Consider the following 95216-nt stretch of genomic DNA (forward strand, 5'->3'; position numbering starts at 1 on the left):
GAGGTCTTCATAACGGCTATGAAGACTCCTCTACTCCTTTTTCCTTGTCACCAAGGTCTTCATACTCGCCATGAGGACTTCCCTACTTCCCTTATCTCGTCTTCGAGGTCTTCATAACGGCTATGAAGACTCCTCTACTCCTTTTTCCTTGTCACCAAGGTCTTCATACTCGCCATGAGGACTTCCCTACTTCCCTTATCTCGTCTTCGAGGTCTTCATAACGGCTATGAGGACTTCTCTACTCCTTTTTCCTTGTCACCAAGGTCTTCATACTGGCCATGAAGACTTGTCTACTCCTTTTTCCTAGTCACCAAGGTCTTCATAATCGCTATGAAGACTCCTCTACTCCTTTTCCTTGTCACCAAGGTCTTTATACTGATCATGAGGACTTCCCTACTTCCCTTATCTCGTCTTCGAGCTCTTCATAACGGCCATGAAGACTCCTCTACTCCTTTTTCCTTGTCACCAAGGTCTTCATACTCGCCATGAAGACTCCTCTACTCCTTTTTCCTTGTCGCCAAGGTCTTCATACTCGCCATGAAGACTTCTCTACTCCTTTTTCCTTGACACTCAGGTCTTCATCACGACGATGAAGACTTCTCTACTCCTTTTCCCTTGTCACTCAGGTTTTCATCACGACGATGAAGAATTGCATGAAGACTATTCTACAATTTGATTCTTTTATACATTCCTAAACAACAAAAAAACACACCCCATTGAGTGTGTCTTATTTTGTTATTATTCTTTCTCGGCTTCGTCTACCGGTTCTTCCACAGCTTCATTTTTTTCTGCGACTTCTTTTGTGATGACACCGCATGCTATTCTCTCACCGGAGTCTCCTGCCGGCTGGGTCATGCCGTCATCAATGTTTTCGGTAATGATAATGGCTGTTCCATCTTTTCCAAATAAAGAGGTTTTTCCCTCTTCTAATGTTGCTTGTGGTGCCATCAGTTCTGCAATGACCGTTCCGTCATCTTCCACAATGATGTTTGGCAAGTCCCCTACATGCGCTCCTTCAGGATGCATAAGTCCATGCTGTTTATCGTCAGGATTGAAGTGATTGCCTGCTGTTTTGAAATCCGGCGCATCACATAAGCCTTTCTCATGAATATGTACAGCATGCTCTCCGGGAGGAAGCCCCTCTAGATTCAATTCAATCTTCACACCATTTGGATCTTCCGAAATTTTTGCTACTCCAAGAGAGTCGCCAGTAGCATTAAAAATCTCTACATCAAGTGCCGTTATCTTGCTCTCCATACAACCTGTAAGGATTAAGCATAATAGAAAAGGCAGGATAACTATTTTAGCTCGCATAAACTAATTAACCTCCAATAAATCGTTTTAAAAGAGTTTCCCCGAAAAGGAGGGGGAATATGTTTTTCTTTAACAAAAAAAGGCTCACTCACCGACATGGGTGAATGAACCTTTATGCATTTCAATCTTTTATAACTTTTTCTCTTCGCAACTGTTCCTCTAATGCCTTCGCCTTCTGGCTTTCACTTTTGGAAACTTTGATAATATATCGAAAAACAAAAATGGCAGCTATAAAGAAAACGGCAAAGGTAATCCCTGCAGGAATGTACTCAGATTTATCTTCTGGAAAATATAAGAATAGTTGTAACATAAAAAAATTAAGCATCGTTACCACACGACCTTTCAAAGGTTATGAACTTATTCATTATATCAAAAGTTTCTGCAAGGAACCAATCTAGGCACACACTTCCTTATTTTACTACGGTCATCTTTTCTATCACGACATCTTCTACTGGCTTGTCTGCTTCTCCAGTCTCCACTGTTGCAATGGCATCAAGCACTTCCATACCTTCCACCACTTGTCCAAATACGGTATGTCTAAAATCTAGTCCAGGTGTCCCGCCATTCTCCTCATACAATTCTATTACTTCTTCAGGATATCCAGCTTTGATCATTGATTCCATTGTGGCTTCATCTACCTCTTTAGCATGAACAATGAAGAATTGACTTCCGTTAGTATTCGCTCCAGAATTCGCCATAGAAAGAGCACCTCTGAAGTGTAGCATCTCACGACTGAACTCGTCTTCAAACGGTTGTCCATAGATACTTTCTCCACCTCTACCTGTACCTTCTGGATCTCCACCTTGAATCATGAAATCTTCTATTACACGGTGAAAGATCAATCCATCATAGTAGCCATTTTCTGCATGTGTAACAAAGTTCTCTACTGCTTTTGGTGCTGCATCTGGATAAAGGTTTACAACCATTTTCCCTTTTGTTGTTTCTATTTCTACAGTACGGATTGTCTCACTAGTGTTCGTAAACTGTTGAAACTCACCAACTTCCACTTCCTCGCCGGCTCCTTCATCTCCTGTGTCTTGGCCTGCATTTTCTTCAGTCTGTTGTTCGTTTGTTGCATTATTGCTAGTTGCATTTTCTTCGTTTGTACTTGTCCCACAACCTGTTACAATAAGAAGTAGCGCAAGCATCATAATCATCAATTTTTTCACGTGTCACACCCCATATTTTATTTACTTAACAAGATATTACTAAATATAACAAAAAAAATCACTATCTGAATGCGAAAGGGGACTTATGATGGAGAAAATAGAGGTTGGTAGCATCGTAACCGGGATTTATAAAACTGGAAAATATATTGGGGAAGTAACAGCTATTCGCCCTATGCATTATTTAGTTAAAGTAAAAGCAGTTTTGAAGCATCCACAGCAAGGGGATTTGCACGCACCTAAAGAAACGGACGTTCCGCTCTTTCATGAGCGTCGGGCTTTGGCCTTTCATGAACAGACCAACATACCTAAAAACATGGTGAAGCCCTATGATGGGGAGATTCTTGATTACAAAGAATCATTGAGAATTGCACTACACTCAGCAACGCAAGCACTCGAGAATGACGAAAGCCTTTGGGCAAAAAGAAGCATAGAAAACTTTTCTATTTTAAAAAAGGATTATAAGCTTTGATGATAGCAAACTAAAAGCCAAATCTCCTGACTATGGGATTTGGCTTTTTATAAGGCATATTTGTTTATTATCTTGGAAAGGTCAATTCGGTCTCCGATTGTAGTAGGTTCTGGTTTGGCAAGATAACTTTTGTCCTTTTCAACGAGTCGAAAGATATTAAACGTCGTAAGCGCATCATCCAGTGCGCGATGGTGCTTACCTGTTCCTTCCTTTCCGTATTCTTGCACAGCTTTCCATAACCCTGTTTGATTTTGGTCACCAAAGAATTTCTTGTATTCCATCGAAAGATCAACATGCTTGCACGTCAATGGAAAAGGTACTCCGTGATAATCACAGTTGTTTCTTAGCACCTTCATATCCATATTCCCCCACGTTACAACTGTTCCCCTCTCTTGCACGTTATAGGAATTCAAAACGTCTATCAACTCTTCAAAACTTGCCCCCTCAAGGACATCCCTTTGACTGATATTTAAGAATGACTTACAACGGTTAGTCAAAGTGGGAAATGCGGTTGGACGAATATAGTTTGAATATTGGTCCATTATTTTATCTTTTTCCACTACAACAATTCCAGCTTCAATGATTTCGGGGAAAAAATTTTTGGGATAATTTCTATTTTCAGGCATTGAAAATTCAAAATCAATAAACAAGTGTATCGGTGTTGACTTCATGGTTCCCCTCCCTCTTTAATTTTCAGAATTTTATTACTATATTATATCACGGTGAATAACGTTTTTAGCACGAAATTCACTCATTTTTCCAAAAATAAAGCTTGTTTTGTTGATTTTCCTGGAGAATGCGTTATTATTTAGTTATACGAAATATTTAAAATCCGAAATTTATGAAGAGAAGGTGACGATCATCTCCATATCAGGACGAAACTTGTTCATCATGTGGATTGCGAACTTTTTCGTTGCTGCTAGTGCTACTATGATTCTCCCTTTCTTATCCTTATTCATTGAGACGTTTGGGAATTACTCCGATTCCTATGTACAGCGTTGGTCGGGATTTATTTTTGGCATTACCTTTCTCACAGCGTTTTTCGTTTCACCAATTTGGGGGAGAATTGGGGATAAGTACGGTTTTAAGCCGATCTTGTTGTTAACAGGAACAGGGATTGCAACCAGCATCCTGTTGATGAGTGTAGTGGATTCTGTTCATGGACTGTTCATTCTCCGGATGTTCATGGGATTGGCAACCGGATTCATCCCGACTTCAATGGCTTTAATCTCCTCTCAAGCACCAAAAGAGATTGCAGGAAAAACACTCGGAACCTTACAGACAGGTACGGTTTCCGGCGGACTCCTCGGTCCATTGATTGGTGGGATGCTTGCGGATTCCTTTGGCTTTGCCTACACGTTTTTCCTTACATCAGCCCTAATTTATTTAGCTGTGATTCTAGTGGCATTTGGCATTAAAGAGAAGAAAAAAAGTTCTGCAAATCAAAAAGAAAAGAAATATTCACGGAAAGAAGTACTTCAATATATCATACAAAAACCGCTATTGCTTAAGATTATGTTCTTATCCATGTTCATCCAAGCGGCCAATTTTAGCATTCAGCCCTTGCTTGCACTTTATGTGAATGAATTAACAGGTGGCATCGCAACAAATATCGCCTTGCTTGCAGGGTTCGCATTCTCTGCCACAGGCTTTGGTAATTTGTTAGCGTCACGGAACTGGGGAAAACTTGGGGATAATATTGGCCATGATAAAGTCATTGTCATTCTTATGCTTGCAAGTTCGATACTCTTTATTCCTCAAGCCCTTGCGACATCGCTATGGCAGCTTGTCCTGTTCCGTTTCTTATTTGGTATGGTGGTAGGTGGCTTGATTCCATGTATGACCGCCTACATCCGTAATGTAGCTCCGTTATCCATGCAGGGAGAAGTTCTTGGCTACAATGTCAGTTTCCGATTCTTAGGGAATGTTATTGGACCAGTAATGGGCGGAATGATTGCTGGCTTTTACGGTATCACTACTGTGTTTTATATCACTAGTTTTATCTTTTTATGCTCAGGAGTGATGTTACTCTATAGCATTCTTCATCCAGAAAGTGCAAAGAAAACAGCAGAATCTTAAAATGCTTGGTTTCACCGCCTCCCAATTTCCTGTATTCTACTAGTAAAAGGACAGGATATCGGGAGGTTTTTTATGGTGAGCATTCCTTTGGATAGGTATCAAAGTGAGTTAATCGATTTCTTTCGAATAAATGGGAATAAACGGAATAGAGAGCCCATGGAAAATTATATGCGCAATCACTTCTCGTTCTTAGGAATAAAGTCGCCTGAGCGTAAAGAGTTATTAAAAAGATTTTTTGTGGAATATGGAAAGCCAGAACGAGATTGGATTCAGCCGCTTGTAACTTTTTTATATACTCAGCCTGAAAGAGAATTTCATTATGCGGCCCTCGCGATGATAGATGTTCATATTAAAAAACTGGACGCAGAGTGGCTCCCCTTTTTGGAAGAATTGATAAGTACAAATTCCTGGTGGGACACAGTGGATCATATTGCACCACATCATGTCGGGGCAATTTTGCTGAGGGAGAAGGCAAGTATTATTGAATATCCAGATAGGTGGATTGTGTCGGATAATTTCTGGCTTCAAAGATCAGCCATTCTTTTTCAATTGAAGTATAAGGAAAAGACAGATGCTCAGAAGTTGTTTACTTATATAGAGGCCACCAAAGGTGCTAAGGAGTTTTTTATTCAGAAGGCTATCGGCTGGGCGTTAAGGGAATATTCCAAAACTGCTCCGGATGAGGTATTGATGTTTATAAAGTGTACAAACCTGGCACCTCTTAGCAGGCGTGAGGGGCTGAAACATATGGCTAGGAGGGGAATGGAGGTTTGATTAACCTCCCCCACTCCTCTTCTCTTATTCTTCATTACCTTTTCTTCAAAATCGCCATCGTACAACGCGAAATGCAAATTAGCGTATCATTTTCGTCTACAATTTTAATATCCCACACCATCGTAGATTTACCTCTATGCAACGGAGTACCAATTGCCGTAACCACCCCATCCTTTTTCCCTTTCAGGTGGTTGGCGTTTATCTCCAGCCCTACACAGATTTCTGTTTCCTTGTCGATCAGATTAAAAGTCCCGATGCTTGCAATCGTCTCAGCTAGGGCAACTGACGCTCCACCATGCAGCAATCCGAATGGTTGGTGCGTGCGGCTGTCTACCGGCATGGTTGCCACCGCTCTTTCTTCCGACAGTTCTACAATTTCTATTCCTAGTAAGTCTATTAGTGTGTTTTCTAGTTCCACTCCTGTTTCCTCCTTTTGTTACCGCTTATCTCTTAATAATACTACTGCAAAAAGAAAATACACAAAGAATAATACACAAATAGGAATAAGTGCCGACCAGTCCAGCATGAATCTTCCCTCCTTTAATGAAATCTTGACTGCAGTTATGTTGAGTCCTAGCTATCTATCGCATATAATAAATTTAAAATTAGAGAGTACTAGAGGTGAAATTAGTTGAAAAAAGAAATCCCTCTACAAGATGTGTCCTTGGAAAAAATGTTTGAAAAATATGAAGCAAAGTACAAAGCCGTTGCAGATAAAAAACGACTGCACATTATGAACATCCTATGTCAACAAGGAGCCATGTGTGTATGCGATATGGTCCCGCTGATTGGGATGCCCCAATCTAAACTTTCCTACCATCTGAAGATTTTGTTGGATGCGGAAATCATTGTCAAAGAAACAAGGGGTACGTGGAGTTATTACTCATTGAACCAAAAGGAAGTAGACAACTTATTATCAGAGGAATTATGTTGCATTTTCCGCTAAAGGAGTTAAAAACAGACCGCCATCTTCCAAATTGGAACACGAATCGGTCTGTTTTTTTTAGTAAATATATTCTAAATTGACGGACGCACTAATGGTGATTTCCTTTGGTTCAATAGGAGTGCTAGCTTTTTCTTGAACCGCTAAAGATGCATAACGTGGCCCTGCAAATACCTGTTGTGTAACCTCCTCCACCTTCATTGGTATGGGAGAAAGGCAAACTTGTAGAGTTACAGCCATTGCATGTGCCTTTTTCGCCCCATCCACAACTGCCAGCTGCAAGACATGACGATAGATTTCGTTATAATTGGAAACTTCAAAGGATACACTCTCGGAAATATTTGCACCATTTTCAAATGCCACATCCACAATGGTGCCAGCTTTTGTAATATCTCTGACTGCTATACGGAGAATGTGGCGGACTTCATAGCCAGATAGGACAGAATTACCTGATGGATCTGTTTTATAACGCGGAAAGGAAGTGTAAGAGGATGTTTCAATGTCTTCTTGAGGAATGCCGGCTGCTATAAGGGCTTGAATCATTCGATTAGCTATCAATCTATTTTCTTCCTGTGCTCGTTGTACATCAGGACTGGTGGTGACCACTCCTAATTGAAGGTACGCAATATCCGGTTGGACTTCTTTTTTTGCGGTTCCTTGAACAAGCATCGTTCGTTGCAACATGACCACCATCCTCTTAACCTTTTATTCTTAGTCTATGAGAGGACGGCTTAACATATACGTTAACGATACTTTTGGAAAATGAAGCTGGGGTCGTTTTGCTTTTTGTACCTGTCATAAGCAAAGTACAGCAGGATAAAAACAGATGAGGCAATCAGCAACTCCAATCTATACACCACGAAAAGCTGTGCATAATTCCACACAAGCCTACCCATGAAGAAGAATGTCGTCACCCATACAATTGCAGATGTATAGGCTGCTATGGCAAACTGATAGTATGGCAGTTTCATAAATCCAGCCAAAAAGGGAACGACATTTCTCACTCCGGGCAGGAAATAGGAAATACATAATGCATAGGCATGATATTTATTCAAAAGTTCTTCCCCCTTTTCAAAGGAAGCTTCCATTTTATCGTGTTTCTTAAGCTTTGAATACACGCCTTTCCCTAAGAACCGTCCTAGAAAGTAACAGGTGGTTAAACTTGCAATCACTCCTAGATAAATTGTGATTAATGCAGGCGATGTCTCAAGGAGTCCCTTTTGTGCGACAATCCCCACTGAGCTCACAAAAACTTCATTAGGCACCGGGATTCCGAACATACCTAACCAAAGCCATATAAACAATCCTATATATCCATATTCCTTTATTATTTCTAAGATAATGGTCAAATCCATGTGACCCCTTCTTTCTGCTTGAAGCAAAGTTTGTTATGCTTCCAAACGCCAAACATCCATTGTCACTGTATAGTATTTATTCCTTTTATATTTTATTAATAAACTATCAAACTCTTTACCAATTAATGCTAGGGAGGCTATTTCCTTGAAAAACAAGACAGTCATCATTACAGGTGCTTCCGGAGGCTTCGGAAAAACATTTACAAAAGCTTTTCTAGAAGTGGGATATCATGTAGTTGCAACGATCAGGGATGAAGCGAAAAAATCCACCTTATTGGAGGGATTGACTCCAAAGGATGCGGGCAATCTGACTTTTGCTTTATTGGATGTAACAGATGAAGAATCCGTTAATAATTTCGGTATCATTGTTCAGGGTCTAGACCGTGTGGATGTGCTAATCAATAATGCTGGTTTTGCTGTAGCTGGTTTTGCTGAAGAGTTGAGTATGGAGGAGTATCAGTTCCAGTTGGAAACCAACCTTTTAGGAGTAATGAGAGTAACAAATCATGTGCTACCGAAGATGCGCAAGGAAGGCAACGGCAGAATTATCAATATTAGCTCCATCAGCGGCTTAATTGGCTTCCCCGGCCTTTCCCCTTATGTTTCCTCTAAATATGCTTTAGAAGGGTACAGTGAGAGTCTCAGACTGGAGGTGAAACAGTTCGGTATAGACGTGGTCCTTGTGGAACCAGGCTCGTTCCAAACGAATATTTGGTCTTCCGGCACCCATATGTCATCCAAAGCTGGAAACTCCAATTCCCCATACCTTGAATTGTTTACGGGGATGAATAACAGACTTCAAAAAGATCGAGAAAAGTATGGGGACCCTGTTGAAGTTGCTAACCTGGTGTTGAAGATAGCCGACATGAAAAAAACTCCCACACTCCGTTATACCGTCGGAAAGGGTGTAAGGGTCTCTCTACTTGCCAAGCGTCTATTGCCATGGAGAGTATGGGAAAAGATTGTATTAAGCCAATTAAGGAATAAAGACTAAATAGAAGGGTGACAACTCTCCATTCCTTTTTACATTACATATAGTACTGTACCGATGAAAAATGGAGGGTTCGTCATGTATTTTTATCAAACCCCTTTCCACCGCCCTGTTTATTATCCAAGAAATGTTTATTTTCCTGTTTACACACATACAATGCCAAGACCATATATGCGGGTCTACCCCGAAGTGGATCCGACTGTTTTTACTGAATCGGCAGAATCCATGCAGCAATTGATGAAAGAGGCCAGCATCATTTTAAAGAAGCTGTCTGATTCCAAAGAGTTCGCATCGGACGTGATGGCAGCTGCACAGGAAGGTAACAAAGAAAAAGTTTCTCAACTATTACTGTCAACAGGAGTGCATTCTGGTGTCAAAGTGGACTTTAACCCAGATGGCATTAATTTGAATATGACGTCTGAAATTCAAGGAAAAGATTGCTGCCACTTGACCATCTCCTTAAGATGGGGATGACAAAAAGGATTACAGGGTCGCCTGTAATCCTTTTTGTTGTTATGGATTATTCCGTTACGTCATCTGTTCCTTCAAGTTGTTCTAGGAAGGCTCTCGCGCCTTGTGCTTCTAGTTTAACATCACGAAAATCGACGTGATGTTTTTTCTTAGAAACACCTTCCATGTTACCTAGCAAGAACTTAAGACCAAGTTGCGCATCTTCTGGTTGGTTCCACTCGAATTGATGGTTTTGCGGTTTTGGACCAATCATCACTATATCCTCAAAAAATCTGTGATAGGATGGAGCTCCATTGTCTACTACCACTTCCATATTTCTAGGATGATTTGATCTTGTTTCCACTTGAAGTTCATATGTTCTGCCACCTGAAAGCTCAAGATTCTCTTGGAAGAACATGATATCCCAAGGGTTAGTACCTAGGTTTTCTACAGTAACAGTAGCATGTTCGTCCTTCGCTATCACGTTCGCTTTAGATGAATTGTCATCATGCTCTCCTTGCACATGCAGATGCCAGTTTTCTATGCTATTAGTAAGATCGCCATTTTTAAGTGGGAATAGCTTCTCTCTTTCTCCTGCTACTTCTACTTTTACATTATCGATGACTACATGGTGCTCTTCATCTGTAATTTCGTTACCTGTTACGTTTCCTAGCAAATATTTAAGACCAAGTTGCTTATCCTCGTTAAGTGTTACTTCATAAGTGTAAGTAGTTGGCTCTGGATTAAGTGAAATCAGCTCTGACAAAGAACGGTTATACGAACTGTCCTCTAACACAACTTCCATATTACGCTCTAAAGTGGAAGAAGCTTCAAAGGAAACCAGATACGTGTTTTCGCCCTTCATCTGCAGGCCTTCTTGCATGAAGATGACATCCCATGGGTTCCATCCTACATTTTTAACGGTTGTTACTGCTTTTCCATCTACCACTTCAAAGCTAGCGTCAGAAGGTCCATCATAAATTCCTTGGACATGGTTATTCCAATGCTCAAGACCGAAGTTGAACTTCCCATTTTTTAACGGGAAAATCTCTTCAAAGGACAAAACTTCTGCACGCAGTTTCTTCGCAAACATAGATACATTATCTAATGTTATGGACCCTGCATTTCCACCTAATAGAAACACTAGTTTTGCTTCTGAGTCATCTGCATTTTGAGGTTGGAAGCTAAACGTTCTGTTCTCTCCCGTTGTAGAAAGGGAAATCGTCTCCCAGCCAGAATAATTTATACTGCCATCATTACTTACAACAGCAACCTGGATATCTCTTCCTTCTAAGGCACTTGCATCAAAGGAAAGTGTGTACTCATTGTTGCTCTTGATGGAAATACCTTTTTGAACGAGTTGAACAGAATCAGGTGCTCCGTCTTCTTTTACATCCACCTTTAATGCTCTTGTATCTTCTTCAACATATGCTTGTGCATCTGCTCCATTTAAGATAAGATTCCAATATGTCATTCGATCCATTCGACCCTGGTCAAAGGTCCCATTATAAATATGGTTGCCATTACGTAGCGGTGGCTTCGCTGCGTCTTCGTTGTATGGATCGATGGCTTCTATTTCTTCGACTTTCACATTTCCAATCCAAACAGAATTCGTATTTAAGCCCATATTGAATTCCAGACGTGCTTTTGCATCTGACTCTGCTTGCATCAGATACGTGTATTCATAGCTTTTTAGTTCAGGAGTTAAGGCTACCTCATAATTTGGTGAATAGAGTGACCATCCACGCGCTTCTCCGCCGCTAACTTTAAGATTCATATTCCTGTTAGAAGCAGCTTTCGCATCAAAGCTAATTTTGTATGTTCTCCCTACTCCTGCAGGTACATGCTGAATCAACTGAATGGAATGCGGTTGTGAACCGGCTTGACCTATATCAATCTTTGCAAATCCATCTTCCACTGAAGCGCTTCCATTTCCACCAAACTGATTTAAATGAACAAAGTTCCATTCATCCTCACTGAACGTTTCCGTTCCATCCTTGATTTCTGTAAACCCATTGTTGAAAGTAGTGTCATAGATATAATTACCATTCACAGGTTCCTTGGATCCTTCCGGTAGCTCTTCTTTTTCAAAAACGGGCTCGACAGGCTCACGATATTGATCTTCGTCCAATTCATATACCTTTACATAATCCACTTCCATCTGTCCTGGGAATTCGGTGGAATCATCTGGACCTCCACCATACCAGCCTCCGATTGCCAGGTTAAGAATTAGATAAAACTCCTGATCAAAAGGTGCGGGGTAGGCGTATTTTGTGCCATTTTCAGTGTTAAAGCTTGTCCAGTTATTAAGCGTTTGAAAAAGCTTACCATTAACATACCATCTAATTTCTCCAGGTTCCCATTCTACAGAATAGACATTGTATCTTGTGATGTCCGCACCTTCTCCAAAATGGTAATCTTTTGCGGTATACGTATTATTAGGCCACTGGCTACCATAATGGATGGCGCCACCTACTGTGTGCACGTCTCCACCAGCTGCCTCCATGATGTCAATTTCACCAGATGCCGCCCAGCCTCCGTACTTGTCTTCTTCTGGCATCATCCAGAAAGCAGGCCAATAGCCTTGTCCGGCTGGTAGTTTGATCTTCGCTTCAAACTTTCCATACTTCTGGTTGAACTTCCCCTTTGTATGGATTTTGCCGGAAGTATAGTCGTATGTTCCATGCTCATCCGAAGCAGCTTCCCTTTTTCCAGTTAGAACGAGATTTCCACCCTTGACTGATACATTATCTTCTTGATAATACTGAAGCTCCTCATTACCCCAGCCACGAACATAGCTACCGTCTGGCTGAACAAAGCCATTTCCTGTATCATAGGACCATTTGGTTTGATCCAATTCAGCCCCATCAAAATTATCTTCCCATACCAGCTGCCAATCTTTTTCTCCATCTGTCATCGTTTGACTGTTCTCTCCTTTCCCTACAGCATCATTGGAATAGACGTGAGAGTACCCCGTTGTCAGTAAGCATGCTGCTAACATGACCGTGAATCCTTTTTTTAACACATTTTTTCCTCCTTCACCCTTTTGTGTTTTCCTTCCTTAAAGTTAGCCCATCACCCCCTTAAAATAATTAGTTGAATACAACAGTTGTAATAGATCTTGCAGGAATGGCCAGTTCCATTACATTCCCTTCAAGCTCAATAGAAGTCTCTTTAGCCGCTTCTGTTTCATTTAAAAGAACGACTGCAATGCTTTCATCTTCATTTCTGAATGCCACAAGTGAAATGTCTGAAAGCTCTGTTTCATGAGCAATTCTCATTGCACCAGGCTTGATGAACTTACTAAAATGACCAATATAATAGTAAGAACTGTTGAAATGGACTTCATCTTTTTCTGTGTCCGCAATGATTGGCGCATCGCAGTAATTTCCTACATGATTTGGCCCGCCTTGCATATCAAGCAAAAGGTTCCAGTCGATAAATCCTTCTAGCCAGTTGTTCATGTCCCCGATGATGTTTCTAGCATAGCGTTCTCCTGTATGCCATGCACCAAGCTTCACTCCACCTTCAATACAACCTTCTGTGAATAATAAATGCTTATCTGGGAATGCCTCATGTACTTTTGATAGATTCTCAAACTCTTCTGATACATACCAGTGGTTGCCTGTTCCCCATACATATTTAGCCGCTTCAGGATCGGATAATACAGTTGTAGCTCTCTCGACAATTACATCTCGATTATGGTCCCAGATGATGATTTTTTTATCGCCAAGACCGTTCTTTTCCATAATTGGACCTAAGAAGTTTTTCACAAAATCTCGTTCTTCCTCTGCTGTATATATACAAGAATCCCATACCTGTGTCGCTTCCGGTTCGTTTTGCACGGAAATTCCCCAAATCGGCACCCCTTCCGCTTCCATTGCCTTGATATATTTCACATAATAATTGGCCCATGCTTCTCTGTACTTTTCTATTAACTTGCCACCATGATTCATTTCACCATTTGTTTTCATCCATGCAGGCGGACTCCAAGGCGATGCTAGAATAGTCAACGTTTCAGCCGCTTCGGACTCTGCTGCTTTTATAAATGGAAGAACGTACTTTTGTTCGCGCTCAATGTTAAAGGACTCAAGGCTCACATCTCCATCTTCCACGTATGTATAGTTCCCTAGCGCAAAATCACTGCTGTGGATTGCAGTCCGACCAAGGTTATATCCTAGTCCTGTTTCTTTATTAAAATAGGCGTTAATAATCGCATCTTTGTTGGCTTCTGACAGCTGTGACCAATTAAAAGCAGCCGCTTCCGTAAAAGCTCCGCCGAAACCTAACCACTCTTGATGTTGTTTTTCAGGAAAAAGCTTTACCGAGGTGCCGTTATTGTCTTCTTTCTGCTTCCAAGCAACCTCACTTATTTCGTCCCAAGGTCTTTCTCCATCTTGCTTCGTTTGAATGACTGTTACATTTTTCATAAAATGACCTCCATTTATTAAGTTCGTGCCAAAATGGGGGAAGTTGATGCCAAATCAGCCCGATTTCGTGCCAAAACCACACGAGTTGATGCCAAAATCCCCCGAGTTCGTGCCAAAACCAATTCTCTTTCAAAAAAAACCACTCAATCCTGAGTGGTTATATACTTCTTGAACTAATAATCTCCTGATATCTCTTAGCACTATCTTTCAAAATTCTTTCCTGCGTTTCAAAGTCCACATATACCATGCCGAATCGCTTATCATAGCCAAACGCCCATTCAAAGTTATCAAATAAAGACCATAGGAAATATCCTGCGATGTTCATTCCTTCTTCATTCAACTCAGCAACAGCTGTAATATGCTTCTCAACATAGTCTTTACGCTCATGGTCATGTACACAACCATCTACCACTACATCGTCATAAGCCGCACCATTTTCAGTGATGTAGATTGGTAGGTCTGTATAGTTCTCTCGAAGTCCTCTAATCAATTCCTTGAACTCCTTTGGAGAGATATCCCAGCCCATTCCAGTTTTCGGGTAATCCGAATATGCACCTTTATTTAGCATTGGTGAACTAGCATCAAACTCAACCAATGATCTTGCGTAATAATTGATTCCGAAGAAATCACATGGAGTTGAAATCGATTCCAAATCTCCTTCTTGAATGAAATCAAAGTTATGAATCAACTTGGAAAACAGGTTAATCATATCCATTGGATAAGATCCTTTGAAAATTGGATCAAGGAACCAACGGTTAGCATAGCCATCTGAATTGTTTCTTGCAATCTGGTCATTGATGGAATCTGTTGGAGCATAAGAAGGTGCCAGGTTAAGTGTAATTCCAATCGGTGTAGAAGATCCGAATTTACCTTTTAACAATTTAACCGCTTCACCATGTGAAAGTAGGATATGGTGTGCTGCTTTTACTCCTTCTTCAAGGTTTGTATGTCCAGGAGCATGATGGCCAAGGTGGTAGCTCAAGAAACTAGCACACCATGGTTCATTGTGCGTAATCCAAGAGTAAACTAGGTCATCTAACTCTTCATAGCACTTCTCTGCAAATTCTAGGAACCATGAAACTGACTCGCGGTTTATCCATCCACCTTGCTCATGCGCCCACATCGGAAGGTCCCAGTGGTATAACGTAACCATTGGCTTAATACCTGCATCCAATAAGCCGTTAATTAACTTTTTATAAAAGTCCATACCTTCTTGGTTATAGACACCTTGTTGTGGGAATATTCTTGGCCAAGCGATAGATAGACGATAGGAATCTACACCAAGGCTTTTAATGATATTGATGTCTTCTTCATAACGGTGGTAGTGGTCACAAGCAACATCTCCTGTGTCTCCATTCCACACCTTACCTGGTGTTCTTGAAAAAGTATCCCAGATGGATGGAGTACGACCTCCTTCATCATGTGCTCCTTCTATTTGATAGGAGGATGTTGCTGTTCCAAAAATAAAATCCTTTGAAAAATTTAACATGCCGTTCACCTCTTCTATTAATCTAGTTGCTTTTTATTTATTCTTTTACTCCACCTGCGGAAATACTGCTAATGATGTATTTGGATAGGAACAAGAAGGTAATCATGATTGGTACAACAGATATCGCGATACCTAAATACATAGAACCTAGATTTTCTGCTACCTTTGATCCTCTCAAGAAGCCCATCATGACAGGTAACGTGTACTTTTCCGGACTGAAAAGAACTACTAGTGGAACAATGTAGTTATTCCAAGATCCAATAAAGGTGAAGATACCCATTGTAGCTACTGCCGGCATCATGATAGGTAAGCCTATCGTATGGAAAATTCTTATTTCACTTGCTCCATCCATTCTGGCAGCTTCCAATAATGTTGGATGCAGGGTGGAGACAAGAAATTGTCGTAGGAAGAAAACAACGAATGGACTTGCTATAGCCGGAATGATTAATGGGATATAACTGTCCAATGTACCTAATGTCTTATTTAAGTCATAGAATCCAATTAGACCTAATTGGCCCGGGACCATCATCAAAATTAATACAGAAACGAATAGAAAATTTTTACCTTTAAAATTATAAATTGCAAACCCATATGCCGTCAGTGCGGAAAAGTATGAGCTTAATACAGTCACACAAATTGCAATAAATACACTGTTACCGAATCCTTGCCAAATATTGACGAAACTTATCAATCTTTCATAGTTTTCCATGATTGCGCTACCTGGTAAAAGAGTGAACCCTTTTTGCAAAATTTCTGAATTGGATCTCGTAGCGTTGATAATCATCATATAAAATGGGATAAAGCTAATAATCGCAAGCAATATTAAAAGCCCGTAGAGGATGCTCTTTACAAAAGTACTTTTATTCACACTAACTCACTCCTAATCCATGCTTTTGCGGTACATAGCTTTAAATGTTGCAAACGAGAAGATTAACGTAATCAAGAATAATCCGTATGCGACCGCTGCGGCGTATCCATAGTTGTTAAATTTAAATGCCTGGTTGTACATATATAAAACCATTGTGTTTAAGGATCCTTGCGGTGCACCCATACCGTCTGTTAATAACATCGGCAATTCGAAAATCTGCAAGCCGCCAATTAGAGAAGTGATCATGATATATAACATAATTGGTTTCAACAATGGCAATGTAATGTGGAACAATGTTTTCCAACGGTTTGCTCCGTCAATAAGTGCCGCTTCATAGTAATCCTTTGAAATACCTGAAATACCTGCCATTAATACGATAAATGTATGACCAAACCACATCCATGCCCCGATTAGAGCAACAGACCATTTTGCTGTAGTAGGATCATTAAGCCAGTTGATTGGCTGAGAGATAATTCCTAAATCCATTAATAAATGATTCAATGTTCCATGATGCCAGCCTAATAAAATACCAAACAACAAAGCTACCGATGCGATAGTAATCAAGTTTGGAAGATAAAGTACAGCACGGAAGAAACCAAGCCCTCTCATCTTCAAGCGGATATCAGAGAACAAAATCGCAAGCCCCAATGCTATCAGCATTTGGAAAAAGAAGTTAACTCCCCAAATGTACCAAGTGTTAAAGAATGCTTGTAAAAAGTAGCTGTCAGTAAGTAGTCTTGTATAGTTAGCCAATCCAATAACTTCTGGCACTCCCATACCGGAGTAGTTTGTAAAACTATAATAGAAGGTTAGTAGTATTGGATAGATGCTAAATATTCCAAAGACGATGAAAAATGGTAGGATGAACAGATAGCCATAATGATCTTTTTTCTTCAAATTAATCGCCTTCTCTCTTATAACCCTGTTAATAAAATAAATGATGTATTAAATAAATAACCTAGCTGTGGATTGGAGCACATGGCGAAGACTCCTGCGGGAGACAGCGGTAGGTTGAGACCCCTGAAGCGTTGTGAGGAGGCTCAAGCACACGCCCTCTGGATAAGCGAAGCCAAGTGCGTAAATCCACAGCGATGGTTTAACAGAGCCTTCTGTAAATGATGTGATGGGAGCTATTTTAGCTCCCACCACATCCCTTGTTGCATTATTCAGGTGTCTTAATATCCGGGTATGCGTTTTTCACTAAACGATAGAACTCTTCAATTGCTTCTTCTTTCGTTTTCGTTCCTTCCACATACTCCCCAACCATAGATCCAAAGAACCCGTCAATCTGCTGGTCATATTTTGTTACAGTACCTGGGTTGATTTTTTGCGCTTCTTCTAGGAAGAACGTATAGTTATTTTGTCCACCTAAGAATGGCTCTTGGAATTCATCCTTGATTTTTTCTGTAACTGGTAAGTAGGAAAGCACATCTCCTGTTTCAGTTGCCCAATCAGTCAAGAACTCTTCATCATGAGTCATCATTTGAACAAATTTCCACGCTAAGTCTTTATTTTCAGAACCTTTGTAAATTCCTAACCAAGTTCCACCCCAGAAGTATGGGTTCGGACCATTTGTTACTGCCCAGTCTCCAACTGTTTCTTCTGTATTTGTTTTCAAAACACTATGAAGACCCCAAGTTGGTAGTGCATATGCAAACACTTCTGTTTGATCAGAACTGTCTTCTTTTACTTCTTCCCAACCTGCATTGTAGTTGATTGGCTCATCCATTGCTGCAAACCATGCAGGAGACCATTCTGGAGCAAATGCTGTTAAGTCTTTGTCTCTAAGTTCTTTTGCATAGTCAAAATAGTTAATTCTACCTTCTGTAAGAACAAGCTCATTATTCTCATTTACCCAAGGTTGAGGATCTTGACCTTGTGCAAACCAACGAACAGCTCCTTCATCAGGGAATAGACGGTATCCAGCGGATTTCAATTCTTCTCCGACTTCAAATAGACCGTCCATCGTACTCATTCTTTCACCGATCTCAGCAGGATCATCTGTACCTAATACTTCTTTAGCAATACTTCTTCTATAGAAGATACCGCCTGGTGTTGTTTGCCAAGATACCGCTTTGATTTTCCCTTCAGAATCTTTCCCTAGATCGAATACATAAGGGATGTAATCATCTGCCCATTCTTGAACGTTGTAAGGCTCTTGGGAAAGGTCTTCCCAATAATCTTGCTCAACCCAGTCTTTAATGAATGCAAGTTCCCCTGTAAATACGTCAGGAGCTCCCTGGCCACTCTCTAAAACTGGACGTAAACGAGTTGGATAATCTTCAATTGGAATAATTGTCAGATCAACCGTTACTCCGTTTTCTTCTTTAAATACATTGATTGGTTCTTGCAACTCATCTGTGAAGGACCATACAGTTAAATCTGCCTTCTTAGAAGAAGACGAGTTACTGCAAGCTGACAATAAGCTTAGCGTCATTACTGCAGTAATAAGAATTAAAAGCTTCTTTTTCACAAAAATACCCCCCTGTTTTGTTATAAAAATACTAAAGCGCTTTCGAAAATGCTTATTTTTAACTAAAGCGCTTTCGTTTTATGGATAAAAAGAGAACTTGTTAGTCCCCTCTTCACTCATCAATTTTAATTGCCTTACACGATTCCCTGATAATAAGTTCAACTGGAATGGTAACGGCTTTGTTGAGCTTTGTTTTGTCATTGATCTGGTCTAATAACAGATCGGCAGCTGTGGAACCAAGTTGATTCATATTCTGTTTGACCGTGGTTAATGGCGGTGCGATATGTTTAGCAATTTCAATATCATCATAACCGATAACTGATATGTCAGCAGGTACGGATAATCCATTTTCTCGTATTGCTTTCATTGCACCAATTGCCATGTTATCTCCTGCAGCATAGACTGCTGTGGGAGGATCATCAAGTGATAATAATTCTTTCATCGCCTGTTCTCCACTTTCCAAGGAGAAAAATCCACCATTTACAATGTAAGATTTCGGAATATTTAAGTCATGTTTTTTAACTGCTTTTATAAAACCCTTTAACCTCTCGGTTCCCGCATACGTTTCCTGATGTCCGTAAATGTGTGCAATCTTTCTGTGCCCTAGCGAGTAAAGATAGTCTACAGCCAACACACTTCCATAACTATTATCACTATAAACTACACTTGATTTGGAGCTATGCATATCAATGATAACGGTAGGTAATGGTGACTCCATCAGTTTTTTTACTTCTGGATCATCAGATACGGAACAAACTACCACTACTCCGTCCACCCCTCTATGCCGGAAGTGGTCAAGATAGCTTTTTTTCTCATTGATGATGTTTCTTGAAACAAAAAGCATGTCATAGCCAAACTGCTCTGCTCTTTGTTTGAAACTTTCAATAACGGCATTGAAAAAGGGATGTTTAATACCAACACCTAAGTTTTCCATAAACACCACTCCGATTGTCCAAGATTTCTTGGTCATCAACGAGCGTGCATGGGAATTGGGGTAATAACCCATTTCATCTACAGCTTGTAGTATCTTTTTTTTGGTTTTCTCACTTACATCTGTATAATTGTTTAATACTTTTGAGACAGTTGTAATGGAGAAGCCCGTCTTTTTCGCAATATCATAAATAGTTGTCATTGTTTTCCCTCTCTCGAACCGAAAGCGCTTTCGAAAGTAATTATAAAATATAATGAAAACGTCGTCAATGACTTTTTACAAAGAAATTTCAGAAATATTGCAGAATGTTACTGGTAAATCTCCCCTTCTCCAAATTCCCTCTAATACTTTAAACCTTTTCCCATCTATTTCGTTATAATTAGTGAAGGATTTAATAATGAATGGAGTTCTCCTTGAGATTGGAGTGCAAGGTGTGAGACTCCTCGAAAATGCTACCGCATTTTCTTCGTGCGATGAATTGCTGCCGAAGCCTTCCTTGTCCTGCGGGGGGTAACGGTAGGTTGAGACCCCACAGGCGAAGCCGAGGAGGCTCAAGCATCGTCCTTTGGATAAGCGAACACCTGAAACGTAAATCTCAAGAAGTTAAACAAATCTTTGATGCAGTTAAACAGAAAGAAGGATTCACCATGATTGAAATTCGCAATCTATCAAAAACATATAAACAACAAAAAGTGCTATCCTCTATCAACCTGCGAATCTCTACAGGAATATTCGGTCTATTAGGTCCAAACGGCGCGGGAAAATCAACACTGATGCGAATTATGGCCACCTTAATGAAACCAAGTACAGGAGACATTCACATCGACTCGATTTCCATCCTTTCGCATCCAGAAAAGGTTCGAAGAATGATTGGCTACCTGCCGCAGCACTTCCATGTCTACCCCCAAATGTCACCAATGGAGATATTAGATTATGTAGGGGTAATGAAAGGTGTTACGAACAAGAAAGAACGCAGAGAACAGATTGAACACTGGTTACACGAGGTAAACCTAACATCCAGAGCCAATGAAAAGGTCAAAACATTTTCCCATGGGATGAAGCAGCGTGTCGGCATCGCCCAAGCATTTATGGGGAATCCGAAACTAGTTATCTTAGATGAACCCACTGTCGGATTAGATCCAGAAGAACGTCTGCGCTTTCGTAATCTTCTGTCTAAAGAAGGTCTTAACAAAAGTATCCTCCTTTCTACCCATGTAGTAACAGATATTGAAAGCAGTTGCTATGAGATAGCGGTAATGAGAAAAGGGGAACTTCTATTAGATGCTACAGTCGAAGAGTTGAAAGAGTTAGCTTGTGGAAAAGTGTGGGAGGGGATTGTGCCATCTGGATACTTAGAAAACATGTCAGAAGATACTGTCCTAAGTTCGGAACATCGGGGCAGCTCTGTGTATGCACGAGTCCTGGCAGATGAAAAGCCGTTTTACGGAGCAAAGATGCAAGAGCCTAGTTTAGAGGATGGTTATCTCGCCTTGTTAGGGGGAACATCCTGATGAGATTCTTAAAACAATTACAACTAGAGAGCCGTTTTCTTCTAAAGAATTGGTTCTTCCTGTTAGCACCTCTTGTATACGGAATAAGTATGTCGTTATGGATGATTAATCGAAATGAAGCGACTACAAATATTATGGGTCAATATGCGGCCGGTTTTTATAAAGCAAATAATGAATTCCTTGCGATTGGGCATACCCTTTCACTTGGAGTACTATTTTTAGCAAGTGTGCTTTCTATTCGGAGAGAGAAACAAACAGTGTTATTAGATTGGACGAATTCATTGCCGAATTCCTTTTTATCCATTATTCTAGCAAAATTTTTATCGCTTTTTATTTACAGCGGTTTGTTTACTTTATTATATTTCTTGATCTTTTTGTGGCAAGGTTCTTCCTTTGGCAAAGATCTCTCCTATTTACTCGAGCATGGCGTAGCATTCTCTATTCAAAGTCAACTTTCTTATGCTGTCACAATCTCTTTAGGGATGGTATTGGCTGTTCTAATAAACAACAGGATTGTTTATATCATCGTATTTTGCGCTTGGATGTTTGGCACATTCTTTATGGAAGGCTATATTATACAACGCTATCAATTATATTTTTTAAAGACGTTTCATCTTAATCAGTTTTTCATGGATATTTCCCATTCTGATGATTGGGGTTACCGTTTATCTAGGAAAGAAACCTTGTATTCGCAGTTATTTGTCTTGTTTTTCAGTCTATTTTTGTTGGCAATTACGATCATGAAGTCATCTACTAATCGAATTTCTTCTTTCGAAAAGAGGAAATGGACTTTCTTTGGACTCGTAACTGCCCTTACCATTGCTTCATTTTTTCCTTACGGGTCTTTATGGACAGAGCGTATAGGACATTATAATCAATTGAAAGCAGGAGCTGTTGACCAGTTTGACCTGGAGAGTGGAAATCTAGTTGACACAGTAGGGGAATTTTACGACATTGATAGCTACACTTTAACAATGGAACGGGTTGGAAACGATAGGTTTCATGTGCGAGCAGAGATGACTATTCCGAGCACGGAGTCATACTCTTCTCTAAATTTTAGTCTGTATCCCTCTTTTGAAGTGGACACCGTATCTTGGAACGGGGTGAAAGCTGATTATATAAAGAAACATCACCTCATCACAGTTCAGGACATAGGACAACAGGAAATAAACCGGTTGGAAGTAGAATATAGTGGAAGTCTTAATGAATGGGGACATGTATACGGAAAAGAAAGAAATTTTGCTTTCTTGAAAAAAGAGGATATGTACCTCCCTTCCTATATAGGTTGGTACCCTCTCCCAGGGAATTATCCAATTTATACTTTATTTAATATGGATACAGAAAATTATATCCATACAATCCAGTATAATCGCTATCTTGAACTGAACCAAGAGCTTCCCGCTTCCGACTTTGAAGTAGAATTGATTGACTTTGACTCTCATGTTTTTAGTACTGGTCATTCTAGCAAAGCAACAACAGATGGGGTGCAGGTATTTACTAGTGAAAATGCGAAAGGTATCACACTCTTCTCAAATAAAGGACTTATTGAAAATACCGAAGATCTCCCTATATCTATCATTGCTCATAAGGAAAACAACCAATTATTACAGCAAAAGCTTGCAGACATGAATGATGTTGAAAAGTATTTCCAGAGGTGGCTTGGTGAATCATTCCAACAAGACATGAAGTTAATATACATTCCATCCCTTGATTTTGTCGGTGCGGAATATTATAACACCAACCTTTTTGATGAAGCCCTTTTCTTTGATGATAGCATCCAGACATATGTACAGGTCGAAGATGGGAAAGTAATAAATAATACGATGACAGATTTGAAATCAAGATTAGTGACGTTTTTGCTGTTCAAGCACAAATCTCTAAACCATTACTATTACGAAGTCCCTGCAGACTCTGTGTTAAAGGGGCTCATAGAAACATATCTGCTTGTTTTTTATAAAGATAATTATGACTTCAAATGGAATGATTTTGAGCAATTTAACGGCACAGAATTCTATTATCTTTCCACTGTCTCTCATATTAACTGGATGACCTCTTCCGCAGATATGACTACCCTAGAAAAGTTTGATGAACTAATTGACTCATACAAACTTCAATATAATGAACAAGTCGTATTGATGGTGGCAAAGGAATGGGAGAAAGGAAATAAAGAAGAGATAAAAAAATTACTCAAAGAAATTTATCAAGATATAAAGACCAATAATAAAGATTCCTTCACCTATGAAGAATGGATGACCTATTGGAATCGTACGTTTGAAAGCGGGGGAATGCGGTGATAAGCGATGAAAAGCTTCTTGAACAGATGGCTGAGGGTGACCAGGCGGCATTTGAAGCATTTGTTCACAGGTACCATGTACCGATACATCAATATACAGAAAGGCTGTTGAAGGATTCTAAAAAAGCAGAGGATGTTGTCCAAGAAACATTCATCCGCCTTCTGAAGCAGCTAAAAACCAAAAAAATACCGACATATCCTAAGGCCTGGTTATACCGAGTGGCTTCTAACATCTGCAAGGATTATTGGCGTAGTGCTCAATATCGTTCAGAAGATACGGCAAAAGAGGAACTTCCGGTTACAGTGGACCAACAGGCATCTGTTGTGGAAATTTATGAGCGCCAAGAAACGAGAAAAGAGATGTTAACTTCCTTGAAAAGTTTGTCAGAGTCACAACAGCAAATTGTGACATTAAGATTTTATCAAGACATGAAATTGAAAGAAATCGCAGACATTCTGGATCTACCTCTCGGAACGGTTAAATCCAATTTGTTTCATGCTTTAAAGAAACTTAAAGGGGTATTATCAAAAGAAGCGGAAAAGGAGGCGAAGAAAAATGAAGGAACAACACAACCAGGACCAAGAGCTGTATCAACTAGAGGATGAAATGAAAGAAATGCTTTCTTCATATGTCGTCAAGTCGCCATCCAGTCAAGATACAAAAGCATTGCTGGCAGCCCTGCAACCCACATTCAATGAAATTGGAATTTCACCCGTAGAAGAGTTTAGACAAGAGGCTATACAACCGCCGAGCTTTCTTTCTCAGTTAAAAGCACAAATATCCTTTTATCAATGGCACTTCTGGATGATGAGTACTCTCATTTTTGTCATGCTGACGTTATTTTCATCCAATGTTTATGTTACAGAAGCAACACAATTTTATCAGTTTGCAATTCCATTATCAATGTTGGTCGGTGTGTTTTATACGTACCAAACATGGAATAAACAAATGCGGACAATTGAGAGTATTACACCTTTTCCACCTGCCTTGTTATTGCTAACTCGGATGGTCATCATCTTAGCCATGAATATTATTTTAGGTATCTTAGGATCTTTTTACCTTAGCTTTAAGGTGCAACATTTTCAACTGCTCCCCTTTTTGTTAGATTGGATTGCACCTGCCATGCTAATCTATGGAATGATTGCCTATGTGATGATGCGAAAAGGAGTAAAGTTCGGTCTAGCCTTTGGGATAGCAGCATGGATAACTCTTATGGTTGCAGGCACTCTTTATCAGGCACAAGGTTATGCATACATTGAGTTTTCACATAGCCAAGTAGCAGGCATACAAAGCTTCTTTGTCACTCTTGGCCTATTACTTTTGTTCTTGGCTTATAAAAAAAGCCTGAAACTGCAAACGATGTTTCGTTAATTGAGGCGATATTACATGATAAAGTTAGACAATATATATTGGAAATATAAACACTTTACCTTAGAGATAGATGATTTGACACTACAAACAGGAATCACCATTTTAGTAGGAAATAATGGGTCTGGAAAGTCCACTCTTTTGCATCTCCTGGCAACCGCTACACGGGCGCCCCGGGGTACAATTCATTACCATGATGACACGATGGACTCAGCACTTGCTTTAGTCAGAAGTAGAATTGGTTTTGTGCCGACAGGAGTAGAACTGTATCCGGATTTCACTCCACTGAAATTATTGATGTATATGGCACAGCTTAAAGGTCTCAGAAAAGACTTTTCCATGCGCCAAATTGACGAATTGCTAAAAGTATTTCATTTGGAGGATGTTAAAAAAAAGAAAGTCAAAAAACTTTCCCAAGGGATGCAACAGCGTTTAGCGTTGGCACAGGCATTTCTAGGAAAACCTGAATACATTTTTTTGGATGAGCCTCTTAACTTCCTAGATATTCATGAGAGGAAAAGCTTATTAAACTATGTAGCAAAACTTGCTCCACATTGCGTCATTCTTGTTGCCACACATGAATTGAATGAGTGGGAACCAGTTTGTAACAAAGTTATATGGATGTATCAAGGAAAAGTCGTCTATTCAGGTAGCAAACTAATGTGGAAGCATCAGCTCCCCCTAAAAGTTTGGACCGGTGAACTTCAGGATAGCTTATACGAGCACTTCTCAACCCAGCACCTTATCGTTTATGCAGGCCGTGTTAAAGATAAACTGACAGTCAGGTGTGCAAGTACCATAAAGCCTGTACATGGATTTATAGAAGCACCACCTACCATGGAAGATGCTTTCTTTATTAGAAAATACACAAAAGAAGCTAAAGATAGATAGCTTCTTTTTTCTTTCCTTCCAGTTCTCTATCACTGTTACACAAGTTTCACATATTCCCAATATCTTTGTAACAGTGTGGTATTGTATAATAATATTGGGGAATTATTTCTTTGTGAAATCAGCCTTTTTTAAAGGAGTATTAGAGAATGATAAATTTTTTCAAAAAACTTGATTGGTTATTGTTAACAGCTATCGTGTTGTTATGTATATACGGTTTAATCATGATTTACAGTGCCGGGATGTTGCTAGGCTATGAACTTCATGAGGACTACGCTTATTTTTTTAATCGCCAGAAAACTTGGCTGTATTTGGGAATACCTGTTTTCATTGCTGCCATCATTACTCCTTACAAATTATATGACAGATTGACTCCCTTACTGGTGGGAGGAACTTTACTTGCTTTAATACTTGTACTTGTCCCGTTTATCGGAAATGAAGTGAATGGAGCACGAAGCTGGTTTCAATTAGGAAGTATTAGTGTGCAACCTTCTGAAATTGCCAAACTAGTTATGATCATTTATTTTGCGAGGGTTTATGCAAGAAAACAGCCATATATCCATCAATTTGGTAAAGGCGTTGCCCCTCCATTGGCTGTAGTAGTGTTAGTATTTTTCCTGATTATCCTTCAACCTGATGTAGGTACGGGCTCAATGATTATCATCGCATGCGGAGCTATCCTCATATGTTCAGGGGCTAGGCTAAAACATATCCTTTTACTTGGCTCTGTAGCAGCCTTGGCGATCTTTATTCTTGCAAAAACCGCTAGTTACCGCTGGGCAAGGATTACTTCTTTCATTGATCCTTTCGGAGATGCATCAGATACAGGTTTCCAACTGGTAGAATCGTTTATCGCCATTGGCAATGGCGGACTATTAGGAAGAGGATTGGCGCAAGGGGTACATAAGCTGGGCTATCTTCCAGAGGCTCATACAGATTTTATCCTCGCAGTTATTTCGGAGGAGCTTGGGATTTTTGGAATATTGACATTGTTTTTACTGTATGGAATCGTACTAGTAAGAGGTGTTCGAGTTGGGGTTTCCCTAAAGGATCCCTTTGGAAAGTTATTAGCATTCGGAATCACCTTCCAAATCAGCAGTCAGGTGTTCTTTAATGCTGGGGCAGTAAGCGGATTATTGCCTATCACAGGTATCACACTTCCTTTCATCAGTTATGGAGGGTCTTCCCTGCTTATCACCATTTTTGCAGCAGGCATTTTAGTTCACCTATCGAAACATGCCACCATCGCGAGAGAAGCTAGAGAGGAGACAGAACCAACATGGGGACAGAAAATAACAAGCTAGAGTATAGTCGGATAGATTATACTTTGTTATTTCTGCTGTTTTTGCTATTCATTATCAGTTTAGTAGCTGTTTATAGTGCATCGGGTCAATACTTCGTCAATGACCCGTATTATTTCGTAAAACGGCAGATTATTTGGTACATACTCGGGGTAGGAATTATGTTTTCCATTATGTTCTTTGACTATGAACTCTTGGAAAATCTAGCCTTACCCTTTTATTTTTTAGGAATCAGTCTTTTATTCGCTGTTCATTTATTCGGGACGGTCAGAAATGGATCCCAACGATGGATCAACCTTGGGGGATTCTTGTTACAACCTTCTGAGTTTATGAAAATTTTCCTCCTGATAGTGCTTGCAGGAGTAATCTACAAATGGGCCAAAGAAAAACATGAATTAGATAATAAGACCCCTCTTAGTGTTGTCATTAAGATTATGGCCTATTCTCTTCCTCCCTTTGGCTTGATTCTTCTACAGCCTGATTTAGGAACAGCACTTGTTATTGGAGCCATCATGGTGACGATGATATTCATAAGCGGGACTTCCTGGAGGATACTTACCTTACTTGCAGGAACCATTATTGCTGGATTGACGACACTTGTTTACTTGCATAACAATCATATAGAGTTGTTTTCAAAGTTTATCAAGCCTCACCAGCTTGAGCGTATTTATGGATGGTTAAGTCGAGAGGAATACGCTTCTTCCTATGGTTTTCAGCTAACGGAAGCATTGAAAGGAATAGGTTCTGGTCAAGTATCTGGAAGGGGCTTATTAGAAGGTGTTCAGTCCCAGAGCGGACGGATACCGGAAGTTCAGACAGACTTCATATTTGCCCTTATTGGAGAGGAATTCGGATTTATCGGCGCAACTCTTGTAATCTCTATTTACTTCATCATGATCTATCGCTTGATCATTATTGCCATAAGCTGTGATAACCCATACGGTACTTATTTGGTGACAGGGGTCATTGGTCTATTGGCATTTCAAATATTTCAAAACATTGCCATGACCATTGGCTTAATGCCAATTACAGGCCTTGCCCTTCCGTTTATGAGTTACGGAGGAAGTGCGCTATTAACAAATATGATAGCCATGGGAATTGTCATGAGTGTTAAATTCAGAACGAAGCGATTTATGTTTGACTAGGCACCAACATCTCATCTTTTAATAGGTGAGATGTTTTTTGTTTAGTTTAATGATTGATAGATTGGAGTTTCCAGCTGGTGATTGGAGCAAATGGCGAAGACTCCTGCGGGAGAATAGCGGTAGCTTGAGACCCCACAGGCGAAGCCGAGGAAGCTCAAGCACCGCCCTTAGGAAAGCGAAGCCATTTGCGGAAATCAACAGCGGTGTTTAACAGATTTTTATTGAAATAGAAAAAAACAGTGCTTCTCTTTTAAAACACTGTCCAAACTGATTTATGAAAGTATAATAGCTTATTCCTTTGGTGCTTCCAACCGCTTCTCCAACTGATCAATCCGCTCCAACAACTTCTGATTCTGCTCCTGTAGCTCCTGATTCACACCCCTTGAAGAAAAATAAGGATCTGTTTCCCACCAATCCATCCCAATCTCCTTCGCCTTATCTACTGATGCCACAAGCAATCGAATCTTAATAGTCAATAATTCCACATCAGCAAGCCCTATTTTGATATCCCCAGCGATTACTACACCTTTATCGAGTATTTTTTCAAGTACTTCCACCAGGTTACTGGAGTTTGAAGGTGTTTGCATTGACATATATAACAGCTCCTTCACAGGCTAAAAAATTATAGTAGATTCCCCAGCGGTCCCAAATTAATGTTCAAATCCTCATCATCTAAGTCGAAAATCTCCTTAAGGTCCTCCATTTTCAATTCCAGGTTCATCAATGCCGTCCCAAGCTTTTCAATCTCCTCATCTGTCAAATTGCCACTATCCACTCTTCTTAGTGCATGCCGCTCTATCAGTTGACGCAATAATTCTATTATCGTCAGGACAAGCTGTGATAGCCCTTGCTCCACATTATCTGGGTCTAATTGGATCCTGCCGCTCTTTTCTGGTCTATGCTCCATTTCGCTTCCTCCTCACCGATTATTTTTCGTTCATTGGATTCCATCAGTTTATCTACTGATGTGATAAGTAAACGCAGATCCAAGTAAATCAAATCAATGTCCGCGATGGAGATGATAAGCTCCCCTCTTAGCACGACACCCTTATCCAAAATGACATCTAAAATGTCCAGCAAAGAAACATCCTGATTAGGGTTTACTCCATATTGCGTCGGCATCTTGTTCCCTTCCTTCTGACTATAAGTTTGCAAAATGATAACATGGCCACGGACCGGTATATTCCAATGTGAAACCAAGATTCTTGTACTCTTCCTGAAGGTGTTTAACTTGGTGTAAAAAGGTATCTCTCTTATTTTTATTTAATAGATAAATGCCGTTCCAATTCATATCTTGCTTTCTACCGGACATTTCTTGGCTCCAGTTTTTCTTCACATCTGACTTTGCGCACAAGCCGCTCAAACTTTCATGAATTTCATCACACTTACTTCTTTTTACATTTACAACGGCTTCTTCTAATTTTTGCTTCCATTTTTTCCGTTCAAAAAACTGCCTACCTGGACTTAGTGATTCGATTGCTTTTTCTTGTTCTTTGATGTCGGAGGAGTGCTCGGCTACTTCTTCTTTGATTTTCTTATCGTCACAATAAATTTTTAAATTCCACTCTTCTTTTTGTGAAATATTCTCGAAAAGCTGGTGGAACTTAAGATCCTCAGACTCTATTGTTCTAGCTAAATTCTGTTCACTTTTGTAAATGGTACAGAACTTCAGTGGGATAAGTGTATAGCTGTTATGGAGCTGTTCAAGAGTTTCATGATGATGCAAAGCTTTAGCTTTCAACCATTCCATATCATGATTGACCTTATCTTCAATAATCTCTTCTGAGAATTCCCCTTCATCAATTTCACATAGGATTGCTGTCACTTCTCCCATATGTTTCTCATATAAGTGATGTCGTCCATCAATTCCAGCCAATGGCATCAGCGGGTTATCTTTTAATTCTTTTGTAGGCACTAATCCGTATAAATAAAACAAAGACTTGTCTGTTTTTGTTTCTGTCATGTTCAGCCACCCCCATTTCTTCTCTTCAAGTCTTCAAACATTCGCTGTTCCCGAAGCTTGGCCACTTCGTAACGCTGCAGTAGTTCTTCTTCTTGTGCATGATATTCTTCTTCTGTAATTTCATCTGTTTCTATTAACATTTCTAATTGAACCAATTGCTTCTGGATATGATCAATATCATACATTTCCCGGTCCACTTCTTCTTTTATTTTTTCCCCGAGTTTTACTAACACACCCATTGGGCCAGTAAGAAGTTTATGGATCATTAAGCTTCCTTCGCCTTCAATTTAATATCAATGAAATTGTAAGCAGGCCATGGACCGGTATATTTAAATTCAACTTTGTCCTGCCACTTTTCATAGATTTTGTTTACCAATTCATCAAACTCTTCTTCATGGTCTCTGTCTATTAAGAAGCTTGCGTTGATTAGCATCTTGCCTCCAATTGTTTCATTTTGTTTTGCAGAAACTGCTTTTTCCGCTAGTGGCAAGAAAACTTCCTGCATGCAGATTTGCATCTTTTCCTTCATGAACTTCTGGGCCATATCTCCAAGTTCAATTCGTTCATAATAGGAAGCAGCTTCTGACTTGCCGCTGATTTTTTCCTTTAGCTTCATCGCTTTTTGGTTCTTATTGATTTCAGCTTTCAACCAATTTTCCTTGCCAATTATTTTCAGGCCTACTTCTATCTTGTTTTCTATTTTTTTATAGATGTCTTGAAGCTCTGAGTATAGTGATTTCATCAAGAATTCAACATCTGCCTCTGTTTCAAACACATTCCCAAAGCTCATTGGGATGACCGTCGTTTTTTCCATCAGGAAAGACACAGCATTCTGGTGTGTTAATAGGTTTTCCTTTTTAGGATGATAGATTTTGATAGGAGCCTTTGTGACCACCATAGAGAACTCCTTGTGATCAATAGTCAGAAGCTGTCTGGTCTTCCCCTCCATCACCACTTCTCCTAAATTCATTTCCTTGGAATCTTTTGGTATGACACAAAACGTATAATAGCCAAGGTTATTTTCCATTTGCATTCCCTCCAAAGGCTTTCTTAAATTCTTGAGTTATAAGAGATAAAGACCTTGATTGCTTTTCGTATTCCATCCCTTTATGGACGGAATGCAACAGTACGTCTACACAAAGTTGTTTGAACTCCTCATTTTCGGTGCTCTTCTCCATTTCTTTTTGCTTCGAAATGGTTGCAATCATGATGGCAGCACGGATACCTGGTGCATGCTTGCCTTTATTCAAGCATTTGTCTCTAAGAGCTGAAATGAAATTAGTAATCTGTATGGCTTCCTCTTCTGATATATCTACCTTCTGCTTCAAAATCTCCGTTTCTGCATTTTTCTCCATATATCCAAGTTCCAAGGTAATCATTCGGTCCAGCAATGCATCCTGTGTTTTGTGCACGCCTGCATATTCAGCAGGATTGCTCGTAAAAATGATGGAGAAATCCTCATGAACTTTCACCCACTTCTCTTCGTGCTTGGACCCATATAAGGGAAGAACTCCCTCTTCGATAACCGATAAGAAAAGATTGTTTGTTTCAGGTTTGGACCGTGTAAATTCATCGTAGATAAGTGTATATCCGTTTTTTACCGCTTCCAATAATAGCCCTTCCTGGAAAGACTCTTTCATTGTTTCTTCCTTTTTCATGACCGAGCGGACATAATTATCCACTAATAGCTTCTTGGTGTATCCGTTAAAGTCTCCTAGCAGATCTGCATTGGTCATTTCTTCATGCCCTTGCAGTACCACCACCGGCCTCTCAAGTTGTCTGGCAACATGGAGTGCCATGGATGTCTTTCCTACTCCAGTCGGTCCAGTAAAATGGACGGGGAAACCATTTTTTAAGTAGTCTAACGTTCTAGAAGAAATCTCCTCTACCTTAGCATGTGTCACAATCTCCTTCTCCAGCTGTTTGTTCATATCCTACTACCTCCATTGCAAATGGCCCTTACTCATTGTTCAAATCTATGGAACTTCTTGAACGTAAGCTCCTTCGATTATATGATTCTACTTCCATGTCTTTATTAAGTTTGGCATGATAAACACCAACCATTTGGTCTTTGGCATATGCCTTCATGTATTCTTTTTCTTCTATTACTTCTACAACAACGTCCCAGCCATGGTCAGTAGGCTGCACAGCTGTGATCTTATATGGAGGTTTTACGAACTCCGTAAAAAAATCTGTTACCTCTTTCAACACCTTCTTCATGCTCAATGCCAACCCCACCTTTATGGAAAATGGAACAAAGGCACATGTAATATGTGCCTTGATTCCCAAGTATTCATTTATCAACTTTTATGCATTTTGACGTTCTGTAGATTGTCCGGATAAGTGAAATTCTCCGTCCATTAGGTCATCTCTTAATAATCCAACTGCTTCTGCATAGCGCAACCATGTATCCACACTGGCGATTACTACGCGCGCTTCCACTGTGATCAGTTCAATTCCAACAAGGGATACACGTGCATAGACGTCAATGACGACACCCTTGTCTAAAATTCTATCGATTACTTCTGCAAGACTGGATCCATCCGTACTTTTTTGGATAGCTGCCATTTTACTTCACTCCTTTAATGTCACTCACATTTTGGATTTGATCGCTTCGTTTCACGGAATTCATTCCATTTAAATCATCTGCCCTTTTCACATTTGAATAGGATTTGATTCCACTGGAACGACTTCCCTTTCCGACTTTTTCTTGAAAGCTTTCACCTGCATATTTTACTTCCTTCAATCGATCTTTCACCTTTAACAGCGAGTCTTGCACTTTTCCCTGGATGTCCTTTGCCTTGCTGTGAACCTTGTCTGCAAACTGATCCGTTGAATCATCTAAATTATCTGAAAATTCATTAACCTCCTTTTGCATCTTGTTCTTTGTTTTTTCCTTCTTATAAACTAGATATTGTTCCGTGGCTTCTTTTTTAGCTTTCTTTAACAGTTTCTTCTTCAGTTCCTTCAGGTTGCTGGTCCCCTTCATCTCGCCGAAAAAATTTCATCACCTTATTGCGACGCTCTTTCTTAAATAGTAAAGCAGAGCTTGCTGCTACTCCCCCGACAACTGCCCCTGTTACCCACTTGCTTTTACTAAGTTGCATGGCACTATTTTTTACACTCATTTACATCCACTCCTTTAAAAGATTTTTATTCTGTTTCAGGTTATATTCACTCTCTGTCTCATCTTTAAACAAAAATCAGGAAAAAGGGTACTATTCCCTACAGATTTAGTAATTGATTCCTTGAGTGGGAACTTTTCTTTTCTTGCCAGAAATAAAAAAAACCGGGCAAGGCCCGGTGCTTTAATAGTTATAAAACTTTAGTTATCGGTTAGTCACCGCTGTTGATTCGGGGAATTTTTCCTTCCCATAAAAATTATTTAATCCAACTTTTCATTTTATTGTCCAACTTGCAATTATATTAGCCACTTTTTCATTTTATTGTCCACTTTACGCCATATAAATGCCATTCGACACACATCGACACATTCAATATTGAAGAAACTCACAGACAGCTAACAGGCATTTTTTACATTTCACGGACCCATTGGACAAGCTTTAGGGATAAATGGGTAACATCCTCTGCAGAATCTAACACAGATTGGAACTCTGCCTTAAGCCTCTTCGTCAAACTCGTATTATCCTCCTCATACGGAATGATAGTAGACCATTTAATAGATGGAATCGCAATCAATGTATGTTCCTCTTTTTTATTCTCATGTATATACACGCTAACAGTATCAACCTCTAAATTCGCTTTTCTAATCTTCATGCAGAAACGTCCTCCTAAACTTTATAGTTCATATTTTAGCGAGGCTAAGTAAAATATTCAACCACGTCATTTGTTAACCAAACAAATAATGGTGTTGACAACTATCAAACTTTTAGATTATTATTTTATTGTCAACTACATACAACAAAGGGGTTTACATTATGAAACGTTCACTGTCAACATTGGATATTACTTACGCAGCCATGTTTGTTGCCTTGATGGCAATTGGTGCCAATATCGTATCTTGGATGCCATTTCTTCAAGTCGGTGGTGTTCCACTATCTATGCAACCATTTTTCTGTGTGTTAGCCGGAATATTATTAGGATCAAGACTTGGAGCCATTTCCATGATTGTTTATTTACTAGTAGGTATCGCAGGTGCACCAGTCTTTGCTCAGTTTAGTTCAGGATTTGCAACGATTATCGGTCCGACAGGAGGATTCCTATTATCCTATGTGGCTGCCGCTTTTGCAGCTGGACTGATTGTAGAAAAGAAAGCTCAGCCGAAATTAGGCACATTTATGTTTGCTTCTTTCATTGGCATTATTCTTATTTATTTTATCGGAACAAACTACATGTTTATGATTCTAAACTATGTTTTAGATATAAGCACACCATATATTGCGGCCTGGACAACAATGACCCTTTTCGCTATAAAAGACGTTGTGTTTACAATCCTATGCGCATTGCTTGCTGCTAGATTATACTATGTTGTCAATAAAACAACCAAAGCACCTTACACACGTAAAATCGCTTAACTAAACAAAAGCCAGGCCGCAAATCGCGCAGCCTGGCTTTGTTGTGTATTTTATAAAATTACCGCTGCAATACAACCAAAAATAATCAGCGGAATATTGTAATGTAGAAACGTCGGTACACACGTATCCCAAATGTGGTTATGTTGACCGTCGGCATTCAAACCTGAAGTTGGTCCAAGCGTACTATCAGAGGCAGGAGACCCTGCATCACCTAGAGCAGCAGCCGTACCAACGATAGCAATGGTTGCCATTGCGCTGAAACCAAGCTCCGCACATAACGGAACAAATATCGCTGCAATAATAGGTATCGTGGAAAAAGAAGATCCGATCCCCATTGTGATGAGAAGCCCGACTATCAGCATAGCTAATGCTGCAAGCAACTGATTAGATCCAATCCACTCTGCAGAAGAAGCAACCAATGTCTCAATATGGCCAGTCTCTCTTAATACACTAGCAAACCCAGAAGCTGCAATCATGACGAATCCGATGAATGCCATCATACGCATACCAGACGTGAGGATAACATCGGTCTCAGTGGACTTCATTACTCCGCCCGCATACAGGATGATGATACCTACAAGAGAACCATATATCATTCCATCTACACCAAGCACATCACTTAGATAGACTTGCGTAGCAAGAGAGATAACAACCGCCACTAAAGCAATGAGGATGGACTTTTTCGAATATGTCTCTGTTTCTTGATCTGCAATAGCTTTTTGTTCGTATGTTCTCGGCTTTCTATAGCTAAAGAAAACCGCGATAAGAAGTCCTACTAACATTCCTGAAACAGGAATTAACATGGCTGTCGGAATAGAGGATAAGCTGATATCCAATCCGCTTTCTTTCATATTCGTTTTTAGGATACCATGAAAAATACCACCAAAACCGACTGGCAACAGAATATACGGTGCTGTTAATCCGAATGTAATGATGGTCGCTGTAAGCCTTCTGTCAATATTCAGTTCATTCAATATTTTAAGTAAGGGCGGAATTAGAATTGGAATGAACGCAATATGAACAGGAACGGCGTTTTGGGACATAATGGAGACAGCTAGAATTATTAATAATATAAGTACTTTAGATAACGCTTTTTTGCGTGAATCCTCTTTTGTCCCTACAAGCTTGATTGCACCTTCGACAAGTGCATCCGGAAGACCTGTTTTGGATAATGCCACTGCAAAAGCACCCAAAAGTGCATAACTAAGGGCTACCGCTGCATTCCCTCCCAGACCATTTGTAAAAGTATTAATAGTGGTTTCGAGGCCTAAACCTCCCACCATTCCTCCAATAAAAGCACCTGAAACCAGGGCAAGTACAACATTTATTCTAAGTAAACTTAATGTAAGCATAACCAATACGGCTATGATAACTGCATTCATAATAAAGACTTCCTTTCTTTCTGTGTTTCTTGTTGCCTTTGCTTTAGTTAATTAAATCATTAGAGAATTAGAGTAAAAAAGCATAGAAACAAATTAACATAGATGTTGAATGACTGTCAACGGAAAAGTTAGGAAGTCAACTTGAAACGCGCAAAAAAATAATGCGCACCCTACTTAGGATGCGCATTAAGTACACTCTGTATAAACGATTAGTTTTCTTCTGTCTGTCCAAAACGTTCTACTAACGTTACTAGCGTTCGTACCATCGCACCTGTTCCGCCGCTTGGTCCAAGGTCATGAGAAGACTTTGAAGTAGCTGTGCCCGCGATATCCAAGTGAACCCATGGTGTACCTTCTGCAAATTCTCCGATGAACGCTCCTGCAAAAATAGCGTGTCCGTCACGACCTGGAGAGTTGTTCAAGTCGGCTACTTTACTGCTGCGAACTCTTTCTTTTGCATGGTCAAAAATTGGAAGTCTCCACATTTCTTCTCCCGCTTCATGGGATGCTTCAAGCACTTGTTCAAACCATGCTTCGTCATTGGTCATTGCACCTGTGGTGTGGTGACCTAATGCGATGATGACACCGCCTGTAAGGGTAGCAACGTCGACAAGGTAGTTAGCACCGTGTTGCTTAGCATAGGTTACTGCATCGGCTAATACAAGACGACCTTCCGCATCGGTGTTTAAGATCTCAATCGTTTTTCCGCTCATTGATGTGATTACATCATCCGGTTTGAAGGCATCTCCGCTAATCATATTATCCGTTGATGCAATAACAGCTAGGACATTTTGCTCTGGCTTCAGTTCTCCAATCGCTTCCATTGCTCCTAGAACTGTTGCTGCTCCACCCATATCTGTTTTCATCCCAACTATACCGTCTTTCGGTTTGATGGAATATCCTCCAGTATCAAAAGTAATTCCTTTTCCGACTAAGCCAATGACATCTGTCCAGTCTTCTTTTCCTTGATATTTCAACACAATCATTTTAGGTGGTTCCACGGACCCTTTATTCACGGCTAACAAAGCACCCATACCAAGCTTCTCCATCTCTTCTTTTTCAAGGATCTCTAGCTCAAATCCATACTTCTCTGCTAGGCCTGCAGCATGGTTTGCCAGGTCTGTGGCAGTCAGCATATTTCCTGGCAGGTTAACAAGTGTACGCGCAGTGTTTGTGCCTTTTGCAAACACATATCCTACATGTGCACTTGCTCCCACCTCTTCTTTATCATAATCTGTTAAGAGAATAACCTGATTCAGTGTCACTTCTGGTTCATTAGATTTTTGCTTATATCCATCAAACTTATATGTGGATAATGGAATGGACTCTCCTAACGCATGAGCAGCGTCTAACACATCCACATCTTCCGTTACAAAAGTATCAATGGCGACTACAACTTGGTTAAGCTTGGATTCTTGAATGGTTTTACCCACTTTGCCAAAAACTTTACGCAACTCAACGAAAGTTAGTTTTTCTTCACGACCTGTCCCCACTACAAAAATTCTTTTGTATGACGTTTTGCCGAATGTATGTATTCTTGCTAACTTTCCTTTTTTCGCAGATATGTCTCCATCCTTTAATAACTGTGTCAGATGCCCTTCCAATTGAGAATCTAGTTCTCCCAATAAACCATCTAACTTGCTATGTTTCTCGGAAAGGCCTACTACTAGTGCCTCCTGTTGATTTGAAAAATCAGCTACATTATGTACGACAAACATATTTGTACACCTCCATTTTATTATAATTATATTATATCGAACTTAAGGAAATATTTCGAGTTTCTAATCATATTCAAAAGTGGTCCAAATCAGATAAGTTTGTACTCTAATCATCATTTTGTCCTATATTCACCTTAACAAATTCGTTATAATGATTCATAATAATAAGAATATTAATTATCTATACATAACACTCTACTTAACGTGCTTCATCCCTTAAGAATGGGTATAGTAATAGATACAACTGCAGAGAAAGGACGATTCTATCAAATGGAGTTATTTTCTAATTTTCCTTTATGGGCTGCTTTGGCAGCAATCGGTTTTGCACAATTTGTAAAGGTACCTATTCAATATATTGCCTCTAGAAGAATTGATTGGTCCTTGATCACAAGTACAGGAGGAATGCCAAGTTCCCACTCCGCTGCGGTTACGGCTCTGGCTACAGGCGTTGCATTTGAAACAGGACTGGATTCTCCCATTTTTGCAGTAGCCACTGTATTTGCCATTATTGTCATGTTTGATGCAACCGGAGTTAGAAGACATGCCGGCGAACAAGCCACTGTGTTAAACAAACTTGTTGGAGATTTTAATCGTTTTGTGGAAGAGACCAAGAAATGGCCAAAAATGAATGAGCAAGAAAAAGTAAAAGACCTGAAAGAACTGTTAGGACATAAACCAATCGAAGTATTTTTCGGTGCGATTACCGGGATTTTACTGACCATCGTTTTGCATTACTTTGCTTATGTTTTGTAAAGGGGGGGAAGTTTTGAGACTCATATCCATTTGTCCGAGCAACACAGAGTTGCTCCACTATCTAGGTTTGACAAACACACTAGTTGGAGTGGATGATTTCTCTGATTGGCCTAAAGAAGTTTCAAATCTACCGAAGCTTGGACCAGATTTGAATATCAATATGGAAAAACTGGAAGCCTTGGAGCCTGACTTAGTATTGGCCAGTTTAAGTGTCCCTGGAATGGAGCGAAATGTTCGAGAATTGGAAAAGCGCTCCATCCCGCATGTTGTCTTAAATCCTCAATCACTTGAGGAAATTGCCCGTGACTTGTTGACGGTAGGAGAACTTACAAATTCTTCTTCAAAGGCAAACGAGATTGTTTCCTCTATGCGTAAAATTATCCATACATACAGACAGTGCGCAACACATTGTGAAAATAGACCGTCTTTATATTGGGAATGGTGGCCAAAACCAATTTTCACTCCGGGCAAGGTCAATTGGCTGACTGAAGTAAGTGATTTGGCTGGTGCGGTCAATATATTTTCGGATAAAAGTGTGGCAAGTTACCAGACTGAATGGGCAGAAGTAGTGGAGAAGAATCCTGATGCGATATGTATGATTTGGGTTGGTGTAAAAGAGTCAAAAATGAATCCTAAGCATGTATTGAAGCGAGAAAATGCCGACACGATCAACGCGGTTCAAAACTCCCAAATTTATGTATTAGAGGAAAGCCTCTATTGCAGGCCTTCGCCAAGGCTTATCTTAGGTTTACAAAAACTCGCTTCCCTTCTTCACCCTACTTGTTACCCTGCATACACAGGAAACGACCCTTTACTATAATAATAAAAAGCCGTATCCTCAGAAATCATTCTGATAGGTACGGCTTTTGTCATGCTATTCTCCGCTCCCTCTGTATTGCTGGCGGAACACCTGCATGCTTTCGTCTTCGTTTAATCTAGTCAACTCTTCCTCAGTCAATGTACCATCGCCTTTTTTGATAATGTAAACATCGATGGTCTGTTTGCCCCAATCATTGAATACTTCATCTACTGTGTCGTAATAGAGATCTATCTTATTTCCTTTAATTGCTCCGCCAATATCAGCCACTACACCGTAACCATAGCCGGGTATAAAAAGAATCGTACCTATCGGAAATACATTGATATCTGCCGCAATGGTAGAATATAAATCCCTTTTGACTTTAAGTCCTGAGTATGTAATTCCATAGCTTGGATCGCCAGGATTTTTGCCTGTTGATTCATAGCCTGCTGTATATCCAGTTGCGTGGACCGTATGTGTCTCGTATTGATCCCAGTCTAGATCCTCTAGCTTCTTGGGCTTTTCTATCGCCTCTTCTGCTGAGACCATGGTAGGTGTCGCAGAAAGGAAATTCAACTGCTTTAAATTCAGTCCGATTTTCTTGAAGAAACCTTCTTTTTCTTCTTCATTTTTTCCTTGTCCATTAGTGGCATATATGTTATTTTCTTTTAGCCAGTTGTGAATGGTTGATGCCTCAACACCTGATATGGATTGGAATGTTACAGACAAGGCTAGTACAAATAGTAAGCCGATAACCGTCCTTCGAAAAATCATTTTCGCTATTTTCATGTGACACACTCACACTCCTCTCACAAGATATTCCTTCCCTGTTTTTAAGAAAAGTATTCCTTTTTTGTGAGAAAAGCTAGTAAACACCTATTTTTACCAATTAAAAATAATAGATTAGTGGAGTATTTCGAGGCATCAGGCAATAAAAAAAGGTGCAAAAACGGAGGGTCCTTCTTTATCAAAAAAAACATTAGTTAGTGGTGTTAATAGCCGCTGTTCCTTTCCGCAAATGGCTTCGCTTTCCGCGGGACGGTGCTTGAGCCTCCTCACTTCGTTGCGGGGTCTCAACCAACCGTTTCTCCCCCGCAGGAGTCTCCGCCATTTGTTCCAATTCACAGCTGGAAATCACATAAACGTTAGGTTAATGCTTATTCAATAAACTCAATTAGATTGCTTTTCATAAACCCTTGGATAAATGTAGACATCTTGTTGATTGGAGTGGATGGCGCAATAACGCCCGCGGGAGGAAGTGACAGGCTTATATCCCAATACGGAGGAAGTTACTGAAAAACTGATAACGTAAAGGAAAGGTTAATCTGTCTAATAGAGGCGCTCTATACGCCCGAAGACCTTCAAAAAAAGGTTAAACTGTCTTATAGAAGCGCTCTATACGCCCTAAAATACTTAAAATAAGGCTGAACTGTCTTATAGAGGCGCTCTATACACCCGAAGACCTTCAAAAAAAGGTTAATCTGTCTAATAGAAGCGCTCTATACGCCCTAAAATACTTAAAATAAGGCTGAACTGTCTTATAGAAGCGCTCACACCCGAAGATCTTCAAAAATTGCTTGCTGGGGATTGGAACAAAAGACGAAGACTCCTGAGGAAGACAGCACTAGCTGGAGACCCCGCAGGTAGCCGAGGAGGATCTCTTCAGCCCCAAGGAAAGCGAAGCCATTTGCAGAAATCAACAGCGGTGTCTTATCTTAACATCAACAACAACAACATCTAAATTCAAAGACTTTTTCAGTGGCTTCCAGGAGCGAGAAGGCTCACGGACCGCCCACATGCAAGCGTAGCGCATGGAACGGAAATTAACCGGTTAATATACTTTCTTATCCTAAAAAAAGAACCGGCTAACTGGGCCGATTCTTAACTTGACGTTAAAACATTTGATATCCATTTTTACGAAGCATTTTAATAACAATACCAGAAGTTATTGCCCCAGCTAAGCCACTCACCAATATAGTGATATCTGCCACCTGTAAGGACGCCACCTCTGAGCCAAGTTTTGAAAAAGCACTGCCAGGCTGCCTGAAATAATCAATCAATCTCACATCATCCTGAGCGATGATCCACACACATACTAAAGGATATATGATGGCCATAATCCAAGACATGCGCAATAACATATTTAAAAGGAATCCAATCCCAAAGAATAGCACGAAAAATAAGACAACAGATATAAGTAAAATTGGTATATTCAATACCAAGCACCTCCATTACACATCTTTCCTTAGTGTACTGAAAGCGTTGATACGAGTCAATTACTTTTGGCATTCAAACAAAAACACAATCGCAATTGTCCTAAATACGTCATAAATGACCTATCATAGAACGAGCGCGATTGTGTGAAAAGCATCTATTAGCTATTTATTTCCTTCCGCTCCCACCACAACAGGAACAAGTTTCTGATCCGCCTAGCAATAACTGAAAATATCCTTTACCTGAACAATACGGGCAATCCTTTTTCTCTGTTTGCAGTTGATTTTTCATTCCATATCCCTCCAGATGATTTTCTCAAAACAGAATTTAATTTAATTTTCTGATAATATATCATCCTTTTAAAGGAAAAGGAAAGGGACGAAAATAGCTAAATAAGACGATGTAAGCGAATACATCTTATCCAATCTATCTGTTTCTTTCTTTTTCTTAAATTTACAGAATTATTAGAAAAATAACTTGTACGAACTATAGTTAAATATCTGTCCAGGATTCATAGCCTTCGTTTCTTTTAAAACAGAAAGATTTGTGAGCTTTGCGCAATAGTGGATGAGCAAAGAGGAATCAGGGTCTCTCTCAAGTTCCTCAAGCGTTTTAAATGCCGCATCAGATAGTTCGCTTTCTTGATAGACTACGTCGTGGTTTAGAGGAGTACATAAGAATAGGAGCATATTATCGCTGATTTTATCCTTTATGACACCAGATCTGACTCCAATCAGCCCCTCGACCTTTACGTTGATGCCCGTTTCCTCTAATATTTCTCGAGCTACTGCCTCATCTACGGTTTCATTCGCTTCCACAAATCCTGCAGGAAAGGACCACTTCCCCTTAAGTCCACCGTAGCTCTTTTTTACGACAAGCCATTTGCCGTCTTCTGCTACCACAATACCCGCAACCGCGAGCCAGACATTTTCTCTTTTTCCCATGTTATCGTCCCCCTGTTTGTACCTGATAAAGTAATGGTATCAGGAAAAAAGACAAAAAGAAAAGCTGCACGTTATAAAATGTGCAGCTTCTAAAAAATATATCTTATAATACGTTGAATTTACCTTTTTTCATTACTAGGCCAGCTCCACCGATCATGTATAGTGCACGGTTGTCGACCATTTTCTTCATGAAGGATGCTTTAGAGCCCCAGATTTTGCGACCGAATACTACGCCGATTGCATCGTCTTCACCTAAAGAACATACCGTTCCTTTTAAATCTGGAGTGAAGGTTTGTAGTTCACCTTGGCCACGAACCAATACTGCCAAGTTCTTCGCACAAACTTCCCCTTGCTGCATCGCGATTTGAGCAGTTGGAGGGTATGGACGGTTGATTTCTTCGTTGATGATTAGAGAACAGTCTCCAACGATGAATACATCCTCATGTCCAGGAGCGCGTAAGTAAGGATCTACTTTCACACGGCCACGCATGTTTTCGAATCCGGAATCTTCTACCAAGTGGTTTCCACGTACACCTGCTGCCCAAACGACTGTACCAGCTTTGATTTCTTCCACTTCTTCGTCTTTAGCAACGATAATTCCTTCTTCCGTCGCTTCTTTGATAGCAGTGCCAATTTTGAATTCTACACCTTTACGTTCAAGCGTGTTTACAGCGTATTCCACTAGTTCCGGATCAAATCCAGGAAGTACAGTCGGTGCAGCTTCTACACACACGATGCGTACTTTTTCTTTAGGAATATCAAACTCTTGGCAAAGTTCAGGAACACGGTTAACTAGTTCTCCAAGGAATTCGATACCAGTAAATCCAGCTCCACCAACTACGATAGTTAAACGGTCGTTACGGCGGTGTGCTTCTGTATTGTAAGTAGCAAATTGATATTCGATGTGCTCACGGATCTTACGAGCAACATTTAAGTTTGCAATCGTGAACGCATGCTCTTTCAAGCCCTTGATGCCAAAAGTCTCTGCTTCATAACCAAGACCAACCACTAGATAGTCGTAAGAGATTTCTCCGCCTTTAGTCAAAGCAACAGTTTTAGCTTCACGATTGATGCCTGTAACTGTATCGTGTAAGAAATGAACCTTGCTGCGATCAATTACGTCAGAAATTTTGTAACGAGTACGATCAGCCGGCAGTGTTCCTGCTGATGCTTCGTGTAACCATGTAGACTCATAATGGTAATCGTTTTTGTTTACCAACGTAATATCGGCTTCATTGACACCGATCATTTTTTGAAGACGAACAGCCGTTACAAGTCCACCGTAACCAGCACCTAGAATAACTATACTTGGCTTTTTCAAATGAATCACACCTTTTATATTGAAATTTTTTATAAAATAAATATGAAGACATGAAACAAATCTCACTGTACCTTTTCTTACTATCCACTATTAAGATAAAATTTATTAGAAATAAATGATTGTGAAACACTTCACGAATATGAACGGCAAAAAAGTGCGAAATTTGTCACAAAGAAACTTAACCTACCTAACATCATATTCTTTTTCTGTCTTTTTTTCAAGACAAAATCATAGTTTAAAAAGCTTTAAAATATTCGGAAAAAACAAGTAATTTCGTATAAAAATTTTTAAATTTCTAGCTATTTTCAGTATATGTTCCCCTTTTTCCAAGGTTGAAAACAGAAATTGTGAGAAAATTATGCTATGATAAAGAAAGAAAGTTAACAATTGTTTAGGGGGATAGATTCAGATGAGCGAAGAACAAAAAGTATTTGACATCACCATCATCGGTGGAGGGCCAACTGGCTTATTCACTGCTTTCTACGGAGGTATGAGGCAGGCTAGCGTCAAAATCATTGAAAGTCTACCACAATTGGGTGGACAGTTATCCGCGTTATACCCCGAAAAGTACATATATGATATCGCCGGCTTCCCAAAAATCCGTGCACAGGAATTGATCAACAACCTAAAAGAACAGATGGCCAAGTTTGAGCCAACGGTTGCATTGGAGCAATCCGTACAAACCCTTGAAAAAATGGGAGACGGAACGTTCAAGATTGTAACGGACAAAGAAACGCACTATTCCAAAGCAGTCATCATTACTGCTGGTAATGGCGCATTCCAACCACGCCGCCTCGAGCTTGATAACGCTAAAGATTATGAGAACAAGAACATCCACTATTTTGTGGACGATATGAATAAATTTGCTGGCAAGAAAGTGGTTGTATTCGGTGGCGGTGACTCTGCTGTTGACTGGGCGCTGATGCTTGAGCCGATTGCTGAGAAAGTGACGCTCGTTCACCGTCGTGACAAGTTCCGTGCTCACGAGCACAGTGTAGAAACATTAATGAATTCCAACGTTGAAATTAAAACGCCATACGTACCTGCAGAACTAATCGGTGACGATAACGCAATCAATCAGGTTGTCCTCGAAAAAGTGAAATCCGAAGAGCGTGAAGTGTTGGAGGTTGATGATGTTATTGTTAACTACGGATTTGTTTCCTCCCTTGGGCCTATCAAAGATTGGGGACTTGAAATCGAAAAGAATTCCATCCTAGTCAATTCCAAAATGGAAACAAATATATCCGGAATTTATGCTGCCGGTGATATTTGCACATACGAAGGAAAAGTGAAACTAATCGCTTGCGGCTTTGGCGAGGCACCTACTGCTGTAAATAACGCCAAATCCTATATCGATCCAAAAGCAAAAGTACAACCGCTTCATAGTACTAGTTTATTCTAAGCAGGCTATGAAGGTGCAGCCAACCCTAGTGGATACAGGGGTTGGTTTTTTGCATTTTATCCCCAAAATTAAATCAACCTGTAACCTTCTCCACCATTCTACGTCTAACCTAGTAACAAACCTAACGAGGTGATCAGCTAAATGAAACTCTTCAAGGTTGCTGTTCTTTCCTTTCTCCTCACTATCTTATCTTTACCGTTCTATTCACCAACAGGCTATGCGTGCTCCTGCCTTCCACCTGGTACACCGCAAGAGGAACTTGCAAAAATGGATGCCGTTTTCACAGGTAAGGTGTTAGAGGTTGAAGAGAAATTCAACAGTACAAAAGAAGTAAAGTTGAATGTGACAGAAACATGGAAAGGTGTGGAAACAAAGGAAGTAGTCATTTACACTGCCATGGACTCCGCAGCATGTGGTGTGAATTTTGAGAAAAACAAAGACTACTTGGTCTATGCCCATTTGGAAGATGGAGAATATACGACTTACCTTTGTTCCAGAACAGCAGAGCTACCCCAGGCACAGACCGATTTAAAGGAGCTTGGAGAAGGTACTGTGCCCACAGGTGATAAAAAGCCATTCGCCAACTTCTCCACCCAAAATGCAGTGATCGGGACACTTGGATTGGCACTTGTTTTAGGCGCTTGTTTCTTCTATCGCTGGAAAAGTACAAAATAAGTGAACACGGAAAAGCACCTCTCTTTTCGAAAGGTGCTTTTCTTGTATGATAGGTTTACCAAAAGACAACAATCTTGCCATTATCGAGGCTAATGAAATATCCTACATAGTCTCCAAGATCTACATTAACCTCTTCCCCAGTTTCTAGAACGTGTTTAATGTTCTCCACTAGTCCGGTATACTCCGTCCAATCCTCTGTAGAAAAATAATCAATCAATACTTCAACATGTTCGACATCTGCCACCGCGGCACCTGTACTCATGGAAAGTAAAATGCCTTCCGCCTCATGATAGATCATAAATCCATCGGATTCCGGAATTCCATATAGATTGGCACCATGCTTTTCTGCGATGGCTATGTGGCTTGTGAATTTTTCGTCAAGTATTCTATGGTAGGTATAGTCACCAATAGTAACTGTTTCCACCTCATCTTCTTTATGGTCAACTGGTTCAGCTGCAGGGGGCTCTTCTCGAGGAGTTTCAGTTGGTTTTTCTACCGACTGCGTACTAACTTCCGTAATTTCTTCTACTTCATTGCTATCTATGGAAAATGTATGAGATGGTATCGCCATGCGTACATATTGAAAGGAAGGTTTTGTTGAATGAAATTGGTATGACTCAATGGCCTGTGTTTCGACTCCTTGACAGGCTGTTCCGATGCTTGCAAATCCTAGCGCCGACAAAAGAATAATTGTCATGCTCCTTTTATTTTTCACTGCGACCACTCCTTCTTTTTCACCTAATTATATAGACGTTTGGAAGAGGTAGATGGTTTCATATTTTTGGAAATTAAGCACAAAAAAACTTGGATAAGCATATAGGCTATCCAAGTTTAAATTTTTTGTTATTAACATTCCTCCGGTGTACCGGTGTTCGTCGCTGTACGGAAAGAAGAACCACAGCCACAGTTCGCGATGGCGTTCGGGTTGTCGATGGTAAATCCGCCACCCATCATGGATTGTTTAAAATCAATTTTTACATCTTGAAGAATTGGCTTGCTTTCAGCGTCAATTAAAATTTTGATACCGTGTTGTTCCAATTCAATATCTTTTTCGCCTTTTTCTTCTTCAAAGCCCATACCGTAAGAAAGACCGCTACATCCTCCACCTTTCACGCCTACACGTAAGAAGACGGATTCATCGCCATGTTCTTTCATCATATCTTTTATTTGAAAAGCTGCTGCTTCCGTAATTGTAATAACATCACTCATTTGTTACACCTCCCAATGTATTTCCAATTCCATTATCCCCATTATATCGTGAATTGGAAGTCTGCTCAAACTTACTGCTTTAATAGTATATGCAAAAGGAACAAGCCTTTGTGATTAATAATAGAAAGTTCCGGTACAGATAACTTCTGCGGGTCCACGCATTCTGACAGACCCTTCGTTCGTCCATGTGATAAAAAGGTCTCCTCCTGCTAAATGAACGACCGTTTCTTTATCACGTACCGTTTGGTTGTTAAGGACAGATGCCACTACTGCCGCACATGCACCAGTACCGCATGCTTGGGTAATGCCAGAGCCTCTTTCCCAAACACGAAAGTGCAGTTCATCTTCTGCTACAACCTCGACAAACTCAACATTTACTCCCTCAGGAAAACGGGGGTCCTTTTCCACAACAGGTCCCAGAGTAGTTAGGGGGGCATTTTTAATATCATCTACATAAAAAATGACGTGTGGATTCCCCATGGAAACTGTGGTTATTTCGTAAGTTTCTCCGGCTATAGTAAATGGTTCAGCAACTAAGGCTTCCTTTTCGTCCACAAGTATCGGGATTTCATTCGTAGAGAGCTTTGGTTCTCCCATGTCGACAGTCACAGAGGTAACCTTTCCTTCTGCCACTTCTAACTCTGCTTCCACTAGTCCAGAAAGTGTTTCAATTTTAAAAGTTTGTGTTTGTACAATCCCATGCTCATAAGCATATTTCGCCATACAACGAAGACCATTCCCACAGTTTTTCCCTTCGGATCCGTCATTATTGAAGATTCGCATCTTTACTGGTGTTACCTCAGATGGACAGATTAAAATCATCCCGTCGGAACCTATGCCGGTATGGATGTTTGCAACTTTGACGGCTAGAATTGATAGCTCATCTTCATTTAACTTTTCCTCAAACGTATTTACATATATATAGTTGTTTCCGAGTCCGTGCATCTTGGTGAAATGAAAGGAGCGCATTTTTACTATTCCTCCAAAAATAATTATTTCTTCAAGTATAAATACATAAAAGTCTGAACACAATAGAAATATCCCCCGTTTTATATGAAAAACCCATGTATCGCTTGCTTCTGTAGAAGCACGATAACATGGGTTTTTCTGGTTTTGGTTGATGCGAGGTGTTTGGGGTTTGTAGGTGCTCTCGGAGGGCTTCATCTTGCTTATGAAGACATCTCTTCACCGGAAACTGTTCTTTGAAGTCTTCATCCGGCTCATGAGGACATCTCTCCACCGAAAACTGTTCTTTGAAGTCTTCATCCGGCTCATGAAGACATCTCTCCACCGAAAAACTGTTCTCCGAAGTCTTCATCCGGCTCATGAGGACATCTCTCCACCGGAAAACTGCTCTCTGAAGTCTTCATCCGGCTCATGAGGACATCTCTCCACCAGAAATCTTCTCTCACAGGTCTTCATACAACTTATGAGGACATCTCTCCACCGAAAAACTGTTCTCAGAGGTCTTCATCCGGCTCATGAGGACATCTCTCCACCGAAAAACTGTTCTTTGAAGTCTTCATCCGGCTCATGAAGACATCTCTCCACCGAAAAACTGTTCTCTGAAGTCTTCATCCGGCTCATGAGGACATCACTCCACCGAAAAACTGTTCTTTGAAGTCTTCATCCGGCTCATGAGGACATCTCTCCACCGGAAAACTGTTCTCTGAAGTCTTCATCCGGCTTATGAAGACATCTCTCCACCAGAAATATTCTCTCACAGGTCTTCATACAACTTATGAGGACATCTCTCCACCAGAAATATTGTTCTCTGAGGTCTTCATCCGGCTCATGAAGACATCTCTCTTCCGAAAATCTTCTCTCACAGGTCTTCATACAACTTATGAGGACATCTCTCCACCGAAAAACTTCTCTCACAGGTCTTCATACAACTTATGAGGACATCTCTCCACCGAAAAACTGTTCTCTGAAGTCTTCATCCGGCTCATGAAGACATCTTTCCACCGAAAAACTGTTCTCTAAAGTCTTCATCTAGTTTATGAAGACTTCCCCCATTCAAAAAACTGTTCTCAGAGGTCTTCATCCACTTTTCTATACATAAAAAAACCACCCGCCAACTGACACTGGCGAGTGGATCTATCGTTTTAGAACAAGAACATACCTGCAATTGCTGCACTTAACAAGTTAGAAAGGGTACCAGCAATGATAGCGCGGAATCCTAAACGTGCGATATCAGGGCGACGGCTTGGAGCTAGGTTTCCAAGTCCACCTAATAGGATTGCTAAAGAAGAAAGGTTAGCAAATCCGCATAGTGCGAATGCGATAACAGCAACAGATTTTTCGCTGAACATATCAAGCTGTGCAGAGAAAGTAGAGTAAGCTACGAACTCATTTAATACAAGCTTTTGACCAATTAAGTTACCTGCGGCAACGGCTTCACTCCAAGGAATTCCGATTACGAAGGCAAGTGGTGCAAATAGATAACCAAGAATGTAGTCAAGTGAGAAGTTTTCAGCACCGAACCAACCACCGATTCCACCTAAGATTCCATTGATTAGAGCAATCAACGCGATGAATGCTAGTAGCATCGCACCAACGTTTAGTGCAAGTTTTAAACCGTCAGAAGCTCCTCGAGCAGCAGCATCAATTACGTTCGTTGCTCTGTCTTCTTCAGATTCACCTATTTGAGCATTGTTATCGTTTTTTGGTTCTTCCGTTTCAGGAATAAGCATTTTCGCCATGATCAATCCACCAGGCGCTGCCATGAAACTTGCTGCCAATAAGTACTCAAGAGGAATTCCAAGTGCCGCATAACCGAACAATACAGAACCTGCTACAGATGCAAGTCCACCTGTCATAACAGCAAACAACTCAGATTTAGTCATTCCTGCGATATAAGGACGAATTACTAAAGGTGCTTCTGTTTGTCCAACGAAAATGTTAGCGGAAGCAGACAATGATTCTGTCTTGCTTGTTCCTAGAAGCTTTGCAAGACCGCCACCAAGAAAGCGAATAACCACCTGCATGATACCAAGATAGTAAAGGACAGATATTAACGCAGAGAAGAAAATGATAATCGTTAATACATGGAATGCGAATACAAATCCTGTAGCTTCAGAACCTGGATTACCTAGTACCGGTCCGAACAGGAAACCAATACCCTCATTCGCGTAATTGATAATATTTTGAACAATTTCAGTCAAGCCAAGAAAAGCTGTTCGGCCTAACTCCCACTTCAATACGATAAATGCGAATAGCAATTGGATAGCCAGTCCACCTAAAATTGTACGAATCTTAATCTTTCGTTTGTTTTCCGAAAGTAGGAATGCGATGGCAAAAATAACTGCGATTCCCATTAAACCCCAAAGGATATTATTCATAATATTCACCTCTATTAGAAATTTCTGCAAGTTGTTTGTCGTCAGACATCTAACTATCACAGTACCACTTTACTACGAAATGAAAGCGTTTGAAAGAACTTTTTTTTGTCAATATGTTACAACCAGTAAGAAACCGTCTTCCTATCTGTGTGTTCTTAAATAAATTACCCAAGAATAGCAAAATAATGTATAGACGAGAAAAAAAACACACCTCTCTTTATAGGTATTTTGATTCATTTGAGTTGTCTGCATTTTCCTCTTATGGTACTTTTGTATTATATTGTCGAGAGAGTTAAGAGAGGGTGACAAAATGGAACAATACTATAGCCGAAATATTTCATGTGTAAATTGTAAGCATGCATACAGCACGTTAAAAATAAAATCCCGTTATATTCGTCCTATAACCCATGATTCGGATTTTTGTTCTACTTACCAGTCATTAGAGACCAACCCTCTCCTTTATTACGTTTCTGTTTGTCCACATTGTGGATATGCGGTTTCAGACGAATTTAACTCTAAATTGACGAAAGAAGCACATTTCGCCATACAAACAAAGATACAAAAGCATTGGAACTATAAAAATTACGGGCAGAAGCGTTCTGTAGAAACTGCCATAAACTCGTATAAATTAGGGATCTATTCAGGGCTTATTAAAAAAGAAACTCCAATTGTCATGGCAGGTCTCTATCTTCGACTTGCTTGGATATATCGCACCATTGAACAGAGTAATACGCAGGAGCAGAGATTTCTAAAGCTTGCGATAGAGCAGTATGAACTTTCCTATACTATAGGGGATTATGAAGAAAAAGGGATGTCTGAAATAAAATTACTTTACTTAATAGGTGACCTTAATTGCCGTTTAAGCCTGGAACGACAAGCCATTCGATATTTCCAAATGGTCATTGGTCACAAGCATAAAGACAAGGAGCAACGCCTTGTAGAAAAAGCAAGGGACCGTTGGTATGAGATTCGAAAATCCCCAAAATTGAAAGTAAGTAGCTAGGATGGATGAAGTACATACCGGTACAATATAAAAAGAGCATGGTTCCCCAAGATGGGCTCCATGCTCTTTTTTGGATTAGAACATCGGGTTCTCTTCCAGATAAATATATATGTTGTCTACCAGCTGTTCCGGAGATTCTCCTGCCACAACGTCTCCGTTAACGAGAGCAAAAAGTGTGTCAAAGCATTTGCCACAATATCCTAGGCAGCCATATTCCACAATATCCAGATTTGGATCTTTTTCCAACACTTCTCTCGCTCTTTGCGAACCACTGGCTAAATTACTTATACAAAATTCGATGATTGGCTTCACTAATTTCACCCCTCTATTGCACTTCCATGCTACCTTTTTTTCCTTAAAACGTCAATTATGAAGTTTCTCTATAAAGTGTTGATATTAATCGACTTAACTCAACATTTTTCCGAAAGAATGTTGTTATTTTGTCATAATTTCGATATACTTTTAATGTTATTTTATTTAAACGTGTTATACATTTTCAAAATGAAAGCGCAATTGTATTACAATTTGTGTTTTCTTTCACATAAAAGTTTTCCTAGAATACTAGTTTTATGAATCTTCTTACCATTACCTTCAAAGGGTCTACGTTATTATACTTTTGATTCTATTCGCTTAAAAAGGGGTTTAGCTGCTATGAAAAAACTTGTTGTGCTTGGCGCAGGCTACGGTGGTATGCGCGTTTTACATCGACTTCTTCCTAATCAATTACCATCTGATATTGAAATTGTATTGGTGGACAGAGCTCCATATCATAGTTTGAAAACAGAATTCTATGCATTGGCTGCGGGAACGATTTCAGACCATCATGTACGAGTAACTTTTCCAGAACATGAAAGACTTTCTGTTAAGTACGGAGAGGTTTCCAAAGTGGACATGGATCAAAAAATGGTACACTTTGAAGATCAGAGCACGCTTTCCTTCGATGATCTCATCATCGGCCTTGGCTGTGAGGACAAGTACCATGATATTCCTGGTGCAGAAGAATACACGTACAGTATTCAGACTATTAATAAGTCCAGAAAGGCTTACCAGGCTTTAAACGACTTACCGGCTAATAAAGTGGTTGCTATTGTCGGTGGTGGATTGAGTGGGGTTGAGATTGCGAGTGAGCTTCGTGAAAGCCGTCCAGACTTGACCATTAAACTATTCGACCGCGGTAATATCATTCTTTCGAGCTTTCCTGAAAGACTTAGTAAATATGTACAAAACTGGTTTGAGACGCATGGAGTGGAAGTAGTGAATGGCTCAAACATCACCCGTGTAGAGGAAAACACCCTTTACAACCATGACGAACCGGTACATTGTGATGTAATCGTTTGGACTGCAGGAATTCAGCCAAACAAAGTAGTTCGTGAGCTAGATGTCGAAAAAGATGGACAAGGTCGCGTGGTCCTGACAAAACAGCACAACATACCAGGCCATGAGAATATTTATGTAGTTGGGGATTGTGCCAGCCTCCCTCACGCACCAAGTGCTCAATTAGCAGAAGGACAAGCTGAACAGATTGTCCAAGTGTTATTGAAACGCTGGAATGGCGAAGCTCCTCCAGAAGAATTCCCTGCCATCAAGCTAAAAGGAGTATTAGGCTCACTAGGCAAGAAGCATGGATTTGGCTTGGTCAATGAAAGACCGTTAACTGGCCGAGTGGCGCGTTTATTGAAATCCGGTATTCTTTGGATGTATAAATATCATAATGGCTAAAAAATATCCCCAAAAGTCGTTTTGACTCTTGGGGATTAATTTTTATGATGCCGCGTATCCATACTTCTCCATCTCAGAATAAATGGTTTTCAATTTAGGATTGCCTTCTCCCACAATCTCCCCTTCGATGACCACTACGGGATAAAACATATCTTCCTCCACGACTCTAGCGGCAAATTCTCTCTTTTCACCGTCACAATCTTCCGTTTTATAAATATCTATATAAGAGATGGTGAATTCTTGATTTGGATATTTTCTTGCTACTGCAGCTTCTAACCATTCGTAGGTTTCTTTTGATGATGGAAGGTTAACACAGCTAGGGCATAGCACCTCTGCACCATATACACAAATTTCTACCTTTTTCTTCATAAGCCGACATCCCCCAACATTCATTACTTTTTCTTTATTTTAACGTAAAACGCTTACTTTTTCATGGAATTAATCTCGATTTCCTAAAAAGACCCAGTGCAGAGCAATAGATTTTTTGAGAGGTTTTCTTTATAATAGAATTATGTAAGGAAAGGAGCGATAACTATGTCTAACCCGGAAATCAATGCGCAAGTTCAGGAAGTACTAGATAAATTACGTCCATTTCTTCTTCGTGACGGAGGGGACTGTGAATTAGTAGATGTGGAAGACGGCATCGTAAAGTTGCGTCTATTAGGTGCATGCGGTTCTTGCCCAAGTTCCACTATCACGTTGAAAGCTGGTATTGAGCGTGCATTACTTGAAGAAGTACCAGGCATCATTGAAGTAGAGCAAGTATTCTAAAGTTAAGGGATTTGTAGCTGTTGATTGAAGTATAGGGCGTAGACTCCTACGGAAGGTAGTGCTTAGAGTAGACTCCGTAGGCATAGCCGAGGAGGCTCCGCAAGCACCCCGTGGAAAGCGAAGCACGATGCGGAAATTACCAGCGGTGTTTTATAGTCCTGACATTTAAACAAAACCGGCAAGCGGACATTTCTAGTCAGCTTGCCGGTTTTTTATATAGCTCTTTACTCAAAGATTATTGTTATTATTTATAAAAAGTCGATTTGAGTTTACGAAACAGCAACAAAGCTTACGAAAACAGCATTTATATGGATGACACTTTACATAAATGATTGGAATGCACCTCGCTGCCTGCTTTACTTACTTGCAAAAGCTCCACTTTATGTTGGGAGAACTCCGAAGACAGCGTGCTAACGACTTTTCTTCCTTTTCCTTTTTCACAAAAGCAGATGACTGTAGGTCCGGCTCCGCTGATTGTCACTCCAAACGCACCTGCCTCCCCTGCTCTCTCCTTTAATTGTTGAAAATTTGGAAACAACTTTTGGCGATATGGCTCGTGGAAAATATCACTTTCCATCATTTTGCCGACAAGATCCCATTTTTTGAGCATAAACGCCCCGAGCATGACATTGGCATGACTACTACCGGTCACTGCCTCACTGAATGAAAGACTATCTGGCAACAAACCTCTTGAATCCTTTGTTTTGGCCTCAAATTCAGGAATCACCGCAACCAGTTCCACCTCCTCCACTGGAAGTTTGACATATTCCCATTTATCATTTTGGTAGGTAGAGACGACAAGCCCACCATAGAGAGAGGGTGCTACATTATCCGCATGACCTTCAAACTTTGCTGCTAGCTGCAGTTTTTCATCTGGACTAAGATTTTTCTCACAGAGTACATTCATGATTTCAATGGCTCCTACAATGGCTGCTGCACTGCTGCCGAGTCCTCTTGCAAGCGGAATATCACTCATGGTCAAAACGTGCGCAGGAGGAGCTTCAACGTTCCAAAGCTTCTGCAATTCAAGACAAACGGTATAGAGAATATTTTCCTCCTTTTTTATAGAAAGAGGCGGCACACTTGTAAACTTCCATTCGTCTGAATGATTGACAAAAAGGGTAACGTATTTGTTTACAGCCATTCCGATAGAATCAAATCCTGGTCCAAGATTGGCAGAGCTTCCGGGTACTTTGATGACAAATCCATCTCTATATCCGTTCATACCGTTACACCTTCGAACGATTTGACGAGTTGGGAATAGTCATTGGGAATCTTTTGTACTTTTACATCCGCATAACTCGTAGCTGTTACCGGATCCTTCAAACCATTTCCAGTCAATACTGCAACCACCTGCTTACCTTTTGCCAGTTCTCCTGTTTTTAGCTGTTTGATAACTCCAGCAACGGATGCGCTAGATGCTGGTTCTGCAAACACTCCTTCTGTTTGAGCAAGTAATTTATAGGCATACAGCATTTCTTCATCTGTAACAAAATCAATTTTCCCATTTGAATCCTCTGCTGCCCGAACTGCATACTTCCAACTGGCAGGATTTCCGATACGAATGGCTGTTGCGATTGTTTCTGGGTGAGGAATGACCCTGTTTTGGACGATTGCCGCTGCTCCCTCCGCTTCAAATCCACGCATTTCAGGTAATCCCGTTCCCTTTTCTTGATGATATTCTTGAAAACCTCGCCAATATGCGGTGATGTTCCCTGCATTTCCGACAGGCAGGGCGAGGACATCTGGTGCTTTTCCAAGCTGATCGCACACTTCAAAAGCAGCCGTTTTTTGTCCTTCAATTCTATATGGATTAAGAGAGTTTACGAGCGTGATAGGAAGCTCCTCTGATAATTGCCGGACCATTTGCAAAGCTTCATCAAAATTTCCATCCAAGGAATAGATCTCTGCGCCATACATGACGGCCTGTGCAAGCTTTCCTTGCGCGATTTTCCCGTCCGGAATTACGACAATGCATTTCATGCCCGCTCTTGCCGCATAGGCTGCTGCAGATGCTGATGTGTTACCTGTAGAGGCACAAACAACTGTTGTACTTCCTTCTTCTTTTGCCTTCGCAACGGCTAGCGCCATTCCTCTGTCCTTGAAAGAGCCGGTTGGATTGGCTCCTTCCACTTTTACATGCAACTCCACTCCAAGTTGTTCAGAAAGGTTTTCGAGAAACAGCAGTGGCGTGTGCCCTTCCTGAAGGGAAACGTTTGGCGTTTGCTCACTAACTGGTAGAAATCTGCTATATTCCTTGACTAGTCCCCTCCACATCATACTGCGACTTCCCCTTCCACCCGATAACTGCTTTTTATTTCTTTCACATACTTCATATCTGCCAGCTCTTGAAGTAGATTGTCATAGCGCTCTAGAGATGCATGATGTGTCACGACCACCACTTCTGCCAAGGCCTCGTCTTTTAGAGGGAGCTGTAAGATCTTTTCAAAGCTGACTCCCTTTTGCGAAAATAGATTCGTAATGTGAGAGAGTACTCCTACTTCATCTTGTACATGAACCCTGAGGAAATGCTTTGCTTGAATTTCTTCTTTTCCTTTGAGAGTCTTTTGGAACTGAGGGGATACCATGCTTTTTCCATTCACGCCAAGGCGCATGTTTTTCATAACTCCCACAAGGTCGGACACAACCGCTGTTGCTGTAGGCAAACTGCCTGCACCTGGTCCGTAAAACATCGTTTCTCCTACCGCTTCGCCGTACACATACACCGCATTATATTCGTTCTGCACACTTGCCAATGGATGTGCATGCGGGAGAAGAGTCGGCTGAACGCTGACCTCGACCTTTTCTTTTTCACGATGCGCGATACCAATCAGTTTCATTGTGTACCCAAGTTTTTTGCTATAGTTCAGATCCTCTTCAGAGATGGAACTAATTCCTCTCACCTGGACATCTTTGAGTTCGATATTCATCGAAAACCCTAACGTGGAAAGGATGGCCATTTTTCTTGCCGCATCAATTCCTTCCACATCCGCTGTCGGATCGGCTTCAGCAAATCCAAGTTCCTGTGCTTCTTTCAGCACTTCTTCATAGGAAGAACCTTCATTGTTCATTTTTGTAAGGATGAAATTCGTCGTTCCGTTTACGATCCCCATCATTTTCGTGATTCTATCTGACGCAAGCCCATCTACTAAACCTCTAAGAATAGGAATCCCACCTGCCACACTAGCTTCGTAAAATAGGTCACAATTATTCTGGGCGGCTGCCGCTAAAAGCTCTGATCCATACACGGCCATTAAATCTTTATTTGCAGTAACAACATGTTTCTTGTTATGAAGCGCCCTTAAAATATGATGACGAGTCTCTTCGACTCCCCCCATTACCTCAATCACCACGTCAATTTCAGGATCATCAAGCACCTCTTCTGCATGCAAAGTCAACAACTCGGGATTCAAATCCACCAACCGCTCCTTATGCAAGTCCTTCACAAGCGCCTTCTTCACGCGCACCGGACAACCCACCTGATGCATCAACTTATCCTGATGACCCTCCACAATCTTCACTACACCACAACCAACCGTACCCAACCCCAACAAACCAACCGAAATCACCTTCACTGCGCTCCACTCCCCTTTAAGGGGTCTGACCCTCATTGCGTTAAAGGATTAAAGAGGGGTCTGACCCTCACTCCTCTAATGCGCTAAAGAGACTCCCTCATTTTTCTTTTTGTCTTTTCTGTGTGTACATTTGTTTTTATATAATGGACATTATAGAGGGGTTTGGCGTGCTTGACAAGGGGAGAATTTTGCTTTTTTAGTTTGTAAGCGCTTAACATATTGGGGGAGTAGTAAGAAAAAAATAAGGGACCGGATCTCTTCTCCACACTTCCTTGTGGAGAAGAGATCCGGTCCTCATCATACCTTCGTTTTCACTTGATTTCCTTGTAGTACCGCGACAATATTATCTCTGCATAGCTTTATCATCGTAGTCCTGGTTTCTACACTTGCGCTTCCGATATGCGGAATTGCCACCACTTGAGGAAAACGAAGCAACGGATGGTCGGAGCCTATAGGTTCCTCATAGAAAACGTCCAATCCAGCTCCGGCAATTTCATTGTGATTTAAAGCAGCGATAAGCGCTTCCTCATCCACCACCTGCCCCCTCCCTACATTTATAAAGAAGGCAGAATTCTTCATACGGGTGAATGCATCATGATTAAACAGATGTCTCGTATCAACCGTTAACGGCGTTAAGCAGACAACATAATCTGATTCCTCTAACAACTGTTCAAAGCTGCGGTATGCCGCCCCTAGCTCCTGTTCAGTTTCCATATCGCGGTTTCTATTATGGTAGAGGATCTCCATTCCAAAGCCACTAGCTCTTCTAGCAACAGCTTGTCCTATTTTGCCCATGCCAACTATCCCGATTGTTTTCTGATGAACATCGGCACCTGCAAGCAGGAAGGGACTCCAGCTTTTCCAGTGTCCCTCTTTTACAAATTCTTGAGCTTCCGTAATTCTTCTTGCTGTAGCTAGCATCAACGCAAAAGTAAGGTCTGCAGTCGTTTCTGTCAGCACATCAGGTGTATTACAAACAGTCACACCTTTCTTTGTTGCTGCCTGTATGTCAATATTGTCATATCCAACTGCAAGGTTAGCCACAACCTTAAGGTTTGGCGCTTGCTCTAACAGTTCTTCATCTACTTTATCTGAAAGCATCGTCAATAGAGCCGTTGCTTTTTTAGCTTCTTTCATCAACATCTCCCTCGGAACAGGCTCGCTTTCACTGTCCCACATCTTCACATCTGCAATCTCCATAAGAGGGGTGAATACTTCTTCTTTAAGTTTTCTTGTTATAAACACATACGGCCTTTTCATCTGTTTCTCTCCCTACATCTTGTTGTCTGGAATAGTTCTCAAGCTATCTGTTATTTTATCACTCATAGCTTTTCCAAAACATACAAATATAGGGCAAGCGCTTATTTTTTCACCCAATCAAATACCGGGATTCCATAGTTTTTAGCAGGCACGCCTGCGAGATCATAAAAATTTCCGAGAAGCTGTTCATAGTGAGTGGAAGAATGCAGTATTGCTTTCATCCGATCCTCGTGCCATTTTTTATCAGCAACAGGTCCGCTCGTATAATAGTCCTCTACACATTCAAAGTAGTGAATGGGAAATGTCAATCTTGCATACAGTAGTCGCCATGAAAAGCTTGATAGCGGAGATACCCTTTCATAGTCTTGTAAAAAAGTTTGGATCTTCGTTGGGTTCATGTCTTCTCCTTTGCGGCATTCTACCCTTATCCATTCCGAAAGGTCTCTGCTTGCATGATCAAAAATCCAATCTGTCGGGAGCTTCATCCATTGCGCCTGCTGCCAGGTGAGATCTGTGAAGCGGTGGTGGCAGAGTGTAGCTGCATCATTCATCATCGGACTATCATCAAGCTCTGTGTCCACTAGATACTGAATGGCATTTTCGGTCAATCCTAAATAGTAAGGAAAGGACTCAACAAACTGGGTATCAAAAACATCAACTGGATTGCTTCTTACCTTTTCTCTGAAAAAGCTCTCCATTTGGTCGACCCTTTTTACCCACAAGCTTTTCCATTGACCGATTCGATTAATAGCTGTCACTTTTGCAGGATAACTTCTAGCATGCGTATGAAAGGCAGCCAGTTCTTTTCCGACAACTAATTTCCTAGAACTGTAATCATACGGCATCCGGAAAAGAGCGATCTGCCGGCCATCTATCTCCGTTGTATAGGTATCATTCTTATTTTTCACAAAAGAACTAACATATATATCTTTATGCGTGCGTATCATATAGTCACTTATCTTTTGAAGTTCATCAATTTCTTCTGCTTCCAAGTGAGCAACAGGTACCATGATATAAAGTACGCGATTAGACCAAAAAGCATCAAACTGTCGTACCCTTTGCTTCCTTTCCACCCTTAACTCATATTGATCATAAATAATCTGCTTCAACTCTGTTCCCTCCTTCTCCCTAGTACCAACTATATGAAGAAAACAGAGAAAACTTGTTACAAATAATAGCCATCTTCCTAAACACAATGACCAAAACACCACCAAACACACACATAAATCACACCAAAAGCTATTAATTCCACCAAATTAGGGCATAAAGGGAAGATAAAGAAACAAAAAAGAATAAAAGGGGTCTGACCCTCAGCGTTCTAATGTATTAAAGAGGTAAAGATTTAAAGAGGGGTCTGACCCTCACCGCTCTAAAGTACTAAAGAGGGACCTAAATCCCCCTCGACTATATTATAAAAGATGGGTGAGTTGTATGAAGAATTTTGAGAGTATGGATGATGTGGAGAAGAAGGCACGGGCGTTGTTGGAGGAGCGCGGGGTGACGATGGATGATATTGCGGAGTTGGTGTATTTCTTGCAGTCGAAGTATCATCCTTCCCTGGAGCGTTCCGAGTGTCTGGAGAATGTGGACCGCGTTCTTTCTAAGCGTGAAGTTCAAAATACCGTCCTTACAGCAATTGAATTAGACATATTGGCTGAACAAGGTAAAATTCAAGAGCCTCTCTTAAGAATATTGCGCGATGATGAAGGATTGTATGGCGTGGATGAGGTTTTGGCATTATCGATTGTAAACGTATACGGCTCCATTGGCTTTACGAACTACGGATATATCGATAAATTAAAACCAGGCATACTCGAACACCTCAATGACAAGAGCTCTGGAAAAGTTCATACCTTCCTCGATGATATCGTCGGAGCTATCGCTGCCGCAGCATCAAGCCGTTTGGCTCATCGAGCAGCGAATACAGAATGAACGAATAGACAATAAAAAACCAGGAAGCCGAACTAAAAGCTCGCTGCCTGGTTTTTTCACGTCCTTTATCATAATGAGATTTCTTATATTCTTTCAATCCACTCTTTCAACGAATCCACCGTATAGGTCGGCTGCTCCTCATACGTTTCTAAATGCGCCTTTGTCGTCACACCCGTATGCACAAGGAGCGTGTCCATCCCCGCATTCATCCCAGCTTTAATATCGGTATGGTAATTATCCCCCACCATCAGCGTTTCTTCACGAGGCACCCCCAATACTTTCAGAGCCTGCTCCATGATGACTTTTTCTGGTTTACCGATAAAGGTCGGTTGTGTTTCCGTTGAAACCGTCAATACAGAAGTCAACGATCCGTTTCCAGGTAGTAACCCTCTTTCAGTCGGAATGGCAATATCACCGTTAGTGGAAATAAATCGCGCACCATTACGAATATTAATTGCACCAAGTGCCAACTTTTCATAACTGATGGATCGGTCAATTCCGCTTACTACCACGTCTGCACCCTCATCAACCAATTCGAACCCCTTCTCCAGCAACGCCGTTCTGATTCCTTCCTCACCAATAACATATATTTTCGCCTCAGGCTTGTAATCATAAATATAATTGGCCGTGGCATTGCTTGTTGTAAAAACTTGTTCATCCAAGGTCGGTATGCCAAAGTCTCTTAATTTTTGGGCAACCTGTTGTGGTGTTCTAGAGGAATTATTCGTTACAAAAAGATAAGGAATCTTTTTATCATATAAGGCTTTTACAAAATGGCTTGCCTCTTCAATCTTTTCTTTTCCACGATACATCGTGCCGTCAAGGTCAATCAAAAATCCTTGGTACTTTTTCATCTATTTTCACACTCCACTATATTCATTTCATTAGTTTAGGTTTGTTTCAACCTGTTCATGTTAGCACAATTTACTAGCCTGATAAAAGCAAGAAAGAACGCTCCCATTAAAGAAAGCGTTCTCAACTCAGCATTAATTTCTAAAAGCCGAAACAGGCCCTAATTCATTTTCGAGATAAACACGGACAGCACTACAGAACCCAACAACTGTCTCCTGTACATCCTCTAAACACGTTTCCACCTCTTCATGAGAAATCATAAGATATTCTTGTACTAGTGTTTTTCGGAGTCGAACAAGTCTCTTTAACTGCTGGGCCATGTCACCGGTCACTACTTTTTCATCTTCGAGAATGTCAATGATGTCCTCATAACTACCAGGGTCCCGCATGATAAAGCCGTCAATCATCGCATTACCCACGTCCAGTAAGCCTTCAATGATTGCTACTGCAACACGCTCAAGCGCCTTCTTTTCGATGGAAGAATTCCAAGAGTCGTGCTGTTGATATAAGGCTATATTTTCTTCAATATAAAGTAACGTATGCTCAATTTTTTCTCGATCCACAAAGTACATTCTGTATTCTCCTTTGTATGTCATCTTGGCTGTTGTTATGTTATCGGTTGCAGCAGTTTGGGCCTGGCGTAAAAATAACCTTGCGCCATGTCCACTTTATGCTTGGAGAGAATCTGGACCTCTTCAGGACGCTCGATCCCTTCTGCTACCACAAGGGATCCTGTCTCATTTGCTATTAACAAAAGCCCCTGCAGCATTTTCTCTTTGACCATGTTTTTATCTATATCTTGGATAACAGAACGATCGATTTTTATGATATCAGGCATAATTCTATTGATGGTATGGAAGCTCGCATAACCAGCACCTGTATCATCAACAGCAATTTGAAAGCCCAGATCCCTAAGCGCCTCAATGTTACGCTCAAAATTTTTCAAACCATCAATAGAGTCCTGTTCTGTCACTTCAATGGCAATATTCTGCGGAATAATCTCTGGATACTTTTTCAAAAGGGCCAGCATTTTCTCTATTAACTCTACCTCATTTAATGTAGTTGGAGTAAAATTGATAAAAATTGCTTCCTTCATTTTGCACTGATAAATTAGTTGAAATGCCTTTTCTAATATAAGTAACTCCAGCATAAATAACCGATTAGTCTGTTTGGCGATGGAAAATAACTGCAAAGGGTTTTCCATCAATGACCCTTTAGGGCCGCGAGTCAGCAACTCCCACGCCTTAATGCCGCCTTTGGACACATCCATGATTGGTTGGGCCAATAGCGTAATATCTTTAAAAGCAATGATTTGATTTATTTGAAACTTTAATTGCTGAAATTGTAATTTATCCTGTTTCTCGGCCATGGCCATTGCCTGTACATGAGCTTTAAGCATACATTCAGACAACGAATACTCTCCTGACTCCAAGAAAATATAACCAAATTGCACACACAGATGCTGGTTATCCAACTGTTTATAATTGTGTCCTTCTATTACTGTCTTTACTTTAGCAAGCCTATCCTCAAGTTCCATTGTACTGTGAAACCTTGCATCCACTTTCAATAACAAAGAAATTCCATCACTATATTGTTCATGTAAACACACGATTTCTTCATCTGCAAAAGTTTGCCCAATGACTTTTCTAAGCTGCGCCTTGATAACTTCTCGACACAATAAATATTTACGCCTGCCTATTTTTGAAATGATATTCTCCAAGTCAGGAAAATAAAATGAAATTACCGCTACCTGAAATCCTTTTTTTAAGGTATGCTTCACTCGTTGTTCAATTGGATTTCTCAAAATAAAGATCGGTGGATAATAACGCAGATATTTGGACGGAAGCATTATTTTTACTAGATGTGAGCCATTCTTTTTATAGTATCTCTTTATGCGATTCCAGCTTCGCCCCATGAAGTGGCTCCCTTCTCTCTAGACAAAAATCAGCAAGTTGTATTTCTTTTATTTTATCACAAAAAATAAGAAAATTGTCCCATTTATTGCATAGCGTAGATATAATTAAAAATTTCCGATAACAAGAAAGACGTTGTATTTGTTATACTAGAAAAAGATGCAAGAAGGAGGTTTCAATGTGGGAGAGAAATTCTTTTTATATGATGATACAGTCGATACCAAAACCCGTTTTGTAAGCTTTATGGGGGAAAATAATCGCTTTGACTTGGCAATAGTCAAATCCGATCGCTATTATGGAAAAAGTCTTGTACTCGATATCCAAGGCAACCGTTTTGCCATCATCGGCAGTGATGACCTAGATGAACCAGGCTATCTTGAGCATGCATACCAGTTATCAGAAGAAGATGCAGCTGAATTGCGTTCATTTCTTTATGAAGTAGTCTAAGCACCGAAATTCATAATAATCCCCAATTGTCTCGGTAAAACTAACCTTACTCTAAGACAAAGGGGATTTTTTCATGTTTATTGATGAAAAGGATAAAGAAGAAGAACACTATACTGATTTCTCTAATGTTGAAACGCAGCGGAATTATTTAATACCTGAAACATTACCTGAAGGTCCTTATGGCTCTCCCCGCGGCAAAGACACACCGGTGGAAAATAAAAGCACTCCTTGGCGTGAAGGCCAGCGCTATTATAGTGCCTTTAATTATGAAAACAAAAATCTGCACCAGGATATCCCAAGACAGCATCCCGGTGCCCACCCCACCCATGATGACAAAAATATGAACGAAGAGCCCCCATATGGGAATGAAAATGACTAATAAAAGGACCCCAGAAAACTTCAATGGGGTCCTTTTTGCAATAATTATTTCGCTTCCGTTGCAGGTTTCTTTACCTTCTTTAATACAAAGTAGGCACAGCCAAAATTGCAATATTCCAAAATGTAGTCAGGCAGTGTGCTTATTTTTGTGTCATGGGTGGATTTATGATTTTGGTCTTCGAAAAATCCTCTTAACCGCAATTGGTTATAACCCCAGTCACCGACAATATAGTCATATTTATTTAATACATCTATATATCTAGCGCGAAAGGTTTCCTCATTGAAGCCGTTTCGGTTCTCTTCCAATAACTCGTAGCAATGGTTTCCAATACAAATCATTTTCCGTTCCTCCATTTCTGCTCTTATTTACATTATAGACCATTCTCCACTAATTTCTAAGTCAAAATTTTTATCAACGGGCAATCCTATACGTAAGGAGGTGTTTCCATTGAGGAAAACAATAAAAATTCTTGCAGCATGCAGTTTAGTTACTGCAATCACTTCAGCCTGTTCTTTTGACCCAACGCCAGAAGAACGCCAAGCCAGAAGCGTCATATACGGGCGTGATGGGCAGCCAATGAATACAAATACAGGACACCGTTACGATATGTATGATGTAAGAGACAGCAATAACCATGATCAAACTCGCTTCGGTTACGTTCGCGACCAAGCTGAGCCAGTGAGAAACTCTCAGCGCTACAATGAGAACATCGCTGCCGTGGATTACGGCGAAATTGCCAATATCATCAACAAAATGGTTGTTCAGTTACCTGCAATAGAGGATTCTGCGACACTCGTTACAGATGAAGAAGTACTTATTGCATATGAAACAAACAGTGATGATAGAGAACTAACAGCCGATCAGGTAAGTAAAACCGGATTATCCATCGTTCCACGATACTATCATGTTTACATTTCTGATAATCCAGAAATGATTCATGATATTGAACGTTTTCGTTCCCTTGGTGTGACAAGTCCTAGGGTGGATGAAATTTTGGAAAGCACCATTAAAGAAATGCTCAAATCTCCACAAGGTAAACAGTTGAATACTGGCGAAAATGGAAATGGTGAAGCAGACGGCGAGATGAATGAAGAATCAGACAAAAGTGAATTCCGAAAACAAATGAAAAACGATTAACAAAAAAAGGTACAGTTCCTTAGAAATAAAGTAGGAGCTGTACCTTTTTTTATAATAAATCCAAGTTGATTGAAGTGGAAGGCGCGCAGACTCCTCGAAAATGCTACCGCATTTTCTTCGTGCGATGAATCGCTGTCGAAGCCTTCCTTGTCCTATGGGAGGAAAGGACAGGGGAGACCCCCAAGCGTTGTGAGGAGGTTCCCGGACCGCCCATGGAAAGCGAAGCGCCTGGATCGGAAATCAACCGTCAGTGCTATGCCTGTGCTTGTCTTGCTTTAGATGCTTCGTTTACTTGCTCATCAGCATGATAAGAAGAACGGACAAGTGGACCGGCTTCACAATGACTGAAACCTTTCGTCATTGCGATTTCCTTTAACTCTGCAAACTCATCTGGATGATAATACTTCTGCACCTTAATATGTTTCTTAGAAGGCTGCAAGTATTGACCAATTGCCATTATGTCTACATTATTGGCACGAAGATCATCCATTGTTTCGATTATCTCTTCTTTTGTTTCTCCAAGTCCAATCATGATGCTTGATTTTGTTGGAATGTCAGGTTGTAATTCTTTTGCACGACGCAATAATTCAAGAGAACGGTCATAGGTAGCTCTCGCACGCACTCGAGGTGTTAAAGAACGAACTGTTTCAATGTTATGGTTTAGAATGTCCGGTCTTGCTGCCATCAACATTTCAATGTTCTCATAAACCCCACCCATATCAGAAGGTAATACTTCAATCGTTGTAAAAGGGTTTTCACGGCGAACCGCTCTAATCGTTTCTGCAAAAATGGCAGCTCCGCCATCTTTTAGATCATCACGGGCAACCGCTGTAATAACAGCATGCTTTAAGTTCATTAGTTTTACGGACTCTGCTACGCGTTCCGGCTCTTGTGTATCAAGCTCTGTTGGCAATCCTGTCTTGACCGCACAGAAACGGCAAGCACGCGTACAGACAGCACCAAGAATCATGAAAGTAGCTGTACGTCTAACTGCCCAGCATTCATGAATGTTTGGGCATTTTGCCTCTTCACAGACTGTGTTAAGATTGTGCTCTCTCATCAATTTTTTTAGTCCTGTATAGTTTTCATTCGTATTCAGCTTGATTTTCAGCCAATCTGGTTTACGTATGTACTCCTCTTTTTTAGCCATATGATCAACTCCAACTTGTCTTTTTTTCAAGATGACTTCACCAATAATTTATCTGTATATTTTCACTATTCTATCTTATTGTATAGGGAAAATGACATATTCACACCTGTCACTTTATCAAACATCCCGCAAAGAAACAAGTCCAAAACCTTCCACGAACATACTCCTGACAATCTTCCATGAATTAGTATTTATGAAATGAAGAAAACTTCCCAAACTAACAGTAGGAAATGAAAGAAAAGGAAGGAGTGAGGATTTGATACGGCTACTCTTGTGTGTAATTATTCTATTTAGCATGATTCCTGCAAATGCTATTGCTGAAGAAACAAATTTAACAGATGAACAAATATATGCCAAAAGGCAGGACCTATATAATCGAATGCAATCTGTCACCCAGATTCCATGGTACTATTTCGCAGCTGTTGATCAATATGAAAGAAATGTCCGCAGAGTTAGACGAGATATCCCGAAGGCAAAAGGAGTTATCGGTATTTATTATAAACCTGAGGTGTGGGCGGGTCCGTTAAATCCTAATTCACAGGACAGCAACCCTATGAGCATCCAATTCTTTGGTGGAAAGGGGAGGGATGGAAACGGGGATGGAGTTGCTGATGCCACAAATGATGAAGATGTATTATTTACATTTGCTAATTATCTCCAGTCTTTTGGTACAGATAAGGAAAATATAAAAATTGCCTTGTGGGAGTATTATCAGCGCGATAAAACGGTCGGGCTTATTATGAACCATATGAAACTTTATAGTACTTATAAAACCCTCAAGCTTGATACACATGCTTTTCCTCTACCAATCCGGTCCAATTTCAGCTATAAAAATACGTGGGGAGATGCACGCGGCTGGGGTGGAAGAAGAATGCATGAGGGTACAGATATATTTGCAAGTTACGGTGTCCCAGTTCGTTCCACTTGTTATGGTGTCATTGAAATAAAAGGGTGGAACAAGTTCGGCGGCTGGCGCCTTGGAATTCGTGACATAAATAATACCTACCATTATTTTGCCCATTTAAACGGCTTTGCCAAAGACCTAGAAGTAGGACAGGTGGTAGAACCAGGGCAAATTATCGGATCAGTAGGAAGCTCTGGTTATGGACCGCCTGGGACTGCAGGAAAATTCCCTCCACATCTTCACTATGGTATGTACAAAGACAACGGCTATTCCGAATGGTCCTTTGACCCGTTCCCACACTTAAAATCCTGGGAACGTGGGGATAGGAGAAAGCGTTAGAATTTTTACAAATAAATGTGTAAAACCGAAAAAATATTAGTTAGTGGTTAAATGCCGCTGTTCCTTTGCGCAAATGGCTTCGCTTTCCGCGGGACGGTGCCTTGAGCCTCCTCACTTCGTTGCGGGGTCTCAACCTACCGTTAATCCCCCGCTGGAGTCTTCGCCATTTGCTCCAATCCACAGCTAGAAATTATGTTAAAGAAACGTTAGCGTAAACCAATTAACTCGTCTAAGTACCTTTCTTTACCCTTTGAGTGAGAGCAGTTACCTCGTCGGTCGGAGTGTAAGGCACATACACGCCCGCGGGAGGAAAAGGGACAAATAAGCCCCGGAAGGCGAAACCTGAGGAGGCTCACGAACCGCCCGCAGGCAAACGAAGCGCCTGGAACGGAGATCATCCGGACACATGATACCATAAAAAAAGCTGTTGATTGAGAATTCACACTCGATCAACAGCTTTTTTAAATTTACGCTTCCTTGCTCTTTTTCATAGCCCAAAGGATACTTCCAGCAAGGCCACCCCAAATGATGACAATTCCGACAACCATCATGATAATCGCACTTGTTTCCATTATTTATTGACCTCCTTTGACGAGGAAGCTGGAAGCTCCAACGTGTCTCTTTTCCATTTAATAAGGGAGAAGGCAACACCTACAAGTAATGCAAGCAACGCTACTACTACACCATATTGGATTGTGAAGATACGTGGATAATCTCCGTATGCTTCTGCAATATTTGTACGGATAAGATCAATCATCATATATCCAAGTACAATTGGTGTGATTACTGCTAAGGACCAAGTCCACCAATGACCTAGGAATCCAGTTAATTTAATATCAGAGATTTCATTCGCATGGTTACGCAATGTCTTAAGCTGTCTTGCAAAATAGACAACGATAATTACTTGAACAAGACCTGCAAGCGCAACACCGAATTGATTGATAAAGTAATCTGCAACATCAAGGAAATTCAAGCCGCCTTTTGTTGCAAAAAGAATGGAGATAATTGCAGACAATCCACCACCAAATGCAACTGCTTTCGTACGGGACACTTTAAATTTGTCTTGCACCCCTGCAACAAAAGTTTCAACAATCGAAATCAGTGATGATAGTCCAGCCAGAACTAGAGATCCAAAGAACAAGAATCCAAACAATTCTTTAAATGCCGGGAACTCGTTAATGATCTGTGGGAACACGACGAATGCCAAGCCAACACCGCCTGCTACCACATCCTCTACTCCTACGCCTTGCTGTACTGCCATGAATCCCAAGATACTGAATACACCGATACCTGCTAATAATTCGAATCCCGAGTTACTGAAAGCAGTAATGAATGCGTTATTTGTAATATCCGCTTTTTTCGGAAGATAACTGGAATACGTGATCATGATGGCAAATGCAATGGATAAACTGAAGAAAATCTGTCCATATGCAGCTACCCAAACCTTACCATCCGCAATTGTGCTCCAGTCAGGTTTGAAGAATGCGTTTAGTCCTGTTGCTGCTCCTTCTAATGTCAGAGCGCGAACAACGATAATCAAGAACAAAACAACTAGTGCAGGGATGAAAATCTTATTTGCAACCTCTACACCTTTCTTAACACCTTTGAAAAGAATTCCTAGTGTCACAACCCATACAATTACTAATGGAAGTAATACCGAAGGAACAAGTCCCCCAATCTCACCTGGTGCAGCTACTTGAAGGTATTCTCCAATCAGGAATCCGCCTGTATCGTCTCCCCACTTTAGATTAAGCGAGAACACGGAGTAAGACATAGCCCAAGCAATGATGACGGCATAATAAGTAGAAATTACGAATGCAATACCAACTTGCCACCAGCCAAGCCATTCAGACTTTTTGTTCATTCTTGCATAAGAAAGTGGTGCTGAGCCGCGGTACTTATGGCCCATAGTGAATTCAAGGATTAATAATGGAATCCCTGCTGTCAGAAGAGCGAATAAATATGGTACAAAGAATGCTCCTCCTCCATTTTCATACGCAGTTGCTGGAAAACGCCAAATGTTTCCTAACCCGATGGCCGATCCAACCGCTGCTAAAATAAATCCTGCTCTTGTCCCCCATTGCGGTCGATTTTCCATTCTCTTTCTCCCCCTACTTAGACTCTTTTTTACCAAAAAATAGATAAAAGAATCTAAATGTTTTATTTTTTCTGATTATTTAATATAATTTATACATAGTATAACTAGACTTTATGACTATGTCAAAACAAACTTTTCCACCATATTAATCGACAGCATATGACAATTCTCAACAGTGTATTTTTATTCGATTAACATACTATATAATTCTGTATATACTGATGCGCTTGAGTTTCAATGTGAATATTTATTCATATATTTTTTAATAAAAAAAAACACCTCTCTTTTTATCACTTCGTTAAAAATAGATAAAAAGAAGGTGTTTTTTACTTTTTTTGAAAAGTATCTATTTAGTTATTCTGCTGTTTTCACCGCTTTAAAACTAAAGCCAATGATTACAAATGCAACTAGCACTACTAGCAAACCAAGTAATGTGCTTCCTGTCAATCCTAGCACGATATATCCTGCAATTGCGACACCTGCACTAATTAACGCATATGGCAGCTGTGTTAGGACATGGTCAATATGGTTACATCCTGCACCAGTAGAGGAAAGGATCGTTGTATCGGAAATTGGTGAACAATGATCTCCGAATACCGCTCCAGCCAATACTGCTGCAAGAACAGGCAATAGGATTGTTACATCTGTTGCTGCCGCTATCTGCCCTGCGATAGGAAGTAATAGCGTGAAAGTCCCCCATGAAGTACCTGTTGCAAGAGCTGTAAAACCAGCGATGACAAATATGATTGCTGGTAAGAAGGCAATATTAATATTAGAGTTTTCTACTTGCTCCGCAATATATGTTCCAGTTCCCAAACCATCAATCAATCCTGCGATGGTCCAAGCAAATAAAAGAATATAGATGGCAGGAAGCATGGATTTTGTTCCTTCTACTAAACCGCGACCCACTACTTTGTTGGATACTCCACCTTTTGAAATTTGACCGAAAAGTAAGAAGAAAGAAACTACTAAAGCGAATAATCCACCATAGAATAATGCTGCAGACGGGTCTGTATTTTCAAAAATACCTAAAACCGTGATATCTCCTTCAATTGCTGAAGCACCTGTCCATATCATCGCTCCAATAACACCAACAAAAAGTGCTACAATCGGCCACACAAGATTACCCATCGTTCCTTTTGTGCTAGTAGGAAGCTCGTCAGATAATTCTCCAGGTACTTCTTTTTCTGGATCGTATAATTCACCAGTCTCCATTGCACGTTGCTCATGCTTTCTCATTGGACCAATATTGAAGTTAAAATAACTTACCAAGAATACCATGATTAATGCTGAAAAAACGTATAAGTTCATCGGTATAATTTGCATAAAAGCACTGATTGCTGTTAAGTCACTAATATTCTGTCTTACAATTACATCCGTTCCGATAATACCGATGATAACAGCACCCCAACTTGAAACAGGTGAAATTACACAAATCGGTGCAGATGTGGAATCAATCAAGTACGCTAATTTGGCACGTGACACTTTGTAGCGGTCCGTTACCGGTCTACTGATCTGACCTACTGCCAATGCATTGAAATAATCATCAATAAAGATTACGATTCCTAAGATAGCAGTTAGGAATTTCGAGCCTCTTCTTGTCTTAATTTTTGTCTGTGCCCAGTCAGCAAAAGCCCTGCTGCCACCAGTGATAGAGATAAATGCAGTTATGATTCCTAAAATGATTAAGAACACAAGGATATAAATATTCCACAAGTTCAATTCTTTATCGTCTACAGAATAAAACAGACCTAAAACCATATCCCAGATTAATACAACCATCGTCACCGGATTGAAATCCGCCAACATTAAGGCCGCCGCCAGAATACCTACTCCTAGTGAAAGCAACACTCTTCTGGTCAAAATAACCATCAAGATCGCTAGCACCGGAGGAATTAAAGAATAAATTGTTCCTTCCACAAAAAAAACCCCCAATAAGCTGTAATATGTTTGACAGGGTTCAAACGGTTTACAACAATGGAAGGCGCTGAAAGAAAACAAAATAAAAAGTAATGATAGAAAATAACTATCATTACCTATGTAATGTGTTATCCTCCATCCGATCAGTAGCCCTCCATTATAAAAACCGTCCGTACCGGTCATAATGGCAGTGTTATCCTTATTCAAGATAACCCCAGCAACATGAGTTCGACCGCTCATTTTGCTTCGGCACAGCATCCTTTCTTTCTACCATCTTAGGTGTCAACCTCCAGTAGTTTTACTCTTATGCTATGCAGCCTCTACCTCATCGTATGATAAGGGAAGTATATTATTTTATGAACTTACTATACCATATATCCTCATATAGGACAAAGGAAATATATTTCTTTTTTCTCTAGTCTTTCCTATTAGCTGACGGCCGCTATTTTTTCGAGGGAATCGCAGTCCACAATCGCTAAGTTAAGATGATCTTTTAGATTTATATCATACGGTGTCTCCAGGTCCTCGCCCTCTTCTTCCACCACCCTTATGACAGGTCGTTCTGTAAGATCCTTATTTTGGCCAACAACAAGCCCTTTTCTCCCATCATTCAATGTAACCATTAAGCCATATGGATAGATGGCCACCGATTTTCGGAAGGCTTCAATAATCTCTGGTTCATACAACGTGCCCGACCCTGCATATAAGATTTCGAGTCCTTCATGCGGAAGCATCGCGCTTCGATAAATCCGGTGGGAGGTCACTGCATCAAAAACATCCGCAACAGCAAGTATTTTACCAAACAGATGAATATCGTCCGATTTAATGCCGCGAGGATAGCCACTTCCGTTTAGGCGCTCATGATGCTGGAAAGCACAGTGGGCTACCATTAAAGGAATGGTCTGCATGTTTCGAAGGATATCGTAACCGTAGGTCGCATGCCGCTTCATTTCAGCAAACTCATCACTTGTAAGCTTTCCGGGCTTAAAGAGAATTTCATTGGGTATCAACATTTTTCCAATATCATGAAGAATACCGCCAAGCCCTAGTGTTTCTAAATCTTTTTGGGACAATCCTAACTTTAATCCTATGGATAGGGAATAAAGTGTCACATTTAACGAATGGGTAAACACGTAGTTATCGTGTACATATACATCCGTCAAAAGCGCGGACACTTCTTCATTTGATTTCATGTCTGAAAGAAGGTTTTGAATAAGTGATTTGATGCTTTTGGAAGACTTGTCCATGACAAACCACTTACTTAACTCTTTTTCATGTTCTACAGTTTTAAAGGTATCCGTAATCGTCTTTACTGCTTCTTTACGCGTTTTGTCCGATATAATAGTCGGCACTTCCATCCCGCTTGTCCGGGCATCTTCTATATATACATATGTTACATTCAATTGCTGCAAACGTGTGATCATCCGTGAGGTAACAGAAATCCCTTCACTTAACAGTACTCTTCCAGAATCATTGTAGATCGATCTGGCCAACACCATTCCCGGTTTCATTGATTTTGTAGGTAATAGTCTCATAACTTCTCCTATCTTCACATTTCGACAAAATCTATATATTTCCTATTATAGTAAAAATTCCGGGATAAAGCTTGATAAAATAAAAAAAAGTTTTGAAAAGTTTATTACAACAATTAATAGTTAGGAAGACAAAATAGTTGACTGAAGTGGAAGGCGCTTGACTCCTCAAAAATGCTACGCGTTTTCTTCGTGCGATGTATCGCTGCTGAAACTTCCTTGTCCTGAGGGATATAGCGCTATTTGGAGACCCCTCAGGCGAAACCGAGGAGGCTTCGGGGACCGCCTGAGGAAAGCACGCGCCTGCAAAGGAACAACCGTCAAGAACAAAAATGCTAACCCGACCTAAAATCACCTCCCAAAACCTTAATCTCTTGGGACGTTATCTCGCTTTTCGCATAGGTTTGAATTGGCCTTGGCCAGATTATTGTTTTGAACTCGTCCTTGATTATTTTAATATGAAGCCTTTGTCATCAAGGTCTTCATATTGACTATGAATACCTCTCTCCTTCTGTTTTCTCCTCACTGAGGTCTTCATATCGTCGATGAGGACATCTCTCCTCCTGTTTTCTTGTCACTGAAGTCTTCATAACGTCGATGAGGACCTTTCTCCCCCTGATTTCTCCTCACTGAGGTCTTCATTACTTCGATGAGGACATCTCTCCTCCTGTTTTCTTGTCACCGAGGTCTTCATAACGCCGATGAGGACATCTCTCCCCTGTTTTCTTGTCACTGAAGTCTTCATAACGTCGATGAAGACCTCTCTCCTCCTGTTTTCTTGTCACTGAGGTCTTCATATCGTCGATGAAGACCTCTTCTCCCCCGATTTCTCCTCACTGAGGTCTTCATTACTTCGATGAGGACCTCTCTCCTCCTGTTTTCTTGTCACCGAGGTCTTCATAACGCCGATGAGGACATCTCTCCTCCTGTTTTCTTGAAGTCTTCATAACGTCGATGAAGACCTCTTCCCCCTGATTTCTCCTCACTGAGGTCTTCATAACTTCAATGAGGACATCTCTCCTCCTGTTTTTTCCTCACTGAGGTCTTCATTACTTCAATGAAGACCTCTCTCCTCCTGTTTTCTCCTCACTGAGGTCTTCATAACGCCGATGAAGACCTCTCTCCTCCTGTTTTCTCCTCATCAAAGTCTTCATCCCGTCGTTCAAGAATTACTCTGGAGACTATCCACTATTCTATTATTTTATAATTTCCTAACAATTAAAAATACCATCGTAAGAGCACGATGGTATTATATATTTGGGGTATAGGCTGCAAGTCAACAAAAATAGCGCAACAACCCTTTATAACATTTTTAACAAAGCGTCTTTCCCAGACATCCCTACAGTAATACCAACATTCTCCGCCTCATACGTAATGGATTCCAAAGGGGCCTCTATTAATTGCTCGATAGTACGCACTCCAACTGCCCGCCCTGCAATGATTTTACGGTCCTTTAGTTTGGCATTCAATAAGCCGACATCAAGCGCACCGCACATGATATAACCTTTATCACTAGTCACCGCCAAAAAATTGGTCTTTGGCAACCGTACCGTAATTGCTGTAAACGTATGGCCTTCGATTGTAATTGGTGTCATTTCAATCATAGATAATTGTCACGCTCCCTTCCCATATCAATTTATGGTGTGTGCATGGAAAGGGTGTGAAAAATAGGTCAATTATTAGAAAATGAATGTGCTAACACATCTCGAAGGAGTTCTGGCAGAAAAAACTTCTTTTCTTTTGCACGGATGATGCTTGGATACATTCTACCAAAAGTGAACATATCAATGGTGCCGATTGTTACACGGTCTGTTGCATTCAGTCGCTTAGCCCCCATATAGATATCAGTCACCTGAACGCTACCGTCTTTTATGGCCTCTGTATCGAATCTAACGCCACTAAACGCCATACGCCCCATTACCTCACCACGGAAACCAAGACCTTTCACCCTCAAGTTTTCCATATCAGGGTGAAGAGCCTGCTGGACAACTTCCCTTAACTCCTCGCCTGTCAGCGTCACCCTGCAAGGATTAATAGGGTGAGGACATATACGGTGAAGCATACTAAGGGTTACTTCTCCTTTATCTAGTCCATCAAGCAATACACCGGCATTGACCATTCCGATATCTGCCTGACACCATTCTCTTAACTTCTCTGCAAGGAAATCTGGAAAAATAGAAGGCGCGAACCATTCTACCGGAAGCGATTGTTCAATACTTCCTACTTTCTTATTCAAATGCTCCTCCGCTACTTGTTCCATGTCTTTTATCCATTCTGTTAATTGCTGATCCGGCTCATAGAGTTCCAACTTATAAAGCTTTGCAGTGGAATCAATAAGTAATTCCGAATCTTTATCGTAGACAAGATCGACCTGTCCTATGTATTGCCCATATTTACCTGCTCCACATATTAACGTATTTCCAATTCGTCTCCCTTCAGGCAAAACATGATGAGTATGTCCACCAAGAATGACATCAATATCAGGGAACCTTCTTGCCATTTCCTCATCATCAGAAATACCAAGATGGGATAGTACCACAATAATATCTGCCTCTTCTTTTAATACAGGAAGGTGTTTTTCCAAAATAATATAAGGATCATCTATTTTCCAGCCAAGCAGCGAATAGAAATGCTGATAAAAAACAGTCACTCCGATAAATGCAACCTTAACATCCCCCATGTCTTTCACATCATAAGGTTTTACCCAACACGGATAATTACCATTTTCTTCAAATAGATTGGCAGCCAAAACGGGAAATTCCGCATCCTCATATAGCTTTGATAAGCCTTGATAGTCCAATGTTATTCCTTCATTATTACCAAACGTGGCATAGTCATAGTGAAGCATGTTTAATAGTTTTGTGTTAGCCTTTCCACTTGTAGCCTCGGTAATTGGGTGAAAACGATCCATATTATCACCAATGTCAACAAGAGCCGATGGCTGTGTGGACGCCTGTTCTTTTAAAAAAGTCGCAAGCTTTGGATACGCATCAAAATGACTATGGATATCGTTTGTATGTAAAATTCTTATTTGCTGCACACCGTTTCTCTCCTCTAAAATAAATCTAGTTGCCTTGGGGCCAATCCTGTATACTCGACACCCAATAGGTCAATCATCTGTTTGGCATTTCCAGCTGCATGGCCTCCAGAGTTATTGTTGAATAACAAATAAATGTTCCGAGATGAAGGAGCTAACCTCTCGAGATTCTCCTTCCATTCCATTAGTTCGTCAAGGTTATAATCATACAGATAACGGACCTCTCTCCAGTCCTTCCCTGATGCCGGCTTTGTCCAACCATGAACGTTCCTCCCATGGAGACGAATAAGGGTATTGTCTGGATCTGTGGGATGCAGGACGGTAGGAATGGATCCCGTTCCCGTTTGCGGTTCATCACAGATACTATGAATCCACCCCTCCTCTTCCATAAACTTCAGCGTTCTGTCATGATAGGCAGGCTGAAACCATGTCTGATTGCGGAACTCAAGCGCTACCTTTGTGTCCCCCATCTGCTCTTTACACCATCTCAAATAATCGACATTCTCCTTCTTGCATTCAAACCATGGTGGAAATTGAAAAAGAACCATAGCCATTTTTCCGGCCTTTTCATAGGGTTCAATGGATTGCTTAAAGGCTTTAAACATTAGTTCTTTCGTGTCAAAAGGAATCTCACCACGTTGATGACCTGTCATTCCTTGGTAAGCTTTTACAATGAATTTAAATGTTTCAGGTGTATCGGCCACCCACTTTTCCACGTTCTGCTTTGGCTGCACGGCGTAAAAGGAAGCATCCACTTCAACAACAGGAAAATGAGCTCCATATTCTTGCAGTTTGTCTCTGGGGGCTGTACCTGCAACATATAATGAATCATGATCTCCCCAGCCTGTCACACCAACATAAATCATCCGTTTCACCTCATTTTTTTCATTTTATCATATCTAGAGTGAATTTCTCATGTTTATAGTGCAGAATATGGGAGTAATTGGTATGATAATCGTATCATTTATCTTTTACGGAGGCCCTATGAAAAATAAAATTGTTGTTTTTGACTTATTATTCTACTTGGCTTTACCTTATTTGATTTGGAAATTTGGACAAGAACCACTAGGAGACTATTATGCGATATTGCTTTCCACTGCTCCAGGGTTTGTGTACACCATTGTCCGTTTTGCCATAGAAAGGCAGTTCAATGTGACAGGTATGTTTATTATGGTTTCTTTGCTTGTGAGCACGCTTGTTGATATCCTTTCAGGGGATGCGTTTACCATGCTGCAGAACTCGATTTATGTGTCTGCTGGCTTTGGATTATTCATTTTAGGAACGATGCTTATAAAAAAACCGTTAGCTCTTTACCTTGGCGTAGATATCGCTTATCTTCAAGGCCACAAGCGTGAAGACAGCTTCCGGCTTTATCGTCAAAAATCGATCTTGCCTGCTTTTTATATCCTTACAGGAATATTTGCCTTGCGGGGATTCGTTGCTGCCGGCTTGAAATACTATCTGATTGGTGTTTACGGTGTGCAAGGGTATGACAGGATCTTGTTCTTCATGAAGGTAAATGGCTGGGTGTTTGGGGTGTTGATTGCTGGTGGGTTTATTTATTCCAGTTTGAAGGTTAATGAGTATTTGGAAAAGCAGAAAGAAGATAAGATATCAGATTCTGATGATACGGAATTGGTTCGGTGATTTCTGGTTAGTATAGTGTGAGTGTGGCATTCCTTTGTTAAGAGGGGTGCTTTTTTTGGGTGGTTTTGCCCGGCAGAAGGGGTCTGAAGACATTCTAGTGATGATTTCCTTGTTGAAAATGTCTTTATTGGGGGGATGAAGACATTTTCGCGGTTATTTCAATGCCGAAAGTGTCTTCATCGAAGAGATGAAGACATTCTTACACGAGTTTCCTTCTCCAAAGTGTCTCCATCACCACGAGGTATAGAATACAAACAATCTAACTCGATAAAATCAATAAATTTTTATTGTTTAACAATAAATAGTGTAGTAAATTAAATACTACAAAATATGTGAGGTGTCAGTGATGAGACACGAAAGACAATTTTTAGGTAATCTAAAATGAATAGAAATATAGAACATAAACTAAGGATGAAGAAGAACCAATGGTCCATAGTCGGAGCGTTTAAGCAGCTCATCCTATTTGGCTGGCAACAGGCACTCTCTTGTGTGTTTCCTGTCGTCATATTTGCTTCCTTGGCATTAACTCAAGTGATACCCCTTCCCCTTCTGCCACGATATGATTGGCTACTTATCATCTGTCTCTTCATGCAGTGGTGGATGTTACGGTCTGGACTTGAAACCCGCGATGAATTAAAAGTCATCACTTTATTCCACCTTATTGGGCTCGCGCTTGAAATCTTTAAGGTACACATGGGCTCTTGGTCCTATCCAGAGGAAGGCTATTCCAAGATTTTTGGAGTGCCATTATACAGCGGGTTTATGTATGCAAGTGTCGCGAGTTATCTTTGTCAGGCTTGGAGAAGGTTGAATGTCGAGCTTGTTGACTGGCCACCTTTTTGGGCTGTGGTTTCGCTCGCAGCAGCCATTTATCTTAATTTTTTCACCCATCATTATTGGATCGATATTCGTTGGTGGCTATCTGCTCTAGTCATTATCATGTTTTGGAAATCTTGGGTACGGTATGAAGTTGGTGAAAAGAGGTACCGTATGCCTATAGCACTATCCTTTGTACTTATCGGTTTTTTCATATGGGTCGCGGAAAATATTGCAACCTTCTTCGGTGCTTGGGAATACCCAAATCAAACAGATGCGTGGAGCCTTGTACATCTAGGCAAGGTGAGTTCCTGGCTATTGCTGGTGATTGTCAGCTTTCTTATTGTGGCGACATTGAAGCGAGTGAAAGGGAATGAAGCAAGCAAGACGTTTGATAAAATAACAGTCCATAAATAAAAACCTTGGCATACACGAGCATGCCAAGGTTTTTTTATGACTAAATGTTACCCAATAGAACCTTCCATCTCGAACTTGATCAGACGGTTCATTTCTACTGCGTATTCCATTGGTAGTTCTTTTGTGAATGGCTCGATGAAGCCCATTACGATCATTTCTGTTGCTTCTTCTTCTGATAATCCACGGCTCATTAGGTAGAACAGTTGCTCTTCGGATACTTTGGATACCTTCGCTTCGTGCTCAAGAGAAACGTTGTCGTTGAACACTTCGTTGTAAGGAATTGTATCAGAAGTAGACTGGTTATCCATGATTAGCGTGTCACACTCGATATTGGAGCGTGCGCCGGAAGCTTTTTTACCAAAGTGTACGATTCCACGGTATGTTACTTTACCACCTTGCTTGGAGATGGATTTAGAAACGATAGTGGAAGACGTGTTTGGTGCAAGGTGAATCATTTTAGCCCCTGCATCCTGGTGCTGGCCTTTACCAGCTAATGCGATGGAAAGAGTCATACCACGAGCGCCTTCACCTTTAAGGATAACCGCTGGGTATTTCATCGTTAGCTTGGAACCGATGTTACCATCAATCCATTCCATTGTCGCATTTTCTTCACATACTGCACGCTTCGTAACTAGGTTGTATACATTGTTCGCCCAGTTTTGAATCGTCGTGTAACGGCAGTAAGCATCCTTCTTGATGATGATTTCTACTACCGCACTGTGAAGGGAGTTTGTTGTGTAAACAGGTGCTGTACAGCCCTCTACATAGTGTACGTGTGCGCCTTCGTCTACGATGATAAGCGTACGTTCGAATTGACCCATGTTCTCAGAGTTGATTCGGAAGTATGCTTGAAGTGGGGTTTCCACTTTTACACCTTTAGGAACGTAGATGAAAGATCCACCAGACCATACTGCAGAGTTCAATGCAGAGAACTTGTTGTCTGTTGGCGGGATAACTTTCGCCCAGTGCTCACGGAAGATGTCTTCGTTTTCTTTTAACGCCGTGTCTGTGTCTTTGAACACGACACCAAGATCTTCTAAGTCTTCTTGCATGTTGTGGTATACAACCTCAGACTCATACTGAGCAGATACACCTGCAAGGTACTTTTGTTCTGCTTCAGGGATACCTAATTTGTCAAACGTTTGCTTGATTTCTTCAGGTACTTCATCCCAAGAACGCTCAGACTTTTCAGATGGCTTTACGTAGTACGTAATCTCATCAAAGTTCAAGCTGTTCAAATCGCCGCCCCATTGTGGCATTGGCATGTTATAGAAATGTTCTAATGATTTAAGACGGAAATCCAGCATCCATTGAGGCTCTTCCTTCATACGAGAGATTTCTTCAACGATCTCTTTCGTAAGACCACGGCCGGAACGGAAAATGGAAACGTCTTTGTCCTTAAAACCATACTTGTAATCGCCGATTTCAGGCATTTTTTTCGCCATTTTATTCCCTCCATTCAAGAGGTGAGCAACAGTGCGGCACCTATCGCCACACTCTCACTCCCTATCTTGCCTTGCTTATTCCGATTTGACTCCCTTTTCCATGGCTTTCCATGCAAGAGTGGCACATTTAATACGTGCCGGGAATTTTGCCACTCCTTGAAGTGCTTCAATATCCCCTAAGTCAATCGTTTCATCGTCATATTCTTTGCCTAACATCATATCATAAAAGATTTGGGATAGCTCTAGAGCTTTTTCCACTTCTAACCCTTTTACCGCTTGGGTCATCATGGATGCAGATGCCATGGAAATGGAACATCCTTCACCATCGAATTTTGCATCCGCCACTTTTCCATCTTCTACTTGAAGTGTCAAATGGATGCGGTCACCGCACGTAGGGTTATTCATGTCGACAGTGATGCTGTCGGACTCGATTGTCCCTTTGTTTCGCGGATTTTTATAATGATCCATAATCACTTGACGATAGAGAGTATCTAAATTATTAAAAGACATTACTAAAGTACTCCTTTGTTTTCACTAATGATGCTACTAGCTTATCAATTTCTTCCTCTGTGTTATACAGGTAAAAACTAGCACGTGCAGTGGAAGAAACGTTTAGATACTTCATTAATGGCTGTGCACAGTGATGTCCTGCACGAACAGCAATCCCTTCCGCATCAAGCACTGTAGCTACATCATGTGGATGTACGTCGTCTATATTGAATGTAACAAGTCCCGCTCTTTTCTGTGGACCGTAAATCGTGATTCCTTCGATTTCGGACATGCGTTTCATCGCGTAATCTGCAAGCTTATGTTCATGGGCAAGGATATTGTCCATTCCCACCTGCTCCAGGAAGTCAATTGCTGCCCCAAGTCCGATTGCACCCGCAATAATTGGGGTACCTCCTTCAAACTTCCAAGGCAGCTCCTTCCAAGTGGATTCCTGCAGTCCGACAAAATCGATCATTTCCCCACCGAACTCAATTGGTTCCATGTTCTCAAGCAGGTGTTTTTTCCCGTAAAGGGCACCAATTCCTGTTGGTGCACCCATTTTATGACCAGACAGAGCGAAAAAGTCGCAGTCTAAATCCTGTACGTCCACTTTCATGTGTGGAGTACTCTGGGCACCGTCGACCACCATGATTGCACCATTGCGATGGGCAATCTCAGCAATCTCTTTGATGGGGTTGATAGTTCCTAATACATTGGAAACCTGCATGATGGAAACAATTTTCGTATTTTCCGTGATGGTAGCTTCCACATCTGATAGGGACAGGCTGCCGTCCTCAGTCAGAGGGATATATTTTAAAGTAGCACCAGTGGCTTTTGCCGCCTGTTGCCATGGAATGATATTACTATGATGCTCCATGTAGGTGATAACTATTTCGTCGCCTTCCTTCAGGTTGGCACGTGCATAGCTTCCAGCTACAAGGTTCAGAGCGGTCGTTGTTCCACGAGTGAAGACTATTTCTTCTCTGTGGGCTGCGTTGATAAAGTTCTTCACCTTATCGCGTGCACCTTCGTAACCGTCTGTCGCTTTCGTACCTAAAGTATGAACTCCTCGATGAACATTGGAGTTATACCCTTTATAGTACTTCTCCAACGCCTCAATTACCGCTAAGGGTTTTTGAGATGTAGCAGCACTATCCAGATACACAAGCGGATTTCCATTGACCTCTTGATGCAAAATCGGAAACTGCTGACGTATCTCTTGGATATTCATTACTTCACTTTCCTTTCAATTACATCAATCAACTGGTTCTTAACCTTTTCGATTGGCAATTGATTTACTACAGGTGCCAAGAATCCGTGGATTACTAAGCGCTCCGCTTCTTTCTTGGAAATTCCGCGGCTCATCAGGTAGTAAAGTTGAAGTGGATCGATGCGGCCAGCTGATGCTGCGTGTCCTGCCGTTACATCATCTTCGTCGATTAGAAGAATCGGGTTAGCGTCCCCACGAGCTTTTTCACTAAGCATTAATACGCGAGATTCTTGCTCGGCATTAGATTTAGAAGCACCGTGTTCAATTTTACCAATACCATTGAAAACAGAGCTTGCACTGTCTTTCATCACACCGTGCTTAAGAATTTGTCCGTCAGAGTTTTTGCCAAAATGTACAACCTTCGTTGTAAAGTTTTGCTTTTGCTCTCCACGTCCAACCACTACTGTTTTTGTATCACCAACAGAGCCGTCACCCATAAGGTTCGTTACGTTTTCGGAAATCGTGTCGCCATCATTCATAAGGCCAAGTGCCCATTCAAGTGTCGCGTCACGTCCAACTACTCCGCGGCGGTTAACGTAAGTTGTGACACCTTTTCCAAGGTTGTCTACAGCACCGTATTGCACTTTAGAGTTTCCGTTAGCGATAACTTCTGTCACGATATTGAAGATAGATCCTTCTCCATCATTGTTGGACAGATAGTTCTCTACATAAGTAACCGCACTGTTGTCTTCTGCAACAATTAATACGTGGTTGAACACAGCTTCTGCTTGGTCTTGAAGGTAGATCGCTTGGATCGGTTCCTCAATGACAACGTTTTTTGGAACGTAAAGGAATGCTCCCCCGTTTAATAGTGCAGCGTGTAAAGCGGAAAGCTTATGCTCATCTACTTTTACACCGTCTTGCATGAAGTACTTTTTCACAAGGTCACTGTGCTCTTTTGCAGCAGTGAAGATATCTGTGAAGATAACGCCTTGTGCTTTTAATTCTTCTTTAAGAGTAGATACCACTGGTGTGTTATCCACTTGAACATATATATTTTCTCCATCTACTAACGCCTTTACCTCTTGGGGCAATTGGTCCACAGTAGTAATGGAAGTTTCTACAGTGTGCTTCTGGAAGTTTGTAAAATTCCAGTTTGTAATCTTCGTCTTATCAGGCTTAGGTAATGGCAGCTCTTCTGCCAAGGAATAAGCTTGTAAGCGAAGATCTAACAACCACTGAGGCTCCCCTGACTCTTTGGAGTAGTTAGTGAGGTAGTCTTGATCAAACGGTAATTTCGTCTCTAACGTCATGATAATCCTCCTTGCTTACGCTTCTTGACCGACTGTTTCGTCTTCGATACCTAGTTCTTGCTTAATCCAATCGTAACCTTCTGCCTCTAGACGTTGCGCTAGTTCCTTGCCACCAGACTTCACGATGCGACCTTGCATCATAACATGAACGTGGTCAGGAGTGATGTAGTTCAATAAACGTTGGTAGTGAGTGATGATAAGGCAACCGAAGTCCTCACCGCGCATTTCATTGATTCCTTTAGAAACAACTTTCAATGCATCGATATCAAGACCAGAATCAATCTCATCAAGGATCGCGATCTTAGGCTCGATCATCATCAATTGAAGAATTTCGTTACGCTTCTTTTCCCCACCTGAGAAACCTTCGTTAAGGTAACGCTGTGCCATTGCTTGATCCATTTCCAAGAAGTCCATGTTTTTATCCATTTTACGGATGAATTTCATTAGGGAAATCTCATCGCCCTCTTCACGGCGAGCGTTGATAGCAGAACGCAAGAAATCCGCGTTTGTTACACCACTGATCTCACTTGGGTATTGCATTGCAAGGAATAAGCCCACTTGTGCACGCTCATCCACTTCCATTTCAAGAACATCTTTGCCATCAAATGTGATGCTTCCGCTTGTTACTTCATATTTAGGGTGACCCATGATTGCAGAAGAAAGCGTAGACTTTCCTGTTCCGTTAGGACCCATGATTGCGTGAATCTCTCCGCCTTTTACTTCAAGATTTACACCCTTTAAAATCTCTTTATCATTAATGGATACATGTAAATCTTTAATCGTTAACGTTGAACCCATAACTGTAACCTCCAATGTTCTTGTGTTCCTATATGAAAACACATTCTTGTTTTAATTCTCATTTTATTCTCATTACAATCTTATAACAAATAGAAAGTGATAGCAACCTTTTCCGCCTTGTGTAAGATACCCTCAAATTATAACGAATATAAGGGGTAGAAGTCGAATTTTCAGGGGAAATTTATTTTATTTAACTTCCGGTTAATTTCCATTCCAGTTATTCGCTTTCCTCGGGGCGTGTGCTTGAGCCTCCTCGCTCCGCTGCCGGGATCTCAACCTACCGCTACCTCCCGCCGGAGTCTCATAACTTGCACTACAATTAACCTGGGATAACAAAAAAGGGTCTGCATTATTCTCATATTGTTAGAGAATAAAACGGACCCTTTTTCTTCTATATTATATGGTCAACCTGTCAGTTTGGGCTGCGCAGGTTTTAGGGGCGGAAATTACGGTCTACTTCTTCGACAATCTCCAAGCTTTTTTGGTAATCCTTTTCTCGCTTTTGCTCAACTTCTATGAGTTTCGAGAGCTTATTTGAGTACTCCTCATAACCAAAACCGTAAGCTTGATACATTGCCTTCTCCATTTCACCTGTGTACTTCACATGTACTTGATGGATAATAAACCATTCCCTTCCTATTTATAAGTGTTTATTTTTTGGTACCAGTTTTTCTGATACCCTAAAAGTATTTGTAATAAACACTTTATTAATCATAGCAGGGGTGGTTAATTTATCCAAACGAGGTTTGTGACTATAATTGGTGATAATAGAGGTTCTGAGGGAATTAGAGAAGGTGGTTGATGGGAGGCTTAGAATTTCTTTGAATTGCTAAGGCGTTCTGGTTGTCCTGATATCTGAGGGCGTTAAGTTGAGTAAACCCGCTTCTATTAGACAGTTCACCCTAATATCGAGGGTCTTTGGGCGTATAGAGCTCCTATTAGACAGTTCAATCGTATTTCATCGGCATTCGGGCGTATACAGCCCTTCTATTAGACAGTTCAACCGTATTTCGTGGGCATTCGGGCGTATAGAGCGCTTCTATTAGACACTTCACCGGTATTCTAAAGATCATCGGTCGTATAGAAACAGTCTATTAGACAATTCATACGTTTTACAATAGCCTTCAGACAAATAGGACCCTGTAAACGGAAAAAGCCCAACCCCAAAAGGTCAGACTCCCCAAAAATCAATGCTTCAACTCATTAAAATCACTAATACAAGACTGCACCAATGTCACGGATTGACTCATTGCCGCGCCGCCTCCGAATGCTGCTGTTACGCCGCACACTTCCAATATTTCCTGCTCTGTTGCACCTTGATCCAAGCAGCCTTTAGTGTGATAAACAATGCAATATTCATCTTGGGAATACACACTGACACCGAGTGCAATTAATTGCTTTTGCTTTTTATCAAGTACGCCCTCTTTAAAACAAGCTTCCGTAAACTCGTTATAGTGGTGTGCAAGTTCAGGCATCTTTTCTGTGAATACTCCTAGTCCCGCTTTATAATCATGAAGTGCTGCTTCTGCATAGTTTTTTGGCTCATAATGTTGTTCCATTGAAGACAACTCCCATCCTTATTTTTCACAAGGTTAGTATTTGTTTAGGGGGGAGGTTAGTATTCAAGTATTACAAAAAAAATAACCCCGCACCATAATTATAGTACGGAGTCATTCATTCAGACCTTATTCTTCGTCAGATGCCTTTGCAGGTAGCACGGATCCTTTGTATTCTTTTTCAATGAATGCTTTAATTTCATCAGATTGAAGTACTTCAACCAATGCTTTGATTTGTTCATTATCTTTATCTTCCTCACGAACAACGATAAGGTTTACGTAAGGATTGTTTTCACCTGATTCTAGAGCAATTGCTTCTTCTTCAGGATCGATGTCAGCGCCAAGTGCATAGTTACCGTTGATTAACACTGCATCTCCATCACCATTTAGATATGCTTGTGGAAGGAAGGCCGCTTCGAATTGTGTATTGAACTCTAGATTTTTGGGGTTTTCATCGATATCATCAACGGATGCAGAAGTAACCTCTACACCTTCTTTTAACGTAATTAATCCTTTTTCTTCAAGCATTGCAAGGATACGGCCATGATCGGCAACAGAGTTACTCATTAAGATTTCTGCGCCCTCAGGAAGTTCTTCCAGGCTATCATATTCTTGTGAATAAACACCGATTGGCTCGATATGAACGCCACCTGCACTTACAAATTCATAATCATTTTCTTCAATTTGACTTTTTAAGTACGGCTCATGTTGGAAAAAGTTCGCATCAATATCTTTATCACGTAGAGCTTGGTTTGGAATAATGTAATCTGTATATGTTTGGATGTCTAATTCAATGCCCTTTTCTTCTAATAACGGTTTTGCTTCTTCAAGGATTTCTGCGTGAGGAACATTTGAAGCACCTATTACCAGCTTACCTTCTTTGATCCCTTTGTCTCCGCCGCCACATGCAACAAGCACTAATACTAACAATGATACAACAGCTAAACTTAATACTCTTTTCATTATTTTCGTCCCCTCTTTCTTAGCGTTTGTCTAGTTTATTGGTTATTAAATCTCCAATGAATTGGATGATGAATACAATAATTAGAATGATGACCGTACATACTAGTGTTACTTCCCAGTTATTACGCTGGAAACCATCCAAGAATGCGAGGTTACCCAATCCACCTGCACCGATGATTCCTGCCATTGCTGTGTAACTTACAATTGCAATGGCTGTTACTGTTATACCGGAAACCAATGCTGGCATCGATTCCGGAATTAATACTTTCCAAATTATTTCTGAAGTTTTTGCCCCCATGGACCGTGCTGCTTCAATGACACCTTTATCAATTTCACGTAATGCAATTTCCACCATTCTTGCATAGAATGGTGCTGCTCCTATGATTAAAGCCGGCAATGCCGCGTTTGCACCGATAATTGTATCCATGATGAACCTTGTAAAAGGAATAAGTAAAAAGATTAAAATGACAAATGGAATGGAACGGAAGATATTTACGAAAGCTGCGACCAAACCATTAATTAAGCGGCTTTCCCATATGTTTCCCTTTGCTGTTAAAAACAATAATAGTCCTAAAATAATTCCTAATATAAACGTAGCGACAACCGATATACTGCTCATATAAAGAGTTTCTAAGGTTGCTTCCCACATCTTGTCCCAATTAACTCTCTCAAGCATGTGTCATCACCTCCAACTCCACTTGCTGCTCACGGATGAAACTTAATGCCTCTTGTACTTGCGTTTCTTCTCCATCTAGGTGCACAAAAAGAGTGCCATATGCTCCATTTTGAGTCTGTGAGATTTTCCCTTGAAGAATATTCACATCAATCGGAAATCTGCGAATTAAATTTGTAATCAAAGGCTGTTCTGCCGAAGTACCTACAAATGTTAATTGAATTACTTTTCCTTGTGGATATTCCGTCAACAAGTGCTCTACTGTTTCTTGCGTGTCTTCTGGTTCTGTCACCTGTTTTACGAACCGCTTCGTGATAGGTTGTTCAGGCTTGCGGAATACGTTTAGAACATCTCCCTGTTCCACAACCTTCCCATTTTCCATTACCGCAACTCGATGACAGATTTTACGGATAACGTGCATCTCATGTGTAATTAGAACGATAGTCAGAGATAAACGTTTATTGATATCGACTAAGAGGTCTAGGATAGAATCTGTTGTCTGCGGATCCAATGCTGAAGTCGCTTCATCACATAAAAGCACTTTTGGATTATTCGCAAGCGCTCTTGCAATCCCGACACGTTGCTTTTGACCTCCACTTAGTTGAGACGGATAGGAGTCTCCTCTTCCCTCTAGGCCTACAAGCTTGATTAGTTCTTCGACTCGTTTGTTTCGCTCTGACCTGCTTACTCCTGCAATCTCTAGTGGAAACGCGATATTTTCCTTTACCGTCCTTGACCATAATAAATTGAAATGCTGGAAAATCATACTTATCTCCTGGCGTGCTTCTCTCAGTTCCTTACCCTTTACTTTTGCAAGATTCCTTCCTGCTACATCCACCACTCCATCCGTTGGAGTTTCGAGCCCATTTAGCATACGGATCAGTGTACTTTTCCCTGCTCCACTGTATCCGATAACTCCGAAGATCTCCCCTTGGTTGATAGATAAATCTATATTATCAACAGCTGTTACTAGTCCATTTTTAGTTTTAAAAACTTTTTTTACACCTTGAAGTGAAATCATGCTCGCACCTACCTTCTTACATTTCCTTGTTTTAGCTTACCCAATTAATATTAATCAAACGTTTGTTTAATCCTTGAAAATAAAAAATCCTTTCTGCAACAATGAGCAGAAAGGATTAAATGAGAAAAGTCCTTTCTCTCATCTATCAAAGCAAATAGCTTTGTGTGAATTGGCACCAATTTCAACAATTCCTTGTTGACGGTTGCCGGGTTTCATCGGGCACGTCCCTCCACCTCTCTCGATAAGAGATAAACATATATAATTAAAATTAAGTATTTGGGCAATTCGAATTAACGAGTGTAATCGTATCACGGTGATAAATAGCCTGTCAATTAAAAACTTTCTTCCTACATTTAAAAAATCTTTAAAGCTTTCTCTTTTATACTGAAATCTGTGGTGCTATTATGAACAATTTCTCCGTCACATTGCATGACCATGGAGGAATTCTGACTTATTTTAATGGACGCTCCTCTAAGCGTGGTGACTTTTCGGTGTTTAATATGCTTTCCTTTAAAAGCTAGAGGAAACACAAATAACAACTCCCATCTTCCGATACCAGAAACCACACAAACATCCAATGCCCCATCATTTCCAATGGCATCAGGGCAGATCATGATTCCTCCACCATAATATGGGAGGTTGGCAACCGCTATCAACCAAACATCCTCAAACGTTTTTACACTTCCATCTACTTCAACTGAAACATCAGATGGTTGATAGGTGAAAAGAACCCTGAAGATATTCAGCACATACGACAAGCCCCCTAACCCTAATTTATTCAGTATGCGCTTTGATCTTGAGCTATTGGTGACCTCGGCAACCTTACCGTCAAACCCTAGCCCAGCAATCGATATATAATACTCTTCACCTACTTTTGGTACATCGATTAGATGATGAGAACCCTTTAAAATACGATCCAAAGCTCCTACCACATCAAAAGGGACTCCAAGGCTTCTTGCCAAGTCATTTCCAGAACCGGCAGGAACAACCCCTAGAGCCACTTTACTGTATACCAATTTATTAACCACTTCATGAATGGTACCGTCCCCACCGACTACAACGACAGCTTGTACCAAATTCTCATCTACATTTTCTAATAATTCACCGGCATGACCTGCATATTGGGTAAAAAAGACTTGATAAGGTAAACTTTTCTCCTTTAGTAACTTTTCTGTTTCTCTCCACATCCGTAGTCCTTTTCCGCTGCCAGCCATCTTGTTGACAATAATATGATACACTACCCTTACACCGCCTATAAATTTCTCTTTATCTATATACACTAATTCGTTATAGGCGAGTACAAATCCTTTAAGATACTTCTTTTCTTTCTGAACGATTTACAAGCGTAAACAGCGAATCCATCAGCAAGAAATGTCTAAAGGACCCTTTAAATGCTAAACCTTTTACATCTCTCATCTTCGTTCCATTTAGAAGCTCCATTATATCGTCTGCAGAACCCTCGATTACAACATCAGCCACTGTTGCACCATGTTCCACTTGCAAGTTATTTTTACTTAATGAAAAAAACGATCTCTCCCCTTGGGACACTAAACAGCAACGCAGACTGTAGTAAGGCAAAATTTCCATAACATGCGACTTACTTTTGGCTTTAAGAAGAAACATTTCTAAGTTCTCTATTACCATTACAAACCAGCCCCCTTTTTCTATTAATTTCCCTGCCTGTCAGCCTAATCCCTGCAATAAAAAAAGAACAATTACCGCGTATTTTTCGATAACTGTTCTTCATTTCCCAAGAAATATGTCAGACTATGATGTCTTTACCATAGCCTTTTGGTAGGTTGCCGTCGTTTTTTCCCTAAACATCAAATAAAAGAAAATAGAACTTGTCAGATAAAGCACAGCCGTGATGGAGAATACAATCGAATATCCCCAATATTCCCCATATAAAAGTACGATGGTCATTGAAACCGGCCCCATGCTAGCCCATCCGAGTGAAAAGACCATTTGATTTATGGAGTTAGCAAAACCCTTCAAAGAGTTATCTACCTTCTCCATCATCATCGAAGAAATGATTGGATTTGCTGCATTCATCAATGCCTGCCTGAATAAAAATCCAAGAGCAGCAAGCCAAAAAATTTGAGTGAAGGCGGTTATTAGCATGAACGGTAAAGAAAGAAGCTGTAAAATAACCACTGCTCTCATCTCTCCTACTCTTCTGACAACCGCCGGACCGATAATCATGGCTACTGCAGTGACCGCCTGACCTAAAGATAGAACAATGCCAATGGTAGAATTAGACGTCCCAAAACGATCTGCAAAATACATGTTCAAATAAGGAATGACCAGCCCAGATCCAAATCCTACCAAGATGGATGCGAAAGAAAAAGCAAAAATCAGCTTCCATTGCCCTTTTGATATTGACGATTGGAAATTTTTAAAAGTAAATGCTTTGTTCTCTTTTTCCCGTTGCACTTCCGTTGTTTTCCATAATGGAATGATTCCCAACATAAAGATGAGACTTCCGAGTAAAAGCGTTAGTCTAATACTCCAAACAGGGGTAAGTCCTACAACATGTAAAAGTAAATCCGTTAATGACCCTCCCAAAAGATTTCCGACAACGTTTGCTCCCATCATAACCGCAAAGTGGTAGCTAAAAAGTTTTACTCTCTGTTCTTTTGTTGAGCTTTCTGCAAGCCATGGTACTGCTGTGACTTGAATGAAGGCCATAGCTATTCCTGCAATAAAAGCACTGATTAAAAGCAGTGATTCTAATTCGAAAATGCTTCTCAAGAACATAAAGATTCCACTAAAAAACACACCAAAAAGCATCATTTTCTTGCGGCCAATGCGGTCACTTAATATCCCTGCCGGAATTAAGATGATAGCTGCTGCTAATGATGAAGCTGCGATGACATTCCCGTTTACCGTCTCCGCAAACCCAAGCTCCCTTATATAAAAGTTATAAACAATCATAAAAATCCCTAGCCCTATTTGAGTCAGGATATTAACAATAAATAACTTCTGGATAGTATGATCATACCGCATAAATGACTGAAACCAGCTTGCATTCTTCAACATAAATTTACCCCTCGTTTGTTTGTTGAATAATTATTTCGTCTCCCTAAACAAACTTACTCCTTTTTCAGAAAAATGGCAATAGGTGTTTCTGTCGAATTGTAAAAATATTTGCAATCACATTGTTTATTGGAGTGGACGGCACGAAGACGCCCGTGGCAAGAAGGGACAGGTGATACCCCACAGTCGCAAGCAGAGGAGGTTCACAGACCGCCCGCAGGCAAGCGAAGCGCCTGGAACGGAAATCAACAGTAATAGGACTCCATAAAAAAAAAACACCTCAGAGGGTGTTTTTAGTTAACTGACATTCCATCATGTTCCTTGAAGAGTCCATATAAATACTCCACCGAACGGAAGGCATAAATTTTTTCCTTCATCTCACCATTATTAAAAATCATCAAACAAGGGACGCTCTCGATTTCCCACTTCATAGCAAGATCTTGGATATAATTTACATCAAGCATCCCAAAGGTAAGATGCGGAAAAAGCTCTTTCGTTACATCCAGCATACGCTTGGCAACCTGACAGGTCCCACACATAGGCGTGTAAAAATAAACCACACTTAGTTTATTCTCATTAATTTCTTGTATAAGTTCTTCCTTCGTCCAATCCCTCATGATCTCATCCTCATTACATCTTATTACAAGTATTCTGCATGAATATCAATATTTGCACTTAGTAGCACTGTAGCTATATGGTGATGTGGTGCTGAGGCCACTTCTCGATACATTTTATCAATATAAAGATGCTCTGCCTCTGGAAACTCCCTTTTAAAGAGCTTCCGCAATTTTTCACCAGAACTATCTGCATCCACCAAAATATAAACCTCTTTATCCATAATATCTTCCATCAATTCATCAAGCTTTGTGACACTAATCGTGCCATTCGTACATATAATATGAACTGGTTCATTGATGACTTCCTGAACGCGTTTTTTATCTGATTTACCCTCTACGATAATAATTTTTTCTTCATGTATTAAATCCATATCCATCACCTGTTCTAAAAAGATGTATAAAGATAAGTTGCTTTATACTATAACTATTCCGAATAGCGGTAATGTACACATATAATTAAAAATAAGGGCGTCATTTAATATGAAAAAGGGGCGGAACTAATAAGAGTCCCAACCCCACCGATGGTTAACACCATCCATTTTCGTAGTCGCAATCTACATATTTGGCATCTTTTTCTGAAGGCACTGAAACTTGTTGAAAAATCTTGCTTCCTTCTTGTTCATAGCCATTTTTTAAAGCATACTGGTTGCCTTGCTCGGTAAACGTTACTTGACCTATGGATTCATTTTCCACGTAAAGCTCAAAGCCTTGGTTTGTCAACTTCCCGTTTACTCTGTCGGTGATATCCAACCTTTTGTTATCCAAAGTCATTTAAGGTCACCTCTTTAGTAAAAGTTAACTAAAGTTAGGTTGCCCCGCGCCTAGATAATTAGTCTTCTTTTGTCATTTCCTCATATTGCTCAGCAGTCATTAATTTTTCAACTTCACCAGCATCTGCAGGTTCCACCACAATCATCCATGCTTTTTCGTATGGAGATTCGTTAACAAATTCAGGGCTGTCATTTAAATCTTCGTTAACTTCTACCACTTTTCCGCTGATTGGAGCGTAAAGTTCTGATACTGTTTTTACAGATTCTACACTTCCAAATGGCTCATCTGCAGAGATTTCATCTCCAACTTCAGGAAGTTCAACAAACACAATATCGCCAAGCTCGGATTGAGCAAAGTGCGTAATACCCACTCGTACTTTTTCTCCTTCAACTTTTACCCATTCATGTTCTTCGGAATAACGTAAATCTTTAGGTGTGCTCATCAATAATTCCCTCCATCAAACTTGTTTATTTTTAGCTCTTCTAATAGGCATGCCTATGTTAAAAGAGAGCCTGTCCTATTTCCATGTTTCTTCAAACTGCTTTTCATTAAATCCAACTGTTACTTTGCTGCCGTCTGTAGTAATCGGGCGCTTAATCAGCATGCCGTCCGTTGCAAGAATATCAAGCAATTCCTCTTCGGATGCTGTTTTCACTTTATCCTTCAATCCAAGCTCGCGATATTTCATGCCACTTGTATTGAAGAACTTCTTCAGTTCTAGGCCGCTTTTGTTATATAGCTCCTCTAACTTTTCACGTGATGGTGGATTTTCGACAATATGTACTTCTTCTACCGCTACACCATTCGCCTCAAGCCACTTTTTAGCATTGCGGCATGTGCCACATTTAGGATACCAATAAAACGTTACTGTCATAACCTTTTTGCACCACCTTAGCATACATGATTTTACTCATATATTGTAGCATAACACAAAGCCTGCGCCTAATTTTCAACACGCTATTTTCTATAATTCGACGTATTTTTCTATTTTCCTTTTTGATGAGATACAATTTCTGTAGACAATAGATTTTTAAGGCTCTTAAAGTTAAAATAAAGCTATAGTAGGAACGGTGGAAAGGATGAGCTCTGTGACGGAAAAATTATCAAAAGAACTAAAAGAGTTTTTGTTCTCTTCTTTTGAAAAGAAATTGGCTGTCAAAAAGGGAGCTTATTTATTTCAAGAGGGTATGGTCGCCTCTGAAATATATTTAATTTTGAATGGAACCTTTAAGATAAGCAAGGTGACACCTGATGGTCAGGAGCTTACATTAAGGCTATGCAGTCAGGATGACCTTGTGGGAGAACTGACATTATTTTGTTCTGGAGCAATTTATATGCTCAGTGCCAAAGCAATAGATGATAAAGGTAGTGTGCTTGTAATACCAAAGTTGGAATTGGAACGGAAACTCGGGGAAAGCGGGAGGCTCGCTTTGGAATTTATGAAATGGATGAGCCTTCATTATCGTAAAACGCAGACAAAATTCAGGGATCTAGTTTTGAACGGAAGAAAAGGAGCCTTGTATTCGACTCTAATCAGGATGTCCAATAGCTATGGGGTTTTAAAAGCGGATGGTATCTTGATAGACCTCCACTTAACGAATCAGGAATTGGCCAACTATTGCGGGACTTCTCGGGAAGTGGTGAACAGGATGCTTTCAGAGTTAAAAAAGAATGGCGTTGTATCCGTTGATAAGGGGAGGGTTACCATCCATGACTTGAATTATTTGAAGGTAGAGATTCATTGTGAAAATTGTCCGGATGAGTTGTGCCGGATTGACTAGTGGCTATTTAAAAGAGGCTGGGACAAAACTAAAAAACCTTAATAAAAGACGAACAATATAGTTATCCTAGGTATCGACTCTAAATACCGCTGTTGATTTCCACAAATGGCTTCGCTTTCCTAGGGGCGGTGCTTGAGCCTCCTCGCTCCGCTGCGGGGTCTCAAGCTACCGCTATCTCCCTCAGGAGTCTTCGC

General features: G+C 40.6%; 104 protein-coding genes and 2 riboswitches. Of the genes, 29 read left to right on the forward strand and 75 right to left on the reverse strand.

The window, feature by feature from the left end; all coding sequences use genetic code 11:
* Positions 1-738: 738 nt before the first annotated feature.
* The 3 genes from HC179_RS16195 to HC179_RS16205 all read right to left on the reverse strand — a co-directional run bounded on the left by HC179_RS16195 (position 739) and on the right by HC179_RS16205 (position 2483).
* On the reverse strand, positions 739-1314 hold the full coding sequence (locus HC179_RS16195; RefSeq protein WP_168865257.1) for a superoxide dismutase family protein: 576 nt from the start codon (positions 1312-1314) through the stop codon (positions 739-741).
* Positions 1315-1435: 121 nt separating this feature from the next.
* Positions 1436-1639 (reverse strand): hypothetical protein, encoded by a 204-nt coding sequence (locus tag HC179_RS16200; RefSeq protein WP_168865258.1) that lies wholly within the window; start codon positions 1637-1639, stop codon positions 1436-1438.
* 85 nt (positions 1640-1724) lie between these two features.
* Entirely contained in the window at positions 1725-2483 is a 759-nt protein-coding gene (locus HC179_RS16205; RefSeq protein WP_168865259.1) for a peptidylprolyl isomerase, read from the reverse strand.
* A gap of 88 nt (positions 2484-2571) precedes the next feature.
* Between HC179_RS16205 and kapB the strand changes: the two genes are divergently transcribed.
* Positions 2572-2952: a kinase-associated lipoprotein KapB gene (kapB, locus tag HC179_RS16210; protein WP_168865340.1), complete on the forward strand. Its 381-nt coding sequence runs from the start codon at positions 2572-2574 to the stop codon at positions 2950-2952.
* A gap of 47 nt (positions 2953-2999) precedes the next feature.
* Here the strand turns inward: kapB and kapD are convergent, their stop codons facing one another.
* Complete coding sequence (gene kapD / locus HC179_RS16215) at positions 3000-3623, reverse strand: 3'-5' exonuclease KapD (protein WP_168865260.1); 624 nt, start codon at positions 3621-3623, stop codon at positions 3000-3002.
* 220 nt (positions 3624-3843) lie between these two features.
* Between kapD and HC179_RS16220 the strand changes: the two genes are divergently transcribed.
* Positions 3844-5031, forward strand: a complete 1188-nt coding sequence (locus HC179_RS16220; RefSeq protein ID WP_240948558.1) for an MFS transporter — start codon at positions 3844-3846, stop codon at positions 5029-5031.
* Between the two features lie 72 nt (positions 5032-5103).
* Positions 5104-5805, forward strand: coding sequence for a DNA alkylation repair protein (locus HC179_RS16225; protein ID WP_168865261.1), 702 nt, complete (start codon positions 5104-5106; stop codon positions 5803-5805).
* A gap of 34 nt (positions 5806-5839) precedes the next feature.
* Here the strand turns inward: HC179_RS16225 and HC179_RS16230 are convergent, their stop codons facing one another.
* On the reverse strand, positions 5840-6223 hold the full coding sequence (locus HC179_RS16230; RefSeq protein ID WP_168865262.1) for a hotdog fold thioesterase: 384 nt from the start codon (positions 6221-6223) through the stop codon (positions 5840-5842).
* A gap of 255 nt (positions 6224-6478) precedes the next feature.
* On the opposite strand from HC179_RS16230, the gene HC179_RS16235 reads away from it, so the two are divergent.
* On the forward strand, positions 6479-6751 hold the full coding sequence (locus tag HC179_RS16235) for an ArsR/SmtB family transcription factor (RefSeq protein ID WP_339149880.1): 273 nt from the start codon (positions 6479-6481) through the stop codon (positions 6749-6751).
* A gap of 57 nt (positions 6752-6808) precedes the next feature.
* Here the strand turns inward: HC179_RS16235 and HC179_RS16240 are convergent, their stop codons facing one another.
* A complete protein-coding gene (locus HC179_RS16240) occupies positions 6809-7432 on the reverse strand; it encodes an SIMPL domain-containing protein (protein WP_168865263.1) in 624 nt (207 codons plus the stop codon).
* 59 nt (positions 7433-7491) lie between these two features.
* The gene (locus HC179_RS16245; RefSeq protein ID WP_168865264.1) at positions 7492-8103 is read right to left on the reverse strand and encodes a DedA family protein; all 612 of its coding nucleotides are present in this window, start codon (positions 8101-8103) and stop codon (positions 7492-7494) included.
* Between the two features lie 145 nt (positions 8104-8248).
* Here HC179_RS16245 and HC179_RS16250 point away from each other — a divergent pair, with 145 nt between their 5' ends.
* Positions 8249-9097 (forward strand): SDR family oxidoreductase, encoded by an 849-nt coding sequence (locus HC179_RS16250; RefSeq protein WP_168865265.1) that lies wholly within the window; start codon positions 8249-8251, stop codon positions 9095-9097.
* A gap of 75 nt (positions 9098-9172) precedes the next feature.
* Positions 9173-9568 (forward strand): YuzC family spore coat inner layer protein, encoded by a 396-nt coding sequence (locus HC179_RS16255; RefSeq protein ID WP_168865266.1) that lies wholly within the window; start codon positions 9173-9175, stop codon positions 9566-9568.
* Between the two features lie 46 nt (positions 9569-9614).
* Here HC179_RS16255 and HC179_RS16260 read toward each other — a convergent pair whose 3' ends face one another.
* From HC179_RS16260 to HC179_RS16290, 7 genes are all read right to left on the reverse strand, one after another.
* Complete coding sequence (locus tag HC179_RS16260) at positions 9615-12569, reverse strand: carbohydrate binding domain-containing protein (protein WP_168865267.1); 2955 nt, start codon at positions 12567-12569, stop codon at positions 9615-9617.
* Positions 12570-12636: 67 nt separating this feature from the next.
* On the reverse strand, positions 12637-13974 hold the full coding sequence (locus tag HC179_RS16265; protein WP_168865268.1) for a glycoside hydrolase family 30 protein: 1338 nt from the start codon (positions 13972-13974) through the stop codon (positions 12637-12639).
* 157 nt (positions 13975-14131) lie between these two features.
* The gene (locus HC179_RS16270) at positions 14132-15463 is read right to left on the reverse strand and encodes a GH1 family beta-glucosidase (protein ID WP_168865269.1); all 1332 of its coding nucleotides are present in this window, start codon (positions 15461-15463) and stop codon (positions 14132-14134) included.
* Positions 15464-15500: 37 nt separating this feature from the next.
* Positions 15501-16331: an ABC transporter permease subunit gene (locus HC179_RS16275; protein WP_168865270.1), complete on the reverse strand. Its 831-nt coding sequence runs from the start codon at positions 16329-16331 to the stop codon at positions 15501-15503.
* Between the two features lie 12 nt (positions 16332-16343).
* Positions 16344-17228 (reverse strand): carbohydrate ABC transporter permease, encoded by an 885-nt coding sequence (locus tag HC179_RS16280; protein WP_148979094.1) that lies wholly within the window; start codon positions 17226-17228, stop codon positions 16344-16346.
* Positions 17229-17493: 265 nt separating this feature from the next.
* Positions 17494-18804, reverse strand: coding sequence for an extracellular solute-binding protein (locus HC179_RS16285; protein WP_168865271.1), 1311 nt, complete (start codon positions 18802-18804; stop codon positions 17494-17496).
* 112 nt (positions 18805-18916) lie between these two features.
* Entirely contained in the window at positions 18917-19936 is a 1020-nt protein-coding gene (locus tag HC179_RS16290; protein WP_168865272.1) for a LacI family DNA-binding transcriptional regulator, read from the reverse strand.
* A gap of 446 nt (positions 19937-20382) precedes the next feature.
* Between HC179_RS16290 and HC179_RS16295 the strand changes: the two genes are divergently transcribed.
* The 7 genes from HC179_RS16295 (at position 20383) to rodA (ending at position 28242) form a co-directional block, all read left to right on the forward strand.
* The gene (locus HC179_RS16295; RefSeq protein WP_168865273.1) at positions 20383-21246 is read left to right on the forward strand and encodes an ABC transporter ATP-binding protein; all 864 of its coding nucleotides are present in this window, start codon (positions 20383-20385) and stop codon (positions 21244-21246) included.
* A complete protein-coding gene (locus HC179_RS16300) occupies positions 21246-23540 on the forward strand; it encodes an ABC transporter permease (RefSeq protein WP_168865274.1) in 2295 nt (764 codons plus the stop codon). Before HC179_RS16295 ends, HC179_RS16300 begins: the two co-directional genes overlap by 1 nt.
* Entirely contained in the window at positions 23537-24145 is a 609-nt protein-coding gene (locus HC179_RS16305) for a sigma-70 family RNA polymerase sigma factor (RefSeq protein ID WP_168865275.1), read from the forward strand. Before HC179_RS16300 ends, HC179_RS16305 begins: the two co-directional genes overlap by 4 nt.
* A complete protein-coding gene (locus tag HC179_RS16310) occupies positions 24096-24911 on the forward strand; it encodes a hypothetical protein (protein WP_168865276.1) in 816 nt (271 codons plus the stop codon). Before HC179_RS16305 ends, HC179_RS16310 begins: the two co-directional genes overlap by 50 nt.
* 15 nt (positions 24912-24926) lie before the next feature.
* The gene (locus HC179_RS16315) at positions 24927-25799 is read left to right on the forward strand and encodes an ABC transporter ATP-binding protein (protein WP_168865277.1); all 873 of its coding nucleotides are present in this window, start codon (positions 24927-24929) and stop codon (positions 25797-25799) included.
* A 146-nt stretch (positions 25800-25945) separates the two neighbouring features.
* Entirely contained in the window at positions 25946-27100 is a 1155-nt protein-coding gene (gene ftsW, locus HC179_RS16320) for a putative lipid II flippase FtsW (RefSeq protein WP_168865278.1), read from the forward strand.
* Positions 27076-28242: a rod shape-determining protein RodA gene (gene rodA, locus HC179_RS16325; RefSeq protein ID WP_168865279.1), complete on the forward strand. Its 1167-nt coding sequence runs from the start codon at positions 27076-27078 to the stop codon at positions 28240-28242. Before ftsW ends, rodA begins: the two co-directional genes overlap by 25 nt.
* Positions 28243-28532: 290 nt before the next feature.
* Here the strand turns inward: rodA and HC179_RS16330 are convergent, their stop codons facing one another.
* From HC179_RS16330 to HC179_RS16385, 12 genes are all read right to left on the reverse strand, one after another.
* Positions 28533-28835, reverse strand: coding sequence for a gas vesicle protein (locus HC179_RS16330; protein ID WP_168865280.1), 303 nt, complete (start codon positions 28833-28835; stop codon positions 28533-28535).
* A gap of 29 nt (positions 28836-28864) precedes the next feature.
* On the reverse strand, positions 28865-29149 hold the full coding sequence (locus HC179_RS16335) for a gas vesicle protein K (RefSeq protein ID WP_168865281.1): 285 nt from the start codon (positions 29147-29149) through the stop codon (positions 28865-28867).
* Positions 29110-29364, reverse strand: coding sequence for a gas vesicle protein (locus HC179_RS16340; protein ID WP_168865282.1), 255 nt, complete (start codon positions 29362-29364; stop codon positions 29110-29112). Before HC179_RS16340 ends, HC179_RS16335 begins: the two co-directional genes overlap by 40 nt.
* 19 nt (positions 29365-29383) lie before the next feature.
* Positions 29384-30205 carry a GvpL/GvpF family gas vesicle protein gene (locus HC179_RS16345; RefSeq protein WP_168865283.1) on the reverse strand — a complete coding sequence of 274 codons (822 nt, stop codon included), beginning with the start codon at positions 30203-30205 and terminating at the stop codon, positions 29384-29386.
* 2 nt (positions 30206-30207) lie between these two features.
* Positions 30208-30471: a gas vesicle protein GvpG gene (locus HC179_RS16350; RefSeq protein WP_168865284.1), complete on the reverse strand. Its 264-nt coding sequence runs from the start codon at positions 30469-30471 to the stop codon at positions 30208-30210.
* A complete protein-coding gene (locus HC179_RS16355; protein WP_168865285.1) occupies positions 30471-31232 on the reverse strand; it encodes a GvpL/GvpF family gas vesicle protein in 762 nt (253 codons plus the stop codon). Before HC179_RS16355 ends, HC179_RS16350 begins: the two co-directional genes overlap by 1 nt.
* On the reverse strand, positions 31222-32136 hold the full coding sequence (gene gvpN / locus HC179_RS16360; protein WP_168865286.1) for a gas vesicle protein GvpN: 915 nt from the start codon (positions 32134-32136) through the stop codon (positions 31222-31224). The genes HC179_RS16355 and gvpN overlap by 11 nt, the downstream gene beginning before the upstream one ends.
* Positions 32137-32164: 28 nt before the next feature.
* On the reverse strand, positions 32165-32425 hold the full coding sequence (gene gvpO, locus HC179_RS16365) for a gas vesicle protein GvpO (RefSeq protein WP_240948559.1): 261 nt from the start codon (positions 32423-32425) through the stop codon (positions 32165-32167).
* A gap of 87 nt (positions 32426-32512) precedes the next feature.
* A complete protein-coding gene (gene gvpA / locus HC179_RS16370; protein ID WP_148989232.1) occupies positions 32513-32773 on the reverse strand; it encodes a gas vesicle structural protein GvpA in 261 nt (86 codons plus the stop codon).
* A 1-nt stretch (position 32774) separates the two neighbouring features.
* Positions 32775-33083 (reverse strand): hypothetical protein, encoded by a 309-nt coding sequence (locus HC179_RS16375; RefSeq protein ID WP_168865288.1) that lies wholly within the window; start codon positions 33081-33083, stop codon positions 32775-32777.
* A 55-nt stretch (positions 33084-33138) separates the two neighbouring features.
* Positions 33139-33333 carry a hypothetical protein gene (locus HC179_RS16380; protein WP_168865289.1) on the reverse strand — a complete coding sequence of 65 codons (195 nt, stop codon included), beginning with the start codon at positions 33331-33333 and terminating at the stop codon, positions 33139-33141.
* Between the two features lie 406 nt (positions 33334-33739).
* Positions 33740-33982, reverse strand: a complete 243-nt coding sequence (locus HC179_RS16385) for a YueH family protein (RefSeq protein WP_168865290.1) — start codon at positions 33980-33982, stop codon at positions 33740-33742.
* Positions 33983-34143: 161 nt separating this feature from the next.
* On the opposite strand from HC179_RS16385, the gene HC179_RS16390 reads away from it, so the two are divergent.
* Positions 34144-34740 (forward strand): biotin transporter BioY, encoded by a 597-nt coding sequence (locus HC179_RS16390; protein ID WP_168865291.1) that lies wholly within the window; start codon positions 34144-34146, stop codon positions 34738-34740.
* A 50-nt stretch (positions 34741-34790) separates the two neighbouring features.
* Here HC179_RS16390 and HC179_RS16395 read toward each other — a convergent pair whose 3' ends face one another.
* Both HC179_RS16395 and HC179_RS16400 read right to left on the reverse strand, forming a co-directional pair.
* Positions 34791-36122, reverse strand: a complete 1332-nt coding sequence (locus HC179_RS16395) for a Na+/H+ antiporter family protein (RefSeq protein WP_168865292.1) — start codon at positions 36120-36122, stop codon at positions 34791-34793.
* A 209-nt stretch (positions 36123-36331) separates the two neighbouring features.
* Positions 36332-37840, reverse strand: coding sequence for a leucyl aminopeptidase (locus tag HC179_RS16400; protein WP_168865293.1), 1509 nt, complete (start codon positions 37838-37840; stop codon positions 36332-36334).
* Positions 37841-38110: 270 nt separating this feature from the next.
* Here HC179_RS16400 and HC179_RS16405 point away from each other — a divergent pair, with 270 nt between their 5' ends.
* Entirely contained in the window at positions 38111-38593 is a 483-nt protein-coding gene (locus HC179_RS16405) for a divergent PAP2 family protein (RefSeq protein WP_168865294.1), read from the forward strand.
* A 13-nt stretch (positions 38594-38606) separates the two neighbouring features.
* Complete coding sequence (locus HC179_RS16410) at positions 38607-39413, forward strand: cobalamin-binding protein (protein ID WP_168865295.1); 807 nt, start codon at positions 38607-38609, stop codon at positions 39411-39413.
* A gap of 54 nt (positions 39414-39467) precedes the next feature.
* Here HC179_RS16410 and HC179_RS16415 read toward each other — a convergent pair whose 3' ends face one another.
* From HC179_RS16415 to HC179_RS16435, 5 genes are all read right to left on the reverse strand, one after another.
* Complete coding sequence (locus HC179_RS16415) at positions 39468-40181, reverse strand: 3D domain-containing protein (protein ID WP_168865296.1); 714 nt, start codon at positions 40179-40181, stop codon at positions 39468-39470.
* A 1103-nt stretch (positions 40182-41284) separates the two neighbouring features.
* Positions 41285-41614: a YuiB family protein gene (locus HC179_RS16420; protein ID WP_060665514.1), complete on the reverse strand. Its 330-nt coding sequence runs from the start codon at positions 41612-41614 to the stop codon at positions 41285-41287.
* A gap of 160 nt (positions 41615-41774) precedes the next feature.
* Positions 41775-41897: a YuiA family protein gene (locus HC179_RS16425; RefSeq protein ID WP_157860702.1), complete on the reverse strand. Its 123-nt coding sequence runs from the start codon at positions 41895-41897 to the stop codon at positions 41775-41777.
* A 173-nt stretch (positions 41898-42070) separates the two neighbouring features.
* Entirely contained in the window at positions 42071-42550 is a 480-nt protein-coding gene (locus HC179_RS16430) for an NUDIX hydrolase (protein ID WP_168865297.1), read from the reverse strand.
* Positions 42551-42653: 103 nt separating this feature from the next.
* On the reverse strand, positions 42654-43871 hold the full coding sequence (locus tag HC179_RS16435; RefSeq protein ID WP_205825357.1) for an NAD(P)/FAD-dependent oxidoreductase: 1218 nt from the start codon (positions 43869-43871) through the stop codon (positions 42654-42656).
* Positions 43872-44280: 409 nt separating this feature from the next.
* Here HC179_RS16435 and HC179_RS16440 point away from each other — a divergent pair, with 409 nt between their 5' ends.
* Together HC179_RS16440 and HC179_RS16445 are read left to right on the forward strand one after the other, a co-directional pair.
* Positions 44281-45273 carry an NAD(P)/FAD-dependent oxidoreductase gene (locus HC179_RS16440; protein WP_168865299.1) on the forward strand — a complete coding sequence of 331 codons (993 nt, stop codon included), beginning with the start codon at positions 44281-44283 and terminating at the stop codon, positions 45271-45273.
* Between the two features lie 141 nt (positions 45274-45414).
* On the forward strand, positions 45415-45948 hold the full coding sequence (locus HC179_RS16445; protein ID WP_168865300.1) for a hypothetical protein: 534 nt from the start codon (positions 45415-45417) through the stop codon (positions 45946-45948).
* Positions 45949-46003: 55 nt separating this feature from the next.
* Here the strand turns inward: HC179_RS16445 and HC179_RS16450 are convergent, their stop codons facing one another.
* From HC179_RS16450 to HC179_RS16465, 4 genes are all read right to left on the reverse strand, one after another.
* Entirely contained in the window at positions 46004-46663 is a 660-nt protein-coding gene (locus tag HC179_RS16450) for a hypothetical protein (protein ID WP_168865301.1), read from the reverse strand.
* A 131-nt stretch (positions 46664-46794) separates the two neighbouring features.
* Positions 46795-47157: a HesB/IscA family protein gene (locus tag HC179_RS16455; RefSeq protein ID WP_168865302.1), complete on the reverse strand. Its 363-nt coding sequence runs from the start codon at positions 47155-47157 to the stop codon at positions 46795-46797.
* A gap of 114 nt (positions 47158-47271) precedes the next feature.
* Positions 47272-48126: a diaminopimelate epimerase gene (gene dapF / locus HC179_RS16460; protein WP_168865303.1), complete on the reverse strand. Its 855-nt coding sequence runs from the start codon at positions 48124-48126 to the stop codon at positions 47272-47274.
* Positions 48127-49265: 1139 nt separating this feature from the next.
* The gene (locus HC179_RS16465; protein WP_168865304.1) at positions 49266-50501 is read right to left on the reverse strand and encodes a NupC/NupG family nucleoside CNT transporter; all 1236 of its coding nucleotides are present in this window, start codon (positions 50499-50501) and stop codon (positions 49266-49268) included.
* Between the two features lie 310 nt (positions 50502-50811).
* Here HC179_RS16465 and HC179_RS16470 point away from each other — a divergent pair, with 310 nt between their 5' ends.
* Entirely contained in the window at positions 50812-51504 is a 693-nt protein-coding gene (locus HC179_RS16470; RefSeq protein WP_168865305.1) for a DUF2225 domain-containing protein, read from the forward strand.
* Positions 51505-51579: 75 nt separating this feature from the next.
* Here HC179_RS16470 and HC179_RS16475 read toward each other — a convergent pair whose 3' ends face one another.
* On the reverse strand, positions 51580-51816 hold the full coding sequence (locus HC179_RS16475) for a YuzB family protein (protein WP_187442110.1): 237 nt from the start codon (positions 51814-51816) through the stop codon (positions 51580-51582).
* A gap of 339 nt (positions 51817-52155) precedes the next feature.
* On the opposite strand from HC179_RS16475, the gene HC179_RS16480 reads away from it, so the two are divergent.
* Positions 52156-53223: an NAD(P)/FAD-dependent oxidoreductase gene (locus tag HC179_RS16480; RefSeq protein WP_168865306.1), complete on the forward strand. Its 1068-nt coding sequence runs from the start codon at positions 52156-52158 to the stop codon at positions 53221-53223.
* A gap of 42 nt (positions 53224-53265) precedes the next feature.
* On the opposite strand, the gene HC179_RS16485 is transcribed toward HC179_RS16480, so the two are convergent.
* Entirely contained in the window at positions 53266-53592 is a 327-nt protein-coding gene (locus tag HC179_RS16485; protein WP_168865307.1) for a YuzD family protein, read from the reverse strand.
* 165 nt (positions 53593-53757) lie between these two features.
* Between HC179_RS16485 and HC179_RS16490 the strand changes: the two genes are divergently transcribed.
* Positions 53758-53994, forward strand: coding sequence for a NifU family protein (locus HC179_RS16490; protein ID WP_010196573.1), 237 nt, complete (start codon positions 53758-53760; stop codon positions 53992-53994).
* Positions 53995-54298: 304 nt separating this feature from the next.
* Here HC179_RS16490 and thrB read toward each other — a convergent pair whose 3' ends face one another.
* From thrB to yutH, 5 genes are all read right to left on the reverse strand, one after another.
* On the reverse strand, positions 54299-55219 hold the full coding sequence (gene thrB / locus HC179_RS16495) for a homoserine kinase (RefSeq protein WP_168865308.1): 921 nt from the start codon (positions 55217-55219) through the stop codon (positions 54299-54301).
* Positions 55216-56271 carry a threonine synthase gene (gene thrC, locus HC179_RS16500; protein ID WP_168865343.1) on the reverse strand — a complete coding sequence of 352 codons (1056 nt, stop codon included), beginning with the start codon at positions 56269-56271 and terminating at the stop codon, positions 55216-55218. Before thrC ends, thrB begins: the two co-directional genes overlap by 4 nt.
* The gene (locus HC179_RS16505; RefSeq protein WP_346775154.1) at positions 56271-57569 is read right to left on the reverse strand and encodes a homoserine dehydrogenase; all 1299 of its coding nucleotides are present in this window, start codon (positions 57567-57569) and stop codon (positions 56271-56273) included. Before HC179_RS16505 ends, thrC begins: the two co-directional genes overlap by 1 nt.
* A gap of 297 nt (positions 57570-57866) precedes the next feature.
* Positions 57867-58829 carry a 2-hydroxyacid dehydrogenase gene (locus tag HC179_RS16510; protein ID WP_168865310.1) on the reverse strand — a complete coding sequence of 321 codons (963 nt, stop codon included), beginning with the start codon at positions 58827-58829 and terminating at the stop codon, positions 57867-57869.
* Positions 58830-58930: 101 nt separating this feature from the next.
* Positions 58931-59938 carry a spore coat putative kinase YutH gene (yutH, locus tag HC179_RS16515; protein WP_168865311.1) on the reverse strand — a complete coding sequence of 336 codons (1008 nt, stop codon included), beginning with the start codon at positions 59936-59938 and terminating at the stop codon, positions 58931-58933.
* A 340-nt stretch (positions 59939-60278) separates the two neighbouring features.
* On the opposite strand from yutH, the gene HC179_RS16520 reads away from it, so the two are divergent.
* Positions 60279-60761 carry a phosphatidylglycerophosphatase A gene (locus HC179_RS16520; RefSeq protein WP_168865344.1) on the forward strand — a complete coding sequence of 161 codons (483 nt, stop codon included), beginning with the start codon at positions 60279-60281 and terminating at the stop codon, positions 60759-60761.
* A gap of 83 nt (positions 60762-60844) precedes the next feature.
* Here HC179_RS16520 and HC179_RS16525 read toward each other — a convergent pair whose 3' ends face one another.
* From HC179_RS16525 to HC179_RS16535, 3 genes are all read right to left on the reverse strand, one after another.
* Positions 60845-61615, reverse strand: a complete 771-nt coding sequence (locus HC179_RS16525) for a TIGR01457 family HAD-type hydrolase (protein WP_168865312.1) — start codon at positions 61613-61615, stop codon at positions 60845-60847.
* Between the two features lie 132 nt (positions 61616-61747).
* Entirely contained in the window at positions 61748-62185 is a 438-nt protein-coding gene (locus HC179_RS16530; protein WP_168865313.1) for a DUF86 domain-containing protein, read from the reverse strand.
* A 35-nt stretch (positions 62186-62220) separates the two neighbouring features.
* Entirely contained in the window at positions 62221-63528 is a 1308-nt protein-coding gene (locus HC179_RS16535; protein ID WP_168865314.1) for an EAL domain-containing protein, read from the reverse strand.
* A 178-nt stretch (positions 63529-63706) separates the two neighbouring features.
* Here HC179_RS16535 and HC179_RS16540 point away from each other — a divergent pair, with 178 nt between their 5' ends.
* Together HC179_RS16540 and HC179_RS16545 are read left to right on the forward strand one after the other, a co-directional pair.
* Positions 63707-63973 (forward strand): SAV0927 family protein, encoded by a 267-nt coding sequence (locus HC179_RS16540; RefSeq protein ID WP_168865315.1) that lies wholly within the window; start codon positions 63707-63709, stop codon positions 63971-63973.
* Between the two features lie 73 nt (positions 63974-64046).
* Positions 64047-64352: a cytosolic protein gene (locus HC179_RS16545; protein ID WP_168865316.1), complete on the forward strand. Its 306-nt coding sequence runs from the start codon at positions 64047-64049 to the stop codon at positions 64350-64352.
* A gap of 44 nt (positions 64353-64396) precedes the next feature.
* On the opposite strand, the gene HC179_RS16550 is transcribed toward HC179_RS16545, so the two are convergent.
* Positions 64397-64690: a YutD family protein gene (locus HC179_RS16550; protein WP_060665478.1), complete on the reverse strand. Its 294-nt coding sequence runs from the start codon at positions 64688-64690 to the stop codon at positions 64397-64399.
* A gap of 109 nt (positions 64691-64799) precedes the next feature.
* Between HC179_RS16550 and HC179_RS16555 the strand changes: the two genes are divergently transcribed.
* A complete protein-coding gene (locus HC179_RS16555; protein ID WP_168865317.1) occupies positions 64800-65489 on the forward strand; it encodes a YhcN/YlaJ family sporulation lipoprotein in 690 nt (229 codons plus the stop codon).
* A 253-nt stretch (positions 65490-65742) separates the two neighbouring features.
* On the opposite strand, the gene lipA is transcribed toward HC179_RS16555, so the two are convergent.
* Positions 65743-66639, reverse strand: coding sequence for a lipoyl synthase (gene lipA / locus HC179_RS16560; protein ID WP_168865345.1), 897 nt, complete (start codon positions 66637-66639; stop codon positions 65743-65745).
* A gap of 295 nt (positions 66640-66934) precedes the next feature.
* Between lipA and HC179_RS16565 the strand changes: the two genes are divergently transcribed.
* A complete protein-coding gene (locus tag HC179_RS16565; RefSeq protein WP_205825365.1) occupies positions 66935-67882 on the forward strand; it encodes a M23 family metallopeptidase in 948 nt (315 codons plus the stop codon).
* Positions 67883-68349: 467 nt separating this feature from the next.
* Here the strand turns inward: HC179_RS16565 and HC179_RS16570 are convergent, their stop codons facing one another.
* The 8 genes from HC179_RS16570 to HC179_RS16605 form a co-directional block, all read right to left on the reverse strand.
* Positions 68350-68454 carry a methionine/alanine import family NSS transporter small subunit gene (locus HC179_RS16570; protein ID WP_010196622.1) on the reverse strand — a complete coding sequence of 35 codons (105 nt, stop codon included), beginning with the start codon at positions 68452-68454 and terminating at the stop codon, positions 68350-68352.
* Positions 68454-69980: a sodium-dependent transporter gene (locus HC179_RS16575; RefSeq protein ID WP_168865319.1), complete on the reverse strand. Its 1527-nt coding sequence runs from the start codon at positions 69978-69980 to the stop codon at positions 68454-68456. Before HC179_RS16575 ends, HC179_RS16570 begins: the two co-directional genes overlap by 1 nt.
* Before the next feature lie 354 nt (positions 69981-70334).
* Positions 70335-71900, reverse strand: a complete 1566-nt coding sequence (locus HC179_RS16580; RefSeq protein WP_168865320.1) for a Na+/H+ antiporter NhaC family protein — start codon at positions 71898-71900, stop codon at positions 70335-70337.
* A 139-nt stretch (positions 71901-72039) separates the two neighbouring features.
* Positions 72040-72231: riboswitch (Lysine riboswitch) on the reverse strand.
* A gap of 97 nt (positions 72232-72328) precedes the next feature.
* Complete coding sequence (locus HC179_RS16585) at positions 72329-73435, reverse strand: HD-GYP domain-containing protein (RefSeq protein ID WP_168865321.1); 1107 nt, start codon at positions 73433-73435, stop codon at positions 72329-72331.
* Positions 73436-74073: 638 nt separating this feature from the next.
* Positions 74074-74229: a hypothetical protein gene (locus tag HC179_RS16590; protein ID WP_168865322.1), complete on the reverse strand. Its 156-nt coding sequence runs from the start codon at positions 74227-74229 to the stop codon at positions 74074-74076.
* Positions 74230-74733: 504 nt separating this feature from the next.
* Positions 74734-75036, reverse strand: coding sequence for a YunC family protein (locus tag HC179_RS16595; RefSeq protein ID WP_060665472.1), 303 nt, complete (start codon positions 75034-75036; stop codon positions 74734-74736).
* 68 nt (positions 75037-75104) lie between these two features.
* Positions 75105-76472 carry a metallophosphoesterase gene (locus HC179_RS21305; protein WP_168865323.1) on the reverse strand — a complete coding sequence of 456 codons (1368 nt, stop codon included), beginning with the start codon at positions 76470-76472 and terminating at the stop codon, positions 75105-75107.
* Positions 76473-76486: 14 nt separating this feature from the next.
* Entirely contained in the window at positions 76487-77335 is an 849-nt protein-coding gene (locus HC179_RS16605) for a DUF72 domain-containing protein (protein ID WP_168865324.1), read from the reverse strand.
* A gap of 82 nt (positions 77336-77417) precedes the next feature.
* Here HC179_RS16605 and HC179_RS16610 point away from each other — a divergent pair, with 82 nt between their 5' ends.
* Together HC179_RS16610 and HC179_RS16615 are read left to right on the forward strand one after the other, a co-directional pair.
* Positions 77418-78116: a VC0807 family protein gene (locus HC179_RS16610; protein WP_240948557.1), complete on the forward strand. Its 699-nt coding sequence runs from the start codon at positions 77418-77420 to the stop codon at positions 78114-78116.
* Positions 78117-78527: 411 nt separating this feature from the next.
* Positions 78528-79349: a DUF817 domain-containing protein gene (locus HC179_RS16615; protein ID WP_168865347.1), complete on the forward strand. Its 822-nt coding sequence runs from the start codon at positions 78528-78530 to the stop codon at positions 79347-79349.
* Positions 79350-79396: 47 nt separating this feature from the next.
* On the opposite strand, the gene sufB is transcribed toward HC179_RS16615, so the two are convergent.
* The 18 genes from sufB to HC179_RS16700 form a co-directional block, all read right to left on the reverse strand.
* On the reverse strand, positions 79397-80794 hold the full coding sequence (gene sufB, locus HC179_RS16620) for a Fe-S cluster assembly protein SufB (protein ID WP_060665469.1): 1398 nt from the start codon (positions 80792-80794) through the stop codon (positions 79397-79399).
* A 75-nt stretch (positions 80795-80869) separates the two neighbouring features.
* Positions 80870-81304, reverse strand: coding sequence for a Fe-S cluster assembly sulfur transfer protein SufU (gene sufU, locus HC179_RS16625; RefSeq protein WP_168865325.1), 435 nt, complete (start codon positions 81302-81304; stop codon positions 80870-80872).
* Positions 81294-82514, reverse strand: coding sequence for a cysteine desulfurase (locus tag HC179_RS16630; RefSeq protein ID WP_168865326.1), 1221 nt, complete (start codon positions 82512-82514; stop codon positions 81294-81296). The genes sufU and HC179_RS16630 overlap by 11 nt, the downstream gene beginning before the upstream one ends.
* Complete coding sequence (sufD, locus tag HC179_RS16635; protein ID WP_168865327.1) at positions 82514-83806, reverse strand: Fe-S cluster assembly protein SufD; 1293 nt, start codon at positions 83804-83806, stop codon at positions 82514-82516. Before sufD ends, HC179_RS16630 begins: the two co-directional genes overlap by 1 nt.
* A gap of 15 nt (positions 83807-83821) precedes the next feature.
* Positions 83822-84604 (reverse strand): Fe-S cluster assembly ATPase SufC, encoded by a 783-nt coding sequence (gene sufC / locus HC179_RS16640; RefSeq protein WP_168865328.1) that lies wholly within the window; start codon positions 84602-84604, stop codon positions 83822-83824.
* A gap of 433 nt (positions 84605-85037) precedes the next feature.
* Positions 85038-85190, reverse strand: coding sequence for a YuzK family famiily protein (locus tag HC179_RS21395; protein ID WP_197284281.1), 153 nt, complete (start codon positions 85188-85190; stop codon positions 85038-85040).
* A 601-nt stretch (positions 85191-85791) separates the two neighbouring features.
* Positions 85792-86163 carry a carboxymuconolactone decarboxylase family protein gene (locus HC179_RS16645; RefSeq protein ID WP_060665463.1) on the reverse strand — a complete coding sequence of 124 codons (372 nt, stop codon included), beginning with the start codon at positions 86161-86163 and terminating at the stop codon, positions 85792-85794.
* A 126-nt stretch (positions 86164-86289) separates the two neighbouring features.
* Positions 86290-87123 carry a MetQ/NlpA family ABC transporter substrate-binding protein gene (locus tag HC179_RS16650; RefSeq protein ID WP_168865329.1) on the reverse strand — a complete coding sequence of 278 codons (834 nt, stop codon included), beginning with the start codon at positions 87121-87123 and terminating at the stop codon, positions 86290-86292.
* 19 nt (positions 87124-87142) lie between these two features.
* Positions 87143-87799, reverse strand: a complete 657-nt coding sequence (locus HC179_RS16655; protein WP_168865330.1) for a methionine ABC transporter permease — start codon at positions 87797-87799, stop codon at positions 87143-87145.
* Entirely contained in the window at positions 87792-88817 is a 1026-nt protein-coding gene (locus tag HC179_RS16660; RefSeq protein ID WP_168865331.1) for a methionine ABC transporter ATP-binding protein, read from the reverse strand. The genes HC179_RS16655 and HC179_RS16660 overlap by 8 nt, the downstream gene beginning before the upstream one ends.
* Positions 88818-88952: 135 nt before the next feature.
* Positions 88953-89065, reverse strand: a riboswitch (SAM riboswitch).
* Positions 89066-89170: 105 nt separating this feature from the next.
* Positions 89171-90055, reverse strand: a complete 885-nt coding sequence (locus HC179_RS16665) for a YegS/Rv2252/BmrU family lipid kinase (protein WP_168865332.1) — start codon at positions 90053-90055, stop codon at positions 89171-89173.
* Positions 90056-90125: 70 nt separating this feature from the next.
* Positions 90126-90461 carry a hypothetical protein gene (locus tag HC179_RS16670; protein ID WP_168865333.1) on the reverse strand — a complete coding sequence of 112 codons (336 nt, stop codon included), beginning with the start codon at positions 90459-90461 and terminating at the stop codon, positions 90126-90128.
* Positions 90462-90584: 123 nt separating this feature from the next.
* Positions 90585-91856: an MFS transporter gene (locus tag HC179_RS16675; RefSeq protein WP_168865334.1), complete on the reverse strand. Its 1272-nt coding sequence runs from the start codon at positions 91854-91856 to the stop codon at positions 90585-90587.
* A 290-nt stretch (positions 91857-92146) separates the two neighbouring features.
* Positions 92147-92470: a thioredoxin family protein gene (locus tag HC179_RS16680; RefSeq protein ID WP_168865335.1), complete on the reverse strand. Its 324-nt coding sequence runs from the start codon at positions 92468-92470 to the stop codon at positions 92147-92149.
* 23 nt (positions 92471-92493) lie between these two features.
* Positions 92494-92841, reverse strand: coding sequence for a toprim domain-containing protein (locus HC179_RS16685; protein WP_168865336.1), 348 nt, complete (start codon positions 92839-92841; stop codon positions 92494-92496).
* 154 nt (positions 92842-92995) lie between these two features.
* Positions 92996-93241, reverse strand: coding sequence for a YusG family protein (locus HC179_RS16690; protein WP_148989131.1), 246 nt, complete (start codon positions 93239-93241; stop codon positions 92996-92998).
* Positions 93242-93299: 58 nt separating this feature from the next.
* Positions 93300-93683 carry a glycine cleavage system protein GcvH gene (gcvH, locus tag HC179_RS16695; RefSeq protein ID WP_168865337.1) on the reverse strand — a complete coding sequence of 128 codons (384 nt, stop codon included), beginning with the start codon at positions 93681-93683 and terminating at the stop codon, positions 93300-93302.
* A 75-nt stretch (positions 93684-93758) separates the two neighbouring features.
* Entirely contained in the window at positions 93759-94115 is a 357-nt protein-coding gene (locus HC179_RS16700) for an arsenate reductase family protein (protein ID WP_168865338.1), read from the reverse strand.
* A 205-nt stretch (positions 94116-94320) separates the two neighbouring features.
* Between HC179_RS16700 and HC179_RS16705 the strand changes: the two genes are divergently transcribed.
* Positions 94321-95022: a Crp/Fnr family transcriptional regulator gene (locus tag HC179_RS16705; protein WP_168865339.1), complete on the forward strand. Its 702-nt coding sequence runs from the start codon at positions 94321-94323 to the stop codon at positions 95020-95022.
* The last annotated feature ends 194 nt before the right edge of the window (positions 95023-95216 follow it).

It is taken from the genome of Bacillus sp. RO1 (genome assembly GCF_012524115.1).
GTDB lineage: Bacteria > Bacillota > Bacilli > Bacillales > Bacillaceae_I > Sutcliffiella_A.

Coding starts and splice junctions, on each gene's coding strand:
- HC179_RS16340 (WP_168865282.1), bottom strand. CDS start 29,364: ATGCCGACGCAATATGGAGTAAACCCTAATCAGGATGTTTCTTTGCTG.
- HC179_RS16530 (WP_168865313.1), bottom strand. CDS start 62,185: ATGTACTTTGTGGATCGAGAAAAAATTGAGCATACGTTACTTTATATT.
- lipA (WP_168865345.1), bottom strand. CDS start 66,639: ATGGCTAAAAAAGAGGAGTACATACGTAAACCAGATTGGCTGAAAATC.
- HC179_RS16355 (WP_168865285.1), bottom strand. CDS start 31,232: ATGGAAAATAACCTTGGCTATTATACGTTTTGTGTCATACCAAAAGAT.
- HC179_RS16545 (WP_168865316.1), top strand. CDS start 64,047: ATGTTTATTGATGAAAAGGATAAAGAAGAAGAACACTATACTGATTTC.
- HC179_RS16240 (WP_168865263.1), bottom strand. CDS start 7,432: ATGTTGCAACGAACGATGCTTGTTCAAGGAACCGCAAAAAAAGAAGTC.
- HC179_RS16680 (WP_168865335.1), bottom strand. CDS start 92,470: ATGAGGGATTGGACGAAGGAAGAACTTATACAAGAAATTAATGAGAAT.
- HC179_RS16430 (WP_168865297.1), bottom strand. CDS start 42,550: ATGGGAAAAAGAGAAAATGTCTGGCTCGCGGTTGCGGGTATTGTGGTA.
- HC179_RS16705 (WP_168865339.1), top strand. CDS start 94,321: ATGAGCTCTGTGACGGAAAAATTATCAAAAGAACTAAAAGAGTTTTTG.
- HC179_RS16650 (WP_168865329.1), bottom strand. CDS start 87,123: ATGAAAAGAGTATTAAGTTTAGCTGTTGTATCATTGTTAGTATTAGTG.
- sufD (WP_168865327.1), bottom strand. CDS start 83,806: ATGACGTTAGAGACGAAATTACCGTTTGATCAAGACTACCTCACTAAC.
- HC179_RS16380 (WP_168865289.1), bottom strand. CDS start 33,333: ATGAGTGTAAAAAATAGTGCCATGCAACTTAGTAAAAGCAAGTGGGTA.
- HC179_RS16485 (WP_168865307.1), bottom strand. CDS start 53,592: ATGAAGAAAAAGGTAGAAATTTGTGTATATGGTGCAGAGGTGCTATGC.
- HC179_RS16525 (WP_168865312.1), bottom strand. CDS start 61,615: ATGAAAAAGTACCAAGGATTTTTGATTGACCTTGACGGCACGATGTAT.
- HC179_RS16550 (WP_060665478.1), bottom strand. CDS start 64,690: ATGATTTGTATTGGAAACCATTGCTACGAGTTATTGGAAGAGAACCGA.
- gvpA (WP_148989232.1), bottom strand. CDS start 32,773: ATGGCAGCTATCCAAAAAAGTACGGATGGATCCAGTCTTGCAGAAGTA.
- HC179_RS16345 (WP_168865283.1), bottom strand. CDS start 30,205: ATGACAGAAACAAAAACAGACAAGTCTTTGTTTTATTTATACGGATTA.
- HC179_RS16245 (WP_168865264.1), bottom strand. CDS start 8,103: ATGGATTTGACCATTATCTTAGAAATAATAAAGGAATATGGATATATA.
- HC179_RS21395 (WP_197284281.1), bottom strand. CDS start 85,190: ATGGAGAAGGCAATGTATCAAGCTTACGGTTTTGGTTATGAGGAGTAC.
- HC179_RS16590 (WP_168865322.1), bottom strand. CDS start 74,229: ATGAAGACCTCAGTGACAAGAAAACAGGAGGAGAGAGGTCTTCATCGA.
- sufB (WP_060665469.1), bottom strand. CDS start 80,794: ATGGCGAAAAAAATGCCTGAAATCGGCGATTACAAGTATGGTTTTAAG.
- HC179_RS16520 (WP_168865344.1), top strand. CDS start 60,279: ATGGATGATGTGGAGAAGAAGGCACGGGCGTTGTTGGAGGAGCGCGGG.
- dapF (WP_168865303.1), bottom strand. CDS start 48,126: ATGCGCTCCTTTCATTTCACCAAGATGCACGGACTCGGAAACAACTAT.
- HC179_RS16235 (WP_339149880.1), top strand. CDS start 6,479: ATGTTTGAAAAATATGAAGCAAAGTACAAAGCCGTTGCAGATAAAAAA.
- HC179_RS16385 (WP_168865290.1), bottom strand. CDS start 33,982: ATGAAGATTAGAAAAGCGAATTTAGAGGTTGATACTGTTAGCGTGTAT.
- HC179_RS16255 (WP_168865266.1), top strand. CDS start 9,173: ATGTATTTTTATCAAACCCCTTTCCACCGCCCTGTTTATTATCCAAGA.
- thrB (WP_168865308.1), bottom strand. CDS start 55,219: ATGAACGGATATAGAGATGGATTTGTCATCAAAGTACCCGGAAGCTCT.
- ftsW (WP_168865278.1), top strand. CDS start 25,946: ATGATAAATTTTTTCAAAAAACTTGATTGGTTATTGTTAACAGCTATC.
- rodA (WP_168865279.1), top strand. CDS start 27,076: ATGGGGACAGAAAATAACAAGCTAGAGTATAGTCGGATAGATTATACT.
- HC179_RS16630 (WP_168865326.1), bottom strand. CDS start 82,514: ATGAATATCCAAGAGATACGTCAGCAGTTTCCGATTTTGCATCAAGAG.
- HC179_RS16265 (WP_168865268.1), bottom strand. CDS start 13,974: ATGAAAAATGTAACAGTCATTCAAACGAAGCAAGATGGAGAAAGACCT.
- gvpO (WP_240948559.1), bottom strand. CDS start 32,425: ATGAAGAAGGTGTTGAAAGAGGTAACAGATTTTTTTACGGAGTTCGTA.
- HC179_RS16615 (WP_168865347.1), top strand. CDS start 78,528: ATGAAGAAGAACCAATGGTCCATAGTCGGAGCGTTTAAGCAGCTCATC.
- thrC (WP_168865343.1), bottom strand. CDS start 56,271: ATGTGGAGGGGACTAGTCAAGGAATATAGCAGATTTCTACCAGTTAGT.
- HC179_RS16395 (WP_168865292.1), bottom strand. CDS start 36,122: ATGAATGCAGTTATCATAGCCGTATTGGTTATGCTTACATTAAGTTTA.
- HC179_RS16315 (WP_168865277.1), top strand. CDS start 24,927: ATGATAAAGTTAGACAATATATATTGGAAATATAAACACTTTACCTTA.
- HC179_RS16565 (WP_205825365.1), top strand. CDS start 66,935: ATGATTCCTGCAAATGCTATTGCTGAAGAAACAAATTTAACAGATGAA.
- HC179_RS16655 (WP_168865330.1), bottom strand. CDS start 87,799: ATGCTTGAGAGAGTTAATTGGGACAAGATGTGGGAAGCAACCTTAGAA.
- HC179_RS16270 (WP_168865269.1), bottom strand. CDS start 15,463: ATGTTAAATTTTTCAAAGGATTTTATTTTTGGAACAGCAACATCCTCC.
- HC179_RS16375 (WP_168865288.1), bottom strand. CDS start 33,083: ATGCAAAAGGAGGTTAATGAATTTTCAGATAATTTAGATGATTCAACG.
- HC179_RS16575 (WP_168865319.1), bottom strand. CDS start 69,980: ATGGAAAATCGACCGCAATGGGGGACAAGAGCAGGATTTATTTTAGCA.
- HC179_RS16195 (WP_168865257.1), bottom strand. CDS start 1,314: ATGCGAGCTAAAATAGTTATCCTGCCTTTTCTATTATGCTTAATCCTT.
- HC179_RS16300 (WP_168865274.1), top strand. CDS start 21,246: ATGAGATTCTTAAAACAATTACAACTAGAGAGCCGTTTTCTTCTAAAG.
- HC179_RS16465 (WP_168865304.1), bottom strand. CDS start 50,501: ATGAATAATATCCTTTGGGGTTTAATGGGAATCGCAGTTATTTTTGCC.
- HC179_RS16675 (WP_168865334.1), bottom strand. CDS start 91,856: ATGTTGAAGAATGCAAGCTGGTTTCAGTCATTTATGCGGTATGATCAT.
- HC179_RS16310 (WP_168865276.1), top strand. CDS start 24,096: ATGAAGGAACAACACAACCAGGACCAAGAGCTGTATCAACTAGAGGAT.
- HC179_RS16700 (WP_168865338.1), bottom strand. CDS start 94,115: ATGACAGTAACGTTTTATTGGTATCCTAAATGTGGCACATGCCGCAAT.
- sufC (WP_168865328.1), bottom strand. CDS start 84,604: ATGGGTTCAACGTTAACGATTAAAGATTTACATGTATCCATTAATGAT.
- HC179_RS16200 (WP_168865258.1), bottom strand. CDS start 1,639: ATGCTTAATTTTTTTATGTTACAACTATTCTTATATTTTCCAGAAGAT.
- HC179_RS16595 (WP_060665472.1), bottom strand. CDS start 75,036: ATGATTGAAATGACACCAATTACAATCGAAGGCCATACGTTTACAGCA.
- HC179_RS16480 (WP_168865306.1), top strand. CDS start 52,156: ATGAAAAAACTTGTTGTGCTTGGCGCAGGCTACGGTGGTATGCGCGTT.
- HC179_RS16335 (WP_168865281.1), bottom strand. CDS start 29,149: ATGGAGCATAGACCAGAAAAGAGCGGCAGGATCCAATTAGACCCAGAT.
- HC179_RS16440 (WP_168865299.1), top strand. CDS start 44,281: ATGAGCGAAGAACAAAAAGTATTTGACATCACCATCATCGGTGGAGGG.
- HC179_RS16570 (WP_010196622.1), bottom strand. CDS start 68,454: ATGGAAACAAGTGCGATTATCATGATGGTTGTCGGAATTGTCATCATT.
- HC179_RS16445 (WP_168865300.1), top strand. CDS start 45,415: ATGAAACTCTTCAAGGTTGCTGTTCTTTCCTTTCTCCTCACTATCTTA.
- HC179_RS16605 (WP_168865324.1), bottom strand. CDS start 77,335: ATGATTTATGTTGGTGTGACAGGCTGGGGAGATCATGATTCATTATAT.
- HC179_RS16290 (WP_168865272.1), bottom strand. CDS start 19,936: ATGACAACTATTTATGATATTGCGAAAAAGACGGGCTTCTCCATTACA.
- kapB (WP_168865340.1), top strand. CDS start 2,572: ATGGAGAAAATAGAGGTTGGTAGCATCGTAACCGGGATTTATAAAACT.
- gvpN (WP_168865286.1), bottom strand. CDS start 32,136: ATGAACAAACAGCTGGAGAAGGAGATTGTGACACATGCTAAGGTAGAG.
- HC179_RS16645 (WP_060665463.1), bottom strand. CDS start 86,163: ATGGAACAACATTATGAGCCAAAAAACTATGCAGAAGCAGCACTTCAT.
- HC179_RS16330 (WP_168865280.1), bottom strand. CDS start 28,835: ATGTCAATGCAAACACCTTCAAACTCCAGTAACCTGGTGGAAGTACTT.
- HC179_RS16660 (WP_168865331.1), bottom strand. CDS start 88,817: ATGATTTCACTTCAAGGTGTAAAAAAAGTTTTTAAAACTAAAAATGGA.
- HC179_RS16400 (WP_168865293.1), bottom strand. CDS start 37,840: ATGTTTGTCGTACATAATGTAGCTGATTTTTCAAATCAACAGGAGGCA.
- HC179_RS16455 (WP_168865302.1), bottom strand. CDS start 47,157: ATGAGTGATGTTATTACAATTACGGAAGCAGCAGCTTTTCAAATAAAA.
- HC179_RS16690 (WP_148989131.1), bottom strand. CDS start 93,241: ATGACTTTGGATAACAAAAGGTTGGATATCACCGACAGAGTAAACGGG.
- HC179_RS16685 (WP_168865336.1), bottom strand. CDS start 92,841: ATGGATTTAATACATGAAGAAAAAATTATTATCGTAGAGGGTAAATCA.
- HC179_RS16350 (WP_168865284.1), bottom strand. CDS start 30,471: ATGATCCATAAACTTCTTACTGGCCCAATGGGTGTGTTAGTAAAACTC.
- HC179_RS16425 (WP_157860702.1), bottom strand. CDS start 41,897: ATGAAAAATCAACTGCAAACAGAGAAAAAGGATTGCCCGTATTGTTCA.
- HC179_RS16510 (WP_168865310.1), bottom strand. CDS start 58,829: ATGAAAAGGCCGTATGTGTTTATAACAAGAAAACTTAAAGAAGAAGTA.
- HC179_RS16390 (WP_168865291.1), top strand. CDS start 34,144: ATGAAACGTTCACTGTCAACATTGGATATTACTTACGCAGCCATGTTT.
- HC179_RS16585 (WP_168865321.1), bottom strand. CDS start 73,435: ATGAGACTATTACCTACAAAATCAATGAAACCGGGAATGGTGTTGGCC.
- HC179_RS16220 (WP_240948558.1), top strand. CDS start 3,844: ATGTGGATTGCGAACTTTTTCGTTGCTGCTAGTGCTACTATGATTCTC.
- HC179_RS16490 (WP_010196573.1), top strand. CDS start 53,758: ATGTCTAACCCGGAAATCAATGCGCAAGTTCAGGAAGTACTAGATAAA.
- HC179_RS16610 (WP_240948557.1), top strand. CDS start 77,418: ATGATAATCGTATCATTTATCTTTTACGGAGGCCCTATGAAAAATAAA.
- gcvH (WP_168865337.1), bottom strand. CDS start 93,683: ATGAGCACACCTAAAGATTTACGTTATTCCGAAGAACATGAATGGGTA.
- HC179_RS16470 (WP_168865305.1), top strand. CDS start 50,812: ATGGAACAATACTATAGCCGAAATATTTCATGTGTAAATTGTAAGCAT.
- HC179_RS16405 (WP_168865294.1), top strand. CDS start 38,111: ATGGAGTTATTTTCTAATTTTCCTTTATGGGCTGCTTTGGCAGCAATC.
- HC179_RS16670 (WP_168865333.1), bottom strand. CDS start 90,461: ATGGTAATAGAGAACTTAGAAATGTTTCTTCTTAAAGCCAAAAGTAAG.
- HC179_RS16415 (WP_168865296.1), bottom strand. CDS start 40,181: ATGAAAATAGCGAAAATGATTTTTCGAAGGACGGTTATCGGCTTACTA.
- HC179_RS16535 (WP_168865314.1), bottom strand. CDS start 63,528: ATGGGGCGAAGCTGGAATCGCATAAAGAGATACTATAAAAAGAATGGC.
- HC179_RS16295 (WP_168865273.1), top strand. CDS start 20,383: ATGATTGAAATTCGCAATCTATCAAAAACATATAAACAACAAAAAGTG.
- sufU (WP_168865325.1), bottom strand. CDS start 81,304: ATGTCTTTTAATAATTTAGATACTCTCTATCGTCAAGTGATTATGGAT.
- HC179_RS16225 (WP_168865261.1), top strand. CDS start 5,104: ATGGTGAGCATTCCTTTGGATAGGTATCAAAGTGAGTTAATCGATTTC.
- kapD (WP_168865260.1), bottom strand. CDS start 3,623: ATGAAGTCAACACCGATACACTTGTTTATTGATTTTGAATTTTCAATG.